The sequence below is a fragment of the Bacillus sp. BP-3 genome (assembly GCF_028401955.1).
Lineage (GTDB): Bacteria > Bacillota > Bacilli > Bacillales > Bacillaceae_G > Bacillus_A.
On the sequence record NZ_JAQOTJ010000006.1, the window covers coordinates 173014 to 286396 of the forward strand.

General features: G+C 36.4%; 99 protein-coding genes, 1 rRNA gene, 3 pseudogenes and 1 other annotated feature. Of the genes and pseudogenes, 68 read left to right on the plus strand and 35 right to left on the minus strand.

What is annotated here, in order from left to right; all coding sequences use genetic code 11:
- Positions 1-96: 96 nt before the first annotated feature.
- Positions 97-218 (plus strand): annotated as a pseudogene (locus PLX19_RS12250) (IS6 family transposase); the annotation flags it as partial.
- Between the two features lie 323 nt (positions 219-541).
- Positions 542-682 (plus strand): annotated as a pseudogene (locus PLX19_RS12255) (IS6 family transposase); the annotation flags it as partial.
- A 226-nt stretch (positions 683-908) separates the two neighbouring features.
- Here PLX19_RS12255 and PLX19_RS12260 read toward each other — a convergent pair.
- The 3 genes from PLX19_RS12260 to sdaAB all read right to left on the minus strand — a co-directional run bounded on the left by PLX19_RS12260 (position 909) and on the right by sdaAB (position 4118).
- Positions 909-2228 carry an amino acid permease gene (locus PLX19_RS12260; RefSeq protein ID WP_272188900.1) on the minus strand — a complete coding sequence of 440 codons (1320 nt, stop codon included), beginning with the start codon at positions 2226-2228 and terminating at the stop codon, positions 909-911.
- A 278-nt stretch (positions 2229-2506) separates the two neighbouring features.
- Complete coding sequence (gene sdaAA, locus PLX19_RS12265; RefSeq protein WP_272188902.1) at positions 2507-3397, minus strand: L-serine ammonia-lyase, iron-sulfur-dependent, subunit alpha; 891 nt, start codon at positions 3395-3397, stop codon at positions 2507-2509.
- Between the two features lie 22 nt (positions 3398-3419).
- Complete coding sequence (sdaAB, locus tag PLX19_RS12270; protein ID WP_272188904.1) at positions 3420-4118, minus strand: L-serine ammonia-lyase, iron-sulfur-dependent subunit beta; 699 nt, start codon at positions 4116-4118, stop codon at positions 3420-3422.
- Between the two features lie 930 nt (positions 4119-5048).
- On the opposite strand from sdaAB, the gene PLX19_RS12275 reads away from it, so the two are divergent.
- Together PLX19_RS12275 and PLX19_RS12280 are read left to right on the plus strand one after the other, a co-directional pair.
- Positions 5049-5633, plus strand: coding sequence for a TetR/AcrR family transcriptional regulator (locus PLX19_RS12275; RefSeq protein ID WP_272188906.1), 585 nt, complete (start codon positions 5049-5051; stop codon positions 5631-5633).
- 65 nt (positions 5634-5698) lie between these two features.
- Positions 5699-6895, plus strand: coding sequence for an MFS transporter (locus PLX19_RS12280; protein WP_272188908.1), 1197 nt, complete (start codon positions 5699-5701; stop codon positions 6893-6895).
- Positions 6896-6937: 42 nt separating this feature from the next.
- Here the strand turns inward: PLX19_RS12280 and PLX19_RS12285 are convergent, their stop codons facing one another.
- Positions 6938-8224: an MFS transporter gene (locus PLX19_RS12285; protein WP_272188910.1), complete on the minus strand. Its 1287-nt coding sequence runs from the start codon at positions 8222-8224 to the stop codon at positions 6938-6940.
- Positions 8225-8320: 96 nt separating this feature from the next.
- Positions 8321-9634 (minus strand): alkaline phosphatase family protein, encoded by a 1314-nt coding sequence (locus PLX19_RS12290; RefSeq protein WP_272188912.1) that lies wholly within the window; start codon positions 9632-9634, stop codon positions 8321-8323.
- A 141-nt stretch (positions 9635-9775) separates the two neighbouring features.
- Between PLX19_RS12290 and PLX19_RS12295 the strand changes: the two genes are divergently transcribed.
- The 10 genes from PLX19_RS12295 (at position 9776) to PLX19_RS12340 (ending at position 20573) form a co-directional block, all read left to right on the plus strand.
- A complete protein-coding gene (locus PLX19_RS12295; RefSeq protein WP_272188914.1) occupies positions 9776-10051 on the plus strand; it encodes a YesK-like family protein in 276 nt (91 codons plus the stop codon).
- Positions 10052-10155: 104 nt separating this feature from the next.
- Positions 10156-10360 (plus strand) — a binding site (T-box leader).
- Positions 10361-10404: 44 nt separating this feature from the next.
- Complete coding sequence (proS, locus tag PLX19_RS12300; protein ID WP_272188916.1) at positions 10405-11835, plus strand: proline--tRNA ligase; 1431 nt, start codon at positions 10405-10407, stop codon at positions 11833-11835.
- A gap of 63 nt (positions 11836-11898) precedes the next feature.
- Positions 11899-12147: a hypothetical protein gene (locus PLX19_RS12305; RefSeq protein WP_272188918.1), complete on the plus strand. Its 249-nt coding sequence runs from the start codon at positions 11899-11901 to the stop codon at positions 12145-12147.
- A gap of 66 nt (positions 12148-12213) precedes the next feature.
- Positions 12214-14892 carry an SH3 domain-containing protein gene (locus PLX19_RS12310; protein WP_272188920.1) on the plus strand — a complete coding sequence of 893 codons (2679 nt, stop codon included), beginning with the start codon at positions 12214-12216 and terminating at the stop codon, positions 14890-14892.
- A 200-nt stretch (positions 14893-15092) separates the two neighbouring features.
- Complete coding sequence (locus PLX19_RS12315; protein WP_272188921.1) at positions 15093-15689, plus strand: TerD family protein; 597 nt, start codon at positions 15093-15095, stop codon at positions 15687-15689.
- Positions 15690-15709: 20 nt separating this feature from the next.
- Entirely contained in the window at positions 15710-16294 is a 585-nt protein-coding gene (locus tag PLX19_RS12320) for a TerD family protein (protein ID WP_272188923.1), read from the plus strand.
- 29 nt (positions 16295-16323) lie between these two features.
- Positions 16324-16902: a TerD family protein gene (locus PLX19_RS12325; protein WP_272188925.1), complete on the plus strand. Its 579-nt coding sequence runs from the start codon at positions 16324-16326 to the stop codon at positions 16900-16902.
- A 73-nt stretch (positions 16903-16975) separates the two neighbouring features.
- Positions 16976-17764 carry a TerC family protein gene (locus tag PLX19_RS12330; protein ID WP_272188927.1) on the plus strand — a complete coding sequence of 263 codons (789 nt, stop codon included), beginning with the start codon at positions 16976-16978 and terminating at the stop codon, positions 17762-17764.
- Positions 17765-17843: 79 nt separating this feature from the next.
- Positions 17844-19475: a YceG family protein gene (locus PLX19_RS12335; RefSeq protein WP_272188928.1), complete on the plus strand. Its 1632-nt coding sequence runs from the start codon at positions 17844-17846 to the stop codon at positions 19473-19475.
- 18 nt (positions 19476-19493) lie between these two features.
- Positions 19494-20573, plus strand: a complete 1080-nt coding sequence (locus PLX19_RS12340; protein WP_272188929.1) for a toxic anion resistance protein — start codon at positions 19494-19496, stop codon at positions 20571-20573.
- Between the two features lie 27 nt (positions 20574-20600).
- Here the strand turns inward: PLX19_RS12340 and PLX19_RS12345 are convergent, their stop codons facing one another.
- On the minus strand, positions 20601-23267 hold the full coding sequence (locus PLX19_RS12345; protein WP_272188930.1) for a cation-translocating P-type ATPase: 2667 nt from the start codon (positions 23265-23267) through the stop codon (positions 20601-20603).
- Positions 23268-23489: 222 nt separating this feature from the next.
- A complete protein-coding gene (locus PLX19_RS12350) occupies positions 23490-23714 on the minus strand; it encodes a DUF1128 domain-containing protein (protein ID WP_272188931.1) in 225 nt (74 codons plus the stop codon).
- 304 nt (positions 23715-24018) lie between these two features.
- On the opposite strand from PLX19_RS12350, the gene PLX19_RS12355 reads away from it, so the two are divergent.
- From PLX19_RS12355 to PLX19_RS12365, 3 genes are all read left to right on the plus strand, one after another.
- Positions 24019-24483 (plus strand): low molecular weight protein-tyrosine-phosphatase, encoded by a 465-nt coding sequence (locus tag PLX19_RS12355; RefSeq protein ID WP_272188932.1) that lies wholly within the window; start codon positions 24019-24021, stop codon positions 24481-24483.
- Between the two features lie 158 nt (positions 24484-24641).
- On the plus strand, positions 24642-25127 hold the full coding sequence (locus PLX19_RS12360; protein ID WP_272188933.1) for a DUF4075 domain-containing protein: 486 nt from the start codon (positions 24642-24644) through the stop codon (positions 25125-25127).
- A gap of 5 nt (positions 25128-25132) precedes the next feature.
- Positions 25133-25996: a YihY/virulence factor BrkB family protein gene (locus PLX19_RS12365; RefSeq protein WP_272188934.1), complete on the plus strand. Its 864-nt coding sequence runs from the start codon at positions 25133-25135 to the stop codon at positions 25994-25996.
- A gap of 192 nt (positions 25997-26188) precedes the next feature.
- Here PLX19_RS12365 and PLX19_RS12370 read toward each other — a convergent pair whose 3' ends face one another.
- Entirely contained in the window at positions 26189-28117 is a 1929-nt protein-coding gene (locus tag PLX19_RS12370; RefSeq protein ID WP_272188935.1) for a heavy metal translocating P-type ATPase, read from the minus strand.
- A gap of 58 nt (positions 28118-28175) precedes the next feature.
- Positions 28176-28379, minus strand: coding sequence for a hypothetical protein (locus PLX19_RS12375; RefSeq protein ID WP_272188936.1), 204 nt, complete (start codon positions 28377-28379; stop codon positions 28176-28178).
- Positions 28380-28673: 294 nt separating this feature from the next.
- On the opposite strand from PLX19_RS12375, the gene PLX19_RS12380 reads away from it, so the two are divergent.
- Positions 28674-29624 (plus strand): DMT family transporter, encoded by a 951-nt coding sequence (locus PLX19_RS12380; RefSeq protein ID WP_272188937.1) that lies wholly within the window; start codon positions 28674-28676, stop codon positions 29622-29624.
- A 160-nt stretch (positions 29625-29784) separates the two neighbouring features.
- The gene (locus PLX19_RS12385) at positions 29785-30465 is read left to right on the plus strand and encodes a lysoplasmalogenase (RefSeq protein WP_272188938.1); all 681 of its coding nucleotides are present in this window, start codon (positions 29785-29787) and stop codon (positions 30463-30465) included.
- A 36-nt stretch (positions 30466-30501) separates the two neighbouring features.
- On the opposite strand, the gene PLX19_RS12390 is transcribed toward PLX19_RS12385, so the two are convergent.
- On the minus strand, positions 30502-30786 hold the full coding sequence (locus PLX19_RS12390) for a hypothetical protein (RefSeq protein WP_272188939.1): 285 nt from the start codon (positions 30784-30786) through the stop codon (positions 30502-30504).
- Between the two features lie 392 nt (positions 30787-31178).
- Here PLX19_RS12390 and lepB point away from each other — a divergent pair, with 392 nt between their 5' ends.
- Both lepB and PLX19_RS12400 read left to right on the plus strand, forming a co-directional pair.
- A complete protein-coding gene (gene lepB / locus PLX19_RS12395) occupies positions 31179-31712 on the plus strand; it encodes a signal peptidase I (protein ID WP_272188940.1) in 534 nt (177 codons plus the stop codon).
- A gap of 13 nt (positions 31713-31725) precedes the next feature.
- Complete coding sequence (locus PLX19_RS12400) at positions 31726-32157, plus strand: hypothetical protein (protein ID WP_272188941.1); 432 nt, start codon at positions 31726-31728, stop codon at positions 32155-32157.
- A 51-nt stretch (positions 32158-32208) separates the two neighbouring features.
- On the opposite strand, the gene PLX19_RS12405 is transcribed toward PLX19_RS12400, so the two are convergent.
- Complete coding sequence (locus PLX19_RS12405; protein ID WP_272188942.1) at positions 32209-35007, minus strand: dynamin family protein; 2799 nt, start codon at positions 35005-35007, stop codon at positions 32209-32211.
- Positions 35008-35370: 363 nt separating this feature from the next.
- Between PLX19_RS12405 and PLX19_RS12410 the strand changes: the two genes are divergently transcribed.
- Positions 35371-35973 (plus strand): DedA family protein, encoded by a 603-nt coding sequence (locus PLX19_RS12410; protein ID WP_272188943.1) that lies wholly within the window; start codon positions 35371-35373, stop codon positions 35971-35973.
- Positions 35974-35995: 22 nt separating this feature from the next.
- Here PLX19_RS12410 and PLX19_RS12415 read toward each other — a convergent pair whose 3' ends face one another.
- Positions 35996-36142 (minus strand): BH0509 family protein, encoded by a 147-nt coding sequence (locus PLX19_RS12415; protein WP_141525097.1) that lies wholly within the window; start codon positions 36140-36142, stop codon positions 35996-35998.
- 477 nt (positions 36143-36619) lie between these two features.
- Entirely contained in the window at positions 36620-37669 is a 1050-nt protein-coding gene (locus tag PLX19_RS12420) for an NAD(P)/FAD-dependent oxidoreductase (protein ID WP_272188944.1), read from the minus strand.
- Between the two features lie 333 nt (positions 37670-38002).
- Between PLX19_RS12420 and PLX19_RS12425 the strand changes: the two genes are divergently transcribed.
- The 3 genes from PLX19_RS12425 to PLX19_RS12435 are packed head-to-tail and all read left to right on the plus strand — an operon-like array spanning position 38003 to position 41013.
- On the plus strand, positions 38003-38926 hold the full coding sequence (locus tag PLX19_RS12425) for an iron-hydroxamate ABC transporter substrate-binding protein (protein ID WP_272188945.1): 924 nt from the start codon (positions 38003-38005) through the stop codon (positions 38924-38926).
- 48 nt (positions 38927-38974) lie between these two features.
- A complete protein-coding gene (locus PLX19_RS12430; protein WP_272188946.1) occupies positions 38975-40009 on the plus strand; it encodes a FecCD family ABC transporter permease in 1035 nt (344 codons plus the stop codon).
- Positions 40009-41013 (plus strand): FecCD family ABC transporter permease, encoded by a 1005-nt coding sequence (locus PLX19_RS12435; RefSeq protein ID WP_272189015.1) that lies wholly within the window; start codon positions 40009-40011, stop codon positions 41011-41013. Before PLX19_RS12430 ends, PLX19_RS12435 begins: the two co-directional genes overlap by 1 nt.
- A 148-nt stretch (positions 41014-41161) precedes the next feature.
- Here PLX19_RS12435 and PLX19_RS12440 read toward each other — a convergent pair whose 3' ends face one another.
- The gene (locus tag PLX19_RS12440) at positions 41162-41578 is read right to left on the minus strand and encodes a pyridoxamine 5'-phosphate oxidase family protein (RefSeq protein ID WP_272188947.1); all 417 of its coding nucleotides are present in this window, start codon (positions 41576-41578) and stop codon (positions 41162-41164) included.
- 173 nt (positions 41579-41751) lie between these two features.
- Between PLX19_RS12440 and cax the strand changes: the two genes are divergently transcribed.
- Positions 41752-42807, plus strand: a complete 1056-nt coding sequence (gene cax / locus PLX19_RS12445; RefSeq protein WP_272188948.1) for a calcium/proton exchanger — start codon at positions 41752-41754, stop codon at positions 42805-42807.
- A gap of 72 nt (positions 42808-42879) precedes the next feature.
- Complete coding sequence (locus PLX19_RS12450) at positions 42880-43677, plus strand: YfkD famly protein (protein WP_272188949.1); 798 nt, start codon at positions 42880-42882, stop codon at positions 43675-43677.
- 46 nt (positions 43678-43723) lie between these two features.
- On the opposite strand, the gene yfkAB is transcribed toward PLX19_RS12450, so the two are convergent.
- Both yfkAB and PLX19_RS12460 read right to left on the minus strand, forming a co-directional pair.
- Positions 43724-44851 (minus strand): radical SAM/CxCxxxxC motif protein YfkAB, encoded by a 1128-nt coding sequence (gene yfkAB / locus PLX19_RS12455; RefSeq protein WP_272188950.1) that lies wholly within the window; start codon positions 44849-44851, stop codon positions 43724-43726.
- Between the two features lie 189 nt (positions 44852-45040).
- Positions 45041-45202, minus strand: a complete 162-nt coding sequence (locus tag PLX19_RS12460) for a hypothetical protein (protein ID WP_272188951.1) — start codon at positions 45200-45202, stop codon at positions 45041-45043.
- Between the two features lie 363 nt (positions 45203-45565).
- Here PLX19_RS12460 and PLX19_RS12465 point away from each other — a divergent pair, with 363 nt between their 5' ends.
- The 5 genes from PLX19_RS12465 to rlmD all read left to right on the plus strand — a co-directional run bounded on the left by PLX19_RS12465 (position 45566) and on the right by rlmD (position 50682).
- Complete coding sequence (locus PLX19_RS12465; protein WP_020061169.1) at positions 45566-45748, plus strand: SE1561 family protein; 183 nt, start codon at positions 45566-45568, stop codon at positions 45746-45748.
- Between the two features lie 118 nt (positions 45749-45866).
- Entirely contained in the window at positions 45867-47393 is a 1527-nt protein-coding gene (locus tag PLX19_RS12470; protein WP_272188952.1) for a fumarate hydratase, read from the plus strand.
- A 188-nt stretch (positions 47394-47581) separates the two neighbouring features.
- Positions 47582-48364 (plus strand): delta-lactam-biosynthetic de-N-acetylase, encoded by a 783-nt coding sequence (pdaA, locus tag PLX19_RS12475; protein ID WP_272188953.1) that lies wholly within the window; start codon positions 47582-47584, stop codon positions 48362-48364.
- 58 nt (positions 48365-48422) lie between these two features.
- Positions 48423-49286 carry a DNA-3-methyladenine glycosylase family protein gene (locus PLX19_RS12480; RefSeq protein ID WP_272188954.1) on the plus strand — a complete coding sequence of 288 codons (864 nt, stop codon included), beginning with the start codon at positions 48423-48425 and terminating at the stop codon, positions 49284-49286.
- A gap of 10 nt (positions 49287-49296) precedes the next feature.
- Positions 49297-50682 (plus strand): 23S rRNA (uracil(1939)-C(5))-methyltransferase RlmD, encoded by a 1386-nt coding sequence (gene rlmD / locus PLX19_RS12485; RefSeq protein WP_272188955.1) that lies wholly within the window; start codon positions 49297-49299, stop codon positions 50680-50682.
- A gap of 115 nt (positions 50683-50797) precedes the next feature.
- Here rlmD and PLX19_RS12490 read toward each other — a convergent pair whose 3' ends face one another.
- Entirely contained in the window at positions 50798-52243 is a 1446-nt protein-coding gene (locus PLX19_RS12490; RefSeq protein ID WP_272188956.1) for a L,D-transpeptidase family protein, read from the minus strand.
- A 377-nt stretch (positions 52244-52620) separates the two neighbouring features.
- On the opposite strand from PLX19_RS12490, the gene PLX19_RS12495 reads away from it, so the two are divergent.
- The 4 genes from PLX19_RS12495 (at position 52621) to truA (ending at position 58412) form a co-directional block, all read left to right on the plus strand.
- The gene (locus PLX19_RS12495; protein WP_272188957.1) at positions 52621-53460 is read left to right on the plus strand and encodes a DnaD domain-containing protein; all 840 of its coding nucleotides are present in this window, start codon (positions 52621-52623) and stop codon (positions 53458-53460) included.
- A gap of 502 nt (positions 53461-53962) precedes the next feature.
- The gene (gene abc-f / locus PLX19_RS12500) at positions 53963-55891 is read left to right on the plus strand and encodes a ribosomal protection-like ABC-F family protein (protein WP_272188958.1); all 1929 of its coding nucleotides are present in this window, start codon (positions 53963-53965) and stop codon (positions 55889-55891) included.
- A 598-nt stretch (positions 55892-56489) separates the two neighbouring features.
- Positions 56490-57545, plus strand: a complete 1056-nt coding sequence (locus PLX19_RS12505; protein ID WP_272188959.1) for an ADP-ribosylglycohydrolase family protein — start codon at positions 56490-56492, stop codon at positions 57543-57545.
- A gap of 129 nt (positions 57546-57674) precedes the next feature.
- Positions 57675-58412, plus strand: coding sequence for a tRNA pseudouridine(38-40) synthase TruA (gene truA, locus PLX19_RS12510; RefSeq protein WP_272188960.1), 738 nt, complete (start codon positions 57675-57677; stop codon positions 58410-58412).
- Positions 58413-58561: 149 nt separating this feature from the next.
- On the opposite strand, the gene PLX19_RS12515 is transcribed toward truA, so the two are convergent.
- Positions 58562-58981, minus strand: coding sequence for a GNAT family N-acetyltransferase (locus tag PLX19_RS12515; protein ID WP_272188961.1), 420 nt, complete (start codon positions 58979-58981; stop codon positions 58562-58564).
- A gap of 444 nt (positions 58982-59425) precedes the next feature.
- Positions 59426-60841, minus strand: a complete 1416-nt coding sequence (locus PLX19_RS12520) for a sigma-54 interaction domain-containing protein (protein ID WP_272188963.1) — start codon at positions 60839-60841, stop codon at positions 59426-59428.
- 281 nt (positions 60842-61122) lie between these two features.
- On the opposite strand from PLX19_RS12520, the gene PLX19_RS12525 reads away from it, so the two are divergent.
- Together PLX19_RS12525 and PLX19_RS12530 are read left to right on the plus strand one after the other, a co-directional pair.
- A complete protein-coding gene (locus PLX19_RS12525; protein ID WP_272188964.1) occupies positions 61123-61377 on the plus strand; it encodes a hypothetical protein in 255 nt (84 codons plus the stop codon).
- A gap of 233 nt (positions 61378-61610) precedes the next feature.
- Entirely contained in the window at positions 61611-63026 is a 1416-nt protein-coding gene (locus tag PLX19_RS12530) for an amino acid permease (protein WP_272188965.1), read from the plus strand.
- A gap of 61 nt (positions 63027-63087) precedes the next feature.
- Here the strand turns inward: PLX19_RS12530 and PLX19_RS12535 are convergent, their stop codons facing one another.
- A complete protein-coding gene (locus PLX19_RS12535; RefSeq protein ID WP_272188966.1) occupies positions 63088-63756 on the minus strand; it encodes a helix-turn-helix domain-containing protein in 669 nt (222 codons plus the stop codon).
- Between the two features lie 127 nt (positions 63757-63883).
- Between PLX19_RS12535 and ytaF the strand changes: the two genes are divergently transcribed.
- Both ytaF and PLX19_RS12545 read left to right on the plus strand, forming a co-directional pair.
- Complete coding sequence (gene ytaF, locus PLX19_RS12540; protein WP_272188968.1) at positions 63884-64492, plus strand: sporulation membrane protein YtaF; 609 nt, start codon at positions 63884-63886, stop codon at positions 64490-64492.
- 278 nt (positions 64493-64770) lie between these two features.
- Positions 64771-64929, plus strand: a complete 159-nt coding sequence (locus PLX19_RS12545; RefSeq protein ID WP_020061179.1) for a hypothetical protein — start codon at positions 64771-64773, stop codon at positions 64927-64929.
- 47 nt (positions 64930-64976) lie between these two features.
- Here the strand turns inward: PLX19_RS12545 and PLX19_RS12550 are convergent, their stop codons facing one another.
- Both PLX19_RS12550 and glsA read right to left on the minus strand, forming a co-directional pair.
- Positions 64977-65318 (minus strand): DUF3969 family protein, encoded by a 342-nt coding sequence (locus PLX19_RS12550; RefSeq protein ID WP_272188970.1) that lies wholly within the window; start codon positions 65316-65318, stop codon positions 64977-64979.
- Positions 65319-65474: 156 nt separating this feature from the next.
- The gene (gene glsA / locus PLX19_RS12555) at positions 65475-66404 is read right to left on the minus strand and encodes a glutaminase A (RefSeq protein WP_272188971.1); all 930 of its coding nucleotides are present in this window, start codon (positions 66402-66404) and stop codon (positions 65475-65477) included.
- 457 nt (positions 66405-66861) lie between these two features.
- Between glsA and nagE the strand changes: the two genes are divergently transcribed.
- From nagE to PLX19_RS12570, 3 genes are all read left to right on the plus strand, one after another.
- Complete coding sequence (nagE, locus tag PLX19_RS12560; RefSeq protein ID WP_272188972.1) at positions 66862-68361, plus strand: N-acetylglucosamine-specific PTS transporter subunit IIBC; 1500 nt, start codon at positions 66862-66864, stop codon at positions 68359-68361.
- Between the two features lie 322 nt (positions 68362-68683).
- The gene (locus PLX19_RS12565) at positions 68684-69871 is read left to right on the plus strand and encodes a serine hydrolase domain-containing protein (RefSeq protein ID WP_272188973.1); all 1188 of its coding nucleotides are present in this window, start codon (positions 68684-68686) and stop codon (positions 69869-69871) included.
- A gap of 220 nt (positions 69872-70091) precedes the next feature.
- Complete coding sequence (locus PLX19_RS12570; RefSeq protein ID WP_272188974.1) at positions 70092-70910, plus strand: sugar ABC transporter ATP-binding protein; 819 nt, start codon at positions 70092-70094, stop codon at positions 70908-70910.
- Between the two features lie 245 nt (positions 70911-71155).
- Here PLX19_RS12570 and pyk read toward each other — a convergent pair.
- Positions 71156-72565, minus strand: a pseudogene (pyk, locus tag PLX19_RS12575) (pyruvate kinase); the annotation flags it as partial.
- A 191-nt stretch (positions 72566-72756) separates the two neighbouring features.
- Between pyk and PLX19_RS12580 the strand changes: the two are divergent.
- The 9 genes from PLX19_RS12580 (at position 72757) to PLX19_RS12620 (ending at position 83638) form a co-directional block, all read left to right on the plus strand.
- Positions 72757-73158: a DUF2642 domain-containing protein gene (locus PLX19_RS12580; protein ID WP_272188975.1), complete on the plus strand. Its 402-nt coding sequence runs from the start codon at positions 72757-72759 to the stop codon at positions 73156-73158.
- Between the two features lie 18 nt (positions 73159-73176).
- On the plus strand, positions 73177-73371 hold the full coding sequence (locus PLX19_RS12585) for a hypothetical protein (RefSeq protein WP_272188976.1): 195 nt from the start codon (positions 73177-73179) through the stop codon (positions 73369-73371).
- A gap of 10 nt (positions 73372-73381) precedes the next feature.
- The gene (locus PLX19_RS12590; protein WP_272188977.1) at positions 73382-74923 is read left to right on the plus strand and encodes a glycosyltransferase family 2 protein; all 1542 of its coding nucleotides are present in this window, start codon (positions 73382-73384) and stop codon (positions 74921-74923) included.
- Positions 74913-76160, plus strand: a complete 1248-nt coding sequence (locus PLX19_RS12595) for a nucleotide sugar dehydrogenase (RefSeq protein WP_442869047.1) — start codon at positions 74913-74915, stop codon at positions 76158-76160. Before PLX19_RS12590 ends, PLX19_RS12595 begins: the two co-directional genes overlap by 11 nt.
- A complete protein-coding gene (locus PLX19_RS12600; RefSeq protein ID WP_272188979.1) occupies positions 76157-77122 on the plus strand; it encodes an NAD-dependent epimerase/dehydratase family protein in 966 nt (321 codons plus the stop codon). The genes PLX19_RS12595 and PLX19_RS12600 overlap by 4 nt, the downstream gene beginning before the upstream one ends.
- The gene (locus PLX19_RS12605) at positions 77115-78671 is read left to right on the plus strand and encodes a glycosyltransferase family 2 protein (protein WP_272188980.1); all 1557 of its coding nucleotides are present in this window, start codon (positions 77115-77117) and stop codon (positions 78669-78671) included. The genes PLX19_RS12600 and PLX19_RS12605 overlap by 8 nt, the downstream gene beginning before the upstream one ends.
- Positions 78672-79015: 344 nt before the next feature.
- Positions 79016-81265: a formate C-acetyltransferase gene (pflB, locus tag PLX19_RS12610; protein ID WP_272188981.1), complete on the plus strand. Its 2250-nt coding sequence runs from the start codon at positions 79016-79018 to the stop codon at positions 81263-81265.
- A 65-nt stretch (positions 81266-81330) separates the two neighbouring features.
- Positions 81331-82062 (plus strand): pyruvate formate-lyase-activating protein, encoded by a 732-nt coding sequence (gene pflA, locus PLX19_RS12615; protein WP_272188982.1) that lies wholly within the window; start codon positions 81331-81333, stop codon positions 82060-82062.
- Between the two features lie 412 nt (positions 82063-82474).
- Entirely contained in the window at positions 82475-83638 is a 1164-nt protein-coding gene (locus PLX19_RS12620) for a diglucosyl diacylglycerol synthase (protein ID WP_272188983.1), read from the plus strand.
- A 384-nt stretch (positions 83639-84022) separates the two neighbouring features.
- Here the strand turns inward: PLX19_RS12620 and PLX19_RS12625 are convergent, their stop codons facing one another.
- From PLX19_RS12625 to PLX19_RS12640, 4 genes are all read right to left on the minus strand, one after another.
- Positions 84023-84145: a YfhE family protein gene (locus PLX19_RS12625; RefSeq protein WP_098918427.1), complete on the minus strand. Its 123-nt coding sequence runs from the start codon at positions 84143-84145 to the stop codon at positions 84023-84025.
- Between the two features lie 67 nt (positions 84146-84212).
- Positions 84213-84770, minus strand: coding sequence for a GNAT family N-acetyltransferase (locus PLX19_RS12630; protein ID WP_272188984.1), 558 nt, complete (start codon positions 84768-84770; stop codon positions 84213-84215).
- 250 nt (positions 84771-85020) lie between these two features.
- Entirely contained in the window at positions 85021-86145 is a 1125-nt protein-coding gene (locus PLX19_RS12635; protein ID WP_272188985.1) for an amidohydrolase, read from the minus strand.
- 41 nt (positions 86146-86186) lie between these two features.
- Positions 86187-87089 (minus strand): TIGR01777 family oxidoreductase, encoded by a 903-nt coding sequence (locus tag PLX19_RS12640; RefSeq protein ID WP_272188986.1) that lies wholly within the window; start codon positions 87087-87089, stop codon positions 86187-86189.
- Between the two features lie 80 nt (positions 87090-87169).
- Here PLX19_RS12640 and recX point away from each other — a divergent pair, with 80 nt between their 5' ends.
- The gene (gene recX / locus PLX19_RS12645; protein ID WP_272188987.1) at positions 87170-87982 is read left to right on the plus strand and encodes a recombination regulator RecX; all 813 of its coding nucleotides are present in this window, start codon (positions 87170-87172) and stop codon (positions 87980-87982) included.
- Between the two features lie 9 nt (positions 87983-87991).
- Positions 87992-88312 (plus strand): YfhH family protein, encoded by a 321-nt coding sequence (locus PLX19_RS12650; protein ID WP_272188988.1) that lies wholly within the window; start codon positions 87992-87994, stop codon positions 88310-88312.
- A gap of 62 nt (positions 88313-88374) precedes the next feature.
- Here PLX19_RS12650 and PLX19_RS12655 read toward each other — a convergent pair whose 3' ends face one another.
- Positions 88375-88527 carry a YpzG family protein gene (locus PLX19_RS12655; protein WP_272188989.1) on the minus strand — a complete coding sequence of 51 codons (153 nt, stop codon included), beginning with the start codon at positions 88525-88527 and terminating at the stop codon, positions 88375-88377.
- 35 nt (positions 88528-88562) lie between these two features.
- On the minus strand, positions 88563-88721 hold the full coding sequence (locus tag PLX19_RS12660) for a small, acid-soluble spore protein K (RefSeq protein WP_272188990.1): 159 nt from the start codon (positions 88719-88721) through the stop codon (positions 88563-88565).
- Between the two features lie 280 nt (positions 88722-89001).
- Here PLX19_RS12660 and PLX19_RS12665 point away from each other — a divergent pair, with 280 nt between their 5' ends.
- Positions 89002-89268 carry a YfhJ family protein gene (locus tag PLX19_RS12665; RefSeq protein WP_272188991.1) on the plus strand — a complete coding sequence of 89 codons (267 nt, stop codon included), beginning with the start codon at positions 89002-89004 and terminating at the stop codon, positions 89266-89268.
- A 26-nt stretch (positions 89269-89294) separates the two neighbouring features.
- On the opposite strand, the gene PLX19_RS12670 is transcribed toward PLX19_RS12665, so the two are convergent.
- Positions 89295-90275, minus strand: coding sequence for a metal-dependent hydrolase (locus PLX19_RS12670; protein ID WP_272188992.1), 981 nt, complete (start codon positions 90273-90275; stop codon positions 89295-89297).
- Positions 90276-90422: 147 nt separating this feature from the next.
- Here PLX19_RS12670 and mutY point away from each other — a divergent pair, with 147 nt between their 5' ends.
- Positions 90423-91517, plus strand: coding sequence for an A/G-specific adenine glycosylase (gene mutY / locus PLX19_RS12675; protein ID WP_272188994.1), 1095 nt, complete (start codon positions 90423-90425; stop codon positions 91515-91517).
- A 114-nt stretch (positions 91518-91631) separates the two neighbouring features.
- The gene (locus PLX19_RS12680) at positions 91632-96878 is read left to right on the plus strand and encodes a lamin tail domain-containing protein (protein ID WP_272188995.1); all 5247 of its coding nucleotides are present in this window, start codon (positions 91632-91634) and stop codon (positions 96876-96878) included.
- 14 nt (positions 96879-96892) lie between these two features.
- Here PLX19_RS12680 and PLX19_RS12685 read toward each other — a convergent pair whose 3' ends face one another.
- Complete coding sequence (locus PLX19_RS12685; protein WP_272188996.1) at positions 96893-97117, minus strand: hypothetical protein; 225 nt, start codon at positions 97115-97117, stop codon at positions 96893-96895.
- Between the two features lie 120 nt (positions 97118-97237).
- On the opposite strand from PLX19_RS12685, the gene PLX19_RS12690 reads away from it, so the two are divergent.
- From PLX19_RS12690 to PLX19_RS12705, 4 genes are all read left to right on the plus strand, one after another.
- Positions 97238-97513 carry a gamma-type small acid-soluble spore protein gene (locus PLX19_RS12690; RefSeq protein ID WP_272189016.1) on the plus strand — a complete coding sequence of 92 codons (276 nt, stop codon included), beginning with the start codon at positions 97238-97240 and terminating at the stop codon, positions 97511-97513.
- A 164-nt stretch (positions 97514-97677) separates the two neighbouring features.
- Complete coding sequence (locus PLX19_RS12695) at positions 97678-97938, plus strand: YgaB family protein (protein WP_272188997.1); 261 nt, start codon at positions 97678-97680, stop codon at positions 97936-97938.
- A gap of 151 nt (positions 97939-98089) precedes the next feature.
- Positions 98090-98620, plus strand: a complete 531-nt coding sequence (ntdP, locus tag PLX19_RS12700; RefSeq protein ID WP_272188998.1) for a nucleoside tri-diphosphate phosphatase — start codon at positions 98090-98092, stop codon at positions 98618-98620.
- A 60-nt stretch (positions 98621-98680) separates the two neighbouring features.
- Positions 98681-100438, plus strand: coding sequence for an ABC transporter ATP-binding protein (locus tag PLX19_RS12705; RefSeq protein WP_272188999.1), 1758 nt, complete (start codon positions 98681-98683; stop codon positions 100436-100438).
- Between the two features lie 17 nt (positions 100439-100455).
- Here the strand turns inward: PLX19_RS12705 and PLX19_RS12710 are convergent, their stop codons facing one another.
- The 3 genes from PLX19_RS12710 to PLX19_RS12720 form a co-directional block, all read right to left on the minus strand.
- Entirely contained in the window at positions 100456-101544 is a 1089-nt protein-coding gene (locus PLX19_RS12710; protein ID WP_272189000.1) for an FUSC family protein, read from the minus strand.
- A 188-nt stretch (positions 101545-101732) separates the two neighbouring features.
- The gene (locus PLX19_RS12715) at positions 101733-106172 is read right to left on the minus strand and encodes a glutamate synthase-related protein (RefSeq protein WP_272189001.1); all 4440 of its coding nucleotides are present in this window, start codon (positions 106170-106172) and stop codon (positions 101733-101735) included.
- Between the two features lie 278 nt (positions 106173-106450).
- Positions 106451-107737 (minus strand): glutamate-1-semialdehyde 2,1-aminomutase, encoded by a 1287-nt coding sequence (locus tag PLX19_RS12720; RefSeq protein WP_272189002.1) that lies wholly within the window; start codon positions 107735-107737, stop codon positions 106451-106453.
- Between the two features lie 345 nt (positions 107738-108082).
- Here PLX19_RS12720 and PLX19_RS12725 point away from each other — a divergent pair, with 345 nt between their 5' ends.
- The 6 genes from PLX19_RS12725 to perR all read left to right on the plus strand — a co-directional run bounded on the left by PLX19_RS12725 (position 108083) and on the right by perR (position 112564).
- Complete coding sequence (locus PLX19_RS12725) at positions 108083-109096, plus strand: ABC transporter ATP-binding protein (protein ID WP_272189003.1); 1014 nt, start codon at positions 108083-108085, stop codon at positions 109094-109096.
- The gene (locus tag PLX19_RS12730) at positions 109089-109880 is read left to right on the plus strand and encodes an ABC transporter permease (protein WP_272189005.1); all 792 of its coding nucleotides are present in this window, start codon (positions 109089-109091) and stop codon (positions 109878-109880) included. Before PLX19_RS12725 ends, PLX19_RS12730 begins: the two co-directional genes overlap by 8 nt.
- A 7-nt stretch (positions 109881-109887) precedes the next feature.
- A complete protein-coding gene (locus PLX19_RS12735; RefSeq protein ID WP_272189006.1) occupies positions 109888-110673 on the plus strand; it encodes an ABC transporter permease in 786 nt (261 codons plus the stop codon).
- A 78-nt stretch (positions 110674-110751) separates the two neighbouring features.
- Positions 110752-111156, plus strand: coding sequence for a potassium channel family protein (locus PLX19_RS12740; RefSeq protein ID WP_272189007.1), 405 nt, complete (start codon positions 110752-110754; stop codon positions 111154-111156).
- A 46-nt stretch (positions 111157-111202) separates the two neighbouring features.
- Positions 111203-111667 carry a thioredoxin-dependent thiol peroxidase gene (gene bcp, locus PLX19_RS12745; RefSeq protein WP_272189008.1) on the plus strand — a complete coding sequence of 155 codons (465 nt, stop codon included), beginning with the start codon at positions 111203-111205 and terminating at the stop codon, positions 111665-111667.
- Positions 111668-112138: 471 nt separating this feature from the next.
- Positions 112139-112564: a peroxide-responsive transcriptional repressor PerR gene (gene perR, locus PLX19_RS12750; RefSeq protein WP_272189010.1), complete on the plus strand. Its 426-nt coding sequence runs from the start codon at positions 112139-112141 to the stop codon at positions 112562-112564.
- Between the two features lie 68 nt (positions 112565-112632).
- On the opposite strand, the gene PLX19_RS12755 is transcribed toward perR, so the two are convergent.
- On the minus strand, positions 112633-112989 hold the full coding sequence (locus tag PLX19_RS12755) for a YgzB family protein (RefSeq protein ID WP_272189011.1): 357 nt from the start codon (positions 112987-112989) through the stop codon (positions 112633-112635).
- 320 nt (positions 112990-113309) lie between these two features.
- On the opposite strand from PLX19_RS12755, the gene PLX19_RS12760 reads away from it, so the two are divergent.
- A 16S ribosomal RNA gene (locus PLX19_RS12760) occupies positions 113310-113383 on the plus strand; the annotation flags it as partial.

Below are 113383 nucleotides of genomic sequence, written 5' to 3' on the forward strand. Positions count from 1 at the left end.
GTACCCCGAATCATGGACTTTTTTTGGTTCTGGTGCAAAAAATTTATAAAACTTGGACATATTGATACTATTACTCTAAAAAGGTGTGTGATTGGTATGAAAAAGAAAAATTTGTTCAAATGGAAGCACTATCAGCCTAATATTATCTTAGTTTTCGTGATTTAGTGGAAATGATGGAGGAACGGAGTTCATCCATTTCTCATACAACGATTATGCGTTGAGTTCATCCATAAATTGTTTGGATTAGCATCATAATTCATGGATGAAAAGGATATTGAGGTTCTATGTTTCTAATAAATCATATTTGCACCAGAACCCGTTAATATAATACTTCGCGACTGCCTTTATCGTAGTTTACCTGGAAAAGCTCTTCTCTACTTGGCGGTGGTGGGGCTTTTTCTTATTCACTTTTACTTTTTTAATTCTTTTAGCGTTACATTCCTAAAGAACTTTGAATAAGGTTTGTCACTATCGTTTACCTATGGGATACTATTTAAGCTTTTAATAAATCTTCGTCTAAAAAGAGTTCGATATCATCTAAAATATGCTTGGATTAAAATCATTGCAAACAGCTAAAAAAGTGATTGCTGGAATAGAAGTTATACATATAATCAAAAAAGGACAAACTCTCCAAGGTGAGAAGTTTGTCCAAAACCATGATCTCTTTGGTTTAACAATATAAAGTGAAACTTTAATCAGTGGGGGGGGCTTCATCCCCCACTGATTATTAGTTGAACCAATCGGGCTTTTATGGGCAGTTTATCTCCCACCTAACTCCTTTGCTTTCGCTGAATTTTGAGGTGGGAGTATTACTGCCCGTTAATGCGGGATAAAATTCAATTCTGCTAGGAATCTTTCGTTCTTTTTTCATTTCCCACTATTTTTGCAACAGAACCAACAATAGTGAATTAAAATAATGATCTAATACTTGCTAGGACAGTAAGTATACCTATAATAATGACAAATACATTGCTTGCTTTTCCTCTGTATTTAGCTAGTACTGGTACTTTGCGGATCGCATACATTGGTAATAGACATAAGATAGCAGCAACTAATGGACCACTAAGGGCATCAATGATTCCAAGAATACTTGGATTTGCATAAGCAACATACCAGCATGTTAATACAACAAAAGTAAGGATCATTGTCTTAACTGTTTTTTCCCCCATATTTTTCCCGCGTTTTTTACCGACTTTGATAATCATGTCACGCATTACCTCATATGCTCCTATATAATGGCCAAGGAAGGATTTTGTTATAGCCATAAAAGCAATGATAGGAGCTGCAATAGTGATTACAGGCGAATTAAGCTCATTAGCAAGATATGATAGGATTGACAAGTTCTCTTTTTTTGCCATTATAAGATCATCTGGAGTCAAACTCAATGTACTGCTCCAAACAAAGAACATAACAACAGCGAATGTCATGATATAACAAGCTTTTTGTATTTGAGCACATTTGGCATCAGTAGCTTCTATTCCATAAGTAGCTCTCTGTTTCATAACAAATGATGAAATCATAGGCGAATGATTGAACGAGAATACTATGATTGGTAGTATCATCAATATCGTTCCAAAATATCCTGTTCCTGTTGAAGCAGTAGAAACACTTGAAAAGCTAAGCATGGACGTATTCCACTGTGGAATCAAAGATATTGCGATAAAAAGTAGAGAAGCTATGAAAGGATATACTAGCATACTCATTATCTTTACAGTGATATCTTGACCGAAATTTAGTATAGCTATAAGACCGAGTACTAATACAAGTGATAAAATGGCCCTTGAAGGCTCCTTCATGTGCAATTGATTCACGATAAAACTACTTGCAGTATTTGTAAGTGCAACTGAATACATCAGCACGATCGTATAAATTGAGACGAAATATACTATGTTAAAAATTACACTTGCCTTATTTCCGAAATACTCTCTTATTGTACCTGTAATCCCCTCATCAGCAGAATTAGAAGCGTATATCATTTTAGCAAGCGCCCTATGTGAATAATACATAACAGGATATGCAAGTATGGTAATTAACAGTAATGATAATAAACCACCTGAACCTGCATTAATAGGTAAAAAGAGTACTCCTGCTCCAATTGCTGTTCCAAAAAGGCTCAATGCCCAGGTAGTATCCTGTTTATGCCACTTTTTAGGGTCTGGATATTTCTCATTTTTTATTGCAGTATTTTCAGCTTGAAATTTTATTTTTTTTGCAGTATTCCCACTCATATAATAATTCCTCCTTGTATCCTATTCTTACGTCTCTTTTTAAGGCTTAAGAATATAGATCATTCTTGTTGAAAAATAAATTGCTTACAAGGTGCGCCACATCGTGTGTCTAACCTAATGTATTTGTTAGCGCTTGCAAAACATTTCAATTATATATTAGTATACTTTAATTGTATAGTAGTATATTTTAATGATAATGGCTCTTACTATACAGACATCCTTAGGAGAACAATAGAGAATAGGATTGTTAACTATTTCACAATATTTCCAATAACTGTTTATGTATTTAATTGTTTCTCTCCAAATATTTTATTTTTAATGGAAATCCCTGTAGGCGTGGTCGCAATTCCGCCTAAACCTGTCTCTCTTAATTCGCGAGGCATCTGTCTTCCAACTCTATACATCGCTTCAATAACTTCGTCAGAATTGATGATATTGTTTACGCCAGCTAATGCGATGTCAGCTGCTGCTAAAGCATTTGCCATTCCAATAGCGTTTCTCTTTACACAAGGAATTTCTACCAAACCAGCGACCGGATCACAAACTAAACCGAGTAAATTTTGTAATGCGGTTGAGAAGGCTTCAGAAGATTGCTGTGGTGTTCCTCCGCCAGCTTCTACCGCTGCAGCCGCCGCCATTGCTGAGGCACTGCCTACTTCAGCTTGACATCCTCCGTACGCTCCGGCAATACAAGCGTTATTTGCGACTATCGTTCCAAATAATGCTGAAGTGAATAGAAAATGGATCATATCTTCATGACTTAACTGCAACGTATCTTTAATACTAAATAGGACTCCCGGGATCGTCCCACTCGCACCTGCTGTTGGAGTCGCACAAATAGCCCCTAATGAAGCATTTACTTCATTAACACCGATAGCACTTTGAATCCCTAACACCATCAAATCTCCAGAAAGAGTTTTTCCTTTTTCTCGATATTTTTTTATTTTAACAGCATCGCCTCCGGTTAAACCGGTCGGAGAAAATACCCCGTCGCCCTCAATACTTTTATTTATGGAATTTTCCATAGTCGTTAAATTTTTTTCCATTTTGCTCCAAACTTCTTTATAAGACGTTTTAGTTTGGTCGATTTCCTGTTCGATTGCTAATTCATAAATTGGCTTTTTCCTTTTATTAGCTGCATCTACAATTTCTTTTATAGACATATACATATTTTTTCACCCCCGAATGTAACTAAAGAATAATGATATTAGCTATACTGCTTAAACTTCTAAGTTCCTTCTGAACATCACAAGGCAATAGCGAATCCAAAGCAAATGCATGTAAATATTTTCCGTTTTCTTCTAAACTATGAAAGTCGTTAATTTCCACATCATATTGTTTAAAGATCCTGCGTAAGACAAATTCAAAGTCAGCTCTTTCGGAAATCGCAATAATAACTGGCAATGGCCCCTGCAGATCTAAGCTAAATCCGTCAATTTCAACATGTTTGACTTCAATTAATCCGCCGCCAACCGAAATACCTACCGTTCTAATACTTCGACTTTCATCCTCTAAATATACATCTGCCGTATTTGGATGACCGGCAGGACTATCACCTGCTTTTTCAATAAAGGTAATGTCAATTCCTTTAGATTCTGCTATTTTAATAGCATCTGGCACTTTGCTGTCATCGGTAGCAAATCCTAATATCCCAGCAATAACTGCAAAATCAGTTCCGTGTCCTTTATGGGTTTCAGCAAATGATTCATAATACCTTACCACGACTTTTTTTGGAAGACCTTGAAATAATTTATTGGCAACTGTTCCAATAGCTAAAGCCCCTGCAGTATGTGAACTTGAAGGACCTATCATTACCGGCCCAATCACATCAAAACAACTTTTGTATTTAACAACCTTTTTTTCTTTAATAGATGCTACATTCATGTTCATATAAGCACCCCCATAATTTATTATTTTTAATTGCAGTTGAATCTAAGTTATTAGAATCACCAATTCAAAATAAAATTTAAATGATAACGCTTCCATTTCCGTGTTGAATAAATTTCCCTTCTGATTACACACCTTTCTTAGAGTAATCGTATCAGTATGTCCAATTTTAGAAGATTACTTGCAAGGTCTTTAGAATTTTTGCACCAGATCCAGGTTTGCTATTTTTTCTGTAGGTAATAGATTATCTCTCGGCACCCTCATTATAACTAGTATATTTATGAGCTTAATATTTTTTTATTTTTAGAAAGATTGAATAAACAAAATCTTGAATAGGTAATGAATTCCACTTGGCGTGTAGCAATTGTGTCCATTGTTTGAAGCTGTATTAGTTTAGTAGAGAAGCAAAAATAACACAGAGTTACTTTTATTAACACATTGATTATATTGAAAAAACGTTATAAAGATACTTATAGTTTCCTTTTTTGAACATTTTATTTTAGACGTGAAAGCCATTGTAATAAATAATGAATGTAGATGGAAAGGAGTAAATTAAGGAAATATAAAATCCTCTTTGGGTATTTATTATTCGTATTGAATTTATATACATTTTTCAGAAAAAATGAACTTCTTTTTCGCAAATCCTGGACATACTGATATTATTCCTTTACAAAATGTGTGTGATTAGTATAGAAAAAGAACAGTTATTTAGCTTCTGGTGCAAAAAGGAGAATAAAATGCATATATCCCTAACAGAATCACACCTTTGCTATAAGGCCCAGTACCAGCATTCTTGCAACCAGAGAAAAAGTAGCAATTAAGTGCAGAAAGTTAGTCTTATATAGTGACCCTAAAATAAGAAAATTGCCTCTTGTAAGAAAGGGACATTTTCGTTAAAATTAGACTGAACGGTCGGTTTAATGAGGTGTAATGATGAGAAAGAGCGCTGAAGAAATTAAAAGAGAAATTGCTTATAAAGCAGAAGAATTATTTTCAAAAACAGGGTATGCAGCAACATCTATGGAAGACATTTGTGAAGTTACTGAGCGGAGTAAGGGCAGTATTTACTATCACTTTAAAAGTAAAGAAGAATTGTTTTTATTTGTAGTGAAGCAACATACGTACGATTGGTTGGAAAAGTGGGCCGAAAAAGAAAAACAGTATCGTACAAGTACGGAAAAGCTATATGGCCTTGCTGAATATTATGTGGAAGATGTCCAAAACCCAATTTCTAGTACAATTGAAGAATTTCTAACGAGTCAAGTTGTAAGGAAAGATATAATGGATGAAATGATAGCCTTAACTCGTGAAACGTATAGCATCTTCAAGAAGCTAGTCGAAGAAGGGATGGCATCAGGTGAATTTCGCCAAGACGATGTAAATGATCTCATGTACGTTGTGAACGGTCTGTTAGCTGGGCTTGGACCATTATATTATGAGATGGATGCAGAAGAAATGAAACGGATTTATAAAAAGGCAATTGATGTTTTATTACAGGGAATGGCAGCTGGATTGTAATGTCAGCAGCTTTTCTTTTAAAATAAATTAGACTGAACGGTCGGTTTAATGAAGGGGAGATATTGATGAGTGCTTTGCTAAAAAATCGAGTGTTTCTGCTTGTAATTGCTTCTGATATTTTACAACAATTTGCGATTTGGATCCGAAATATGGCGCTTTTGTTTTTTGTTATGGAACAGACAAATAATGATCCTATTGCTGTTTCTATATTGTCTGTCATGGAATATGCTCCTATATTTATCTTTTCATTTATTGGAGGTGCCTTGGCTGATCGGTGGAATCCAAAGCGAACAATGATTACAGGGGATATATTAAGTGCACTATCTATCGTTATGATTGTTTTATTGTTAAATATTGGGTATTGGCAAGCGTTATTTGCTGCAACATTTGTGTCTGCGGTCGTCAGCCAATTTTCACAGCCAGCAACTTCACGAGTTTTTAAGCATCATGTTGAAGAGGTACATGTTAGTGCAGCCATTGCTATATCTCAAAGTTTACAAGCATTGTTCCTTATCTTTGGTCCAGTTGTAGGAACATTCGTATATACGCAGCTCGGTTTATTTGCATCACTCTACAGCTTAATCATTATTTTTGCGTTATCAGCTCTTTGTCTTTCATTTCTGCCAGGGTGGATGAAAGATAAAGAGGTGAGGAAATCTTCATTATGGAATGATATAAAAGAAGGTTGGTTGTATGTGTTACGTTCGAACCCTTTGCGAATGTTGACGGCTACTTTTTCGATCATTGGTTTGGCTGCAGGGCTAGTCCAACCGCTTGAAATCTTTCTCGTTGTGGAGCGATTAGGGATGGAGAAAGAGGCTGTACAATATTTAACTGCAGCTGATGGCATCGGGATGTTAATTGGGGGCGGTTTGGCAGCTGGTGTTTCTAAAAAAGTAAAGCAGAAACATTTACTCGTTTTTGGAATGACTATTTTAGCTGTTTCATTTGTTGTAGAAGGATTTTCGACTTCGTTTTGGATTACAGTATGCATGCGGTTTATAACAGGAATTTGTTTAGCTTGTGTAAATATTGTAGTCGGAACGTTTATGATCCACCTTGTAGATGGGAACATGATTGGCCGGGTAAACGGAACGGTATTACCACTATTCATGAGCGCGCTGTTAATCGGTGTTTCGCTAGGAGGAATATTGAAGGAGACAACTTCGCTCGTAATCGTATTTAGCATAGCGGCAGTATTAGGGTTAGCAGCTATTTTACCGGTACTTCGAATGAAAATGACACAAACACAAGAAGGGTAAAAGATAACAACGCTCTCCCATAAAAGTTGGGAGAGCGTTTGATTATAATGTTTCTGGTTTTTGAGAAGGTTCTGTTACAGAAGGCGAAGAACTCTCTGGTACACGTGTTAACAGAAATCCTCCTATTATAAATAGTACGACAATACTTAAAACACCAGCGTTTGTTTTACCAGTTAACTGCGTTGTGACACCGACGAGAACCGGGCCCATAATGGCTGCGAATTTACCAAATATGTTATAAAACCCAAAGAATTCGTTTGCTGATTCTTTCGGAATGAGCTTTGCAAAATAGGAGCGGCTTAACGCTTGAATACCACCTTGTGAACTAGCAACGAGCATTGCCAAAATCCAGAAATCTAACGTTGTTTTTAGGAAGTAAGCGTACGTACAAATAATAATATAAATAATAATACCAACATATAGCATTTTCTTTCCGGTAAATGTTTCAGATAACTTACCATATAATAGTGCAAATGGGCAGGCGACAATTTGCGTAACGAATAAAATAATTATTAAACTTGTTGCGCTAATGCCAAGGTCCGTTCCATATGCTGTTGACATAGTAATGATTGTGTCGACGCCATCAATATAGAAGAAATAGGCAAGGAGGAAGAAAAAAACTGTTCGATATTGACGGATATTTTTAAACGTATAAGCAAGGCGTTTAAAGCTTGTCGCAACAGGATTTGGATCACGTTCGATATAATAATGTTGTTCAACATTTTTTAACATAGGGATTGTAAAGAGTCCCCACCAAAGCGCTGTAATTGCGAATGAAATTTGGCTTGCCACGCCGACTGACAATGGGACGATACTTTTTTGTGAAAGAATAATAAGGGTCATACAGCCGATAAATGGAATCGTGCTTCCAATATAGCCAAGGGCAAAGCCGCGTGTTGAAATACGGTTCATTCGTTCCTCTGTCGTCACATCTATCAAAAACGCATCGTAAAAAATATTGGCTCCTGCAAATCCAATTAAAGCGAGCATATAACAGCCGAGTAAAAGAATCCACTGTGAAGTTGGTACGACTGCCAACATACTTGTAAAAGTAATGCCTAATAGGAAAAAGAATGTGAAGAAACGTTTCTTAAAACCTTTATAATCAGCAATTGTACCAAGAATTGGAGCGAGTATAGACACCATAAGTGTCGCAAAGGAATTTGCATACCCCCAATATGCAGTTGATGTTGTACCTGCAAGTCCAGCTTCTTTAGCGGCTGCTTTAAAGTAGATTGGAAATATAGCAGTTGTAATAACGAGTGAATATACTGAGTTTGCCCAGTCATATAATATCCAGCTTTTTTCTTGCCTGGACATTTTCTTCATATATGTTCCTCCTCTAACTAATGTAATGTTATTGTACAGAAATACGTAAGTAAAAAAGAGAAACTAACTGAATATTTACACAGTATTTACGAAACTTTACAATTCTAATAGATCCTCTATAACCTTTCCGTCTGTTTCGCCAAGATATAATCCAAGTAATCTTGCAATTGTAGGACCTTCATCAATCAGTCGCATGTGCGGAATAATGGTGCCTTGACGAATTCCTTTACCAGCTGCCATAAAAATCGTTTCGTAATTTGGCTTTGATGGAGAATAGCCGTGGGTACCAAACGTATATTTTTTATTAGAGGTCACATCTTTTCTTGTAATCTCTCTTATCAAGTCTCCAGTATGATTCTCTAAAAAGTAATATCCTTCTCGTGCTTCCAGCATAAAGAGGCAATTCCCGTCGGCACCTAAATCTTTTGCTTCCTCATCGGTTAATAGAAATTCTATACCGTTTTGTTTATCTTGTATGAGCTCTTGTAGTAAACGGTGTAAACTTCCAATGGTTTCTGTATCATTTTTGTCTTTTACGTATATATATGCTGAGCCGTCACAGCTTTGACAATAAGCTTTCCAATCTGTTACTTCCCCTTTTTGATTCACAGTAAGAAAGCCTTTTTCACGCAATAAGACATTTAATTGAATAGCCTTCTGCTCATCTAATGCGCTATGATCTCCAAGCGCAATGAGCGTCGCCTTGTCATACATACCGCTTTCGCGGAGTGCATCAACAATTGCACCTAGACGCTTGTCATGGCGATGAATCGCTGCGACTGTTTCCTCAGAAGAAAATCCATGATAATGGCGCTGTGTGTCTAAATCAGTAAAATGAACAAACATAAGATTTGGCTTTTTCGTTTGAATTGTGTGTACCGCAGAAGCAAGTACAAAATCATCTAGCTCCGGTTGTGACAAACCATTCCGAATGTGACCAAAACGCTGATTTAACTCTAGTTGATACAGTGGGTTCCCGCTGAATAAGGAGACGAGCACTTGATTTTGCCATGGACGATTTGGAAAAATTTCTGGCATGTTGTAGTCAATTTTTGCTCTTCCTGTTACAGGCCATAGAAGTGCAGCTGTTTTTAAGTTTGCTTTTCGCGCTTCATCATAGAGGGTTGTTCCTTGAATCGAGCGGCGGTACCAGTGCCAATCCGGTGATTCTTTCCCTGGTTGTAGCAGCGTATTGTTTACAACCCCATGTTTCGCAGGATAATTGCCTGTCACAATTGTTGTATGAGATGGATATGTAACAGATGGATAAATACTTTCAACTTTTTCAGCGTATGCACCACGCTTTAGTAAAGAACGGAAGTGCGGAAGGTTTTGTAATATAGGAAAATCTAAAGCTGATAAACAATCAAAAGATAAGATAATAACATGTTTTGCTGCAGGTCTGTTCATAGAATAATACCTCCAAAAGTCCTATAACCTATTTTTATATATTACTATTAATACTTGATAATAAAAACTACTACCAATAAGAGAGTTTTTTTAGAATTTTTAGACTTATAAACGTATAATATAATTAAAGGAGTGAAAAGAATGGAATTTTTTCTAATGAGTAGCATAATCACAATGGTTCTTGTTTTTTTGATTTCCTTCACATTACGCAAAAGTTTCCCAAATCGTTCGCTTGATATTTCGTTTGGACTTATTATGATTATCATTTGCTTGGTTGGTTTTTTATGTACGTTATTTTTCATTGGTGGATGGGAAGGTATGGGATATGGTTTCTTATGTCTTTTTATATCAATTGGGACACTTATTGGGATGTTACTTCATCAAATCGTGAAATTTTTCCGGAATAAATATATGTAATACGAGTATAAAACAAAATAAACTGAAAAGAATATATAAAAATCAAAAAATTCCCTATTGCGTTATAATGTGGTGTGTATTATGATAATCAACAAATTTATATTGTTATGACGATGAAAAAGGATTAGTACATATTCAATCTTTTCGCAGAGAGAGAATCCAGTGGCTGAGAGATTCTTAAAAGATAATATGGAACCTACCTTTGAGTTCTGCGTATGCAGCGGGATATTCCCGTTATCGAACAAGAGAGCATATACATGTTGTATATGAATCAGGGTGGTAACGCCGGCAAAAAGCTCGGTCCCTATTTTAGGGATGCGGGCTTTTTTTATTTTGTGAAGGAGGAAAAGAAAATGAAAAAAGAACAAGTACAAGCCATTACAAAAATGGAAGAAGATTTCGCACAGTGGTATACGGATATCGTAAAAAAAGCTGAACTTGTTGATTATTCAAGTGTAAAAGGATGTATGATTTTACGTCCGTATGGGTATGCACTTTGGGAAAACATTCAAAAAGTAATGGATGAAAAGTTAAAAGAAACAGGTCATGAAAATGTATATATGCCAATGTTTATTCCAGAAAGTTTACTTCAAAAAGAGAAAGATCATGTAGAAGGTTTTGCGCCAGAAGTAGCGTGGGTAACGCACGGCGGGGATGAGGAATTAGCTGAGCGTCTCTGCGTTCGTCCAACATCAGAAACGTTATTCTGTGAGCATTTTTCGAAAATTGTACAATCTTATAATGATTTACCAAAGCTATATAATCAGTGGTGCTCTGTTGTCCGCTGGGAAAAAACAACACGTCCATTTTTACGCACAACCGAATTTTTATGGCAAGAAGGTCATACAATTCATGAAACAGCAGAAGAGTCACAGCAAGAAACACTTAACATTTTAAATATATATGCATCGTTTTGTGAGGAGTATTTAGCGATTCCAGTTATAAAAGGGCAGAAGACGGAAAAAGAAAAATTTGCAGGGGCAAAAGCGACTTATACAATTGAAAGCTTAATGCATGATGGAAAAGCATTACAAACGGGCACGTCGCATAATTTTGGCACGAACTTCACAGAAGCATTTGATATTAAGTTTCTCGATCGAAATGGAAAGTGGCAATATGCGCATCAAACATCTTGGGGTGTATCAACGAGAATGATTGGTGGTCTTATTATGGTGCATAGCGATGATAATGGACTTGTATTACCACCAAAGATTGCACCAACGCAAGTGATGATTGTACCAATTGCTCAGCATAAAGAAGGTGTATTAGAAAAAGCAGCTGAACTGCAAGCTCGTATTCAAAAAGTTGCGCGCGTAAAAATGGATGCAAGCAACAAAACACCAGGCTGGAAGTTTAATGAATATGAGATGAAAGGTATACCAGTTCGTTTAGAAGTAGGGCCAAAAGATATTGAAAAAAATCAAGTTGTCCTTGTACGCCGTGATACGAAAGAAAAAGAATTTGTAGCTATAAATGAATTAGAAGAACGCATTACAAATTTAATTGAGGATATTCAGCAGTCTCTATTTGAAAAAGCAAAAGCTTTGCGTGAAGAAAAAACGTATATAGCCACTACTTTTGAAGAGATGAAGCAAGTAGCAGCAGAAAAGCAAGGCTTTATTAAAGCGATGTGGTGTGGAAGTCTTGATTGTGAAGAAAAGTTAAAAGAAGAAGCAGGCGTTACATCACGTTGTATGCCATTTGAACAAGAAGAATTAGCTAAGCATTGTGTGTGCTGTGAGAAAGAGGCAAAACATATGGTGTATTGGGGGAAGGCATATTAAAGAATGAGAAGGAGCTGACTCGAAAAAGGACTAATGTCAGCTCCTTTTTGTGTATTTAGGATATTGAACATTATCAAATGGCCTTTATCCCGTTATTTGTGGGCGGTAAAGGTTGGAGAAGAATGGGGAAGAAAACTGCCCGTAAAAACCCAATTAGGCGGGCCTTCCATCAGTGAAAAAAGCATCACTGGTGGAAGTTTCACTTTATATCGTGTCGAATCGCTGATATATCAGTATTCTTATAAAAATATATATAATTTTATAGATTTTAATAACTTTCAAACAGAAGGTGTGATGGTAACTATGCTATAATATGAGATAAGAAATAAGGAAAGGAAGTGACTTCAGAATATAAATATCCTTATATTCTAATTAATCATGAAACAAACAACAAAGCAAATAATAGCAGGTACATTTTTAGTGACGGCAGCATCTCTTGTTTCTACAAATGCTTTTGCGCAAGAAGAAAGCACAGCTGCAGTAAATGCCACAAATTTAAATATACGTCAACAACCAACGACTCAAAGTCCAATTGTCGGACAAGTAAAGCAAGGAACAACTGTAAAGGTATTAGAAGTACAAAAAGATTGGGCAAAAATTTCTTACAATGGGAAAGAGGGCTATGTTTCACTGCAGTTTTTAAAGATGGCAGGAGTAAAGCCTACAATAGAATCGAAGCAACAAATAACTATTAATAATGGACAACGTGAAACAGGTGTTGTCACAGCAACACGTTTAAATGTTCGTAATAGTCCTGCTGTAGGTAGCACTCTTCTTGGAAGTGTTCAAAAAGGAGAGACTGTTACCGTTATAGGAAAAGCGAATGGCTGGGCCAAAATTGAATATAAAGGAAAAGAAGGTTATGTTTCACTAGAATTTATCAAAGTGGGAGAGAAAGCAGGAGTAGCACCGCAACCAGCACCGCCGCAGCAACCAACAATTAATAATGGTCCGCAAGAGGCAGGAACAATCACAGCGACAAGTCTGCGGGTAAGAAGTGCGGCAAACACAAGCGGTACGATTCTTGGAAATTTAAAGCAGGGCGAGAAAGTAACGGTATTAGGAAAAGCAAACGGCTGGGCGAAGATTGCGTATAACGGAAAAGAAGGCTATGTATCGCTAGAGTTTGTGAAATTAGAAGGTAAGGCAGCAGAAAAACCGGCGGAAAAACCACCAGAAAATATTGCGACAGGTACGCAAGAAACAGGAACAATTACAGCAACAAGTCTGCGAGTAAGAAGCGCAGCGAACACAAACAGTAGCATTCTTGGAAACTTAAAACAAGGCGAGAAGATAACGGTATTAGGAAAAGCAAACGGCTGGGCGAAGATTGCGTATAACGGAAAAGAAGGCTATGTATCGCTAGAGTTTGTGAAATTAGAAGGTAAGGCAGCAGAAAAACCGGCGGAAAAACCACCAGAAAATATTGCGACAGGTACGCAAGAAACAGGAACAATTACAGCAACAAGTCTGCGAGTAAGAAGCGCAGCGAACACAAACAGTAGCATTCTTGGAAACTTAAAACAAGGCGAGAAGATAACGGTATTAGGAAAAGTAAACGGCTGGGCGAAGATTGCATATAACGGAAAAGAAGGCTATGTATCGCTAGAGTTTGTACAAATTAGTACGAATTCGAATGGGAACAATGGAAATAGTGGAAACAATGGACAAGTGACAGAAGAACGAGGAGTTGTAAATGCATCTTTATTAAATGTGCGCCAAGGTCCTTCAACAAGTGCTTCAATTGTAGCCCACTTGAAAAATGGTGAGTCCGTTTCAGTATTAGGAAAGGAAAATGGTTGGGCGAAAGTTCGAGTAAATGGTGTAGAAGGTTATGCTTCTCTACAGTTCTTAAAATTAAAACAATCATCTTCTTATGAAGTGGTCACAGAGGCAGGGAAAGTTCAAAAATCGAACGGGGCGGAAGCAGAAAAAGAACTGCAGACAAGGCAAGAAGATGGTTATATTGTTAGCGGTGGAAAAGTTATGAATATGAAACAAGGCTTTGTGCGAGCGAATAAGTTGATTAATATTTATGACATTGCGACTGGTAAAAAGTTAACATATGTACGAGAAGGAGCTGACTTAAAGTTCATAAAAGCCGATGGAGACCGTGTGCATGTGAAAATTGATGGTACAACAGGATATGTCAATATAGATGATGTTACTTTATATCCAAATATGGTTCATGAATCAACGTCATATTATACAGTGAAAAATGGAAAGCTTTATCACTATGTATATAATAACTCTACGAGTAAGTATACGCCGTACCAAATTGGTAATGCACCGAAGCACCTACAAGAAGGGCAGCGTTATGAGGCATTTGATAAAACACAAATTGGTGGACAAGATAGTTATCAATATTTTGAATATGTGCCGATTCGCGCTACCTCTACTTATACAGCAAAAGACATTGATGATTTCTTAAGAAAGAATAGTGCAGACAGTCCGTTGATTGGAACTGGACAGTATTTTGTTAATGCAGCACAAAAATATAATTTAAATGCGGGTTATTTACTATCTCATGCTATTTTAGAATCCGGTTGGGGAAAAAGTCGTATTGCACGAGATAAGAAAAATTTATTTGGTTTTAAAGCGGTAGATTCTGATCCGTATAATGGTGCAACGTCATTTAAAACATGGGAAGAAGGTATTAACTTCTGTGCTTCGTATATCGACAAAAACTATTTAAATCCAAATGGCTGGACATATAATGGCGGGAATTTGGGAGATAAATCACAAGGTATGAACGTCATGTATGCAAGTGATGAAAATTGGGGCCAACAAATTGCTTCTCTTATGAATAGACTTGACACCATGAATGGTGGAAAAGATTTGAATAGATATCAGTTAGGTACGGTGCAAGTTGGATCTGTGTTATTCAAAAATATAGGTGGAGCACAAGCGAGTGTAGCACCTCTTAATATGACAGTTGCAATTAAGAACACGATTCAAACTTCAAGTGGAACTTATTATGAGCTAGTTTCTGACAACACAGCGTATAATAGTGTGTATGTGAAAGCAAGTTCTGTAAAACTTGTATCCTCATATTAAAAAATAGCTAGATTGATAATGTTACAGGGAAATAATTTTTGGGTTGTTCACTTCTGACATCGGTGCAGAGAAATAAACTAGATGTTTTCATATAATCGAAAAATTATTCTTTTTCTCAATCTATGAAAAATGCTACAATATAAAGAAAGAATACAATATTTTCCTAGCTGGAAAGTGATTCGTAGAAAGGAAGAGACTTCATGCCTATCATTTTAGAAAAAGGACAGAAGATCGACTTAACGAAAGGGAAACCAGGGTTAACGAAGCTACAAGTTGGCCTAGGTTGGGATCCGATTGAAAAAGCGGGTGGATTTTTATCTTCATTGTTTGGAAGTAAGCCAAATATTGATTGTGATGCATCTGTGATCATGCTTGAGAATGATCGATTTTTACATAAACATGATCTCATTTATTTTGGCAATAAGTTATCTTCTTGCGGAAGTGTTGCTCATTCAGGTGATAATTTAACAGGAGAAGGTGCAGGGGATGATGAAACCATTTTTGTTGAATTACACAAAGTTCCATCTAGAATAAACCGCCTTATCTTTGTTGTAAATATTTATGATTGCGTGAACCGTCGTCAAGATTTTGGGATGATTCGCAACGCGTATATTCGTATTCAAAATCCGCAAACAGGTGAAGAGTTAGCACGTTATAGCTTAACGGATAACTACGGCGGAAAGACAACTTTAATTGCTGGCGAAATGTACCGTCATGATAATGAATGGAAGTTCTCAGCAATTGGAGAAGGAACACAAGCTAAAAATTTAAGTGAAATCGTTACGCGTTATCAATAACTTTTAAGGAGGCGCTACATATGGCAGTTATTTCATTACAAAAAGGACAAAAAGTAGATTTAACGAAAACAAATCCAGGTCTTTCAAAAGTAATTGTTGGTCTTGGCTGGGATACAAATAAATATGATGGACAGGCTGACTTTGATCTAGATGTAAGTATTTTCTTAGTTGGAGCAAATGGTAAAGTTGGCGGAGGAGAAGACTTCGTTTTCTATAATAATCCAACTGGAGCAAACGGATCTGTACAGCATTTAGGTGATAATCGTACAGGAGAAGGTGAAGGGGACGATGAAACAATCAAAGTTGATTTGAAAAATGTTCCTGCGCATATCGAGCGTATTTGCTTTACGATTACAATTTATGATGGAGAAGGTCGTCATCAAAACTTTGGACAAGTATCTAACTCCTTTGTGCGCATTTTAGATGAAGAGAAGAAAACAGAGCTAATTCGCTATGACTTAGGTGAAGACTTCTCGATTGAAACAGCAGTTGTAGTCGGTGAATTATACCGTCATAACAGTGATTGGAAGTTCAATGCGATTGGAAGCGGCTTCCAAGGTGGATTAGCAGCTTTATGTAAAAACTTTGGTTTAGATGTAGAGTAAAGAATCTATGTAAATAGAGGTGAATCGCGATGGTCATTCAGTTACAAAAAGGACAAAAAATTGATTTAGGTAAGACAAGCCCAGGCCTTACGAAAGCGATTATTGGTCTTGGTTGGGATATTAAACAATATGATGGTGGATCTGACTATGATTTAGATGCATCTGCTTTCTTATTAAATCAAGAAGGTAAATGTACGAAAGAAACAGACTTTATCTTTTATAACAATTTACAGTCTCCTTGTGGTTCTGTTACACATACAGGTGATAACCGAACTGGAGAAGGTGAAGGTGACGATGAACAATTAGTTGTTGATCTAAACAAAATCCCAGCTGATGTACACCGTATTGCGATTACAGTTACCATTTATGATGCAGAGGGTCGTCGTCAAAACTTTGGACAAGTTGCCAATGCGTTTGTTCGTTTAGCAAATGAAGAAACAAATGAAGAAGTGCTTCGCTATGATTTAGGGGAAGATTTCTCCATTGAAACAGCGGTTGTCTTTTGTGAATTATACCGTCATAATGGACAGTGGAAGTTTAATGCTGTCGGAAGTGGCTTCCAAGGTGGACTAGGTGCGCTTGTAAGAGCGTACGGCTTGGATGCATAAGAAGGAAGCGACTTTCGTTTCCTTCTTTTCCACTTTCTAGAAATTTAAAAATAGAATAGGAGTCAAAAGCTGTATGGAGATTTTACACGGAATTCTTGATACGTATGCCCAATTCTTTGATTTAGATATGTGGGTAAAAGTATTAACAGATCCAGTATCTTGGGGATTAATTGGTACGCTTGTCATTTTGGAAGGATTGCTATCTGCTGATAATGCGCTTGTATTAGCTGTTATGGTAAAACATCTTCCCGAAGAAAAGCGTAAAAAAGCTTTATTTTATGGACTTATTGGTGCGTATGCATTTCGTTTTATTGCCATCGGAATTGGTATGTACTTAATTAAATTAGCATGGGTAAAAGTACTAGGTGCTCTTTATCTTGCATGGCTTTCTGTGAAACACTTCATTGATAAATCTAAAGGAAATGAAGAAGATGAAGAAGGTCACGGTATGAAGCAAGATAGCATTCTATTTAGAATGTTTGGCATGTTCTGGGGAACAGTTGTAATGGTTGAGTTAATGGACATTGCGTTCTCTGTGGATAGCGTTCTTGCAGCATTTGGTGTTTCAAATGAAGTATGGATTTTACTTCTTGGCGGAATGCTTGGTATTTTAATGATGCGTGGTATTGCCGGCGTATTTTTACGATTACTAGAGCGTATTCCAGAACTAGAAACGACAGCATATATATTAATTGGAATTATTGCTGCGAAAATGTTGCTTTCTGTATTTGGTATTGAAATGCAGCACTGGTTATTCTTCATCATTTTAGTTATTGCATTTGGTGCGACATTTATTTTACATTATATGAAAACATCTCGCCAAACTCGTGAAGAGGTGGCAGCTTCTAAGAAAGAAGATTAATAGGTTAATAGACTAAATGGGTTTGCTCGTCATATGAGCGCCCATTTTTTATAAACGTTTCGTTTGGAGGTGAACGAGTGTGTTTTCACGTTTTACATTTCATCCACAGCTACTCGGTGGGGAAGAAGTATTAAAACAGTTTGAAGTCAGTTTAGCAAAGCGGCCGCATTATGAATTGACAGAGAATAATCTGCATTTTAGTTATATAGGATGTCGCATTCTTGGTGTGCCAAATGATGCGGATGAGTATTATAACCAGTTATTTGAGTATAGTCAAAATGAGAAAATCACTGTGCTTCATGAGCAAAATTTAAATAAGGTCATTTCTTCAGAGAAGCTTCGCGATATTCAGGAAGTTTTTTCACTGCACCAACAAGCCGCAAACGGTTTAACTGTTAATCGTCTCGTTGCTCATTTAACGGGGAAACGTTTGTTGCCCGAAGTAGATCATCCTGATATACAACACTACATACATACAACATTTATTTCAATTTTAAAGCTGTACGAAAAACAGCATAATCAATCGTTAAAAACAGAAGGTTTTCGCCGTTTTTTAATTGATATGATTAAGTTAAGTGAAAATTACATTTCGAAATGGTTTTCACAAAAAGATTATAAAGTACAAATGCCGCAAATTATATGGTACGGTGATGCGTCGGAAAGTCGAATTTACTTTTTATACTTTCTTATTATGCTCGGATGTGACGTATTGTATTATCACCCAGAAGGAAAAGATGGTTTTGAAACAATCGATGAAGAAAGTCGAACATTTGTGATTTCGCATCCAAGTCGAATTTCATTAGAGCCATTTCCAGATAAAAAGAGGGAGCGCGTTGCAACTGTTGCGTATCAAGCTTCAAAAGAGATTGAACAGGTGCTTCATCATGATAATTCACTCTTGTATAAACCATGGCAATTCAGGGCGTACACACCAGTTGCCCGGACGTTAAAAACGACGTATGATGAACTGTTTATCATTACGAAAGAAAAAGCATTTATAAGACCAACATTCTTTGTAGAAAACCAACATATTTATATTCCATCGTTATTTGCAAAAGTGTCTGGTGTCTCTAAAAATGAGAAAGAGTATTTTCAAAGATTAAAAACGTTAACATCATATGAAAATAGTTTGCTAATTAATCAATTTCCTTTTATGAAGGAACAGAAAGCGAATTTTCAATTCCATTATCGTGATGCGTTAAACCGTTCAGGAAAACTTGATGCACAGAACATCATTCAAAGTCATTGGTGGCCGCATAAGCGTTTACCAGAAGGATTGCAATATGGGATTGCAGAGGCAATCATTCATACATGTGAAAGTGGGCTTTGCAAAAGAATGGGATCTGAAAAAGAGCAAGATGTTGCTTTATATGTGTTTGCCCAGCTTTCGCAAATCCCGCCGAACATACTTGAGCAGCTTGAGAAATTTGATTATTCACAAGAAGTGCCGAAAATAGTCATATTTAACAATGAGAAAAGTGGAGAACTGACGCGTTCTGACGCGGTAGTCATGCTCTTTTTAAATCAAATTGGTGTCGATGTGTTACATTTTAATCCGACAGGACGTAATGATATCGAGCAGTATATTGAAGCGGGCGCATTTGATTCCCATTGGTTAGAAGAAGTGAGCTTTGATGTAGAGTTTCACGGTGCGTCGTCCTATAAAAATTTATCAAATACTTTAAAAGGGTTGTTTAAGCCGTTTTTATAAAGAAAGGAAGATACATATATGAATCCAATCGTACTAGATCCAACAACAGAATTGACTGAACAAACATCACAAAATATTCGTCTGCAGTTAAGAGAAGATCCTGAAGTACAGCGCATTTATAATGGTGTAGATATAAAAGATCAATTGGAATTAATTGAGCTAGGAAAAGAGCCATCTGTAGAGATTTCAAGGTTTGCTGATCAAATTTTACATACGATGACATTATCTAAAGTAGAAGATTCTGGTGAGCTATTAAAGCAGCTTGGAAAAATTATGGACAAGTTTGACAGTAAAGATTTCGTTGAAGAAAAGAGCGGTTTTTTCTCTCGTTTATTTAAAAAAGGAAATCAAATGATTGAACAAATCTTTAATAAGTATCAAACGATGGGACGCGAAATGGATAAAGTATACGTGGAAATCACGAAATATCAAGATGAAATGAAACGTTCAATTGGTACGTTAGATGGTTTGTATGAGCAAAACTTAAAATACTATTTAGATTTAGAGAAATACGTTGTTGCGGGTGAAATGTTACTTGAGCGTCTGCAAACAGAATTAGTTCCAATGTATGAAGAGCGTGTTCAGAGCAATGATCAACTTGCAGGAATCGAGCTGGAATCACTAAAGAACTCTGTAGAGATTTTAGAGCAACGCATTGACGATTTAGAAAAAGCGCGTATGGTTGCGCTATTAACAGCACCGCAAATTCGTATGATTCAACGTGGTAACAACAAGTTGATCGGAAAAATTAATACAGCGTTTATTACGACAATTCCTATTTTTAAAAATGGTATTATTCAAGCTGTAAATGCAAAACGACAAAAGCTTGTTGCGGATTCAATGGCAGAACTTGACCGCCGTACAAACGAACTATTAAAGAAAAATGCACAAAATATCGCGACGCAAAGTGTCGAAGTAGCGAAATTAGCAGGTTCCTCAAGTATTAAGATGGAAACGCTTGAAGAGACTTGGAACATTATTTCGAAAGGTGTTCAGGAAACAAAACAAATTGAAGAACAAAACAAACGTGAGCGTGAAGAAAGCCGTAAGCGTATGGCAGACTTAACGGACCGAATTAAGAAAGAAATGCAAGGATAAGAACAGAAAAGGCAGTGAGGAGATTCCTCACTGCCTTTTAAATATTTTTATTACTTCATTTATTAGTAGTGGAATCATACTAAGTAATAAAACAAAGCCCCAATCGTTTACTGTTAAAGCATGGACACCAAATATGCTTGCAAGAGATGGGATCGAAATAATACATACTTGTATACATACTCCGATAAGAAGAGAGAAAACTAAGTATTTATTTGTAAATATTCCGATAGAGAAGATTGATTTTGTTTGTGATCGTAAATTAAAAGAGTGAACGAGCTGTGAAAAACTCAGTGTGACAAAAGCCATTGTTTGCGCATGTAATAAGGCATCTGCTTCAATTTGCGATGGAAAGAGAGGGAAAAGATTCGTATCCCCTGTATATAATTTTGCGCCAACAATAAAGGCAATTAACGTGATGAGTCCAATGACAATTCCGTTTAGAATGAGAAATGGTACACTGCCGCTAAATAAGCTTTCTGCTGCGCGACGCGGTTTCTCCTTCATAACGTCCGGATCTTCTGGATCAACTCCAAGTGATAATGCTGGAAGTGTATCTGTAATTAAATTCACCCACAAAATATGAATGGGACGAAGGGGGGTAGCCCAACCGAGTAAAATAGCTAAAAAGAGTGCAATGATTTCTCCGAAATTACAAGAAAGCAAAAATAGAATAGACTTTTTAATGTTATGGTAAATGTTTCTTCCTTCATCGACTGCTTTGACAATTGAAGAGAAATTATCGTCAGTTAATACCATATCAGCTGCGCCTTTCGCTACATCTGTTCCGGTAACCCCCATTGCGACACCAACATCTGCTTGTTTTAAAGACGGGGCATCATTAACACCATCTCCAGTCATGGAAACGATATTTCCTTTTGCACGTAATGCTTTTACAATTTTTACTTTATGTTCAGGAGAAACGCGAGCAAAGACGTTTAAATGATTAATTTCGTTTGCGAGCTGTTCATCTGAAAGATTATCTAATTGTGTTCCAATTATTACTTCGGATTCTTTTTTAGCAATTCCAAGCTCTTTTGCAATGGCGAAGGCTGTATCTTTATGATCTCCTGTAATCATAACGGTGCGAATGCCAGCTTTCTTGCATTCTTTGATAGCTGCCTTCACTTCTAGGCGAGGCGGGTCAATCATCCCTACAAGACCAATGAAGATAAGATTTTCTTCTGCCTCATACATGTTAATAGGCTCGGCACTGTATTGTTTGAAAGCGAACGAAAGTACTCGTAACGCTTTTTTTGACATCGCTTGTGCCGCTGCTACTATTTCAGTTTGATCACTTTCAGTTAATGGCTGCACAGTGCCATTTTTAAAAATATGTGTGCACTTCGGTAAGAGTTTATCGATTGCCCCTTTTGTCATACTAAAGTAGTTGTCTTCGTATTCATGCAGCGTTGACATCATTTTACGATTGGAATCAAAAGGGAATTCACTTAGGCGTTTATGTTTCTTTTCCATTGCATCTTTTTGAACGTCAAAGGCCAATCCCGCAACAAGAAGGGCAATTTCTGTGGGATCCCCAGTTTGCGACTCAGAGTTGTAAGAGGCATCGTTACATAAAACCATATTTTCTAATAATAGGCGCTGAACATCATTATTTATGTTTAAATTTTCTAATGCATCGTATGTACAGTCACTATAAAAGTGGGTAACTGTCATTTTATTTTGCGTTAATGTACCCGTCTTATCTGAACAAATAATTGTAACAGAGCCAAGTGCTTCGACAGCTGGTAGTTTCCGTATAATCACATTTTGTTTAATCATACGTTGTACACCGATAGCGAGAACAATAGAAACGATAGCTGGTAAGCCTTCTGGAATCGCAGCAACTGCTAAACTAATCGCGGTCATAAACATTTCTAACGTATCACGGCCTTGGAAAAAACCGATTAAGAACATGATGATACATATTCCTACAGAGACAAAGCCTAGATATTTTCCAACTTGCGCTAAGCTTTTTTGAAGAGGTGTTGTATCATCATCAGCTTGATGCAAGAGAGTGGCGATTTTTCCTATTTGTGAATGCATACCCGTTTGGGTAGCTACGCCAACACCGCGACCATATGTAACAAGTGTAGACATAAAGGCCATATTCTTTTGATCACCTAGTGGTACTTTTTTGTTATGGTGCTTGGAAGGATTATACGCTGCATCTTTATCTACAGGAACGGATTCGCCCGTTAAAGCAGACTCTTCAATTTTTAAATTGGCTGTTTCAATGAGCCGTAAGTCACACGGAATATAGCGACCTGCATCCAGCAGAACAATGTCTCCGGGAACGACATTTTCGGATGGGATTTCTTTTAATTCACTACCTCGTTTTACAATTGCTTTTGGAGTCGCCATCTTTTTTAGAGCTTCTAAAGCTTGCTCTGCTTTTGATTCTTGAATGATCCCAATTACAGCATTTAAAATGACAACAACAGCAATAATGCTAGCATCAGCCCATTCGCCGACAACGGCAGAAATAAGAGCGGCAATTAAAAGGACATAAACGAGAATATCATTGATTTGGGCAAAAATACGTTGACCCAAAGTTCTTTTTTTCTTCATTTCGAGTTCGTTTTTTCCGTATTTTTTTAATCGCTCTTTCGCTCTTTCTTCACTTAAACCTTGTTGTTCATTTGTTTCTAGTTCACGCAATATCTGAGTTTTTGTCTTACTGTACCAATTGCTCATATGAAAGCACCTCCAGTAGAAAAACAGTTAGCAATTGTAGTGTGGAAATTTTCGATTTGATGTGAAGTCTCTGATGAGGGGTTGATATTATTTTACAATATTTTGAAGGCTTACGAATAAATGTGGGAATTTGTCATAAATTTGTTGAAAATAAAAAGAAACGGATTTCAAAAGATTGACATGTATCAAACTTTTGGAATCCGCCACCATGGACACTTGTTACTATTTCTTGATTAGTGTGCCTAATTCTTCTGTAATAGCTTGCATTTCGCTAATGCTAAATGTGTCGCGTTTCATAACGTGTTCATAAATGTCGCGTAAGTCTTCGTACATGTCTTCATTGAAGCTTGCAGCTCTCATTGCACCAGCGTTTACCATACGTAATTTTTCTTTTATTGCTTCTACCATATATTCAACGTTCTCTTGTGTTTTTACGGATAAATCCACGGAAGTTTCCCCCTTTAAAATAACATAGACTTATCTTAACATTTTTTTCTCATTTTCGTTAACGGAAGTTTGCAATCACATTAAATTAGTATCTATTTCCTTTATAAGTAATTGTTGATTGTTTATACTAAATATACAAGTTAAAAAACCGACGTAAAAATCTCTTTCTTTTTGGGGGAGATCAGAGCATCTGGCCGCGCATAGAAGCGGTCATGCTGTATTCTACATAGCAGCGACTTATATATCGGAAAATTAAAATGGATATATAAAGATAACAAATGCAGTATGAAGGGAAGAAACAAATATGGTTCGAGTTTTATTTGTTTGTCTAGGAAACATTTGTCGTTCTCCGATGGCAGAAGCAATTTTTCGTGAGCTTGTCAAAAAGGAAAAATTAGAAACAGTAATTGCTGTTGATTCGGCTGGAACAGGGGATTGGCATATCGGCCATCCACCTCATCACGGCACACAGAAAATTTTAATGGAAAATGCAGTATCCTTTGAAGGAATTAAAGCTCGTCAAGTAGAAAAAGAAGACTTAACAAAGTTTGATTATATTATTGCAATGGACAATAAAAACTTAGACGATTTAAAGGCTTTAGGCAAGGCAGGTCGCTATATCGGCAGACTATCTGATTTTGTTCCAAACGGTGGTTGGACAGATGTTCCGGATCCATACTTTACAGGGAACTTTCAAGAAGTATATGACCTTGTAACAGAAGGATGTGCAAAATTGTTAGCGTTCATTCGAAATGAGCAAGGAATATAAGAATGTTAGTTCAGAAAGTAAAATACTTGGCTCCGAGTGATGAGTTGAGTGAATCGAGCTCTTATGGTAAGTTTAATCTTAAAATTTTTTCTTTGAGATTTTCTTGTTCGTTCGAGTAAGATAACTTTCTAACAAAATAGATGAAAGGGTGAAGGAATATGGCAAAGAAGGGAAATCTTGTGCGAAATATTGCAATTGGTGTAGCAGCAGGTGTGGCGGTTTCTATGTTAAAGAAGGAGAATCGTGAAAAGGTAAAACTGACAGCAGGAAAAGCAAAAACAAAAATGATTGAAATTGGTGAAAATGCAAAGCTGAAAGAAAAGGTACAAACAGTTACCGATAAAGGACGCGAACTTGCTGATTTTAATGTTGTAAAAGCAAAAGTAGCGGAAATTAAAAAATTAACGCCAGCTGTTGTGGAAACGTTAAAAGAGACGAAAGATATTTTTAGGAAGAAGAACGCTGTAAAGGAACAACCAGAAACAATTGAAATTCAGGCAATTGTACCAAAAGAAGAGGTAAAGGTAGAAGAAGAGCTAATTACAGGGGAAGATCGCAGAGCGAAGGAACCGATTGCAGAAGAGAAGCAATCAGAAGCGTATATTGAATTAAAACAAAATAAAGAAGAAAAGCAAAGCGTTTAAAAGAGATGAAAACATTTGTACAAAAGGCAAGAACTCATCATGTTTTCACATTTGGAAAAGACTTGTATGATCGAACAATGCGAGATGATCTGGCGGGCTTAGCAGCACAGCTCGCTTATTTCTTCTTGCTTTCCCTTTTTCCAGCGCTCGTTTTTTTAATAACGCTTCTTGGATATATTCCAATTGAGACGGAAGATATATTAACCTTTTTAAGGAATTATGCCCCTGAAGATGCAATGAGTTTAATTGAAGCAAATGTACATACAATAATGAATAAACAAAATAGTGGGTTATTATCGTTTGGTTTACTTGCCATGTTATGGTTTGCATCCAACGGTGTTAATGCAGTGATGAAGGCATTTAACCGCGCCTATGATATCAATGAAACCCGTTCGTTTATTTTAACAAGAGCATTGTCAATTGTATTAACATTAGCGATGATTTTTATGATTGTTTTCGCTTTAATTTTACCTGTATTCGGCCAATTAATTGGATCAGCAATTTTTAAAATTTTAGGTTTATCTGATGAATTTTCGTTTGTGTGGAGTATTGTTCGATTACTACTAAGTTTTCTTGTATTGTTCGGTTTATTTTGCTTTTTGTATAAATTTGCTCCAAATCGTCATGTAAAGAGAAAAGAAGTGATGACAGGCGCATTATTCGCTGCAATTGGATGGATTGTGGTATCGTACTCATTTGCGTTCTATGTCGATAACTTTGGAAATTATTCTACTACATACGGTAGTCTCGGTGGTATTATTATTTTAATATTATGGTTTTATTTAACTGGCTGGGTAATTTTACTTGGCGGAGAAATTAACGCACTCCTAAATTATTATCGAACGAGTGACAATAATTCCCGTAATTAAAAAGAATCCTCTGTCCCATACTAAAAAGGAATAGGGGGGATTATTCATGGGTCAAAATAAGACTGGTAACAGCAAAAATGACAAAAATCAGCGTAAACAACACAGCAGCTCGCAGCCAAAACATAAAACGAGCAGCAGTGCAAACGGACATAATAGTTATCATTAAAAAAAGGGTTCCATATTGGAACCCTTTTAATTATTTGCCTTTAATAACCGTAATCCATTTAAAATAACAAGGATCGTACTTCCTTCATGACCGATGACACCTAATGGAAGTGCTAAAAATTGCAGGAAGTTTGAGCAAATGAGCAGCATGATGACAGTCAACGAAAAGATAACATTTTGCTTTACGATGCGATTCATTCGTTTTGATAAGCGAATGGCTTGCGCTAAGCGGGAAAGTTCACTTTTCATTAAGACAACGTCAGCTGTTTCTAAAGCAACATCAGTTCCTTCTCCCATTGCAACGCCAATACTTGCTGTTGCTAAGGCAGGAGCATCATTAATACCGTCACCAACCATTGCCACTGTACCGTATTTCTCTTTCAATTGTTTTATTGTTTCTACTTTTGTTTCTGGTAAGCAAGATGCGTAATACTCTTTAATATTACTTTCAGCAGCGATTGCTTTTGCTGTTTGTTCATTATCACCTGTAATCATAATTGCTTCGATGCCAAGGCTTTGCAGTTCACGAATGGCTGCAATTGTTTCTTGGCGCAATGTATCTTTTAGAGCAATCAGACCAAGAACACCGTTTTCATCGCTTACATATACGACTGTTTTTCCTCCTTGTTCTAAATGCATGGAAATGCCGCTATGAAATGTTTTTGTTTCTTCTCCAATAAAAGCAGCTTTTCCAATTTTGTACGCTTTATTTTGCAGTGTTCCTTTTAGACCAAACCCTGTAACATCTTCTACGTTTTCTGGTTTTGTTAACGTAATCTCATATGCCTGCTTTGCATAGTTCACAATTGCTTCCGCTAGAGGATGTGTAGAATGACTTTCAATGGATGCTGTAATGTGTAGTAATTCTTTTGCTGATATTCCATCACGCGTATATACATCTGTTACTGTTGGCTTTCCTTGTGTTAATGTCCCTGTTTTATCAAAGGCAATGGCTTTTAACGAAGCTAATCTTTCTAAATGAACACCGCCTTTAAATAAAATGCCATGGCGTGCACCGTTTGAAATCGCTGATAAAGTAGCGGGCGTAATCGCTGCAACAAGTGCACACGGTGAAGCAACAACGAGTAGAATCATCGCACGGTAAAATGTTTCATTCCAGCTCCAGCCAAGCGCATAATGAGGAACGAACATCATAAGTGATACAACGAGAAGTACACCTTTGACATACGTTCCTTCAAACTTCTCAATGAAAAGCTGTGACGGAGACTTTTCACTTTGGGCATTTTGCACGAGGCGAATAATTTTTTGGAACAATGTTTGATCGCTATGTTTTGTAATTTCTACTTCAATCGCACCGCGTAAGTTAACAGTTCCAGCAAATACGTCATCGCCAGGTTTCTTTTCATTTGGAATGGGCTCACCTGAAATCGCCGCTTCATCGATAGTCGTTTCACCCGTGCGAATCATACCATCTGCTGGAACACGTTCACCTGGTTTAATTAAAATGATGTCACCGATTTGCAGCTGTTCAACTGGAATACGTTCTTCCACTCCGCGCGAGATGCGCAGTGCTTCTTCAGGTTGTAAGTCGAGCAGTGCTGAAATTTCTTTTTGACTTTTGCTCATTGTATAAGCTTCCATCGCTCCGCTTAAGGCGAAGATAAAAATTAAGACGGCACCTTCTGTCCAATAGCCGATAATGGCTGAGCCAATTGCTGCAAAAAGCATGAGCATTTCGACGTTCAGCTCTTTTTCTGCGAGTGTGTCTTCAATACCTTCTTTTGCTTTTGCATAACCTCCAATGATATAAGCGAATACGTAAAATATAGTTGCAGGTGTTGTCATGTCATTCTTTGTTAATAACCAACCGATTAAAATTAACACGCCGGATGTAAGCGCAAAAATGAGTTCATAATGCTTTTGAAATGTTGCAAGCCAAGATGAAGAAGCCTGAGTTTCTTGTTGCTTTGATAATGTTTTTACTTCAGAATTCATAGCTTTTTTGCTCCTTTCTATTTGAGAAAAAATTGATTATGGAAACTCTTGTTTTCTTTTAAGGCGGTGTTCCTGTTTGTTTTAATAATGCTTTTATTCCAGCATTCATCGTTTTTGCTCCTTTCGATTGAGAAAAAGAATCATGATCGACAGCCTTATAAAACGGCGAAAGCTGCCATCCATTTAGATAGCAGCATTCTTCTAAGTTGAAATGTTCTTTTGTATTGCGAACATTTTTACTGGTGAATTCATCTCGTTTCACTCCTCTCTATTTGAGAAAAAGAATCATGATCGACACCCTTATAAAACGACGAAAGCTGCCATCCATACGGATAGCAGCATTTCTTAGAAAACACACTCTGTGTAGTTATTTACTTTATTATTATTACTATTCTAGATTGTAACATATGTTACCTTATCCGAAAAGATTTTTACTTATTTCGCTATACGTAGGGAAATGGCAGAAGCAAGGTATAAGTGAAAATACTTGTCTTTTTGACTCCGCTTTGTTATATATGAATATTGTTCATAAAAAGTACGGAAGGGAAGACATCTAGTGAAGACAGAAAGATTTTTTACACATCCGCTCGGTGTATTTATTGCAGCATTAAGTGCAACTTTTCTATGGGGCAGTGCGTTTCCATTTATTAAATTAAGTTATATACAGTTAGACATTCAACCTCATGAAGTAGGCGAGCAAATTTTATTTGCGGGTTACCGCTTTTTCTTAGCAGGAGTGATGCTTTTATTCTTCTTTAAATTGTTAGGGAGAAACTTATCTTTTCAAAAAGGAACAATGAAGCAACTTGTTCAAATTGGTCTGTTTCAAACGTTTTTACAATATGTTTGTTTTTATATCGGTTTGAGCTATAGTACTGGGATTGAAGGAGCAGTTATTTCGGGAACATCGTCATTTTTTCAAATTGTACTAGCGCATTTTCTATATAAAGACGATTCTTTAAATATGAGAAAAATCATTGGCGTATCTATCGGTTTTTGCGGTGTTATTCTTGTTAACATACCAAAAGGAGATATGAATTTTCACTTTGGCATTGGTGAATTGTTATTACTAAGTGCGGCAATGTTGTACTCATACGGTAACATTTTGGCGAAAGAAGGAAGCAAAACGATGGATGTAGGTTATATGACCGCATATCAGATGATTATTGGTTCTCTAGGCTTATTGTTCATCGGGGTTTTACAAGTTGGATTTATGCCGTTTACATTTGATATGCAAACGTTGCTTATGCTCCTATACTTATCATTTTTATCAGCAGCGGGATTTTGTATTTGGAATACTGTGATGAAATACAATAAAGTTGGAAAAGTATCGATGTATATGTTTTTCATTCCAGTATTTGGTGTGATTTTATCGAGCTTGATTTTAGGCGAAGCAATTCATTCTTTTGTATTGTTTGGATTGGCGTGTGTAGCAACTGGAATTATTATCGTGAATCGTACACGTAGTGAAAGAAACAAACCAAATGCAAAAAGTAGCGTAGTGTGAAGAGGTTCATGGAGAGCCTCTTTTTCATATGGAAAGTGAAACTTTCATGAATATCTCAGTGAAATTTGGAACGATTTTTCGAGGGTAATTATAGAAAAAGAAAGGAAAATGATGATTTTATATCGAATAACATAGATACTAATTCATCAAGGAGAAAAATATGAATGAAATGTACGTACTGTTAATTGGACAAGTAGTTTTATTTTTGTTCGGGACCATTTATGCAATAAGACAATCAGAACAAACAAAGAAAAATGAACCATTACCTTTATTTATTCGTTTACTCCTCACTTTCTCATTAACTGGAGCGGCGATATGGATGTGGGTACAGGACCCGGTAATACCTTATCGTCAGTGGGTTGCAATTGGGATGATTTTATCAACAATTGGTGATTTATTTATGGCAGGTTTAATTCCATTTGGGCATCGTCTCATTGGTGGGATGGTGACATTTGCGATTGCACATTGCTTGTATGTTACTGCCTTTTTAGAAACGGGTATTTCGTGGAATGGCTTATATATTGGTTTAGCGGGATACGGCTTGTTTTTAATTATTGGTTGGTTCTTTTTTATTCGAAATCATAAGCAAGATCGATTATTTACAATCGGAGCGCTTGTATATGGACTTTGGGTTGGCGGAATGGCGTGTTTTTCGTTTGCGCTCGCTTATTTCAATCAAGGAATGTGGTGGATTCCGGCGTTAGGTGGTTTTCTATTTGTCATTTCTGACTTTATTATTGGAATTACTGATATCGGTGGACGGAATATAAAATATGATCCTCTTTTAGTTTGGGCAACATATGTGGGAGCGCAAATGTGTATCATTTATGTTGGTATATAAAAAACAAGCTGGTATTTAACCAGCTTGTTTTTTGCGTTAGGCTACAATATTTTTTCGTTGTAAAGCAGCTAAGCTATACTCATCAGCAGATTTATACCCTTGAGCTAAAAGATCATTAATATATAGCTTATTATAAATAAAACAGAAAACTAAATTAGAAAAACCAAATGTAAACATACTTGCAACCAAGATAACCAAACACCATTTCCAGTCTCCACGAAACAATGCTGGGAAGAAGCCGAAGAAAAATACAGTCCAACTAAATCCTAGTTTCGTTTGTTTGATCTGCCCAGTTTTTTCATTTTTAAGCATAACTTTCATAATGAAAACGATTCCTCCTCATACTCTATGTACCAAATAAAAAGACCAGAAGTATTATATAAAATATTTATATATAAGGATACAGCGTATAATATAATTGTAATATTCGGTGAAAGTTACGGTTGTGTATGCTATAACATTTATCCCGCGTTAATGGGCAGTGATCCCCTTACATTAAGGTCGAGAGTGGATGAAACGTAAAAAGTTAATATATAAAATGTGAAAGAAGAACTGCCCTTAAGCGGTTCTTCTTTTGTTGTTAAACAATATGAATTTGTATAGAAAATGTTAGATTTTATTGGGGGAATTGTCCAGGTAATTTACTGATAATATAGAATTTATTGGTAGATGTATTTTATAATATAGATAATAGAGGGGTAAGGGAGAGGCGTATGAAGAAGAAAAGTCGTTTGCGGGAATTCATTGAAGTAGTTGCGATTGCATGTGTGCTTGCTTTTTTCATGAAAGTATTTGTCTTTTTTCCAACAACCGTGCAAGGAGCTTCTATGCAGCCTACCCTTTACGAAGGGGATAAGGTCATTGTAAATAAGATAACAAAGCAAATGGATAGTTATGATCATGGTGATGTCATTGTAGTTAACACGGATAATTATTATGTGAAGCGTATTATCGGTTTACCTGGAGATACGATTGAAATGAAAAACGATCAGCTGTACATCAACAGTCAATTGCAAAAAGAACCTTATTTAGAAAAAAATAAGAAACATGCAAAGCAACTTATGGTGAATTTAACAGAGGATTTTGGTCCGATGAAAATTCCAAAAAATAAAATTTTTGTCATGGGAGATAATCGATTAGTTAGTCGTGATAGTCGTAATGGATTAGGGTTCATTGATAAAGATGATGTATTAGGAAGTTTAGTTGCAATTTACTATCCTTTTAAGCGGGTGCAAACGATAGATTAGAAGGAGGAAGGCTATGGAAGAGATTGTCGGCCATATTTTAGCTGGAATCGCACGGGGAGCAGTTGCACTTTGGGAAGTAGCGGCAGATGCTGCTAAAGCAATCGTTCGAGGAACAATCGGGGTTGGAAGAGTTGTATTTGAAGCTCTGGCAGAAGAACTTGTAGAGTTAGTGCTAGAAAGTTTCGAAGGACGAGAACAGCGAAAACAAAAAAGATTTGCGCGTCATGTGGAAAAGTTAAAGGGACATGATTGGTTCAAGATTATATATGAAAATGGAAAATGCCGCAGTGTGATTCATACAGATAAACGTTATCTACGCTTATTGAGTAAGCGGCGGTACGTACAGAAGCTGGTTCGTAATGAAAACGAACGTACGCGATTTATCCAGCAAATCCGTATTGAAGCAAAGGTCAATGATGTGATATGGGATATACAGAAGGATTAATCGCATAATAACAAAGCAGCCGATAATGGCTGCTTTGTTGGTTTATTACAATTAAAAAGTTTGTGTTTCCTCTATGTTTGTTTCTAACATTGAATCTGTATCAATGTTCCGTTCATCTATACTTAAGACTACTTCATACTGACGCAATCTAAGTTCAAATAGTGTGATAGGATCACGATAAACTTCAGGATTTGATTTCATTTTATGCAATGTATTTTGATATTCTTGTATTTCTAAATGAGTCTGTTCGACAGCTTGTTTCAATGAACTAAACGGATCTCTAAAGAACATAGTAATATCCCTTTCTAGTGCATTTTCAAATAGCTCAAACTGTAAGAAAAACTTGTTTATAATAGAAGTAGTTACATCGGTAAAATCTTCATTTTCTAAATACTGCTTGTATTTGGTATAGAGCATTGTTTTATTTTTAGGAAGAGCTCCGAATAATTTCCCTGCACTTTTTAGTAAAAATTGCGTGGGCGTAAAGCGGCGGAAAATATTTACTTCTTCCATCTGTATTCGATTCGTCATTCGATCCGTATCGCGTCGCCAATCATCAAGTATTTTAAAGTCGCATTCTAACTGGATTCGATTTTCACCGCATAAAGAGTTAAGCCCTTCACTTATTTCTTCTAAATATGATTGACTTTGAAGGAACTCACTATTAGAAGTTTCAATCCAATTCTGCATGGATGAAGCGAAGTTAGGTAATACGGTTTGCTCTAAATAGTTTCGAATTCTCTCATTCATTGCTGCATTTAATTCAGTATCCATGTGTCTAAAATCGCTGTCCTCACTAATTAGATCAGAGCAGCTGTGCAGCAGTTTCGGAATATGCTCTGTAAGGTCATTCGTAATTGTATGTTTCATTGTACGGTATGAATCTGTAATAAAATGGATTTTTTCCTTTTCAAAGGCAGTAACATTATTAATAAAGCCATTTAATCTCATTAAAATGTCTTCGTTCCAATTAATAGAATCTACTAAGTTATTTTCCATCTCAACTCGTTTATCTAACAGATATTGAATTGCTTTTCGAATGAAAAATAGTATTTTTTTCGTACGTTCTTGCTCAAGATTTTTATACTCAAAGTTAAAATGAATAAAATCAGCGAACTCTTTTAGCTGTTGACTGTTTGTATATAACGATGAATAAGGTAAAACTCTCGCATGTGGAAAATATGCGTTTATTCTTGTTTGTGTATCGTGCATCACTCGTTTTATTTCTGCTTCGCTGTAAATGTTATCAATTTTATTTAACAAGAAATGAATTTGTAAATCTGGTGCATGTTCTTGAATGTTTAATAAAATGTCGCGTTCTTTGTCAGTGAAAGGTGAATCTGCATTCAACACGAATAACAAACTGTCTACTGAGTCTAAATAGCCGAATGTTTCATTTTTTAACTCGCTGTTTCTATTAAAGCTAGGTGTAACAACGAATGCTAGTTTGTTTTTACTTAAAAAATTGCAAGGTAATTTAAATTCAATACATGTTTTTTCTTTATATGTTTGTCGGTGCATAGACATCATGTTATGGAAATCAGAGAAATTATTAGTCGTTGAAATTGTCGCATCTGTTATGGCATTAATTTCCGTATGAGCGTCATCTTTAAAGATAACTGCATTTGAGCTTGCGTTTTCTAATATATTTTCTCCTAGTACAGAGTTAATAAATGAAGACTTTCCGCTTCCAGAAGTTCCTGTTACTAAAAGACGATTTGTTCTTAAATCTGCAAGCTCATAGACCAACCATCTAAAGCGATGTCCCATTTCTAAATCATTGTTTTGTGCCCACTGTGTAATAGAATCAAAAAGATGTAAACTATAGTCTAAGCCATCCATATAATTGGTAGAATGTAATAACAATTTTTCTGCATGGTTCACGTCTGCCGCATCTATTTTAGCGGGGAAAACCTCATCCCATGCCAACACTGCTGCAGATGGAAACACAGCATGAGAAGGAATGACCATTTTTAACCAATTCGTTAAAATATTCGGAATAATATCATGTAATTGTCTCAGCATATACTGGCCTTGAATTAATTCAAAATACGTTTCTTCGTAAAGAGAAGAAATGTCGTCCCATCCATCGGCTGAATGTACTTCGATATGTGAGAAAAAGTCATTTATTGTTTTAAGCCAAAGCAAATAAGTTTGTTCGTTCTTATAGCTGTGCCAAAGTGATGAAACAATTTGTGTAAATTGGACTAAGTCTACATGATGTAATGTAATGAGTACTTTATAAAAATAATCTGGTGAAATGGTTTTCGTAAATCCTTGATCAATATATTCTTTTAGAATCTCAAACCATTGGAAGGACTCTGTTCGAATTATTTCATTTACAGCAAGTTCCACCGCACTGTCCCAATCTTGCTGTTCTTCATAAAAGGAACGAGCAATGGTTGTAACGTTTGGATAATCGGGATTTGCAGAAACAGCTTCTTTAATAACGGCGAAAGCTAAGTCAAGTTTGTTTTGTTCTATGTAAAGAGAGAGTAATTGCAATGAAATTTCGGTCATAAGTATTTTATTATCAGTAGTAATGGACGTATACACAGTTTCGGCAGCTGATAATTGGTTAAGTTCGAAGTAAGCATCTGCAATATTCTTTTGTGCCCATGGTTCTAATTCATTATTGACTTTCTCCCATTTAAAAATAGCTGATTCAAAATCTTGATGGTGATAATAAAACTCACCTTGTGCAAAACGAATATAAGATCCATCCGAAAATTCATTTTTTTGCTCAGCTAAATATGCTTCTCCAAGTACTTGAAGAGGCGGATGTGTTTCATTTTCCATTAGAAATGTTTCATAATATATTTTTTTTATTAACTGTTTTTCTAGTGTCATGTTTTTCCTCCACTATATATTAAAAAATGAATATTCCTTCATATGTCAACACTTTCTTGCATTGATGTTTTTTATTCTAGCAAAGATTTTCTTTTAAAAAATTTCAATTTCCTTTCATTTTTAGAGTAGGATTGAATTTTCATGCATAAAGTTTCAGTTTTTTTTCAATTTCCTTTCAGTTCTGAAACAACATTAGCTCTTCCTAATAACATAATACGACTATAATATTCTACATGAAGTTGTAACATTGAATGTAGAGTTCGTCATAAAAACAATGTATAGTGAATATGTATACCATGTTTGCTTTATTGATAGAGAGGGTACAATGTGGAATAACGATAACGTATAGGATGTGTCGTGCGAATGGAAGAACATATTGGTGAATTAATCGCACACTACGGTTATTATGGAATTATTATTGCGCTTGCTGGAGGAATCGTCGGATTACCAATACCAGATGAATTTCTACTTACATTTGTCGGATATAATATTTCAAGGGGATATATGTCAGGAACAGAAGCTTTTACGAGCGGCATGGCTGGGGCTATAATTGGGATTACATTAAGTTATATGCTCGGCTTGAAATTAGGACTCCCTGTATTGAAAAAGTATGGTTCTAAAGTGGGGATTAAAGAAGCACAAATTGAGAAGACACATATTTTATTTGAGAAGTATGGTCCTTTTTTATTGGTGTTTGGCTATTTTATACCTGGTGTTAGACATTTAACTGCTTATTTTGCAGGAATGTCTGACTTAAAATGGGGGAAGTTTTTTTTATATGCGTATGGCGGTGCGCTCATTTGGGTGAGCGTTTTTATTGGGCTTGGGTGGAAATTAGGAGAAAAGTGGCGAGATGTAGAGTACAATTTACATCGATATGGATTTTGGATTTGTGTTGTTTCAATCATCATTGTTTTGATTGTTTATACATATGTAAAAATGCAAAAAGCTAAAAAAAACCGCTAATGTATATAGCGGTCTTTTTATGTTATTCTGCAATTTCCTCATATAAGAAGTATGTCACATTGTAAATATGTTCTACTTCGTCATCGGTCATATACATCAGTTCTTCACGTTCAATGCCTTTTTTCTTTTCAATAAATTCAATCATATTTTTCCGTTCTTCTCTTCTTATCATGTTTATTTCTCCTCCCAATCTGTTTTAATACAGTTTATTTAAGTTAATACTATTATATAACAGAATCTTTAGAAAGTTCCAGCTTTTTCAATTTTTTTTGGAAAAGAACTTTTCGACAAAACGAGACGTCGCAAAATATTAAATATATATGTATTAGAGAAGTAGGGTAAGAATGTGTCGCTTCTTACGATACGGTGTAATACGAGAAATACCAATTTTTTTATAGTTTGCTTACTTAATAAAAACTCATCATTTACTTCGGTATGCTTGTTAAGCTGAGTTTTTCTTTCTTCAGGAACGCATTTTACAATATAACATAACTCCACTTGTAGAAACATTGATAACATTTCTTCTTTCCTAAACATCGTTATTTGCAGTCAAGTACACTTAACAAACTCATACCATAATCTCAGTTCCAACTATTTTTGTGCGTAAAGAAAAGATAAAAAGCATCCGTTATTTCACGAATGCTTTTTATCTCATCATTTGATTAATAAGTTCCCGGTTACGTTGTTTAAAAACATCATTATGGGAAGAAACCATGCCATATTCACTTGCATCCGGCTGAATAAATTGTTTTGCTTTATTCACGGCGTTTCCAGCATCTTGAAAAGCACCAGCGATTAAATGCAATTTACCCTCGTGTTTTAAAATATCTCCCGCAGCGTATAATCCTTCTATGGAAGATTCACTATTTGCATTACCTGCAATAAAGTGATCATCTATTATTTCAATATTTAGTTCACTATTTTCTAATAATGTCATATCACGTTCATATCCATGATTAATAATGACTTCATCAATTGATAAATATGAAACTTCTCCTGTTTCATGATTTGTTAATTCCACACGCTCAATGGCTTCATGATTATCACCTGCAATTAACTTGGTAATCGTTGTATGCAAGAAGCATATTGCAGAGCTATTCATAAGTTGTGTTATTTGTGCTTCATGACCAGACAAAGTATCTTTTCGATATGTTAAATACACTTTTTTTGCAATCGGCTCCAATTCATTAGCCCAATCGATTGCAGAATTGCCTCCGCCTGACACAATGACCGTTTTATCCTGAAAATGTTTTAAGGATTTTACAGTATAATTTAAATTCGATACTTCAAATCTTTCAGCACCTGAAATTGCTAATTTTTGTGGCTTTAATATTCCACTTCCTGTTGCTACAATAACAGTCTTTGAAAAATGCCTTTCTCCAGAGGATGTCTTTAACACAAAGATTCCCTCTTCATTACGAGTTATCGATTCTACTTTTTCATTTAATACGACTTCTGGATGGAATGTTAATCCTTGCTCTACAAGTTGATCAATTAACTTAGCCCCTATAACTGGTGGCAATCCTCCAATATCCCAAATCATTTTTTCTGGATAAACATGTATCTTTCCACCTAATTGTGGTTGAAATTCAATAATCTTCGTTTTCATTTCTCTTAATCCACTATAAAACGCTGAATAAAGCCCTGCAGGTCCACCGCCGATCACAGTTACATCAAATAATTCCTCTTGATTCATTCGCGTTCACTCCTCAGTTTTTAATTCATATTGATTATCATTCTCAATAAAATATAACCTGTTTCAATTAGATTTACAATCTAAATTACTATTGACAATCTAAAAAGATAAAATTATATTATTAAGTGGTTGACATTGATAATCATTTTCAATTTATGCTTATTAACAAAGTTGGAGGGAATATAACGTTTCATTGACTTATAAATCATTCAAGTACTTTTATTGCAATAAATCTCGATATCAAGATTTGTAAGCACAATGTAGAACGAATTATGAGATATCATCCTGTTAGAAAGCTATATATTACATTCATTTTATAAAAGGAGAAGACGAATGAAAAAATTATTCATTTTACTTACAGTTCTATTTGTACTTGTTATGAGTGCTTGTAGCAACGGATCAACAGATAAGAAAGACGATTCAAGTGCAAAGGGAAGTAAATCAGAAACAATTACATACCAATCCGAAAATGGTAAAGTTGCAGTCCCTGCAAATCCAAAGCGCGTCGTTGTATTATCATCATTTGCAGGTAACGTAATGTCTTTAGGAGTAAATCTTGTTGGGGTAGATTCATGGTCCAAACAAAATCCACGTTTTCAAGAGAAATTAAAAGATGTTGCTGAAGTATCAGATGAAAATATCGAAAAAATTATTGAATTAAACCCAGACTTAATTATTGGTTTATCTAATATCAAAAACGTTGATAAGTTAAAGAAAATTGCTCCAACTGTTACATTCACATACGGAAAAGTAGATTACTTAACTCAACATTTAGAAATAGGTAAATTACTAAATAAAGAAAAAGAAGCAAAAGCTTGGGTGGACGATTTCAAGAAACGTGCACAAGCAGCAGGGAAAGATATTAAAGCAAAAATCGGAGAAGACGCAACCGTTTCTGTTATTGAAAACTTCAACAAGCAAATTTATGTATACGGCGAGAACTGGGGCCGTGGAACAGAAATTCTTTATCAAGAAATGAAATTAAAAATGCCTGAAAAAGTAAAAGAAAAAGCATTAAAACCAGGTTATTATGCATTATCTACTGAGGTTCTACCTGAGTATGCTGGGGATTACTTAATTGTAAGTAAAAATAAAGATACCGATAACTCATTCCAAGAAACAGAATCATACAAAAACATTCCAGCTGTGAAAAATAATAGAGCATTCGAAGTAAACATGATGGAATTCTACTTTAATGATCCACTTACATTAGATTTCCAACTAGACTTCTTCAAGAAAAGCTTTCTTGGTCAATAATACAACAATGAGGAATTCTTAAAATAAGAATTCCTCTTCCTTTATTCTATGAAAAGAAAAGATGTGAAACGAATGACAAAAAACAATCTACGTTCTGCCGCCTTTACGTACAAATTTATTTTAGGAATCATTGCGTTTTTCCTTATTTTTATAATCGCGATGTTGTTTGGTGCGGCAGATACAACTGTAAAGGATGTATGGTTAGCACTTACTTCTTCAGCCAAAGGAGAAAAGCTTTCCGTGATCAGGGAACTACGCTTACCACGTGAAGTTGCAGCTATTTTTGTTGGGGCCGGTCTCGCAGTTTCTGGTGCAATTATGCAAGGATTAACTCGCAATCCACTTGCTGATCCGGGTCTACTTGGTCTAACTGGTGGCGCTAACGCTGCACTTGCTATTACCATTGTCTTTATACCCTCTGTAAATTACGTTTATATGATGATTGCCTGCTTTATTGGAGCAGCAATCGGTGCAATGATGGTTTTTGGCATTGGGTTGATTCGAAAGGGAGGGCTTTCTCCCTTTCGAATCGTCCTTGCTGGATCGGCGGTTTCAGCCTTCTTAATTGCGGTGTCAGAAGGTATTGGGATTTATTTCAAGATCTCGCAAGACGTATCTATGTGGACAGCAGGAGGCGTAATTGGAACAACATGGAGCCAGCTACAAATCATTATTCCCGTTATTTCAGTAAGTATATTCATTGCCATTTTATTTTCAAAGAAATTGACGATTCTAAGTCTAAGCGAAGAAGTTGCAATTGGACTTGGTCAAAAAATCATCGTCATTAAAACTGTTCTTTTTATTGTTATCATTTTGCTTGCAGGTGCCTCTGTTGCACTTGTTGGAAACATGGCATTCGTCGGTTTAATGGTGCCCCATATGGTACGATCAATCGTCGGGCCAGACTATCGCTTTGTTATCCCGATGTCTGCAATAGTTGGAGCTTCTTTTATGCTACTTGCTGACACAATCGGACGTACAATGAATGCTCCATATGAAACGCCACTTGTTGCCATTGTTTCCATTGTAGGTCTACCATTCTTCCTATTCATTGTACGGAAAGGAGGAAGAACATTCTCATGATTCAACAATCAATTTTAAAAAAACAACGACTCATTATAATGGTTTTACTTATACTTATTATCACAACAATCATAGTCGGTATGGGATTAGGAGCTGCTTCACTCTCCTACGATAGGCTGCTTCCGACATTATTTGGACAAGGAACATTTAAAGAAGAATTTGTTTTATTCTCTCTTAGGTTGCCTAGAATTACAATTACACTATTAGCCGGCATGGCACTTGCCTTATCAGGGGCTATATTACAAGGAATTACTCGAAACGATTTAGCTGAACCTGGAATTATCGGTATTAATTCAGGAGCGGGTGTAGCGATTGCAATTTTCTTTTTGTATTTTCCAATCGATGCAGGTTCATTTGTATACTTACTACCAGTTGTTGGATTTATGGGGGCTTTTATTACAGCTTGTCTGATTTATGTCTTTTCATATAAAAAAGCTACGGGACTTCAGCCGATAAATTTAACATTAACGGGGATTGGATTCTCATTCGCACTCTCAGGGACAATGATTGTAATTATCTCCTCTGCTGAACGTGCCAAAGTAGATTTTATCGCAAAATGGATTGCCGGAAATATTTGGGGAGATGATTGGGTCTTTGTATTGGCTATCCTTCCATGGTTAGCTATGCTGATCCCGTTCACGTTATATAAGGCAAACCGTCTAAACATTCTTGCCTTAAACGAATCCGTAGCGATTGGCGTCGGGATCGAAATTGAAAAAGAACGTCGCTCTCTACTACTAGCAGCCGTTGCATTGGCTGCCACTGCAGTTTCAGTTACAGGGGGAATCGCCTTTATCGGGCTCATGGCTCCGCATATTGCAAAATCTTTAGTTGGGCCAAGACATCAAATATTTGTCCCTGTAGCCATTCTAATCGGTGGATGGCTCTTATTACTTGCAGATACAATTGGTCGGCATATTGTAGAACCAAGTGGAATTCCTGCAGGTATTATGGTTGCTTTTATTGGTGCTCCTTATTTTATGTATTTGTTACTGAAAAAGTAGAAAAAGCCTGTGAGAATTTCCTTTCTCAAGGCTTTTTCCATTTCTTGTTATTGGCCATAGCCTTCAAACTATATTTAAAATTTAACGAAGTCTTGTTTTGTTCGTTATCCCGCTATTTGTGGGCAGTAAAGGCTGTGGAAGTTTCACTTTATAGACGTATAAATTCTGGTTGTGTTGTACCAGCACTATCAATGTAATAAATTGTTTCAGGATTGATTTTGATTAACACGTAATTTGGATCTTCAGGACCAAGTAACCACCGTTTTAAACTATTTGTCCAAAATTTATTTTTTAACGTACTGTCTTCTTCAATAGAAGCAATGCCTTCTATTTCAAGATATTCTTCGTCCCATTTTTTTCCCTCGCGACCAAGTAAAATATGAACAGTTGCATTTTGTTCGATATCCGTTATTTTTTTTGATTGCCGATCTGTTGCAGCATACAATACAAAATCTTCGTGAAAAAACATCATAAAGCAGCTATACGGTTTGTTGTCACGAATGGTTGCGAGGACACCAATTTGTTGGTTTTGGATAATATTTGCTATTTTTTCTTTTAGATGCATTTGTTTATGCTCCTTTCGAGTATCTCATACTTAACATTCATATTTTTTGTTCGCTCTTACTTTTTTCTTCAATGCTCTTTTTTAAACGTAATTATGATAAAAATTGGGTAAATTAAAAGAATAATAATGGTAATATAAAGAGTGATTGATAAAGGAATGGAAGGATGAAAAGGATGTTTAATAAGATTTTTTTGCTTCTTGCAGTCATTGGTGTACCGCTTTCTGTCCTTGGTAACGTAATGCATTGGCCCCAAACAATCATGTTTTCCGTATATTGCGTTACAATTATTGCACTGGCCGGTTTTATGGGGAGAGCAACGGAAAGTTTGGCAGTTGTGTCAGGACCTCGTATAGGAGGCTTGTTAAACGCAACATTTGGTAATGCAGTTGAGCTTATTATTTCTATTTTTGCATTGCGAGCTGGGTTAACAGAAGTAGTACTTGCTTCGTTAACAGGTTCTGTTCTTGGGAACTTATTATTAGTGGGTGGACTCTCTTTTTTTGTAGGTGGTCTAAAGTATAAACGTCAAAGCTTTAATGTATATGACGCGAGGCATAATTCATCTTTATTAATTTTTGCGGTTGTCGTTGCTTTTGTCATTCCAGAGATATTTTCAATGAACATGAACGTAGAAAAAACGTTCCAACTTAGCGTCGGCATTTCTATCATTATGATTGTTTTATATTTAGCGGCATTGTTTTTTAAACTTGTCACGCATCGCGGTGTATACCAGCATAAAGAAGAAGTAGTAGAGCATGATGAAGAGCCAGAATGGTCAAAAGGAAAAGCGTTGCTTATTTTGGCAATTGCAACGGTAGCAGTTGCTTATGTATCAGAGGCACTTGTACATACAATTGAAACTGTTGCGAAAACGTTTGGCTGGAGTGAATTATTTATCGGGATTATCATTGTGGCGATTGTCGGAAATGCAGCAGAGCATGCATCGGCTATAGTTATGGCTTATAAAAATAAAGTTAATGTTGCTGTTGAAATTGCAGTTGGTTCCACATTACAAATTGCCATGTTTGTTGCGCCTGTACTTGTTATTATTTCTATGTTCTTTGCGGTAAATATGCCTCTTGTATTCACGATTCCAGAATTGGTAGCAATGATCACGGCTGTATTTTTGACAATTGCTATATCAAATGATGGCGATACGAACTGGTTTGAAGGTCTAACATTACTTGCAGCGTATTTCATTATGGGAATCGGTTTTTATTTATTATAAAAAGTTTGGATAACAATAGAGAGCAGGGAAAAGAATATAACCGTATAGTCCCATTAGGAAGGAGCTTTACGGATGAAACGAGTGTGCAATATTTATATCACCATTATGTTCTCGTTTATCTTTTTATTTCCTTGTAGTAGTTTTGCGAAGATAGAATTGAATGTGAAAGTTCCACCATCTGTTTTAAACATTTCAAAAGAAAATACGTATCCAAATCCAACACAGGATTTGCCGCGCTTGCAACCGAGTGAACTAGCCAAAACGTTGCTTGAGACATCGCCAATAAAGATTGAAAATCCGGATTTAATTCGAATGTTTAATGAAACATCTATTTCTAATGCACCACTTGCAGTTGGGTACCGCGCGAAAATTTATTTAGGACAATGGCCTTTAAATTATGAATCGATTGAAACAACAATGAACTGGGAATACAGGCAAGTCAATCGGAATATTCATGATAATCGCGGTGGACAGGGATTTTATCCGCTTCGCTATAGACAAGAAGCACAAAAACTAGTAGAAGGTGGGCTTACTTCTTACATTAAGGATCCAGAAGATGTGAAGAAGATGATGCTGCTAAAAGCGATGGAAAAAGTACGTTTACCTCTTTCGTTTAAAACGATTATTGGTTATGGAACCCAGCATGAACGAGTATATAATATTAGTCCGAAACAACTTGGATACTTATATGCGTATACGCCAGCCGTTAACGAAAAAGGAAAAGTAACATTTGGTGAAGTATATCTTGTCTTAAAAGGAAATCAGCGAAAATTGATGATTAAAAATATTACATCACAAGGAATTGGAGCGTCCATACCAATTCAAGATCATATTTCTTTTAAGTTTATTTCGTCTCCTGATCCAAAGTAAAGGTTAAGAAAAAACGTCAGCATGATAGTACGCTGACGTTTTTTTCTTATAATGTGATGTTTGATTGTTTTGTTAAGAAATTTTCTGTTGGATAGTAACTATTTTTGACAAGAATATTTGGTCCAAGGCATTTTACAGCTGGACAATGGCAGCTTAATTCTTTTGCTGTTTTTGAGGCGCTCCACTTGTCATAAGCTTCTTGCAGTGTATTCGTTTGGACATTTCCAAGCATTGGCACGTCACCGAAATCTGTAACGATAATACTGCCGTCAAAAATATTTACATTTAAGCGTGAACGACCGTCAGGGTCATTACGTACTGTTACATTTTTACTTGTATGCAGCTTTTTGAATACTTCTAAATCACGTTCGTCATCGCTACATGCATAGAATGGCAATGTTCCAAATAGCATCCAGACATTTTCATCACGAATATCGAGAAGGTTTGAAATGGCACTGCGAATTTCATCTTTCGTTAAAATTTCAAGATTGCTAGCAAAATCACTTGGGTACATTGGATGCACCTCATGACGTTTACAGCCCATCTCTTCAACAATTTGACGGTGAATGTGTTCAATATGCGGAAGTGTACGTTTATTTAGCATTGTTTCAGCAGAAACAAGAACACCTGCTTCTGATAATGCTTTACTATTTGAAATCATCCGTTCAAATAATTTGGCACGTTGTTCATATGACGGTTTGCGCTCCATCATCGCAAATCCGCCCTGAGCGAAATCATCAATCGTTCCCCAGTTATGAGAAATATGTAAAACATCGAGATAAGGAATAATTTGTTCATAACGGGCTAAATCTATAGTTAGGTTAGAGTTAATCTGGGTGCGAACGCCTCGTTCGTGAGCATACTTTAAGAGCGGTGTTACATAATTATCAACAGACTTTTTGGAAAGCATCGGCTCGCCGCCTGTAATACTTAAAGAACGTAGATGCGGAACTTCATCTAATCGTTGTAATAATAAATCAAGCGGAAGTGGATTTGGATCTTTTGGCTGTAACGTATAACCAACAGCACAATGTTCGCAGCGCATATTGCATAATGTTGTCGTTGTAAACTCAACGTTTGTTAATAATAATTTGCCATACTCTTCAAGGTCCATATAAGCTTCCCATGGATCATAAGAAGGAGTAATCGGCTTCATTTTTTGTGATGTATTCATTTATGAAATACTCCTTTGACTATTGAAATAACAATTTGTCCATCCTCTATGATAGAAGAAGATTGCTTTTTAATAAAGTGAAACTTCCAGCAGTGGGAAGTTTTTTTCCTTCCCACTGCTGGTTAGTTGAACCAATCGGGCTTTTACGGACAGTTATCCCCGCCTATCTTCTTTGCTTCTCTCTTCATCCTAGGAAGGGGATTTACTGACCGTTAATGCGGGATAAAGTGAAACTTCCAGCAGTGGGGCGTTTTTTTCATCCCCACTGATGATTTTATAAATCAAAAACCATTCTTTTTGATGGGCGAGAGCAGGCCACACATAGAAGCGGTCAGGGCCCTTTTCTGCCACATGCGAAGTTCAAACAAAGGGAGAAAGCGAGAGAAGGATCTTTTTTCTGCATAGCAGCAATTTATATATTGAAAAATTAAAATGGATTCATCTAGTTGAACTTTCTGCAATTTCCCTTGAATTTTGAGGTGGAGGAATAGCGGGACATATTATTTTACTCAAATTAATGCAAAAATTCATGTCCGTGGTAATCATTTTTACTGTATAATAAAATAAAGATTCAACAAGCAAACGAATGAGTATGCTTAGTATGAGTCGAAGCAATAGGGTTATATAAATATATTATTTTTTGTAAATATATAAGAATACTTATGTTTTTTAAGAAATAATCAAGATAACTCGCACAAAAAGGAGAGAGCACCTATGGGAAATGCTACTTATGATAAAGATTCACAATTAGTATATTTGAAAGAACGTTTAAATATGTTTATAGAAGTTATTGATACAATTGAACCAGAAGACGTGGAACTAGAAGATGTGGATCGTCTTCTTGAAATGTTAGATGATATTGAGTTTAAGTGTGAGCAATTTAAAAAGAGTGAGTAAAGGATCAGCGAACTGCTGATTCTTTTTTGTTAGAAGCAATGTAAAAAAAGAGGTATAATCAAATTGTGAAATTTTGAAATGCGTTTTGGTAGCGTTCACAATTGAGGGGGAAGTAATCATGAAAAAGCTTCAAGAAAGCATGTATAAACTAATTGTTGAAACGTCAACAAATTTACCGAAAGATGTTCGACGTGTGATTCAACAAGCGAAAGAACGAGAAAGTGCAGGAACTCGTTCCGCGATGGCGCTTGGCACAATTACCAATAATATTAAAATGGCAGATGATAATATTTCGCCAATTTGCCAAGATACAGGGATGCCAACTTTTAAAGTGTACACACCAGTTGGGGTAAACCAATTACACATTAAAGAAGCAATTTACAAAGCGATTGAACAAGCAACGAAAGACGGGAAGCTTCGTCCGAACTCTGTAGATTCTCTGTTTGGTGATAATAGCGGAAATAACTTAGGGCCAGGAACACCTGTCATTAAGTTTGAGCAATGGGAAAAAGATTATATTGATGCACGCCTTATTTTAAAAGGCGGTGGCTGTGAAAATAAAAATATTCAATACAGCTTACCTTGTGAACTTGAAGGACTAGGACGAGCTGGTCGTGATTTAGAAGGAATTCGTAAATGCCTTCTTCATGCGGTATATCAAGCACAAGGTCAAGGATGTAGTGCTGGCGTAATTGGCGTTGGTATCGGAGGAGATCGTACGTCAGGTTATGAGCTTGCGAAAAACCAATTGTTCCGTACATTAGATGATGAAAATCCAATTCCAGAATTAAAGCAGCTTGAAGATTATATTATGGAAAATGCGAATAAGCTTGGGATTGGAACGATGGGATTTGGCGGCGAAACATCATTACTTGGCTGCAAAATTGGTGTATACAACCGTCTTCCAGCTAGCTTCTATGTTTCTGTTGCATATAACTGCTGGGCATATCGCCGCCTAGGTGTAACGATTCACCCAGAATCAGGTGAAATTATTGACTGGTTATACCAAGAAGGTGAAGATACGCTAAAACACGAGGAAACAAACGAAGAAGCAAATACGCAACGTGAAATCGTCTTACAGGCGCCAATTACGGAGGAACAAATTCGCGAACTTCGCGTTGGTGACGTTGTAACGATTAACGGTATGATGTATACAGGCCGCGATGCAATTCATAAACATTTAATGGATAACGACTGCCCAGTTGATTTGAATGGACAAGTTATTTATCACTGCGGACCAGTTGTTGTAAAAGATGAAAATGACAATTGGAAAATTAAAGCAGCAGGACCAACAACAAGTATTCGTGAAGAGCCATACCAAGGCGATATTATGAAGAAATTTGGTATTCGCGCTGTTATTGGTAAAGGCGGTATGGGTGCGAAAACATTGGCGGCATTAAATGAACATGGCGGCGTATATTTAAATGCAATTGGCGGTGCAGCACAGTACTACGCAGAGTGCATTAAAGACGTAAAAGATGTTGATTTCTTACAATTTGGTATTCCAGAAGCAATGTGGCATTTACGTGTAGAAGGATTTAAAGCAGTTGTAACAATGGATTCTCATGGTAATAGCTTACATGCTGATGTGGATAAATCATCTTTAGAGAAGTTAGCAACGTTTAAAGAACCAGTATTTAAATAAGAATGAGGAGCTGACATTTGTCAGCTCTTTTTTGTGCGTTCGGAGGGGCTTTATCTTATGTCGAAGCGCCGATATATTGAATCAGTGTCTTGCTTTGTATTGGTATAAATGGAAAAACGTGTTCAGCATGAAAAAATTATAGACACAGAAACTACAAGTACGATTATATAAGAAAAGGAGCTTATACAATGAAGCGTAATTGGTTATACATTGGTATTATCTTTTCAATTATGATGGTACTTGTTCCGGCTTCTGTGCTTGCTTATGTGAATACGCCAAATCATTGGGGAATTCCGCGTGCGAAAAATGAAATTCCTCCGGATGCTGGTCAAAAATTTACAGAGCTATTGCAGAAAAATGGAGGATTTTATTTAGGCGATACAAAGAAAAAAGATATTTATTTAACGTTTGATAATGGATACGAAAATGGCTTTACCGGAAAAATTCTCGATGTGTTAAAAGAAAAGAAGGTACCGGCAACCTTTTTTGTGACAGGGCATTATATTAAAACTCAGGAAGATTTATTAAAACGAATGGTAAATGAAGGGCATATTGTTGGAAACCATTCACAGACTCATCCAGATTTTACAACGGTAAACGACGCAAAGCTTCGTGAAGAATTGCAAGTTGTAACAGATGAAATTAAAAAGATAACAGGGCAAAAAGAAGTAAGATATGTAAGACCTCCGCGAGGGATTTTTAGTGAACGTACATTAGCACTTGCAAAAGATATGGGCTACTATAATGTCTTTTGGTCGCTTGCTTTTCTCGATTGGAAAGTAGATCAACAAAGAGGATGGCAATATGCTCATAATAATGTAATGAATATGGTTCACCCCGGGGCCATTATTTTGCTGCACTCTGTTTCGAAGGATAACACAGAAGCACTTGCGAAAATCATTGATGATTTACGCGAGAAGGGGTATCATTTTAAAAGCTTAGATGATTTAGTAAAAGGCAATCAACCGTAAGCATGTATGCTTGCGGTTTTCTCATGCTATAATGATGTGTAAAAAGGATGAGGAATGCATGTGGAGCGAACAAATTACGTTAGATTATCCATATCGTTTTGAAGAAGTATTAAAACGTTTATCTTTTGACCCGTTAAATATCATTCATTTAGAAGATAAAACCATTCATGTCCCACTTATCCTAGATGGGGAACAAATTATTGTTCGTGTACAAGGGAGGGGGACAACTGAAGCGCCGCAATTTTGGATTTCTAGCCAAAGCGATAAACAAGATGAAATTATGAAGCGTATTTCTTCTATTTTTCAATGGAATCAACCTTTTCATGTGATTCAGCATCATTTTTTAAACACATCGTTACGGCCGCTTTTTGAAACATTTGCATATACTCCAATTATTTTAGAGTTCGATTATTTTGCTTGTCTTCTTCGCTGTATTATTCATCAACAAGTTCACCTGAAATTTGCGACAGCACTTACAGAACAATTTGTAAAAACATATGGAACAGAAAGAAAAGGAGTTTTCTTTTTTCCGACGCCTGAACAAGTAGCGAATATTACAGTAGAAGAATTGAGAAATCAAAAGTTTAGTCAGCGCAAAGCAGAATATATCATTGGACTTGCACAGCATATTGTGGGTGGAAAGTTAAACTTAGAAGAATTAGAGAGAAAAACGGACGAAGAGGTTACAGCAATGCTATTACCAATACGAGGTATTGGAGCGTGGACTGTACAAAACTTCTTACTGTTTGCTCTTGGACGCCAAAATATGTTTCCAAAAGCAGATATCGGGATTCAACGTGCGCTTCAACAGTTATTTCAATTAGAACAAAAGCCAGATGAAGTATTTTTAGAACGAATGAAACAAGAGTGTGAACCATATTGCAGCTATGCATCATTATATTTATGGAAAAGTATAGAGTAGAGGTGTAACAATGATACAAAAACAACATGAGAGTAAGTTAGAAGTTGGTCAAACGTTTCCTGTGACAATAAAGCGTCTTGGGATTAACGGAGAGGGCGTAGGTTACTTTAAGCGCCAAGTTGTCTTCATCCCAGGGGCATTACCAGGAGAAGAAGTTGTTGCAGAAACAACGAAAATTCAGCGCGGTTTTGCGGAAGCAAAAGTGAAAAAAGTTCGTAAAGCTTCCCCACATCGCGTGAAGCCGCCGTGTGCTGTGTACGATAAATGCGGCGGTTGTCAGCTTCAGCATTTAGATTACAAAGAACAATTAAATCAAAAACGTGACATCGTTGTACAAGCATTTGAGAAGTATATGAACGGCAGTATGGAAGATAAGATTCGTCAGACGCTTGGTATGGAAGACCCATGGCATTATCGTAACAAAAGCCAACTGCAAGTCGGACGTAAAGATGAAAAGGTCATCACTGGATTATACGAACAAAACTCACATCGCTTAATTGATATCTCGCATTGTATGATTCAACATAAAGCAACGAACGAAGCAACAAAAGTTGTCAGACGTATATTAGAAAAACTGAACATTTCTATTTACAATGAAAGAAAACAAAAAGGTCTTGTACGGACAATTGTAACGCGTGCTGCCGTTCAAACAGGCGAAGTGCAAGTTACATTAATTACAACAAAAGAAGAATTGCCAAATAAAGAACAGTTTATTGCAGAAGTACAAAAGCAAATGCCATCTGTAAAATCGATTATGCAAAATGTGAACTGGCGTAAAACATCTGTTATCTTCGGTGATAAAACATTCCGCTTAGCTGGAAAAGAAGTGATCCAAGAAACACTTGGTGATTTATCATTTGAATTATCTGCACGTGCATTCTTCCAGTTAAATCCTGAACAAACAGTTGTGTTATATAACGAAGCGAAAAAGGCAGCTGCTTTAACAGGGACAGAAAAAATCGTAGATGCGTATTGCGGCGTTGGTACAATTGGACTGTGGCTTGCAAAAGATGCAGCCGAAGTACGCGGTATGGATGTCATTCCAGAAGCGATTGAAGATGCGAAGAAAAATGCAAAGCGTCACGGCTTCACAAATACAAAATACGAGGCTGGAAAAGCAGAACAATGGCTACCAAAATGGGTAAAAGAAGGCTGGCGTCCAGATGTCATCGTTGTTGATCCGCCGCGCACAGGTTGTGATGATAAACTACTCGAAACAATTTTAAAAGTTAAACCGGAAACGGTTGTATATGTATCGTGTAACCCATCATCACTTGCGCGTGATGTGAAAACGTTAATGAAGAGTTATGACGTGGAGTATGTACAGCCAGTGGATATGTTCCCACATACGGCACATGTGGAGAATGTTGTTAGGCTTGTTAAAAAAGAAAAATAAGTGAATTACGCTGAACCGCACCATAAGTAAATGGTATAAATAATAAAAACAAAGAAGCAGACAATCATTTAAGATTTCCTGCTTCTTTGTTTTTATAAAGAAAATTCTTGATATGTTAGTACACGACAACCGGTTCATGAGTGCTGAGGTTATCATACACAGTTTTCGCAATACTAGGAGGAAGGTTGACACATCCGCCTGAACCCCCAGTTAAATAGGCATTATTTGCCCAGTTTGTCCGCCAGCTGGCATCGTGGAACCCTTGCCCACCGTTTGTGAACGGAGCCCAGTAATCTACCTTAACGGAATAATCTGGTTTACCTACTGCACTACCTTTGAGTGTGTACGGTGATCGTTTATAGAGGATATACCATACACCCGGTGATGTATCTTCACTCGTGCTATGCTTACCTGTAACTACATTTGTTGTGACTGCTAATTGTCCATCTTTGTAAATCCAAATTTGTTGTTCTGCAATAGACACTTCCGCATACGTGTCTCCAATTCCATTATTCGCTGTTGTTTCATAACCGATGCCTTCATTTTCCCAGCCATTTCCGTAAATGTTAGAAGCGGAAAGTGATTTTTCCCCTTTTTCGAAAGCTTCTTGGATTCGTTTTGCTTCTTTTTCAGCATGTATTGCCCAGCCATAGCCTTGCCCTTTTACTGATATGACCGAACCAGAATGGGTTTTAAATGTGAAGTCTTTATTTAATGTTGATTTAGCATTATTAATTTCAGTAATCTTTTTCTTAATGTCGCTCGCGTCGATTGTAACTTTCATATCTTTTGACATAGATGCGTTTTGAATTAGATCTTTAGCTTTTAAAGAGTAAACTTCATTTTGTACCTTATAATCAATGGTTTGTTGAAGAAGGTCCTGAAGTGCCTTCTCTTCTTTTTTGACAATCGGATCGTTTTCTTTAATAGGCTGTATGTATACAGGCTTCAAATGGATTTCACTTTTATACTTCTGCTTGTCGTAATCTTTCAATAGACTAGCAACATCATACTGTTTTCCGTCAACGCCTTTTGAGATAACAACTTTGCCCTGTTCGAGCTTCGCCATAGCATCTTGAGGTGCTTTTAATTTTTTATTCATAGAGATGAGCTTTTCTTCTACAAGTTTTTTCATCGTTCCACTTCGATACTGATCCGCCTTTTCAGGTAGCAGTGAATAATTTTTTTCTTTTGAGGAAGGGAAAAATGTCCACTGGCTTTTTAATAGTTTCTTAACTTTAGGCAAATCCTCATTCGTAAGTTCCGTCTGCGTATCTTTTTCATCTAAAATTTGTTGTTGGCCGACATAGACTTTATTTTCTAATCCAGATGTTTTTAATTTCTGTATTGTCTGATCAGCAGTTAGACCGCCGACTTTTGTGTCATTAATCGTAACCTGTGAATTGAAACGAGTTGCCTGATAATAACTCATTCCCCCAAGGAGTGCAATTATAACGACGCCACCTGCTGTGATAAACTTCCAATTTTTAAAACGATTGCTTGAGTTGACTCGTTTTTTATCAACTTCTTCAACTGATTCCTTTATTGTGTTGTTGTTCATAAACTATTCCTCCGTATATATCAACGTCAACTGATTTTAAACTAAAACCATTGATTAGTGTACCTCATTATTCTTAAATTTTCATTATTTTTGACTAGATTTTATTGTGTTAAATTGGTCGAATTTGGATTTTTGTTATAGGCAGGAAATGAATAGCCCCCTTACAAACCCCTTGCAAGCACATCAAAAGCCCCTTACAAGTAATAAATCATTACAAAAACAAAATAAAAAACTACTACTACAAGAATCATCTCGAAAGAAATAAAACCGTAGTAGTCATTTTAAAAAAATCAAAGTGCCAAATTTTCTCATTCGTCCTTATATCTATTAAGGATGCGGCAATTTTATATGTGTCGTGAAAGATGGGAGGAATAGAAATGGCAGTATACCGAAATGTACAGGTGAATTTTTGGCAGGACGATTTTGTATTAGAGTTAACGCCGGAGGAGCGATATTTTTACATATACTTGCTGACATGTTCTAAAACGACGCAATGCGGTATTTATTCCTTACCGAAGCGTTTAGCGGAGATGGAAACAGGCTATAACCGAGAAACTGTTGAGAAGCTGCTGCAGCGGTTCATTGATTATGGGAAAATATTATATGATGCAGAAACGAAGGAGTTATACATCCAAAATTGGTTACGCTATAACCCAGTTACGAACACGAATATTGAGAAATGCGTGTTGCGTGAGCTCAAGACTGTGAAAAGCAAAAAGTTTATACATATGTTTCTTCAAAAATGTTTGGAGGAAGAGATGAATATCCCTCTATTATTAGAGTATTTTGGCATACCTGCCCAAGAGTCTCAAGCTGCCGTTGAAAGCTGTGAAGCGGATGGAGAAGCGGATTCGGATAGCGATGTATTCACGTTTTATGAACGAAACTTTGGCGGCTTGTCACCGTATACAAAGGAGGAGCTGAATGCGTGGATGAATGACCTGTCAGATGAACTTGTATGGAAAGCACTCCAGATTGCCCATGAAAACAACAAGCATACGCTGGCTTATGTGAAGGGCATTTTACGGGACTGGCATGAGAGAGGATATACGAAGCTTAGTGAAGTAGAGAAAGCAGCAGTACGGTTTCGGAAGAAGGAGCAGTCTGTTGCCTATGAGACTGAGGAGTTTCTAAAGGAGTGCGAAGAGTGGGAGAAAAATGTACCGTCTGAAGAAGAGCTTCAGAAGTTTTTACAGGAACGTGGCTGGCATCCGTGAACGAGAAGAGAGAGTGTGTACACTGTTGATTCCATTAATTGTATTTACAAAGATATTGAAAAGTGAGATAATAAAGAAAATTTCGGAGGGGGAAAGTAAGTTATGACGCCAACTAATTGCTAATATTGATTTTAATTTAAAATTAATATGGATTTTATAACGAGTATTAATTTTCCTAATTTTGTTAGGTCTATTTGGTTATGCTCTTTATGGGATCAAGGCAATTTAGAAGGTAACTTACTTTACTAAAATCGAGATTATAATTTATAACATATTTCACCTCTGTTTAGGAGGCGAGATATACAGGCATAACAATGTGTTTTTGATATACTTATTTTCTGCTTGTATAGTTACATAAATTATATTCACAGATTATTTAGGCTGTAAGAAGACATCATCTTCTTACGGCCTTTTTATTTAAAAAATAAAATAGTATTGAAGGTCTTCTTTGTCCTGTCCATAAAATGCGTAACTTGTATTATGGATGAAAGAAGGGAATTGTATGTTTGAATTAACATTAAACGGTATTAAGAAATATATGGATGCTACACTTGTTCTTAAAAATATAAGTTTTGAGGTTTATGCAGGAGAGAAGGTTGGGATTGTTGGCGCAAATGGTAGCGGAAAGAGTACGATCCTGAAGTTAATTGCAGGGATAGAGCCTATGCATTACTATCCAGGTTATCCACAAACCTCAAGCTATGGATATGATGAGGGTCTTATTCATTTTCCGAGAGGGGCAACTTGTGCATATCTTGAGCAAACGCCTTCGTATCCACAAGGCTTAAAGGTTATTGATGTTTTAAACATGGCTTTTGAGGAAGTTCATTGTATAGAGAAAGAAATGCGTGTATTAGAAGAACAAATGAAGACGTTAGAAGATGTCGCTTTAGAAAAATCCCTGCAAAAGTACAGTGACTTAGTTCAGTTATATGAAGTGAAGGGCGGATATGATATAGAAGAAAAATTAGGCAAGGTTTGCACGGGGCTGAAATTTGATGAAAGCTTTTTAAACAAGGATTTTGATTTATTGAGCGGTGGTGAAAAAACTACCGTTGTACTTGGGAAACTGCTGATTCATGATCCAGACATATTGTTGCTTGATGAGCCGACCAATCATTTAGATATGGATTCCATTGAATGGCTCGAAGGCTATTTGAAAAGCTACAAGGGAGTTGTCATTATCGTATCCCATGATCGATATTTTTTGGACAATGTAGTCACAAAAATTGTAGAAATAGAGGATATGGAGTCTATCACCTACAAGGGAAACTATTCATCTTATGTGAGTCAAAAGGAAGAGAATTTACGCATTCAATATGAGCATTTTAGAGAGCAGCAAAAAAAGATTAATTCCATGGAAAAGACCGTAACAGATTTGAGAGATTGGGCTATGAGAGCTGATAATAATAAGTTCTTTAGAAGAGCTGCTAGTATACAAAAAAAGCTCGATAAAATGGAGCGGATTGAAAAGCCGGTTTTTGAGAGACAAAATATGAAGTTACATGTAAAAGCTGCGCAAAGATCCGGAAATGAAACCATTAAAGCAGTAGGGCTTTCTAAAAGCTATGGAGATAAAGTAATTTTTAAGGATGCTGATGTAATGGTTCATTACGGGGAAAGAGTGGGGCTAATCGGCTCTAATGGCAGCGGGAAAACCTCGTTTTTAAAGATGCTTTTAGGGGAAGAGCAGCCGGATCAAGGTGTGGTGGAATTAGGTGCTAATGTGATAGCGGCATATTTACCACAGAAAATTATTTTCAAAGATGAAGAGCTTACGGTGCTGGAGTGCTTTAGGGAGGATATCTCGATACTGGAAGGAAAAGCGCGGGAATATTTATCAAAATTCATGTTTTATAAAAATAGCGTCTTTAAAAAAGTAAAACATTTATCAGGGGGAGAGAAAATTAGACTCAAACTTGGTATGTTGTTATATCAAGATGTAAATTTATTAATACTGGATGAGCCGACAAACCATCTTGATATTGATTCGATCGAAACTCTTGAGGAAGCGCTGGAAGACTTTAAAGGAACAATATTTTTTATATCTCACGACAGATATTTTATTAATAAATTCGGTGAAAGAGTGATTGTTATTGAGGAGCATTCCTGTAAAAGCTATCTTGGAAATTACGATTATTATAAAAGTGTAAAAGAGGAGTTAAGCTTACAGAATGTGAAGGAGCCGGTTAAAAAGAGCGTGAAGGTGAAGAAACAAAGAAATGGTTCTGACGGTATAAAGGAGGAGGCAGGAAAGGCTAAGGCACTAGCAAAGATTGAAAGGCTTGAAGAGGAGATAAGACAGCTAGATATAGCTATGGCTGCTGATCATATCGAGTATGAGGAACTTAATCAGCTATATGATAGGAAACTTGAATTAAATCATGAACTAGATTCGGTGATGGAGTTGTGGTTAAGTTTTGGGGATTAACTCTAAAGTCTCGTGAAATTAAATGGAACAGGGTAAAGCTATGCTATGATCACAGCTAAATCTATGTGGAGTGTATGGTTAGGGTTGTTAGAGTAACTAAAATAAATTTTTTCTTTTTTGTAAAGAGAAGTTTCGGTGTTTTCATTCTTTTTATTTGAAGTGAAAAGGGGAGAAGATTCTAAAGGAAAGGAACTAATCCTACAGGCGCATAGGGCCTTTGGGGATTAGTTCTTTTTTATTGCGTACGAATTTTAGGGATATTTAGAAAAGTAGCCTGTGTTTTATTACTACTGTATGTGAATGAAATGATATTATCTAACTCCTTGACGCGTAATTCTCGTTTTCATACTCTGTCAATTTTTTATCAAGTTGAGTTTGCTTGATCTTAATGGCTATGTTTTTAGTACATACTAATATGTAAAAGGCATCGTCTTTATGTGCTAGAATATAATACATCGGTAGAGGTAGACACTAGAGAGGTTTCCTTGTGTTACTATGGAAAGAAGGTAAGGAAAAACATTATAGAATGTTTATAAACTTTGTTTTATTAACGGAAAAAATTAGGATGCGGAAAGACAAAAGGGGAAAAGGGGTTACTATGAGAAATATAAAGGATTTCTTTATAGCTTCCTTGCTCGGTGGTGCTATCGGGGATGCTCTTGGCTATACTGTGGAGTTTATGACACTAGATAAAATTAAATCCAAATTTGGAGAGCAAGGAATAACAGAATTAAAGTTAGATAAAGTAACTGGTAAAGCTCTTATATCCGATGATACACAGATGACCATATTTACAGCAGATGGAATGGTATGGGCATACCAGCGTTGTAGCGAGAGAGGCGTTGGATCTTATGCAGGGAGCGGCATTCATCAATCCTATCTTCGTTGGTACTATACACAGACTGGAAGGATTCCGATTGATAATGATAAGTTGTGGCTGGAACGACAGCCACATGAAGAAAGAAATAGTATTTTAGATTATAAGGAATTGTTCTCCAAAAGGGCACCAGGACATAGTTGCTTAATGGCTCTTGGAAGTGGGGAAATGGGAACAGTGGAACAGCCAATCAATAATAGTAAAGGCTGTGGAGGAGTAATGCGTATTGCACCAGTAGGTTTGTTTCTTCATAGAGAACCAAAATATGCATTTCGAATTGGAGCTGAAGTTGCGGCAATCACTCATGGGCATCCTACAGGATATCTTGCAGCAGGAGCACTTGCCGCTATTATTGCGGAACTTATAAATGGAAAAAGTATTATGGAAAGTACAATGACTGCAATTGATGTACTTAAAAAACATAAAGGCTGTGAGGAAACTTTAAGTGCAATAGAAAAGGCCATAGAGCTTGTAAAAGGTAATGAAAACCCCCAACGAGCTATTCAAAAGTTAGGTGAAGGTTGGATTGCAGAAGAAGCATTAGCTATTGCTTTGTATTGCACGTTAAAGACATCTGCTGTTAAAGAGGCTCTCATTATGTCAGTCAATCATGATGGTGATAGTGATTCTACAGGAGCAATTTGTGGCAACATACTCGGTGCAGCTTATGGTATAGCTGCTCTACCAAAGGAATGGATAAGCAATCTTGAGTTAAAGGATTTGATAACAGAAATGGGAAGCAAGCTGTTTGATATGTCAGATCAGATGGCTTTTTGATTAATAGAGGTCACGTTTTATAGCTGACAAATACAGGGGAAGTTTTAAATATCCACGATAATAGCTTTAAATCATTAATATTAAGATGTGTCTTTAAAAAATATTAGGAGTTAAACCAAGGAGAAAACAATGAACAACTACAAACTAACAATCCAATATGACGGCAGCCGCTATAAAGGTTGGCAGCGTCTCGGTAATAGCGAAAATACCATTCAAGGAAAAATAGAAAGTGTACTATCTGAAATGCTAGGAAAAGAAATTGAAATCATCGGTTGCAGTAGAACAGACGCGGGTGTGCATGCTCTTAATCAAGTAGCTAACTTTAAGATTGATGAGAATTTGACGGAACATAAAGTGAAAAAGAATTTAAATCAATACTTACCAAATGATATTAGTATTACTGATGTGGAATTAGTTGCGGAGCGCTTCCATGCTCGCTACAATTCGAAAGCGAAAACGTATTTATATAAAATTTGGAATGAAGAACATATGAATCCATTCATGCGTAAGTACAGCATGCACGTTGGAAAAAAATTAAATATTGAAAGTATGAAAAAAGCAGCTCAATATTTGATTGGTTCGCATGATTTTACAGCTTTCTCTAATGCGAAGTCGAAGAAAAAATCTATGGTTCGTGAAATCTATTCATTAGATGTAACGGAAAAGGATGGATTCGTCGAAATTAGAGTAAGTGGAAACGGCTTTCTTCACAATATGGTGAGAAAGATTGTTGGAGCGTTAATAGAAGTTGGATTAGGTCAATTAGACGCTGAAGCAATGCCACAAATTTTAGAGGGAAAACAACGAAATCAAATCAACTGTCTTGCTGATGCAAGTGGATTGTATTTGGAGAAGGTTGATTTTTAAGTGGAAATAAAGGCCGTTCCTTAAATAAGTAATTCAGTTATTATGGAGAAATCCTAAATAACACACCAAAAAGCTCAGCGCAAAAAAGCTCTGAGCTCTTTAATTTTAATGTCGAATTACCCCATTACAGATTTTTCCTGGAATAACGATTATTTGGATTTAAAATAAATAATTTCGGGGTCTCCTTCATCTAGGTTTTCAACTATTCCACTCTGTACAAATCCATTTGATTCAAAAACTTGCTGCATATCATAGTTAGAACGATTCGTAGAAGAAAATATTTTCATAGTCGGTGATATATTCACCATATAATCCATTAGGTAACTTGCATATCCTTTCCGTCTCTTAGATGGTGATACTATGATTAGTGAAATAAACGCACAATCAAAGAAGTTAGTATCGTATATTAAAAATCCAACAATAGAATTTTCTTCTATTGCAACTATACAACATCCTAATTCGATGGCGTTTTGTATATAAGTTTGTCTGCTTTTATTTCCAATAACCTCGCTGTCTATTTCAACAATTTTTTCTAAATCTATTATTTGAGCTTTAACGATATCCTTCAAATTATTTCCCCCCGTTTGCTATGGTAAAATTAAAGTTCGTTCAATAATCTTGTCCGTTAATAAAATATAATTTGATCATTTCAATGAGCCATATTCCGCAAACGCCTCTGTTAGTTCAATAAAAGTAATAATGTAATTTTATCCCCATTATTCCCTCCTGAAATGTGAAAGACTAATTTTGCAACTGTGAATATAATACCATAATTTACCTGTTAATTTGTTATTTACCCTCTTGGATGATAACTAAAATAGTACCCTAAATACGGTTTGGCAATAACTATTGTCATGTTAGTAATCGAAGTGTGATTTGTGCATTTAATCCTTATATAACAACAAAAAATCGAGTATAAAACCAATACGGTTTCTGACCCGATTTTTTGTTGTTTCTTCACGTTATCTGAACTACTTATCTATAAGAATAAAAGCTTACATAAACTCCTAATATTACGTGTTGATCCCATACTTTTTTAAACGATATTGCAAATTTTGCCTACTTAATCCTAAGTATTTTGCTGCTTGTGAGATATTCCCTTTATGTTCGTTAAGGATTTGAATGATATATTCTTTTTCCATTTCTTTTATTGTGTTTTTTAAAGTTTTCGATGTGTGATTTGATTGATCTGTTTCCCACTTAGATAGGGGAGGGTGAATAGGAAATTCATTTTTTGTTAGCTCATAAAAACGGGTTGGAAGATGAGAGGTTGTAATTACATCTTCGTCTTCAATTAAGTTCATAGAGCCTTCAATGATGTGCTCTAACTCGCGTATATTCCCAGGCCAATCATGTTTATAGAAAAAGTCGATTACGCTGTTATCCACACCTTGCACTTGTAGAGCAAATTGCATGTTATATTTTTCAATAAAACGATGAAGAAGCGGTAAGATGTCTTCTTTACGCTGTCTTAAAGGCGGGAGAAATAAAGTAACGACGCTTAATCTGTAGTATAGATCTTTTCGTAAGCGATTGTGCGTGATCGCTTCAATAGGATCTTCGTTAATTGTAGCTATGATTCGAACGTCTACTTCTTTTTCTTGTGTTCCGCCGATTCTTCGGATTGTTTTATCTTGGATGGCACGCAACAATTTAGCTTGCAGTGCTGGGCTTAACGAGTTAATTTCATCTAATAATAAAGTGCCTCCTTGTGCTTCCTCAAATAAACCTGGTTTATCGATTGCTCCTGTAAACGCTCCTTTATTTGTACCGAATAATAAGCTTTCCATTAAAGTTTCAGGAATGGCAGCGCAATTTTGCGAGATAAAAGGCCTTCCAGCACGCTGGCTTTCATGATGAATACTTTGTGCAAATAGTTCTTTTCCAGTTCCTGTTTCTCCCACGATTAGTACAGAGGAAGAGGTACGTGTTACTCTTTTTGCTTCCGCAATAACCGATTGAATGGCGCTAGAATTCCCAATTATATGATTGAAGGTAAATTTCGTATGATGCCCTCGTATGGCGTTTCCTCTACTAGTTTGTTTTAATGGAGGAATCTCCTTTACTATTTCAATAGCGCCCTTGATTTTCCCGTTTTTCACGATAGGAAAGGTATCATGAATCGTTGTAATCTCTTGTCCTTTATTATTAAAATAAGTTTGTTTTATATTTTTTCTCGCTTTTCCAACTGTTAACGCCTCGATAAGAGTACTATTTTGATTTTCTTCAAATGCAAATACGTCTAAAAGATTTTTATATAGTACCTCTTTGCGATCCATCGATTCAATTTCCATCATTTTGCGATTATAGATAATCGTTTTACATTCTTCATTAATCATGTGAATCCCAATATCAATTTCATTCAGTAAAGTTTCATATAACGTATTCATTTCAACTAATTTTTTGAAATTGATTTCTTCTGTATACATGTTTCACCTTCTCCTTGTTATACCCTATGAAGACTGATTTTTCTTAATTTTAATAAAATTTTTGCGAGTATGCAAAAAAAATTTGCGTTTTTAAGGTTAAAAATATTTAAGAGAGAAGAAAGATTTTGCGTAGAATGAAGATTTTTTCAGTACAAACTCTTAATTCCAAGTCAGAAATTAGGTTGGTACATATCTTGCATAAATAATAATTGAGTTCTAGCAATTTGGAGGTGGGGTAAAAGCTTTACAAGCGTACTTAATAAGGAAGAGAGGTTTAAAAGATGAAAACAGTAGTAGAAAACGTGTACAGTCCTTGTTATGGCAGAGTTGCAAAGTTATTTATTCATGAAAGTTCCTATGTTTATGAGTGGGAGAAATTAGCTTTAATTGAAACCATGGATGAGCAGAAAGTAGAAGTTAAAGTGGGAATTAGCGGCTATGTGGAATTGCTAGAAGTAGAAGAAGGACAAGCTATCACGAGTGAAACATTATTAATAGTAGTTAGGGATGATTTATTGATCACAGGAAGTGATTAATACAGTCTTTCTAGATAATGTACCGTTTTCTAAGAGTCTTTTAAACAATTGTAGTAAATGATAAAAAATTTTCGTAGCAACTATCTATCGAGTTATCGGTGTTTCCTTGGATTGGGAGATTTTCTTTTGAAACATCTCCCTCCTATTACAAATCTATAGTAATAATGAGAATGCACTTTATTCTTTTTATATTATTTTTAAAGCGTTTACATCTTTGACTAGGGGGAATTCATATGGAAAAGCAAAACCAGGAGTTAAAGCGAGAGCTAAAAAGTCGACACATATTTATGATTGCACTTGGAGGGGTTATTGGTACAGGGCTTTTCTTAGGATCTGGCTACACAATTCATGAAGCCGGACCAGGTGGTGCACTTGTCGCGTATCTTGTTGGAGGCTTTGTTATGTATTTAACGATGCTTTGCCTTGGCGAATTAGCAGTTGCCATGCCGAATGCAGGATCTTATCAAGTGTATGCTACAAAGAATATTTCGCCTGCGGTAGGTTATGTAGTTGGGTGGATGTCATGGCTAAACTGGGCTGTTACGATAGGAATCGAGTTAATCGCAGTGAGCATTTTAATGAAGCGCTGGTTTCCGGATGTTCCATCTTGGATTTGGTGCGTCGCTTTTGCAGTCCTTCTTTTTGCCATTAATGCATTATCATCACGGAGTTTTGCAGAGGTTGAGTTTTGGTTTGCGAGTATTAAAGTCATTACGATTATTGCGTTTATTATTTTAGGCGGTGCAGCGATGTTTGGTTTTTTACATATGAAAGGAAATGAAGCAGCACCGATGCTTTCAAACTTTACGGATCACGGGGGACTGTTTCCGAATGGACTGAAAGCGATTCTAGTTACAATGATTGCCGTCAACTTCTCCTTTCAGGGAACTGAAATTGTTGGTATTGCGGCTGGAGAGAGTGAAAATCCAGAGAAAACAGTTCCGAAAGCAATTAATAACACAGTTTGGCGCATATTCGTGTTTTTTATCCTTTCGATGTTTATACTCGCTGGCTTATTCCCATGGCAACAAGCAGGATTAGTAGAAAGTCCGTTTGTAGTTGTATTTGATAAAATTGGGATTCCATATGCCGCAGACATTATGAACTTTGTTATTATTACAGCGGTGTTATCAGTAGCAAATTCTGGCTTATATGCAACTTCTCGTATGCTTTGGTCTATGTCCAGCCAAAGAATGATTAGTCCGATTTTTGGGAAGTTATCTAAAAAGGGTGTTCCAATCTATGCATTAATCGCAAGTACGATTGTTGGTTGTCTGTCATTATTATGTGGTATATATGCAGAGGATACTGTTTATTTATGGCTTCTTTCCATTGCAGGATTCGGTGCAATATTAGTTTGGGCATCGATTGCGTTATCAAACCTTCTAGGTAGAAGAATGTTTATAAAGCAAGGCGGGGATATTAAGGATTTGAAATTTAAAACGCCGTTGTATCCGTTTGTGCCGCTTCTTTCTTTCATATTAAATATGATTGTAATTGTGAGCATGGCTTTTATTCCAGATCAACGTATGGCATTGTATTGCGGCATTCCGTTTATGTTAGTTTGCTTACTGTTTTATCATTTTTCTAAGAATAAAAAAATGAAACAGGTTGAAGAAACGAATGCAAAAGAAGTTCACAGCTTATAATAAAAACAAAGGAAATCGGGGCATGTTGCTCCGATTTCCTTTGTTTTTTATGTGGAATGAGCTATTCTTCTTTCTCTGATTTGTTCTTCATCTCAAGTAATTTTTCCTTTGCTAACTCTACTGCAATTGCATCATCTAAATACCCAATGGGAAAGACGTAATCTGGAATAATATCGGTTGATAAAACGAAATAGAGCAAGGCACTTCCGAGAATTGCTCGTTCTTGAGATGTAATTGTTTCGTTGCAAAATTGATGATACATATCTGTGAGTTGATCAATGAAAGGACCTGTACTATCAAGTTGTTGCAATTTTGTTAAGAATCCTTCATGAATAAGGCGTGTGCCTTCTGTTGTTTTTGCATAGCGTTCGTAATTTTCAAGCTCTTGTTTTACACGAGTTGTTGTGTACTTGTAATCAAATAAGTTAGAGGATTGTAATGTGTTTTGAATGGCATCAATTGATGTATACATTTCAGCCTGGGGTTCAGTAGTTTGGTGAGGCTGTTTGGCATACGTTGCATCATATAAGAACTGGATAGGAATTTGGAGACATTCTGCAAATTTTTGAAGATGCTTTTTCTTCGCTTGTTGCTTTCCATTAATAATTCGTGAAATGGTGGAAGGGTCAATATTAGTGAGCGTTCCAAATTGTCGCATTGATAATGAACGCTCTTGTAACAATTCTTTTAATACGGTACCAAGTTGATGATTTATATTTTGAGTAGACATAGGTTTAAGCGCCCCTTTTTGTTTCTGAAATGTTGATATTTTATTAAAAGTATATGAAACAGACAGGCACAATTGCTCAATATTTGCATACGATGCAATAAAAATAGCAATAAAGGAGTGCGTATTGATGTATATAACAAGTTTGCTTTCCATTCTTTTTATTGGGATCGCTTCAAATTTAGATAATGCGGGTGTAGGCATTGCTTATGGAATTCGGAAGATTCATATCTCATGGTTCAACAACTTTATCATCGCTTTCTTCGGTTTTCTCTTTACACTTTTGGCAGGTTTTTTTGGGAATTGGATTTCTTTGTTTATTTCAGATGTTACAGCTAATGTGATTGGTGCTATCGTATTGGGGAGTATTGGCGTATTGGTATTATGCCAGCCGCTGCTTAGTAAAGAAGTAGATGAGAGAAAGAAAAGCAATGTGTTGATGCATATTTTACGTAATCCAGAAGCAGCCGATTTTGATGAGTCTAAAACAATTGGCTTTTCAGAAGCAATTGTACTTGGCGTTGCATTATCCATTAATAACATTGCAGGTGGCTTTGATGCAGGTGTGACAAATTTGAATTTGTGGATGACCGCTATTATTTCAGGATTTTTTAGCTTCTTATGTGTGAGGTTTTGTTCTTACATCGGTAAAAAATACTTAGCGCTGCACTTAGGGAAATGGGCAACTGTCATTGCTGGAGCTCTGCTTATTATCATTGCAGTTAAGCAGCTTTTATGAAAGATATATAAGTTAAAGAACGACATGATTCCTCTTTTTCTTTTTGGTTGGACGAGAGCGTCTGGGCGTGCATAGAAGCGGTCAGGGCCTATTTCCGCCACGTGCAATGTTTAAAATAAAAGGAAAAAGTGAGTAGCGGTTCTGTTGTATGCTGCATAGCAGCAAGTATAGAGGAAAACATTTTTCTACCATTTCCTCGGAAATACAACAAACCATTGCATATGTCGACGAACTTTTATTTATACTAACATAGACTTTAGGTAAAGGAAGGTGTTAGTATGGGACGCGGTAAATCCTTTGATCATAAGAAAAAAGGACACGATCATCAACCTCCAAAAGGTGCGTATATTCATAAAGATGTAAATGAACATACGTTAGAAGAGGAAGAATTACCAGTAAATATTGAAACGTATAAAAATAGTTTGAAAAAACATTAAAAAGCACCTAAAAAGGTGCTTTTTCTACATGTAATGGAAGCTTCATTTTACCGAATATCTTCAAATAATTGTTCCGTTTCTTCATACATTTCATAGTCACTTAGTACTTGAATACAGCGCCATTTTAACTCTTCGATATTTTGTTCTAAATCTTCCGGGATTAAATTTTGAATGTCTTCTAATTCGATGCCAAGATGGACAATTTCCAATACTTTATCATCAATACTTCGGTCCATTAACAATTCTAGTACGTCTAGATTAAATATGTATCGATAGGCTTCATCAAGGGAAACAACTTTCAATTTTAAACTTTCAACGATGCTTAATACAAAAAGAAGGATGGTCTTTTCGAGAACTGCCTGATCTTCTGTTTGAAGGATGAGTTTCATGAGCACCTCCATTTTATTCAGAATGCTTTCCGTAAGAGTAAGTTAGTTAACCATTTAGACTCCTAAATGGAAATATACTAGGCTGTACTATACTATTCGGAGGTGTATGGTGAATATGCACAATTATATTGAAAAAAGCGTCATTTCAGACGCTTTTTAGAAAATGCTCCAACCTTCTTGTTCAGAAAGTAATTCTAATATTTTCAATCCAGCAAGGCTATTTCCGTTTTCATCTAGTGCAGGACCGAAAATACCAATACCCATTTCACCTTTTACACATCCTAAAATACCGCCAGCTACACCACTTTTCGCTGGGATCCCAACGCGAATTGCAAATTCTCCAGATTCGTTGTACATACCGCATGTCACCATAAAAGTTTTACAAATTTTCGTAATGTGTTTTGGGATAATTTGCTTCTTATAGTATGGATCATAACCATCCATTGCAAAGATGAGTCCAATACGAGCTAAGTCGATACAACTTACTTCAATTGCGCATTGGCGTGTGTATAGGTCCATTAGCTCTTCGATATCCCCATCAATGATGTTGTTTTGCTTCATATAGTAACAAAGAGAACGATTTAAATAAGCCGTTTCTAATTCAGAGATGGCCACTTTAGAAGAGTAGTTAATGGAAGGATTATCTGTAATATCACGCACAAATTGAAGGATACGTTCCATTTTCTCTTCATTAGAATTTCCTGCAATCATACTTGTAATCGCTAATGCCCCAGCATTAATCATTGGATTTAATGGTTTAGATGGGCTTGTTGTCTCTAGCTTAATAATAGAATTAAAAGGATCGCCAGTTGGTTCCATGCCAACTTTAGAAAATACATATTCTTCACCACAATCTAAAAGTGCGAGTGCCAGTGTAATTACTTTTGAAATACTTTGAAGGGTAAAAAGGGTCTGGGATTTTCCAGCATGACTGTAATGGTTGTCTTTATGATAAATTGCAATCCCTAAATCATCAGGATTTGCATTTCCTAACTCAGGAATATACGTTGCAAGCTTACCTTGTTTCGTATAGGGCTGAACTTGATCTAATAATTGTTGTAAGTTGTTAGTCTCGATACACTGCATAATAAACACCCCTAGTTGTATTAGTGATTAAATTTAACTTGCCCCTACAAGTGTGGAAATAAATAATAACACGAAATTAAGGAATGATAAAATGAAACTTCTATGCATTTCCTTTTATATAAAGAAAATGCATAGAAATCCCTCTTTTTTAGGTGGTCGAGAGCATTTGGTCATGTATAGAAGTGGTCAGTTCCTTTTTTTACATGTGCGAGGTTTAAAACAAAGGGAGACAACAAAAGCAGGTCATGTTGTTTTCTGCATAGCTACGATTTAGATGCCGTAAAGTCAAAATGGATTTATATAGATTACAAAAGGAAAATAAATTTATAAAAAAAATGAGTATAATAACTACACATCTATACAACTATATGTTATTATGTTTTTGTAATAGAAAGCGTTTTCTAAAACATATTTATAATTGGTAACGATTTCATAATTTTGGATAGGGGGAATTCAGATGTTGCAGTTTTTACAACGTATTGGTAAAGCACTAATGCTTCCAATTGCGGTACTACCAGCAGCCGGTCTATTACTCCGTTTAGGGCAACCTGACGTATTTAATATTCCTGTTATGGCACAAGCCGGTGCAGCAATTTTTGATAACTTAGCACTTATTTTTGCAATTGGTGTTGCAGTTGGTTTGTCTGTTGATGGCAGCGGTGCCGCGGGTCTGGCAGGTGCGATTGGTTATCTTGTTTTGAAAAATACGACCGATACTTTAAGTAAAGGGTATTCAGCGGTAGAGTTAAACGATAAATTGAAAAGTGTTCAAGATTTAATGGGTTCTGTAGATCCATCTAAAGTAGCAGATACGTTAGGTAAGATTTCTAAGGCGGCAACGTTAGCACCAAAAATTAATATGGCCATTTTAGGTGGTATTATTGCTGGTATCGTTGCGGGATTACTATACAACAAATTCTATAAAATTAAATTACCAGAATGGTTAGGATTCTTTGCTGGTAAACGTTTCGTTCCAATTATTACATCTGTAGTGATGCTTCTGTTAGGTTTAGTGTTTGGAGAAATTTGGCCAACGATTCAAAGCGGTATCGATGCGGTAGCACATGGCATCGTTAATTTAGGAGCAATTGGTGCAGGGATTTTCGGTTTATTAAACCGCTTATTAATTCCAATAGGCTTACACCATGTAATGAACACGTACTTCTGGTTTGTATTTGGTGAATTTACAAACTCAGCAGGAGCTGTTGTAAATGGCGACATTGCTCGTTTCTTTGCAGGAGATCCAAGTGCAGGTATGTTTATGACAGGTTTCTTCCCAATCATGATGTTTGGTTTACCAGCAGCATGCTTTGCGATGATTGCAGCAGCAAAACCAGAAAAGCGTAAAGCAGTTACGGGTATGTTAATTGGTCTTGCCTTAACTTCATTTTTAACTGGTATTACAGAACCAATTGAATTCTCATTTATGTTCTTATCACCAGTATTATATGGGATTCATGCTGTATTAACAGGTCTTTCTTTATTTATAACAACAAAGCTTGGCATTCACGATGGTTTCTCATTTAGTGCGGGTGCAATTGACTACGGTATTAACTTTGGTATTGCAACAAAGCCAGTATTATTAGCAGGTGTAGGCTTAGTTTACGCAGCAATTTACTTCTTTGTATTCTATTTCTTAATTAAGAAATTAAACTTAAAAACGCCTGGTCGTGAAGATGATGATGAGTTATTAGAAGAAGGAACAATTGCAGCAGGTGAAGCCGGTTCCATCGGTGAAACTTATGTTGCAGCGTTAGGAGGAAAAGAAAATTTAGCTGTTATTGACAACTGTGCCACTCGTCTTCGCCTGCAAGTAAAAGATGCAAGCTTAATAAATGAACAAGCATTAAAACGTGCCGGTGCAAAAGGTGTTATGAAGTTAAGTGATACAAGTGTACAAGTCATCGTTGGGACAAACGTTGAGTCTGTCGCTGATGATATGAAGAAGCACGTATAAGAAATAGGAACCCCTCATTGATAAAGTGAAACTTTAATCAGTGGGGGGTTTCTTCATTCCCCACTGATTATCAGCCCTCACCAATCGGGCTTTTACGGGCAGTTTATCTTCTTTGCATCCGCTGAATTTTGAGGCGGGAGTATTACTGCCCGCAAATAGCGGGATAAAAATGAGGGGGTTTTTTCATTACAAATGTAACGACTATCTTGCATTTTTGGTGCTCTTTTTTATTTTTTAGTGCATAGCATTGGTAAAATACTGGCTGCGTGATAAAGTAAGATGTGAAATGAGCAACTATGTGAAAAGGCAGGTTTTTATTGCTATGAAATCTCACAGACCGATTGTATATATAAAACGAACGATTATTCTCAGTCTGTTGTTTGCCCTTATTTATTGGGGGTATGCGAAAATTACTTCCCATGATAAAAAAAAGGCAACTTTGCAAGCGATGAAAGAAGTAAAAAAAGAAGTAAAGAAAGAAGAAGTAAAGAAAGAAGACGTAAAGAAAGAAGTTGTAGAGAAACCAAAAGAAGAAGTGGTAGTGGAGCAACCTCCGCAAGAAATTAATAATAATGCCCAATTAGATGAGTATATGAAGAGTAAAAACTTTAGCGGCACAGCGGTTGTTGTAAAAAATGGGAAGGTTCTTTTGAACAAAGGATATGGACTTGCCAATCAAGAAAAAAATGTTGCTAATAATTCAGAGACAGCCTACTATATTGGTTCCATTACAAAAGCTTTTGTCGCAACTTCACTTATGCAATTGAAAGAACAAAATAAATTAAACATACAAGATACTGTCGCCAAATATATTCCTGATTTTCCAAGAGGCGGAGAAATTAAATTAGTGAATCTTCTTACGCATACATCAGGGATCCCAGAGTACAGTGAGGGGTCAGAGAATATTACCCATGAGGAATTAATTAGAAGAATAGGAAAGCAAAAATTGGCATTTCCGCCCGGATCACAATGGAAATACTCCGATTCTAATTATTCCGTGCTTGCGTATATTGCCGAGAAGGTAAGCGGACAATCCCTTCAAGATTATATTCAAAAGAATATCTTTGAAGTAGTTGGTATGAAACATTCTGGATTTGGTAGTAATTTTCAACAAGAAAAATATCCATCTACTGGTTATAAAATTGTCGATAATAAAATGACAACACCAGCTTTAACAAGTATGTCGCAATTATTTGGCTGTGGTGATATATATATGACTGCATATGATTTATATTTATTTGATCAAGCTTTGTTTACAGGAAAGCTGATTTCAAGTGAAAGTTATCATCAAATGTTTACGGCAGTTAAAAAGGATTATGGTTTTGGTTGGTATGTGGACCCTGGTAGTTACTCAAATCATGGTGTTATGCCAGGATGGAATTGTTTAAATAGTTTTAGTAAAGATGGAAATACGTATGTTGTGTTATTATCTAATATTCAAAATAACATTAAGTCGTTTGGCGTTGTAAGTAATGATATTTATACGATGGTACGGCATGTAGAAGGTTAGAAAGCTATCTTATGAGATAGCTTTTTTGTAGTTTTATATGGGGAATTTTGTGGGAAAATAAAGACCTAAAAACCTCTTCTTTTTAGGTAGGCGAGAGCAGGGCATGTTTTATTCTACATATCCACAATTTATAGTTTGAAAATTTTGAAATTTATACCTTTGGAAAAAACATGTGGAAATGAGATAATAAAGAAAATGTGTAAAAAACAAGGAGGTAAAAATGGGGATCCATGAGCATCATGCCCGGAATGGAAAAAGGTTATTTCTTTTTTCTATTTTTATATTTTTAATTGCTATTATAGCGTTTATCCTTGATTATGTTCGAACGCCGCATTTTCAGTGGAATAAAGATACGATGACCTTTATTAGTATGATTATAACAGCCTTTCTTTTTATGATTTATAGCTTTGTAGAAAGAGAGAGGGCAAAGAAAATTGGCACAACAATTTGTATCGAAGGGACATCGTCGCTCTTGCACCACCATCGATTCGTTGTACGAAGAGAGGCATCTTTCGTAATCACTGTTACATACTTTTCGATGGATGGAAATACAATGGCTACTTTAAAAGAAGAATATGAAACAAGCCTACAAAGACTATGGAAGATTTTTATATCGTTTTTTTTGAACGCATTGATTGAAAAACGCTTTGTTTTATATAACGAACTGGGTGAAGCGATGCTGATTGTAAAACAAAAAGCAGGCATGTCCTTTTCTTATACGTTTCATGACTTGGTAGGGAATAAGATTGGTGGATTGAAACAAATCTTAAGCGTAAAAAAGTTGAAGTGGCTCTTACTGTCTGAGCATGATGAAGAAATTGGTGAAATTAATGGAGATTTGTATGCGAATATCCAAAAAGGCCAATGGAATGATGGTAGTTCTATTGAAGTAAAAGAAGATGCAATTCCAGTAGAAGCGATTGAATATTTTTCGGCTAGCGGTGGCTCGCTTGTTAATTTATCAGTGGTAGAACATGCGAAGTATGAGAAAGCTTTATATTATGCTGTGGCTGCATTATTAACTTTGAAAAATAATTAGATATGGTGGAGGCAGATGACATCGTGCATCTGCCTCTTTTACTTTACTAGCGGGCAGAGAAATATCTATTTATATATAAATTCATTTTAATTTTTCGTCATAGAAATTGCGCTAATGCAGAATACAACATGATCTGCTCTTGCAAAACATTGCATGTGGCAGGGAACAGGCCCTGACCGCTTCTATGCGCGGCCAGATGCTCTCGCCCCTCTAAAAAGAAGAGGATCTATCGTTTTTTATTATTTTACAACTTCAATTTTCAGCAGATTTGTTGTTCCGCGTTCGTTAACAGGGACGCCTGCTGTTACAATGATGAGATCTTGCGTAACGACAAGCTGTTGTTCTTTTGCGTTGCTTATTGCTTGTTCAATTACTTCATCTGTCGTTTGTTTCGGAGCGGTGAAAAATGGGTGTACGCCCCATACGAGTGCGAGTTGCTGCATAACAGATTGTTCAGATGTTGTTGCAAAAATTGGCGTGTGCGGACGGTATTTTGAAATCATTTGTGCTGTATGACCGCTTTTCGTTGGTGTTAAAATTGCCTTTGCTTGTAAAGAATAAGCCGCTTGGACGGCAGCAGCACCAATTGTTTCTGTTATTTGTTTGTAGTTATTATGAAGGGATTGCTTTTGGTTTTGGAATAAAGAAGATTCCTCTACTTGTAGAGCAATCTTATCCATCATTTGTACAGCTTCTACTGGATATTCACCGGCAGCTGTTTCTCCTGAAAGCATAATCGCATCTGTGCCATCAAAGATGGCGTTTGCTACATCTGATGCTTCCGCTCTTGTTGGTCTTGGATTTCTTTGCATGGAATCAAGCATTTGTGTTGCTGTAATGACTGGTTTTCCTAGCGTATTGCAAGTGTGAATCAATTGTTTTTGAATGATTGGTACATATTCTGCTGGGACTTCAATTCCCATATCACCGCGCGCAACCATAATCCCATCTGCAACTTCTACAATTTCTGCTATATTATCAATTCCTTCTTGGTTTTCGATTTTTGCGATGATACGAATATGCGAGGCGTTATGCTCTGTTAATATATTGCGTACTTCTAAAATATCCGCAGCTTTACGTACAAAAGAGACTGCGATGTAATCAACCTGTTGCTGTATGCCAAACAGAATGTCTTGTTTATCTTTTTCAGTAATACCTGGTAGGCGGATTTTTACATTTGGTACGTTTACACCTTTATGATCTTTAATGATTCCACCATGTATAACTTTCGTTTGTAATTCACCATTATCTTTGTTTGTTACTTCTAGCTCTAATAAGCCATCATCGAGTAATAGGTGTGACCCTACTTCTACATCATCATATAGTCCTTCATAAGTGACAGAAAAACGTTTAGATGTTCCGAGGACTTCTTTCATTGAAACACTAACTGTTTCCCCATCAACTAATTCAGCTTGTCCACCTTCAAATTCTCCAGTGCGAATTTTGGGTCCTTTAATATCTTGTAAGAGCGCAATGTTCTTTTTGGAGGCTGTTGCGGCTTTTCGGATTGTATCGATCCGTACTTGATGTTCTTCATGCGTTCCATGAGAGAAATTTAGCCGAGCTACATTCATTCCGGACGCTAGTAAAGAAAGCAACGTTTCGTATTGTTCACTTGCAGGTCCAATTGTACAAACAATTTTTGTTTTTCGCATATCAAATTCCTCCTACTTATAGAAGTTTCACTATATTATGTTGGCACTTGGATGTGTACTTCATGTATAGGTATGTGATTTGTTTTACAAAAAATGTGCGCTGGTTTAACACCAAAGTTGGCATTTCTGTATACATTGATAAGTGTGGATAGGTTGTCCATACAGAGAATTGTATATAGGAGGAAAGGATCATGTCTGCATTCAAAGGTTATTGGTACAAGCTTGCACGGGTTGTGCGATGTCAATTAGATAGCTTTTTTTACGAAAAATTCATGCCCGGTCTAGAAGAAATATTATTTTCACCACGGTTTGCAAGGTATATAGAAATTTATACAAAAAAAGGTGTCAAAGAATATGTTGAATCTGAGGATTTTCAAAATATCATTTGCTTTATTTTAAAAGAATGTAATGTTTCTCCATTTAAAGAAATTGCAGAACAATTGCTAGGGAAAGAAGTTGAAATTACTGTAACAGTTGGCATGTTAACAGGTGTAATTTCAGAAGTAGGAGATGATTTTTTAACATTACAAGAATCAGCTGGAAGCGTCATTTTATTACCATTTACAAGTATTCTTTCAATTCGTGAGTTATAGGGAAAGGGGAGAAAGAGAATGAAATTTATTGATGCATTACGATCTCATGTGGGACAACTTGCTCAAGTTGTACTTGTTGGTGAAATTGTGACGGGCATTATTTTATCTGTAACGGATGGAGTAGTTGTGATACGAACATCTCCATCTTATGGTCCGCCAGAAGATGTTATTGTAAGAATTCCAGTTGTTTCATATGTTCGATTGTATAGTTAGGAGGAAGAGAATGCGTATATCTGTTGTGATTCCAGCCCATAATGAGGCACAGACGATAGGCGGTGTGCTAGAAGAAGTAAAAAAGGTACAGCCTTATGAAATCATTGTGGTCGATAATGGATCTACTGATCGAACGAAAGAAATCGCAGAGGGCTTCGGATGTACAATTATTTATAGTGAGCACCCATTAGGTAATGATGTTGGCCGAGCAATTGGGGCAAGAGAAGCGAAGGGAGAAATAGTTTTATTTTTAGATGGAGATATTATCATCCCACATCAGGAGCTATTACCATTTATTCAATGTATGAAACAAGGAAAGGATATTGCAGTTAATAATTTAACTTGGTCTGTGTATTTGAAGATTCGTCCGCATTATACAACAGTGAGTAAATTTATGTTTAATCGTTTTTTGAATCAAAAAGAGCTTGTTGTAGGTTCACTCATTGCCATTCCACATGCGATAAAAAGAACTGTGATAGAGAAAATAGGCTGGTGGAATTTAGCGGATCCAGCATTATTTCAAGCAATGGCCGTTATAAAAGGGATGACCATTGGGGACTTAGGGTCTGTAGATGTCATTCATTCTAATAAAGTTCGCCCTGTTCATACAGGCACATCTGCTGGATCACCTTATCCAAAAGCGACAAGTCGTATCATGGGAGACCATTTGCGTGCATTACATCATATGATTGAAGTATATGGTATGCGAGGAGGATTTACAGATGGTGGACGAAATCGAGATGTTGTAAGTGATTATACTCTTTTCATTCCAGAAGAAAAAAAGGCAAAATATAGTGCAGTTATTCCTGCAGGTGCAGAACGAGAAACAATTACGGCTGTTATTAAAGAAGTAAAACGAGCAGGAATTGATGAAATTATTGTGGTGGCTAATGGATCAGATCAGGAGACGATTCGAAAGGCTAAAGCAGAACAGGTTATTGTAGTAGAATTTCGTGAAGCACTTGGACATAATGTTGCAAGGGCAATCGGAGCGATGTATGCAACAGCAGACGTTCTCTTATTTGTTGATAGCGACTTTGTTATTCAAGCTGAAGAGCTGCGGCCGTTTGTACAAGCAATCGAGAATGGTGTTGATATAGCATTAAATGATATGCAGTGTTTGTTAGATGAGTTTCATCCAGTAGATCCAATTAGCGCTGGAAAATACTTTGTGAACTTAGCTGCAAAGCGTCCGGATTTATGGAATAACTCTTTAACAGCTGTTCCGCATGCTATTCATAGAAAAGTAATAGGTACAGTTGGTTATAAAGCGTTAATGATTCCACCGTTAGCTCAAATAAAAGCGATATTAGCAGGTTTTTCTATTCAAGCTGTTCATCATGTTGATGTTGTAAAACCGAATCGAATTCGTCCAGAACAACATCATGTTGTAAACGGGCGAATCCCCGCTTTTGATCGTATTTTTGGGGATCAACTAGAAGCGATAGCGTATTTATTAAAACATACAGATAAACGAGGAAGTTTTACAGATGGTGAACGTGATCGGGAGATTATAGAACAACTTAGAAAGGAAGATGAGCATGGAAACTAATCATTGCAAAGTGGCAGTTATCGGTTTAGGGTACGTTGGCTTACCGTTGGCGATCCATTTTGCGCAAAATGGATACAGGGTGATAGGAATAGACAAAGATCAAGAGAAGGTAAAAAGTATTCAAAATGGTGTTAGCTACATCCCTGATGTTGCATCTAAAGTGTTGCAGCAATTCGTTGAGCAGGGGATCTTTGGAGCGACAACTCTAGAACAAGGAGTGAAAGCATTTGAAGAAAGTACTCATGTGATTGTAACGGTGCCAACACCGATAAATCAAAATGGTGAACCAGATTTAAGTGCGATCATTTCTGCCTCACATTATATTCAAAAGCATCTTCAAAGAGGCCAAACCTTCATTTTTGAAAGTTCAACATATCCAGGTACGTTAGAAGAAGTAATAATTCCGATTTTATCAAAAGGCGGTAAAAATGTTGGGATAGATTATTATATCGGATATTCCCCTGAACGTATTGATCCTGCAAGTACGACACATACAATACAATCAATTCCAAAAGTTGTAAGTGGGCAAACGGAGCTGTGTAAGAAAAAAGTTATGGAATTATATGAAGATATATTTGATGATTTAGTACCAGTTAGCTCACCGAAAGTTGCTGAAATGTGTAAGCTCTTTGAAAATATACAACGGCTCGTTAATATTTCATTGGTAAATGAAATGGATTTATTGTGTAAAGAGTTAAAAATAGACTTTCACGAAGCTTTAGAAGCAGCGGCGACGAAACCATTTGGATTCACACCGTATTGGCCGGGGCCAGGAGTTGGGGGACATTGTATTCCTGTTGATCCATTATATTTTCAATGGAAAGTGAAGCAATACGGTATGGTTAGTCAGTTTATTGAGATTGCACATCGTATTAATAAGGAAATGCCGAAACATATTGTAAAACAAGTAAAAGAACAGGCACCAGAAAAAGCAAATGTTTTGTTAATAGGTCTCGCTTATAAGAGAAATGTAAATGACCTACGTGAATCAGCTGCTCTTATAGTTGCCGACCTACTACAAAGGGAAGGGTATAACCTATCGTATCATGATCCGCATATTCCCGTGGCACACGTTGCTGGTAAAAGATATGAATCTATTTTATTAACGAAAGAAGCGATTGATCAAGTAGATTTTGTAATTGTTTTAACAGATCATTCTATTATTGATTGGAAGATAATTAAACAGGCGAAGAAAGTATTAGATACACGTGGTGTATTAAAGCAGGTGAATATATGAAAAAACGATGTTTAATTACAGGAGGAGCTGGCTTTATTGGTTCCCATTTAGCTGAAGAGCTTTTGCATCGTGGATATGATGTAACGATTGTAGATAACTTCTATAAAGGACAGCGTAAATATCATTTCGATTTAACAAAGAAAATTTCAACTGTAAAAGCAAGTGTATTAGATAAAGGAAAAATAGAGCAATTGGTTCAAAGTCATGATGTAATATTTCATTTAGCAGCTATTTTAGGTGTAAAAAGCACGATGGAAAAAAGTGTTGAGCTCATTGAAACAAATTTTGACGGGACGAGAAATATTTTACAAGCTGCTTTAAAGGGACAGAAAAAAGTTGTATTTGCGTCTACATCTGAAGTATATGGAAAAGCAAAACCACCATTTGTAGAGGATGGGGATCGTTTATATGGTGGGACTGCAAAAATTAGGTGGAGCTATGCGATTTGTAAAACGTTAGAAGAGACACTTTGTTTAAGTTACGCTCGCCAAGGATTAGCAGTAACAATAGTCCGCTATTTCAATATATACGGACCACGCGCTAAAGATGGTCCGTACGCAGGAGTTATTCCGAGGTTTATTAGCGCAGCTTTGCAAAATAGAGAAGTTCCTGTATATGGGGACGGTACACAAACGCGCTGTTTTACGTATGTAACAGATGCAGTAGAAGCAACAATTAAAGCAATGGACGAGAAAGTAAATGGTGAAATTATTAATATTGGTTCTGAACATGAAATTTCTATTCAAGATGTTGCTGTAATGATTCAGAAGATGGTTCAAAGTTCTTCGGATATTATTTATGTTCCATTTGAGGAAGTATATCCTGATGGATTTGAAGAAATTCCACATCGACGCCCGAATGTAACGAAATTAACTACTTTATTACAATTTCAACCAAAAGTGGCATTTGAAGAAGGGTTACAGAAAACCATTGCGTGGTTTCGTGAAGAATTCTATGGTTAAATCTTTATCAATTATCGTTCCCATATATAATGAAGCTGATTCTATTCGAGAGGTAATTCTTTCTGCGAAGGAACTGAATCCGCTTGAAGTTATTATTGTTGCAAATGGATGTACAGATGATTCGGAACGAATTGCAAAAGAGCTTGATTGTATAGTCATAAGTAGTAGTGAAGCGCTCGGGAACGACGTTGGGCGTGCGGTAGGTGCCAAGTTTGCTAAGGGGGAAGTTTTGTTATTTTTAGATGGTGATTTTCCTATTTCTTCGTCTAGCCTCCGTTTTTTTCTTAATCCCATTTTACATGGACAAGCAGACGTGATTTTAAATAATTTTGATGATTTATTTAAGAAAAAGCAACGTCCGCATTCCATTACTGTTTGGCGCCAAATTATAAATGATATAGTGAACCGAGCAGATTTACAAATTGACTCTATTTTATCAGTACCGCATGCGATTACGAAAGAAGCGATTGAAAGTATTGGTTATGATGCGTTATGTAATCCAATTGTTGCACATGTTCGATTAATAACGAAAAAATGGCGAATACAGAGGCATTGTGCAATTGATGTTATTACTCCAAATAAGTTTCGTCCAGCTGAGCATGAAGCATATGGGAATCAACTTGCACATGCAGAGCAAAGAATGATAGGGGATCATATAGAAGCATTAGGCGAATGGTTGGCTAATTATGATAGCCGAGGGGCATATACAGATGGAAATAGGAGAAGAGATATTGTATTTGCCTTACGAGAGTTTGGTAATCAAGCATTGCCGTCATATTATAAAGGGTGGGGAGTTCAATCTAACTTATATAATGAGAAACAACTTTCTATTATCATTCCTGTTCAAAATGAAGAAAAGACAATCGCAATGGTTATTCAAGAAGCACGTAAAATTGAACCGCTTGAAATTATCATTATTGTTAATGGATCAAATGATCAAACAGCAGCGATTGCAAAGCGGTGCGGTGCTACAACTATTGTGTATGAAGAAAGACTTGGAAATGATGTGGGACGTTCTATAGGTGCTCAAATGGCTAAAGGGGACATTTTACTATTTATTGATGGCGACTTCGTGATACCTGCAAAAGATTTGTACCCTTTTGCAAAAGCGATTGCGGACGGACAAGATGTGGTATTGAACGACTTAAATTATTATTTAGATTTACGAGCGCCATTACACCTTGTTACGGCGCTAAAATATGCTTTAAACTTAGCTTGCAATCGAAAAGATCTAGGGATAGGTTCACTAGTAGCTGTACCGCATGCGTTTAGTAAGGTTTGCTTAGAGTATATTGGATTTGATACTTTATTGTCGCCATGTGTGGCACAAGTAAAGGCGGCATTAGCGGGTTTCTTAATTTCCTGCGTGCATCGTGTGGATGTAGATCGATTAAATCGTATCCGTCCGGACGAACATTTTGCAGTACGGGGCCATGCCCCTGCTGTACTTCGAATTATTGGGGATCATATAGAAGGTATGTCATATGTGATAGAAGAACTTGATGTTCGAGGTGGTTTTCATGATGGAGAACGTAAGAGAGAAATATAATGGAGAAGGTGTACCGAAACAGGTACACTTTTTTCTATTCTGTTTCGAAAAAACTATAACAGAATAGAAAGAGGCAGTGTTACAGTTTGCGATAAGTACGACTCTTATATTATAGAAAAGGTTTCCTTTATTAGAATGCAAAAAAAATGAAATTATTAAAATATGGGTTGATTTAACAAAGTTTGTAGGTAGGGTTTCCACTACGCCGATAGTAGTTTGTGCAATTATTCACAAACATGTCACAACTTAAACGTCCCTTTTTTTAAAAAAGTAGTATCCTAAATACGTGAGCTGTTATATAAAAAATCTAAGTCCTGTACTAATCAAAAATGGAGGAGATTAGGATGACTGAAGTATTAGAAAATGTAAAAAATGCATGGGAAAATTTTAAAGGTGAAAAGTGGAGAGCGGAGGTTGATGTTCGCGACTTCATTTTAAATAACATAAACGTTTACGAAGGTGATGATTCCTTCTTAGCTGCTGCAACAGAAGCGACAAAACAACTTTGGGATCAAGTAATGGAATTAACAACACAAGAACGTGACAATGGCGGCGTCCTTGACATGGATACAGAAATTGTTTCTACTATTACATCACATGGTCCAGGATATTTAAATAAAGATATTGAAAAAGTAGTTGGTTTCCAAACTGACAAACCATTTAAGCGTTCATTACAACCATTCGGTGGTGTTCGTATGGCAGAGCTATCTTGTGAAGCTTACGGATACGAAATGGACAAAGAACTAAGCCGTATTTTCAGAGACTGGCGCAAAACACATAACCAAGGTGTATTCGATGCTTATACGCCAGAAATGAGAGCAGCTCGTAAATCAGGCGTTATTACAGGTCTTCCAGATGCGTATGGCCGTGGTCGTATTATCGGTGACTATCGCCGCGTTGCATTATACGGTATCGATCGTTTAATCGAAGCGAAAAAAGCAGATTTAAATACAACGAGCAGTGTAATGAGCGAAGAGACAATTCGTTTACGCGAAGAGATATCTGAGCAAATGCGTGCCCTTCAAGAATTAAAACAAATGGCAGCTTCTCATGGTTTTGATATTTCTAAACCAGCAACAAATGCACAAGAAGCATTCCAATGGTTATATTTTGGTTATCTTGCAGCAATTAAAGAGCAAAATGGTGCAGCAATGAGTCTTGGCCGTACATCTACTTTCTTAGATATCTATGTTGAAAGAGATTTAGCAAACGGTACATTAACAGAAGAAACAGCACAAGAAATTGTTGACCACTTCATTATGAAATTACGTCTTGTGAAATTCGCAAGAACACCTGATTATAATGAATTATTCTCTGGTGATCCAACTTGGGTAACAGAATCTATCGGTGGTATTTCACTTGATGGTCGTCCATTAGTAACGAAAAACTCATTCCGTTTCTTGCATACATTAGATAACTTAGGACCAGCTCCAGAACCAAACTTAACAGTTCTTTGGTCTAAACAATTACCAGAGAACTTTAAAAACTACTGTGCGAAAATGTCTATCAAAACATCTGCAATTCAATATGAAAATGATGACATTATGCGTCCAGAATATGGTGATGACTACGGTATTGCTTGCTGTGTATCTGCAATGAGAATTGGTAAACAAATGCAATTCTTCGGAGCGCGTGCAAACTTAGCGAAAGCATTATTATATGCGATCAACGGTGGTAAAGACGAAAAGTCAAAAGCACAAGTTGCACCTGAATATGCACCAATTACTTCTGAAGTATTAGATTTTGAAGAAGTTATGCGTAAATTTGATGTGACAATGGAATGGTTAGCAGGTCTTTACTTAAATACATTAAATGTAATTCATTACATGCATGATAAATACAGCTATGAGCGTATCGAAATGGCACTTCATGATACAGAGATTATTCGTACAATGGCAACAGGTATCGCAGGATTATCTGTAGTAGCTGACTCTTTAAGTGCAATTAAATACGCGAAAGTAAAACCAATTCGTGATGAAAATGGTATTGCGGTTGATTTTGAAATCGAAGGAGATTTCCCTAAATACGGTAACAATGATGACCGTGTAGATGAAATGGCAGTAAACCTTGTAAAAACATTTATGAACAAGCTTCGTAAACATAAAACATATCGTAACTCTGTTCATACAATGTCAATCTTAACAATTACATCTAACGTTGTATACGGTAAGAAAACTGGTAACACACCAGATGGCCGTCGTGCTGGCGAACCATTTGCACCAGGTGCAAACCCAATGCACGGACGTGATACAAAAGGTGCACTAGCATCATTATTATCTGTTGCGAAATTACCATATGAAGAAGCAAGAGATGGTATTTCTAATACATTCTCTATTATTCCAAAAGCGCTTGGAAAAGAAGAAGATGTACAAATTCGCAACTTAGTATCTATGCTAGATGGATATGCTATAAAAGAAGGTCATCACTTAAATATTAACGTATTTAACCGTGAAACATTAATGGATGCAATGGAACATCCTGAAAAATATCCACAATTAACAATTCGTGTATCTGGTTACGCTGTTAACTTCATTAAGTTAACTCGTGAACAACAAATTGACGTTATTAACCGTACAATGCACGAAAGCATGTAAGTAAAAAGTTTCCCTCTGTTTTTCATAAGACAGAGGGGAGCTGTTTTAATAGAGGAGGAAGTAACATGGTAAAAGGAAGAATTCATTCTGTTGAGTCTTGTGGTACTGTTGATGGCCCAGGGATTCGTTATATCATCTTTACACAAGGGTGTTTACTACGTTGTCAATATTGTCATAATGCGGATACGTGGGAGATCGGTAAAGGGAAAGAAATAACAGTTGAAGAAGTGATGCAGGATGTTACATGTTACCTTCCTTTTATGGAAGCTTCTGGCGGTGGGATTACAGTAAGTGGCGGTGAGCCACTATTGCAGTTAGACTTTTTGATTGAGTTGTTTAAGAAATGTAAAGAGATCGGCATTCATACGACAATTGATTCTTCAGGTGGGTGCTATTCTGAAGATGAAGAATTCCAAAGAAAATTAGACATTTTGATGGAATATACAGATTTGGTATTACTTGACTTAAAACATATTGATTCAAAAAGACATCGCAAATTAACAGGCAAACCGAACGAACATATTTTACAATTTGCTCGTTATTTATCAGATAAAAAGAAATCAATTTGGGTGCGTCATGTACTTGTACCTGGAGTTACTGATGGTACAGAGGACTTAGAAAAGCTCGGAGCCTTTATTCAAAGTCTTGATAATGTACAAAAGGTAGAAGTTTTGCCGTATCATAAGTTAGGTGTTTATAAATGGGAGGCACTAGGTCACAAATATCCTCTTGAAGGAGTAGAGCCTCCAACGGAAGAAAGTGTTCAAAAAGCAAAGAATATTTTAGGAGCAGTCTAATCCAATTGTGGATTAGGCTTTTTGCTTTCTTTCGATAAATAGTAGAGCAAAGATAAGGAAAAGAGTATACTTATATTATATATTGACTATTTTTGTAAAGAAATGATATGGATAAATTTACAAAAATGTAAAGGGAAAACGAAACAATAGAAAGAATTAAGAAATAGTGTAGTGCGTATCATGAAGTATAGACAAACGTCAAGTTATTGCGAAAGCAGTTATAGGAAAGTATAATGTTAAGATATGAGCAGATGGGATTAAGGGGTCAATAACATATGCTTTGTATATCCACGACAGGTACATATCCAGCGGGAATTCGTTGGAGTTCAAACTTGCAAAATTATAAGGAAATTGTTTTTTATATTGTGACAGGTGCAATATAAAGGACCGAAAAAGCTAGGAGTGGATTTGTTTGATTAAAAACCCCAAGGTTTTAATATTAACAGCACATTACGGTAACGGTCATGTACAAGTGGCAAAAACATTAGAACAAACATTTCGTCAAAGAGGACTTCAGGATGTAATTGTATGCGATCTTTTTAGTGAATCACATCCTTTCATAACAGATATTACAAAATATTTATATTTAAAAAGTTATACAATTGGGAAAGAGCTATACCGCTTATTTTATTATGGCGTTGAAAAAATTTACGATAAAAAAATTGCATCATGGTATGCCAATTTTGGACGAAAACGTTTAAAAGCGATATTACAGGCTGAAAAACCCGATATTGTTATTAATACATTTCCAATCATTGCGGTGCCAGAGTTAAAAAAACAAACAGGTATTTCTATTCCTGTTTATAATGTACTGACTGACTTTTGCTTGCATAAAATATGGATCCACCGAGAAGTGGATCGTTATTTTGTCGCAACAGATTATGTGAAGAACATTATGATAGAAGTAGGAGTACCTGCTGAGCAAATTGTAGAGACAGGAATTCCGATTCGGAAAAGCTTTGAAGCATCTGTTAATGTAGAAGCCTTGTATGATAAGTATAATTTGTCACGAGACAAAAAGACTTTACTTATTGTGGCAGGGGCACATGGAGTGCTAGGAAGTGTAAAAGAGTTATGTCAGTCCTTTCTATCAGTTCCTAATTTGCAGATAGCCGTAGTTTGCGGGAAAAATAAAGCATTGCAGGAGGATTTGCTACAACTACAAGAAAGCAATCCAGATGCATTAAAAGTATTCGGTTATGTAGAGAATATTGATGAGCTGTTCCGTATTACCTCTTGCATGATTACGAAGCCAGGAGGAATTACATTAAGTGAGGCAGCAGCTTTGCAAGTACCTGTCGTTTTATATAAACCAGTACCAGGACAAGAAAATGAAAATGCGAAGTATTTTGAAAAACAAGGTGCAGCAGTTGTTATTCGTGAAGATCATGAAATCTTTCCGAAAACGAAAGAATTATTGCAAGATGATATGAAGCTATTGCAAATGAAAGAAGCAATGAAACACATTTATCGTCCGGAACCAGCGTTTCATATTGTAGATTCTATTTTAGAGGAAAATCACGTGCGGGTACATTCACCAGTACGTTCACCAGCCCTTGTACAGTCTTTTACTTAATATAAGAGCCTCTTTTCTATCTGTAGAAGGAGGTTTTTTTCGTTTCTGTATAAATCCATTTTTATTTTTCGACATTTTTGTCTAGCTCTGCTTCCTAAGCCCTCATGTCTAAGAACCTTCCACACGAGAAGGGAAATTGTTTGTAGAATTTTAAATTATCCACAAAAGAATTCGCTTTCAATATACAGTAAACTTAAAATATTAACAAAAGTATCCACAATATCCACAAGTTTTAGTGAAAGTATCCACAAATTAAACAAATGAACTGTGATGAAATTCCTCTGTTATAGGAAAGATACTCAGATTTATACACATTCCCAACGATTCTGTGGATAAAGTTTTCCACAAAAAAACTACCTCTTTTAAACAAGAGGTAGTTGTATGTTAATAAATTCCTTTTGGTTTATATCCAGCTGCACGATCTGCTCTTTTAAATTCACGTTGATAGAGAACTTCTTGTGTGCTAGATAATTTACTTTTCGTTTTTTCGCGTCTTTTCTTATCCATTCCAGTTCACCTCATGTCATAAAGTCATTACCTATCGTTACCAATGACAGAGGGAGATATACATAGATTACGCTTCTTTTAAATGGTGAGCGTCTTGGAATGTTGCTTCGCGCATTGTGTGTAGTGTGTACTGATCTTTTGGAATTTCATATAAGTTATATACATCACCGTTTGCGTTAATTTGATCGTATACACATTTACGTGTTTCATTTGCTAGATTCACGTATGGTAGTTTTTCGGCAGCTTTAATAGAACGAGTATTTAATTTACGAATTCGCATGAAAATAGTCTCAATATCTAATTCATAGAAAAGCTCGCTAAAGAAAGCGTCTTTTGCAGGTTTATTATAACCCTTTCCATGATAGGGTTTACCGAGCCAAGTACCAAGAAATCCTGCTTTTTCTTGGATGTCGAATAAAGTTATTGTTCCGATTGGATTTCCCCATTCATCAACAATTGTGCGCGAAATTAATTCTCCACGTTCTTCCGCTTCAATTGTTTGCTTTGTTAAAAACAAAAATTCATCATAAGAAGACGCCTTCTGACGCACAAAGGGGAAGACATCAGGGTGCATCATCAAATCATATAGAACGTGGCTGTCATGTAGGTCACGTTTTTTTAACATACTATCTCCTCCTAAAAGAGGGCAGCATGACGACAAAAAAACATCCCACCCTCGAAATTTTTATATAAAACTTAAAAAAATTTCGGGGTGGGAATCGAACCCACTAGAACCAGTCTATAATGCTGGTGGCGCACCATTTGCCTTCCCCATTCATCAATTTGAAATTACTCAACACGACACAAATTGATCATGGTTTCATTCAGTTTATAATCGTATAATACTTCATCTAGTCAAAAAAATAAACTAGTTTTTATGAATTTTTTGTGTAGATAATTTTTCCATCTATCATCGTTAATACAGGCTTGGCTAAATAGTGAAAAGGATGATGAGTCCACAGGACAAGGTCAGCGTCTTTTTCAGGTTCTATGCTACCGATTTTCTTTTCTAGTCGTAAATTGCGAGCTGGTATAATGGTAATTCCTTCTAGAGCCTTATGTTCATCTAATCCTTCTCGAACGGCGATAGCCGCGCAAATATTTAAATATTGAATGGGTGTATAGGGGTGGTCTGTCGTAATAGAAACTTCAATCCCATGAGTAGATAAAGTATGATATGTTTGCCAAGATTTATTTTTAATTTCAATTTTTGAACGGCGTGTTAATGTTGGTCCGACAGATACTTTTAAATCGTGGCCTGTTAATTTATCAGCAATAAGATGGCCTTCTGTACAGTGTTCAATACGTAAGTCGAGATTAAATTCTTTAGCAAAGCGAAGAGCAGATAAAATATCATCTGCACGGTGAGCGTGGGCACGTATAGGAATTTCACGGTGGAGCGCTTGCAAAATAGGAATCATTCGAAAATCGGTATCATTTCCATAGTACTTTGCTTCATAAAATGCTTCTCGAAGCATTCCCATAATTCCCATACGGGTAATAGATTCTTTGTTTCCGTTGCTATGCATTCGTTTTGGGTTTTCTCCAAATGCAATTTTCAAGCCAGCGGGTTCTTGAATGACCATATGATCAATACTATTTCCGGCTGTTTTGATGACGCATGTTGTTCCGCCGATTACATTTTGACTACCAGGCATAACATGCACGGTTGTAATGCCGTTTTGCAGGGCATCTTGAAAAGCCACATCAAAAGGATGAATGCCGTCTAGAGAACGAATATGAGGTGTTAATACTTCCGCGGTTTCATTTGCGTCATTTCCAGCCCAACCAGTTCCTTCATCATATAAACCAAGATGTGTATGCACATCGATAAAACCTGGAAGAAGGTGAAGGCCGCGTGCATCAATAACGATCATATCTTTGCTAGCTTCAATAAATCGTTCTAACGCAATGATTTTGTTATTTTCCACCAATACATCACCTTTCAATTTAGGAGATGTAATAGGGTAAACAGTCGCTTGCTTAAATAAAGTTTTCATAAGAACCTCTTTAGTTTTTTCTAGCGGAAATTTAGAAATCGTTAGTGCAATACAATATTTTGAAGCGCATGTTCTAAAGTAGCATAGGAATGTGTATACCCGTGTTGTATTGCCTTTTGAGGTAATACTTTTTGTCCTTCTAAAACAAGGATGCTCATTTCACCGAGAAGGGTTTTAAGTGCAAATACAGGTACTGGTAACCAATGTGGCCGATGAAGCACTTTTGCAGTTGTTCTTCCGAATTCTGTCATTGTTACAGGGTGAGGAGCTGTAATATTGAAAGCACCGCTTATTTCTTTTGTATGAATCGCAAAATCGATCATTCGAACAACATCTTCGAGGTGAACCCAAGAAAGCAATTGGTTTCCTGAACCGATTGTTCCCCCAATAAAGAATTGATAGGGAAGTAACATTTTCGGTAGTGCTCCTCCCTCTTTGCCAAGAACAACACCGAAGCGCGTATAAATCGTACGAATACCAAGATCAGCTGCTTTACTCGCTTCTTTTTCCCATAGTTGAACGGTAGTAGCTAAAAAATCATTCCCTTGCTTAGGGTGATCTTCTGTAAATGTGTCTGTCTCTGATGTACCATAATAGCCAATTGCGCTTGCATTTATAAACGTGCTTGGGTATTTGTGTAACGTTTGTAGTTGTTTAATTAAGCCTTTTGTTGTGTGTAAACGACTATTTATAATTTTTTCTTTCTGTTTTTTCGTCCAACGACCATTATTGATAGATTCACCGGCAAGGTTAATAACGATATCAACGGAAGAAAGCGGAAATTCCGAAGCATCAGCATCCCAATGTATATACCGTATATTTGCGGGGGAATGATTTTCTCTTAATTGACGTGTGAGGATGTATACGGTATGACCTTTGCTAGCTAAATATAAAGTGAGTGCTTTTCCGATAAAACCTGTGCCTCCAGAAATCGCAATTTCCAAGAGAAATCCCTCCTCATTATGTATATTCAAGAAATTCAAATTTGTTTCATATATGTTAAAATGATGTTGAGGTGAAATGTATGGCTGTCATTACAAAAATAGAAGTACAAAAACGAACGAAAGAAAGATTTAATATTTATATTGATAAAGGTCATGGAGAAGAATATGGTTTTAGTGTTGATCAAGTTACCTTAATAAAACATGGGCTTCAAAAAGGTTTGGAATTTGATGATGTTGAATTAACCAACATTTTATATGATGAAGAAATACAAAAAGCATATTTATATGCAATTACTTATTTATCGCATCAAATGAGAACGAAGAAGGAAGTAGAAGAGCAATTACGGAAAAAAGAAATTGGACAAGCCATCATTTCTGAAGTTGTTTCAAAACTATTACGTGACCGTTATATTAATGATAAAGAGTATGCAATTGCCTATGTGCGTACGCATAGCAATGTGAATCAAAAAGGACCAGTTGTTTTGAAACGTGAACTGTTAAGTAAAGGGATTTCGGATGTAATGATTACCCATAGTTTACAAGAGTATCCTGAGGAGAAGCAAATTGAAAATGCTCTTGTACTTATAGAAAAGAAAAAAAAGTCTTATCAAAAACATTCTTTTTTTCAAATGAAACAAAAATTAGAAGAGATGTTAGTGCGGAAAGGATATGTGCGTGATATCATTCAAATTTGTTTAGAAGAATTAAAAGATGAAAAGGATGATAAAAAGCAAGAAGAAGCTCTTATCTATCATGGTAATAAATATCATGAAAAATATAAGAAATATGATGGTTGGACGTATGAAAATAAGATGAAGCAAGCGTTATATCGAAAGGGTTTTTCGATTGATGAAATAGAAGTGTTTATTCAAATGAAACGTGAAGAGGGATGAGGGGAAAATATGAGAAACATGCCAAAGCGCTATAGCGAGATGACACCACATGAGCTAAGGGAAGAAATAGGCGTTTTAAAAGAACAGGCAGTAAAAGCAGAACAACTTGGCATTGTAAATGAATTTGATGTTTTAATGAGGAAAATGGCGATGGCACGTGCTTATATGACAGATATCAATGAATTTCAGATTGGCGAAACGTATGAACTTGTAGAAGAGCCGGGTGCATCGTTTACAATTACGTATTTTAATGGGGTATTTGCTTGGGGTCACAAACAAAATGAAACAGAGGAAATTGGTATTCCTATTTCATTATTGCAAAAGAAGTGAAAACTAGAGAGCCTTGGCTGCTCTAGTTTTCACTTTTTGTAATTGTTAAAGGAGATAGGCGTTTAAAATTGGCGTTTTTTCATTTCATTTGCCAAAATAATAAGAGACTGCGTTTGCTGCGTTTGTCCATTTACTTGTGCTTTTGCGTGTTTTGGACGAGCCCACGTTGGAGCGAATAATTCAGAATGACGGTCTAAACGGTTACGATAGCTCATTTTATCACCTCGTATAAAAAGTTATCGATAAACAATTATGCTTCTTCTTGATTAGCAGCACGCATTCGCTCTTGTGGATGCGTGTTAATAGTGCCGTTAGGTCGTTTGGAAGCAAAGCGAGCTTTTGCTCGCGGTTGACCGTTGATTTTGCTGTTGTTTTTGGATTCAGACCAAATTTCAGATTGTTTGCCCAAGAGGAACTCCCCCTCGCTACAGTTTGATACAAAAAGTATCACTTATAGGTTGTGCAATGTGAGAGGAAATATTCTAGAGAAATACAAATAAAAAGCTATACACCCCCCTTTTTTTTAGATGGGAGAGAGGATCTGACTGTGTGTAGAAGCGGTCAGTGCCTATTTCTGCCCCGTGAGATATTTAAAACAAAGAGAGGAAGTAAGTGGCGGTTATGTTGTGTTTTGCATAGCAGCAGCTTATATGTTAAAAAATAAATGAATCGATTAAAGGAGATATAATATGAACGATATTTTTGAAAAATTAACGAAAGAACTTCTTGAAAAAAACCCCTCTCTTTCTTATTCTCAAGCGCGTACTTGGGTTGAGTTGTTATGGGAGGACTTTGGTGCGACATATGCAAAAACAGGAACGTATCAAGGGATTGAAATGACAGAGAAAGTGGTACGAGCGTGGATTAACAACCAAGGGGCGCGTTTGCATGAAATTCAAACGAATAATCCAAAGTATAGTCATTTAATTAACAAAGACGATCACGTTAAACATTAAAAAAACGACCAATTTTGGTCGTTTTTTTAATGTGGGAGTAATTCTAATTTTTTGCGCAGTTTTTCTTCACTGAAAATCCATCCTGTGTAGGAACTCATAATTTCAAGATCTTTATTCAGCTGCACAATTGCAACAAATGGATAATAATCTTTGCTGCGATAGCGCAAATCTATAAATCGAACTTCATAATAATCGTTGTATTCAAAAATATCCCAGCGATAGACAGGAGAAAATGATAAGAATGCTGAAATGTTTTCATCTTTTTGAGCAGCACGAATGATATCGTTATCAGGTAATGGAATGCGCTCGAATTTATCATGAACCATAATACTACCGCGATGCCAACGAGCAACATAATAATGGTCTTTTGTCACAATGGCTAAGTGATAATGATAAAAGCGATATGACGGTGAAATGATGACTTGTTCAACGTCACGAAACCGTTTCTTTACGACATTCTTTACATTTTGGCGCATCATAATTCGGCCAATATAATAAATGATCATTAATATATAAGCAGCTGCTCCGGCATAACCTTTATTTGCACCGACAAGTATACACGCAATTGCTAATGTATGAATGAAGAAAATGACTGCATCAAATGTATTAATAACACCTAGTGCCACCCACTTCTTAGTGAAAGGTCGCAATGCTTGTGTACCGTATGCATTGAAAATATCAACGAAGACATGAAGAAACACAGCAATAAATGACCATAGAAGAAGATGAAGATAGGGAGGACTTTGGAATATGGCTAAAGAAATCCCGCTAACAAGAAATGACCAAAGAATAACAGCTGGGATGGAATGAGTAATCCCGCGATGATTTCGAATATATTTTGCATTGTTTCTTAATTTTAAAACAGTATCAATATCAGGGATGTTTGAACCGACAATTGTTGCAAACATCACAGCTTGTGGTCCAAAGTCACTTTGACTGAGCGCTGGATCTAACGTTGCTAAGCTTCCTAATGTAACGCCCATGACAAGATGAGTGGCTGTGTCCATGAAAACCACCTCCGTTTTTTATTAATGTAACTCTTTTTATTCTATATCACAAGGCATTTGCCTTTTATTTCTTCAATCATCTTACTTAAATTTTCTCCTAAATTCTTTATAATAGTACGTATATGCAAAAAATGAGGAGGATCAAGTTTGAAGCTCGAAATATTAGATGACTTTAACATAGAAAAATTTCAACATGATTTAATCAGTTGGTTTGAAACAGAGCAGCGTGATTTGCCTTGGCGTATCAATAAAGATCCATATCGCGTTTGGATTTCGGAAATTATGCTTCAGCAAACGCGAGTTGAAGCTGTAAAACCATATTACGCAAATTTTATGGGGAAGTTTCCAACATTAGAAGCATTAGCTGATGCGGAAGACGAAGAAGTGTTAAAAGCGTGGGAAGGCCTTGGTTATTATTCGAGAGCACGTAACTTACACGCTGCCGTAAAAGAAGTAAAGGAACAATACGGGGGGAAAGTTCCTAACGATGTAAAACAAATTGAAAAGTTAAAAGGTGTAGGACCCTATACAAAAGGGGCAATTTTGAGTATCGCTTACGGGATTCCAGAGCCGGCTGTTGATGGAAATGTGATGCGTGTATTATCGCGTATTTTGTCAATTTGGGATGATATCGCGAAACCAAAAACACGTAAAGTATTTGAAGATATTGTCCGCCAAATCATTTCAAAAGAAAATCCATCTTATTTTAACCAAGGGCTGATGGAACTAGGGGCACTTATATGTGTTCCGAAAAATCCATCTTGTCTTCTCTGTCCTGTTAGGGAGCATTGCCGCGCGTTTGCAGAAGGTGTACAAAAGGAGTTGCCAGTGAAAAGTAAAGCGAAGGCACCGAAAATGGTTCCAATCGTAGCCGGAGTATTGCGTACTGAAGATGGGAAATACGTAGTTAATAAAAGACCCAGTACGGGATTACTTGCTAACATGTGGGAGTTTCCGAATGTAGAAATTGGAGAAGGCATCCGTAACCATAAACAACAATTTACAGATTACATGAAAGAGAAATTTTCTCTTTCTGTTGTCATTGATGACTATGCAATGAATGTTCACCACACATTTACTCATAGAACGTGGGATATATTTGTATTTTACGGCACTGTATTGCAACCAATTGTTGAAACGGATCATTTAAAAATAATTACTACTGAAGAATTTGAACAATTACCTATTTCAAAATCACATCGAACAATTTTTGAAGAATGTGTCAAAAAACTCCAACCATAATGGTTGGAGTTTTTTCGACATAAATATAATAATCTCTTACAAATATTTCATATTCCCTTAACAAATGACAAATACACTGGAAGTTGTAATGAAAAATTTTAAGGGGGATAGAAAATGTTTAAAAAAGCAATCCGTTCAGCAGTTGTAGCGACCTTCTTGCTTCAAACATTAGCTGGGTCAGGCTATGTCACTTTTGCTGAGGAGAAGGAACAAAATCAGCAGGCTCTCATTTCAGAAGTTCATTATACAGACGATCTACGCTATATCGAGTTGTATAACTCATCGGCGAAAGTTATGGATATGAAGAATGTTCAACTGAAGGTTAATGGAAAAGTGCTAAAATTTCAAGATGAAGATGAAAAGCAATCTGTACAACCAAAAGAAACGAAGTTAATCTTATTTGGAAATAAAACAGTTAATGAGATTAATGAGCGCTATAAGACAGAAGTAAAAGAAGACCAAGTTTTATTTGCTACTGATGATTTAAGTGACGAACAAATTAGGATTGAAGTAACGAATGAGAAAAATAAAACGGTAGATGTCATTGAAACAAGAAAAGAGAATAAAGATATATCAATTCATTCTTTTTGGAATGAAACAAAGAAAGAAATAAAAAATGAAATACCATCCCCTGGGACTTACACTACATTCCAATCGCACGAAAAAGAAAAAGCATCTACGAAATCCACACGAAAAGAGGCAGTCCAACCAAACCCCAAACAACTAGAGCCTGCACAAAAAGAAAAAACCTTACAAGAGACAGCGCATGTACCTAAAGTGAAAATTAATGCACATGAGGATTTACCGATTGAAATTCAGTTAGCAAGTACGTACGATGAGGCAAAAGTAAACCTTGTATATCGTAGTGCCTCCGGTTTATTAGTGAAAAAAATGAAAATGAATAAAGGTGAGAATAATCTGTATTCCACTGTTGTTCAAAAGTCAGATATTTGGTCCGATACGTTTACATATTGGTTTGAAATTGAACAGGGGGGAAAAGTTATTACCTTCCCAGAAAAAGAACAATATGTAAGTACTGTTCAGCATCAGGTAGAAGATTATACAAAAAATAAGACAGTTATGATTACTGAGCTAATGCCAGATACGATAAACGTAAACGGAAAAGATGGATATGAATTTATAGAGATATATAATAATTTAAGTGAAGCAATACAATTGAAAGATTATAAACTTATATATAAGTATTCAGAAACTGGAAGTGAAGATTGGAATTTCACAGAAAATGCGACAATCCCATCAAAAGGAACGAGAGTGTTGTGGATTAAAAATGAAGGAAATGCAGGGTTATTAAAACAAGATTTTATTCAAGCATACGGTGGGAATATAACTGAAGAACAAGTGCTTCAAATTGAATCAGATGGAATGTCTAATAGTGCTGGAAGAACCATTCAATTGGCCGATCAGTACGGAACAGTTTTATCATCTGCAACATATGAGAAATCGAATGTAAAGGTTGGTCAAAGTGTTGCTTATGCATACAAGCCTGAAAGTGTTGAAATGCAAAAAGTAGGTTTGTTTGAAAAAGGAACACCTGGTGTACAAATACCATTTCAAGTGCCGTTAGAGCCGGTAAAACAGTCCGATCAAGCTGGCGTTACGATTGAGCATACAGCATCACTTACTCATACAGAGGCAGAGGATCTAACTATTACTGCAACGATTAAAGGTGGGGAAAATGTAGCTGTTTTGTATACGCAAGATGGCAAATTAACACACAAAAAATTGCAGATGAATAAAGAAGGAAATAGCGATATTTATAAGGTGACAATTCCTAAAAAAGAGTTGTGGGGGAACACACTATTCTATAAAATTGTCGTGCAAGGTAATCAAGAAACAATTGAAAAATCCTACGAAACAAAAGTAGAACATAGAAAAATAGATCCGCAAAGCGTACCGCCATTTTTGATTACCGAAGTAACGCCAGACACGACGAATGTTGGGAAAGCAGATGGATATGAATTCATTGAAGTGTATAACAATAGCGAGCAGGATCTTAATTTTAAGGATTATACAATTCGATATCGTTATCCATCTGAAGGACCAGAGGGAGATCTCATTTGGGGATCCACCCCAGATGACGTTGTAATTCCATCGGGGCAGTCTCTCGTATTTTGGATTATAAATGGTGAAAATAATGAGAAGAATGTAGCTGATTTTAATAAACAATTTGAAGTGAACTTAGTAGAAAATAAAAATATTGTTAGAGTATACTCAAATGGAATGGCGAATGGAAGTGCCCGTGGCATTGTCGTTGCAACAAAGACGGGGAAAGAAATTGCAGCTTCCTACTACAATGATCAAGCAAACCAAGCTGATGTGAAAGCGAATAAGGGAATTTTATATCGTTATCCTCAAGATGGCTCGCAAATCATGCAAAAGATTAGTAGTGCAGAGCATAATGCATCTCCTGGAACTGTATTCGAAGGACAAGTACCGGCTGAACGAGTTGCTTTGAAGGCAGATACAATTCCGCCGACAATTTCACATGAACCGGCAGAAGGGCTAATTTCTGAATTTCAAGATCATAAATTGAATTTTTCTGTTCTTGATAACGAACAAGTTAAAAGTGTGAAATTATACTACAAAACGAATCCTAACGCAGAATATAAAGTCGAAAATTTAGTAGAGAATCATATAGATAAAAAATATCATTATACCATTTACTCACCTGAATTAATTGGAAAAGAGAAAATAACATATTACTTGGAAGCTTCTGATGGCTTACATGTAGTAAAAAGTGATATGTACTCAGTACAAATAGCTGGTGAGAAAGATAAGGGCCCTCTTCGTCTTAATGTAAAAGATGATGAAGTGGTCGCAAATCAAGTTTTATTAAAAGGAACTTCTTCGTCGGCCCAGTCTGAACAGCTTTCTCTTTTAGTGGACGGAAAGAAAGTAGAGACGAACACATATCGAGCTTTAGAGAAGCCTGCCTATTTTGCTTTCGATGTGAAGCAAACTGACTTGTATTTTAAAAACGCAGTCACAATTGGAAATGAAGTATTGCGTGTATTTGATGATACGTATAGTGATTATGTCACATTAACTGTAAAAATTGATCAATCAAAAATTAAATATAAGGAACCGTTCAAAATTGATATCAGGTCCGGAACAAAAACGTCTCCATTTGATGATCGAGTTGAAGAGAACAAAGATGATTTTTATTTGAAAAATGTTCGTCTTATATTAGCAGATGGAACGACTTTATATGATCCGAACTTTGTAAATCCAAATCAGGAGTTATCAGTTGGTGATGGAGATACATCAACGCCAGTATTTACGTTCGGATTCCAGGTTCCGGAAGACAAATTTATTTCGAATGCGTATTTATGGGATACAAAACAAACGAAGGATGGAAGTCATCGAATTGCAGTGCAAGATGGTGTAAATAAAGAAGTCGCCTCGAATGTAAAAGTTGATAACACACCACCACAGATTTCTACTACGGTGCAGAATGAAAAAAAATATAAAGGGAAAATTCCAATCGATGTAACAGTTAGGGATGATATAGCAGGAGTGAAAAATAAAAAAGTTATATTGGACGGTAAAGAGATTATAACTCCATACGAAACATCATCTGCACAATTAGTAGCAGGAAAGCATGAGCTACATGTGGAGGCGGAGGACCAAGTCGGAAATCGTCAAGAAAAGACAGTTATGTTTGAAACCTGGGCAGAAAATCCAACAGATCCTACTCCGATTGCACCTAAAGACGGAGAGGGAAATGTGAGTACGAGTCCGACACTTGAAGCAAAAGTAACTGATCCAACAAATGATGCAATGAAGGCAACGTTTTATAAAGGGTATGCGTATAAGCCGAGTCAAACGGATCATATGAAAATTACCGAAAATGCAATAGAGCAAGAACCACCACAAGCTTTTGTTGTAAATGGTGAGAAACGCTTTGACCAAGATCAGCTAAGTAAAGTTAGTAAAAAAGATGGGAAATATTATACAACGGAATCAACAGAGAAATTCCCATACCATCGCTTTGATGTAACAGTTGCTGCTGATGTGAGAAACGATGATACGGTAGAAGTAAAGTGGTTTGGTCATTCTCTAGAAGGAAGAAAAGTTACAATGTATGCTTGGAACTATACGACAAATAAGTGGACAGAACTTACATCGAAAATTGCTGGAGACAAGGATTTTGAATTAAAAGGTGCTGTATTAGCAAAAGAATATGTACAAAATCAAAAAGTAAGTGTAATCGTGCAAGACCAAATTCCAAGTTCACCAAATAAGTTTGATTATACATTTGTATGGATGTCTGATACACAGTATTATTCCGAAAGTTATCCACATATTTATAAAAGTCAGGTTGATTGGATTGCTGCGCAAAAAGATCCATTAAATATTAATTATGTGTTCCATACAGGAGATCTTGTTGATAAGGCATATCAAGAATTTCAATGGCAGCGTGCAGATGAATATATGAAAGTACTTGAGAATGCGAAAGTACCGTATGGTGTGTTGGCTGGGAATCATGATGTAAATCATAAAGATGAGGACTATACAGCATACTCAAAATATTTTGGGGATTGGCGTTTTAAAGATAAGCCATTTTATGGTGAAAGTTATAAGAATAACCGTGGACACTATGATCTAATTTCAGCAAAAGGTAACGATTTTATTATGATGTATATGGGATGGGGCGTTACAGATGAAGATATTCAATGGATGAAGGAAGTATTGAAGAAATATCCAAATCGAAAAGTAATTTTATCATTCCATGAATATTTACTTGTATCGGGCAATCGTAGTCCGATTGGCGATAAAATTTTTAATGAAGTAGTGAAACCGAATAAAAATGTGTTAGCTGTGTTGAGCGGACATTATCATGATAGTGAAACATTGGTTGATGAAATTGATGATGATGGGGATGGAGTCACAGATCGTAAAGTATATCAAATGCTAGCGGACTATCAAGGTGGTCCAGAGGGCGGACAAGGTTATATGCGTCTTTTACAATTTGATACGGTTGCAAATAAAATGTATGTCAAAACGTATTCTCCATATTTAAATGAATATAATTTTTATAAACCAGAAGAGTATCCAGGAAAAGATGAATTTGTAGTAGACGTTGATTTAAAACCTGCAATAAAACAAGTTGCAACGGACTATGTAGAAGTAAACGTGTACACGAATGAAGTAATTGGTAAAGATGATTTTGTGGCAAATTGGCGTAATGCAAAAATGAAATTGGAGAATTTAAAGGAAAATACGACGTATTACTGGTATATAAAAGTCGAAGACCGGTATGGTGGACAAGTGACTTCACCAGTTTGGTCCTTTACAACAGGTAAAAAAGATAGGAGATGGAACGTGTTCCCAAGTTAGGGAACACGTTTTTCTTAATCGTAAAAAATTTTTGTGCCATGAGTCCAACTAGCTTCGTTTTTTTGTAAACCACCACGTGCCTCAATTTCTTTTACAACTTCTTTATAAATGGTTTGTCCTTCTACGTTTAAGTAGGGCATCATTTGTTGTAAGGAATGATGAAAATAAGCGAGTTCTTCTTGATTCCATTGATCTTTTGGAGTCATTGATAACTCTGTCATATCACGTCCAACATACATCGTGTAGCACCTCCATCATCATTAGTTTGAATGAACGTTTTTGTCTGTATACGTAAAAAATATTTTTCTTTTTGTCTTTTTAACGGATATGTTCAGGTAAGGATGGTTACATTATTTGTTGTGGAGGTGAGAAAGATGAACAAAAAACAACACAATTTAGGTAAAACAACTTCTGGTGCTAGCATTCAAAGCGCAGGTTTTGGAACAGAATTTGCTTCTGAAACAAATGCACAAGAAGTAAGACAACAAAATGCACAAGCAGAAGCTAAAAAATCACAAGCTTCTAGCGCTAGCGCTCAAAGTGCAAGTGCTGGCTATGGTACAGAGTTTGCAACAGAAACAAATGTACAAGCAGTAAAACAACAAAACGCAAAATCAGCTGCAAAAAAATCTTAGTACGAACGAATAACAAAGAAAAAACACTCCTCTAATATAGGGGGAGTGTTTTTTCTTTTTATTTTTGTGAGCCGACATAACTTCTAATAAGTCAACAAATAAAGTCAAAGGAGACGGAACGGCTTTATTCGAAAATATGTAATAGGATTTTTAGGAGGGATAGAATGAAACTGTTTGATGAATTGGTTGAAGAGCAATTGCGGACGATGGATGAATTATTAAAGTTGCAAGTTCATTTAGAAAAATATCAACACCTTGAAATGAATCAGCAAGATGCGAAAGAACTCCATTTTATTCGTCAAGAAATTCAAAGAACAGAAAAGGCATTAAAAGGTTTACAGTTGAAATTTGAGCAACAAACAGCGGCGGTGATTCATTCTTTTGAAAATGAGAAGATGCTTTCGAACGAAGAGCCGATTTTATGAATCGGCTCTTTTGTTTTAAAATTTCGACAGAACCGTTATAATAAGAAGAAAAGTGAATTCGGCTCAATATGTTTGAAACAGAAGGAAAAAACAAACGGTATCACAGATAACAACTTTAGAAGAGCATTCACGGCGAAAGAAGGGAGAAAGTATGGGGTTTCCCAAAGAAGGAGAAAAAATACAAATACATAGTTATAAACATAATGGCTCCATTCATAGAATGTGGGAAGAGACAACTGTTTTAAAAGGAACGCAAAGTTGTGTTATTGGGGCAAATGATCGCACGGTCGTAACAGAAGCTGATGGACGAACGTGGATTACTCGTGAACCTGCTGTTTGTTATTTCCATTCAAATTATTGGTTTAATATTATCGGTATGTTAAGGCAGGAAGGTGTGTATTACTATTGTAATTTAAGTTCGCCATTTGCCTATGACCATGAAGCATTAAAATATATTGACTATGATTTAGATATTAAAGTGTATCCTGATATGACGTATACATTGTTGGATGAAGATGAGTACGAAAAACATCGTGAGATTATGAATTATCCAGCTGTCATTGACACGATTCTAAAACGAAATGTTGAATATTTAACGCAATGGATTCATCAACGAAAGGGTCCGTTTGCACCTGATTTTATTGATATGTGGTATGAACGATATTTAATGTATAGAGATTAAAGAAAAACCTGCTAGGGCATCCAGCAGGTTTTGTCCTTTTAACATGATGGGGGGAGTGGCATGAAAGGAATAAAACGGTATCTACAATTTGTAAAACCGTATCGGTGGCTCATTACAATCACTATTGTTATAGGTCTTATTAAATTTGGGATTCCGCTTATTATGCCGTGGCTATTAAAGTATATTATTGATGATATTATTCAAGGCGGAAGTTCACTAGAACAGAAAACATCTCAATTATTTGTGGCCATTGGGATTGCATTGTTTATTTTTGCAGTATTACGTCCTCCAATTGAATATTATCGTCAATACTTTGCGCAGCGTATTGGAAATGCAGTGTTGTATGATTTGAGAAAACATATTTTTGCGCACTTACAAAAATTAAGCTTACGGTATTACTCTAATACAAAGACAGGTGAAATTATTTCTCGTGTTATCAATGATGTTGAGCAGACGAAGGACTTCGTTATTACTGGCTTAATGAATGTGTGGCTTGATACAGCAACGGTTTTTATTGCAATTGCGGTTATGTTTTCGATGAATCTGAAATTAACGCTTGTTTCTTTACTCGTACTTCCTGTTTATATAGTTGCAGTCAAATATTTTTTCAGTCGTCTTCGAACATTAACGCGCGAGCGTTCGCAAGCACTAGCAACGATGCAAGGATATTTACATGAGCGTATTCAAGGTATGCAAGTGACGCGGAGTTTTGCATTAGAGGAATATGAAAAAGAGCAATTTCAAGGGAAGAACAGCGAATTTTTAACGAAGGCATTATCACATACAAGCTGGACAGCAAGGACATTTTCTACTGTAAACACATTAACGGATCTTGGACCTTTACTCGTAATTGCTTTTTCTGCTTATGAAGTTATTCATGGATCGTTAACACTTGGCACAATGGTCGCTTTTGTTGGATATATGGATAGTTTATATAGTCCGCTTCGCCGCCTTGTGAACTCTTCGACAACACTTACACAAGCTTTCGCTTCCATGGACCGTGTTTTTGAATTACTAGATGAAGAGTACGATATTGTAGATCGTCCAAATGCGATTACAAAGAAGTCGCTTCGAGGTGAAGTTATATTTGAAAATGTTTCATTTCGCTATAATGACCATGAACAAGATGTGCTCCGAAATATTTCTTTATCTATTTCACCGGGTGAAAAAGTGGCACTTGTCGGTTTAAGCGGGGGTGGGAAGTCTTCGCTTGCCAGTTTAATTCCTCGCTTTTATGACGTTTCTAGCGGAGCGATTTGTTTAGATGAAATTGATGTTAGAAATTATAATGTGCGGAATTTACGCAGTCATATTGGTCTTGTTTTGCAAGACAACATTTTATTTAGCGATACAGTTGGAGCTAATATTTTATATGGAAGACCCGAGGCAACAGAAGAAGAGATGGTAGAAGCAGCTAAAGCTGCACATATTCATGATTTTATTATGAGGTTGCCTGATAGATATGAAACGGTGGTCGGGGAAAGAGGTGTGAAATTGTCTGGTGGGCAGAGACAACGCATCGCAATTGCGCGTGTATTTTTAAAAAACCCGTCGTTGCTCATTTTAGATGAAGCTACATCTGCACTGGATTTAGAAAATGAACGCTATATTCAAGAAGCGCTGCAAACGTTAGCTGCTGATCGAACTACAATTATTATTGCGCATCGATTATCGACAATTACACACGTAGATACAATCATTTACTTAGAAGATGGTGAAATAAAAGAAAAGGGTTCGCATCAGCAATTAATGCAAAAGCGCGGTTATTATTATAATTTATATCAAATTCAACATATAAAAGAAACGACCCCTTCGTAATAGGAAAGGGTCGTTTTTTATTCATCTTCTCGTTTTTCATGAATTTGTAGTTCGTTCTCTGGGTTATGATACGTATAGAAACTGTCTACAAGTAAATCTAAATGTTCTACTTCCTCGCTATAATTAATAATAGCTGAAACGAGAGGAAACAGGTGAAGCCATATTCGATAGCTCTCTTCATCATCTTTATTTTGATAGTTCATAAATATATCAATTAGTTGTTGTTTCCCAATAGAAACTTCGTCAAGAATTTCAACAGATTGTTGTTTCTTTGCTTTCCCGATAAATTTGAGTAATACTTGCTCATGATAATGAGTTAATGAATCAAGCTCATTTTGAATCGATTCTTGAAATGATTCTGGCATATATCGTAACTCGTTCTCTGTTCGATGGAGCGCCTTTAATGTACTTAAAGCGCGGCTTGTTGTTGCTAACATTTGTCTAAATAGGACTAGTTTACGAATTTTAGCAACTTGTACTTTTTTTGTATAACTTCTTTCTTCTTTATACAACAAATAGTAATGATTGAGACGAATCATTTTTTCTTTCATACGATCAATATCTGTTTTCAATGTTGTGAAATCAGATGCTTGCCTACTGCTCATTCGAATCCATTTTACAATTTCTTCTGTGTTATCTACGATTTTATGGTAGAGTTTTGTTTCGTATTTTGGCGGCATAAATACTAAGTTTACGAGAGATGCCGCAATAATTCCAACCATAATTGTTGCAAATCGTAATAGGGCAAAATCAAAGAAATTTGCTCCTTGATATTCCATAATCGCAATAACCGTTACGAGCGCAATAGAAATGGTATTTTCTAGATGTAGTTTTAAAGCAAGTGCAATAACTAATATGCACGTTAATCCAATAGTAAGAGGATTACTTCCAAAAGCAAACACAAAGACAATGGCAAAAATTGCTCCCATTACATTTGCTTGAATTTGTTCTAAAGCTGTTAAATATGAGCGGTACACAGAAGGTTGTACAGCAAAAATTGCTGAGATTCCCGCAAATACAGGGCTTGGTAATTCAAGCAGAACACATGTAAATAAAGCTAATGTAATGGCAATACCCGTTTTTAAAACGCGAGCACCAAGTTTCATACTCTTTTTTATATCCTTTCTTCCTCGTCAGAATAAATGTACAATATGATACTATACATTCATTAACTTATGTTAGCAAGTAGTATTTTAATGAAAAAACCTGCTGAATTTCAGCAGGTTTTTTCGATTTGTTATAGAGTACTATGAGAATGAAAAGTCGTCAATAAGAAAGCTGTTAACCTTTCGCTTTACTCTGTTGAAACAGATGGATCGGCTTGCTCTTTTGTTGGAATTACTTCGTAGAAATGAGAATTTAGATTGGATAACAAAAGTGAGAGAAGAGCAACCTCTTTGTATTGTTCATGCTCATTTAATATACGAAGGTAATCTAATAATAACTCCTTCACATCAGATTCTCCTGTTTTGCTGAGTGGGCGAAGAGTAACATTCGCTCCTTTTGCAATTCGTCGTTTTAATGATTGTTCTGTTAATCCAAAATCAGGATGATGACGTAAGTAGACAACTCCGCCCGTCATTCCAGCACAAATCCATGGGCCAGGGTCACCGAGGACGAGCGCGCGACCGTTTGTCATATATTCAAAAGCAAATCCTTTTATATTAGCATGAACACCAATATTTCCATGTTCTTCTTTCGGGATTGGTTTTGTCATTCTTCCGCCAATAATCATATCAGCTCCTGAGAGACGAATGCCTGCTCTAGCGTCAGCATTTCCTTGTACATATAATGCTCCTTTTTGTGCACCGTATCCGAATCCTTTTCCAACAGAACCGTTATAGTATTTGCCATCTTTTCCTTTTGTTTTCGTAATATAAATACCACCGCCAAAAGCTGTTTTTCCAATACCGTCTTGTGCACCGCCGTTGACATGAATAAAGAGGTTCTCACTATTATAGGCGCCTAGTCCATTTCCAGGAACAGAACCGTTTGTATATTTTAATGTGATTGGATCTAATACACCATTTTCATACAGTTTACTGCGAATACGATAGCAAGATTCCATACCGCCCATCACACGTTGATCGACACCAACACGAATAAGTTCTTTAGATGTAATAGAATAATGAGCATTGCTGTATTCTTGAGGTGTTGCTGTTTGCAGGGCAGTGTATGTTACATCTTCTAATGTTTGTAATAAGTAATGTAAATTTAGTAAATGCTGGCCATGTGTTTGTTCTAATAGATCAGAACGACCGACGATTTCTTGTAAGTTGCTATAACCAAGCTGCGCTGTTAATCGTTTTAGTTCTGTGCCAAAAGCTGTGAATAAATGTAACAATCCTTCTACAGCACTTTCAAAATCTCGCGGCACGAAGCGGCGCAGGCCATGTTCTTTCGCTTGTGCTTCAGATTCAATTTGCGTTGCAATCCCGACATGACAAGTATCTAAATGACAGCCGCGGCATGTTGTACAACCAATCGCAATCATAGACAGTGTTCCGAAGCCGATGCGGTTTGCGCCAAGTAGCATAATTTTTAATGCATCTGCAGCACTGCGGATGCCGCCGTCAGCCCAAATTTCTACACGATGCCTCATTCCTGCTTCTAACAAGGCGTTATGAGCAGCTTTTACACCAATTTCAACAGGAAGACCAACGTGTTGCAGGGCATGAATACGTGCAGCACCTGTCCCACCATCGAAACCACTAATATTAATAAAATCAGCACCAGCTTTGGCGATGCCTACTGCAATGGTTCCGATATTAGGGACAACGGGAACTTTAACAGCTACTTTTGCGTGTTGGTTGGCAGTTTTAATTTCAGTAATAATTTGTGCTAAATCTTCAATTGAATAAATGTCATGATTATTGGAAGGTGAGATTAAATCCGAACCAATTGTTGCATTTCGCGCTTCTGCAATTTTTGCCGTTACTTTTGAACCTGGTAAATGTCCGCCTTCTCCTGGCTTTGCTCCTTGCCCAATTTTAATTTCAATTAAATTAGATGAATTCAGAAGCTCAGCGTTGACACCAAAACGCCCTGATGCGATCTGTTGCCCGCGTGTATGTGGATATTTACCAATCATATCTTTAATTTCGCCGCCTTCGCCGTTTAAACTAATCATATTTAATCGGTTAGCAGCCTCGGCGTAAGCACGGAAGGCAATTTCATTTTGTGAGCCAAATGACATCGAACTAATAATAAATGGGAGACTATGATTTTTTACTGCAATTGAAACTTTTTCAATGGGCGTTTTATCATCTGTTTCTTTTATTTTTATTAGGTGACGAATTGCCGTTGGATTTTTTGCTTCTAATTCATCCAGTTTTTCACGGTAGTCATCGTATGCATTTCCTTTTGCAATATCTCCAATCGCTTTCCAAATGCGCGGGAATAGATGAAACGTTTTTCGTATGTTTGTTTTTTCATTTGTATAATCGATTGCCCGGACTTTTGCATCTTCTGCTAGTGCTTGTAGCGAAAAATCCAACGCACCGGATCCAAGGAAATTTGTAATATCCAATAGTTGTGCAATTTCTTCGTGTAGACCTATGGAAGAGAAGAGGCGACCATAGCCGCGTAATTCATGAATTCCAAGTGTTGAAATCACTTTTTCAATGCCTTTATTCAATGCGTTATATAAATTGAGAAGAGACGTTTTTGTTCCATCGTTTACTGTTGCAAATGTAAGGTATGGATTGATAACATCTGCTCCTAAACCATATAAAGTTACAATGTCGTGCAGGGAACGAAGCGCCGCGGAACGTACGACAATTGCACAATCACGGCGGAGTTTATGCTTCACGAGCTCTTGATGGATTTTTGCTGTAAGTAAGTGCGGATCAATCCATAATTGGCCGTTTTGATGAGCTTTTGCATCATCAATGATAAGAAGCGATGTCCCTTTTTTTATTGCAAGTGCAGCTTCTGCTCCAAGGCGATTCAGTGCCGCACCTAAAGTTTCATCCTCTGTAAACGTTCCAGATAATTTATAAACAGTGCTGTGCAGAGCAAACATACGGATGAGTTGTTCATAAGATACTGTGTCTAGCTGCCCGGCAGCTTGTTGTCCAGATGCTCCTTCTAAGACAACTGGGCTTGGGAGTTCTACAATAAATGGTTGTTCGTTTGATGCGTGCAGATTTGGCCTTTTCCCTACAATTGTACGTGTAGAAAAGTGCTCTACTTCTCGGTCGCGATCAATTGCAGGGTTTGTTACAACAGCAACGCTTTCCTTTATAAAATCAGCAATGTTTCGTCTTCCTATATCGAGTGCTGCAAGAGGGGCGTCGTGCCCAAGGGAACGAATTGGTTCAGCTCCTTTCTCAGCCATTTGTTCGAGAAGCTGAATATGTTCGCGGTCCCAACCGAAAGCTGCGTATTGCTCTGTTTTTACTTCTGTAATTGAAACTAGGTCATCTAATGCATCTGTTGGCGGAGCTTGTAGATGATAACGATAGTTGATACATTCAATTCGTTGTTTCATACGTGCATATACTTCTTTTTGGTATGCGTCGTATTCGTATAAAATAAGATCGCCTTCTGCGTTTCGCTTTAGTCCTATTTTTTCCCCTGGAGCAAGTGATTTTGGTTCTGCGACATATTCAGCCGGAGAAATAACACCTGGTTCAGAGGAAAAAATATAAGAGCTTTCTGTTTCTACTTTCCAAACGGGGCGTAACCCAAGGGAGTCTACGCTAAAAACAGCCTCATCTTTATGGCGTGAAATAATTCCTGCCGGCCCTTGAGCGAAATGTCCCCATGCTTCACGTATATACGTATATAAATCTTGCATATGCGGTTTGTATAATTTAATTTCATTAACAATTGGTGGAAATAATATGTCCATTGCTTCGAATAAGCTGTAGTTATAATGGGTAAGAAGTGTTTCTAGCGTCCTGTTTAAGTCTTGTGAGTCACTGCCACCATTTGTAAGCGGCACATCAATCATTTCTGCTTGATCTCGCAGTTTAGAGATTGTATTAATTTCACCATTATGTCCAAGGATACTAAATGGTTGAACGCGAAAAAAATTAGATAATGTATTAGTGGAATAACGGTTATGGCCAAGTGTCATTGTAGATGCGATGAGTGGATGACGCAGGTCATCATAATAGGATACAAGTGTATCACCAGCTCCGAGCACCTTATAAACAACATAATCTGGACTGAATGACGCAATATGAATTGCTTCATTCTTTTCGATTTCAATCGTTAGCGAGAATAATAATTGATCAATCTTTTCATGTTGTTTTTCTGGAATAACGGCAATTTGCCAAAATAGCGGTTCTTCTTGTTTGCCAAGAGGTCCAAGGGCATCAGAGTTGGTTACGGCGCTAGTTTCAAATATAATCGCTAAACTTTCTCTTTGTAGTAAAGAACGGATATCATTTTGTAAGGCGTTTGTATCTTGTTTTTGATGTAGAAAAAAATGGCCAACGATAAAGTGAGGGTGGTTCACTAATGTTGGATTATAACCGTTTTTCCGTAATTTTTCTTTCCAAAGTGTTTTCGGAAGATCAATATGAATTCCGATTCCATCGCCTTCGTTATTAATAAATCCAGCGCGGTGATTCATTTTTACAAGAGATTGTATGCAAAGATCAATGTTTTTTTTCGTCGGAATGTTTTGTTTCTCCATTACGGAAACGATTCCACAAGCATCATGTTCGGCATTTGCATAATTTTGAAATAGAGATGGTGTCCATTTATTTGTTGTACCTGGCATTCGTCAATCCTCCTTTTTTAATTCAGAATAATCGAAATATTGAAGGTGTACGACACCTAATATTTATAATAATAACAATGAAACTTTTGGCTGTTATCCCTTGCGTGTGTTTTCACGTTTCTTGAATATTGAGGTAGGAGCTTACTGCCAAAAAGAAGCGGGATAAATCTTTATTTCTGATTAAAGGTAGATAATTATGAATAATTATACTATTGATGTGCAATTTATGAAATAGTAAAAATAAAAAAACAGAGGGTGAGCTCTGTTTTTTTGTTTTATTATAAGGCAGCAAATGCTCTGCCAACGGCTTCAATTGTGTACGCAATGTCTTCTTTTGTATGTTCTGTAGTTAAGAACCAAGCCTCATATTTAGATGGTGCTAAGTTAATTCCTTCATGAAGCATTAGTTTGAAGAACTTACCGAACATTTCACCATCTGTATTTTGTGCAGCATCGTAGTCTTCGATCTTATCTTTTGTAAAGTATACTGTTAAAGCACCTTTTAGACGATTAACTGTAATATCGATATTATGTGTAGTAGCTTGTTCTAGAATGCCTTTTTCAAGCATTGCTCCAAGTTCATCTAGTTTTTCATATACACCTTCTTGCTTAAGTACCTCTAAGCACGCGATACCAGCAGTCATAGAAGCTGGGTTTCCGGCCATTGTACCAGCTTGATAAGCAGGACCAAGTGGTGCAACTTGCTCCATAATTTCTTTTTTCCCGCCGTAAGCACCGATTGGAAGACCACCGCCGATTATTTTGCCAAGTGCCGTTAAGTCTGGTGTTACTCCAAGTAAATCTTGAGCGCCGCCATACATAAAGCGGAAAGCTGTAATAACCTCATCATAAATAACTAATGCACCTGCTGCATGAACAAGTTCATTTACTTTTTCAAGGAATCCTGGTTTTGGTTCAACAATACCGAAGTTTCCAACAATTGGTTCTACAAGAATCGCGGCAATTTCATGTCCCCATTTATCTAAAGCTTCTTTTAATGTATCTACATTATTAAAAGGAACTGTAATTACTTCTTGTGCAATACTTTGCGGTACACCGGCAGAATCAGGAGTACCAAGTGTAGAAGGACCAGAGCCTGCTGCTACAAGAACTAAGTCCGAATGTCCATGGTAGCAACCAGCAAATTTCATGATTTTTGTGCGTCCTGTATAAGCGCGAGCGACACGGATTGTTGTCATAACAGCTTCTGTTCCTGAGTTTACAAAACGTACTTTATCCATCGCTGGCATAGCTTCTTTTAGCATTTTTGCAAATTTTACTTCCAAAGCTGTTGGTGTTCCGTATAACACACCATTTTCGGCAGCGACTTTAATCGCTTCTGTTACATGTGGATGAGCATGACCCGTAATAATCGGTCCGTATGCTGCTAAATAATCAATATATTTGTTGCCGTCCACGTCCCAAAAGTAAGCACCTTTACCGCGCTCCATTGCAACTGGTGAACCGCCGCCAACTGCTTTAAAAGAGCGAGAAGGACTGTTTACACCACCAACGATATGTTCTAAAGCTTCTTTATGTAGTTCTTCTGACTTTGTGAACTTCATGAAAATTCATCTCCTTACAAAAATCTATGTATTATTTTAACACGTTTTTGAGAAAGGCGTATTGTTTGTACAAGTTGCTACGGTTGGGTAAACTATTCGTTGTGCGAAATAGAAACTTTCACTATTGCATTGATAATTATATAAAAACCCTTTTTTAGAGGGACGAGAGCATCTGGCCATGGATAGAAGTGGTCGGTTTCTTTTCCTTTCATATGCCAAGTTTAAAACAAAGGGAGAAAGCGAGTGGGTCAGGTTGCGCGATTTATATATCAAAAAATATATAGTTGGGCATATCGCCAGGAAAGATACTGTTTACTAGAGTGGAAGGTAGAAAGGAGAATCGGAATGGAGACGGTTATTGAGGTAAAAGATTTACGAAAAGAATTTACATCGTATTCAAGCCGCTCAGGATTAAAAGGAGCGTTTCGCGATTTATTAAATCGTAATTATAAAATTGTCCCAGCAGTAAATGATATTTCGTTTACTGTAAAGCAAGGCGAGATGGTTGGATATATTGGAGAAAATGGTGCTGGTAAATCCACTACTATTAAAATGCTAACAGGTATTTTGACACCTACTGCTGGACACATTACTGTGAATGGCATGAATCCTCACAAACAAAGGGAAGAATTTGTGAAAACAATTGGTGTTGTGTTTGGTCAACGTTCGCAGCTTTGGTGGGATATTGCTGTGCAAGAATCATTTCGGTTGTTAAAAAAAGTATATGGTGTATCTGATGCACAATATAAAGAACATATGGAACATGTAATTGAAACGTTAGATATTGGTCCGTTATTGGATAAGCCCGTTCGGAAGTTATCGCTCGGACAACGAATGCGCTGTGAATTAGCGGCAGCTTTAATTCATAATCCACCGCTATTATTTTTAGATGAACCAACAATTGGTCTTGATGTTCTTGTGAAATTAAAAATTCGTGACTTTCTAAAAGAAATGAATGAACGTTATAAAACAACAATTTTACTAACGACACATGACATTACAGACATTGAAGCGCTTTGTGATCGTGTTGTCATGCTAGATGAAGGGAAAATAATGTATGACGGTTCTTTAGACAAGCTACGCGCGCAATGGGGAGCAGAAAAAGAAATTCATTTTCAATTTGTAACCTCAGTTTCTTATCAGCAACTTGCGATGTTAATGCCTGATAATGATGTAGTTTGGGCACAAGGAAAAGAACAACATACATGGATTGCCAAGATCCCAAATGAAGAAGTCATAATTTCGACTCTTATCTCAAAAGTTGTCCAATCTTTTGCAATTAAAGACTTAAAAATTAATGAAGTATCTACAGAAGAAATTATTCGTAATATTTATGAAGAGGGCATGATTCATGGGTAAGTATATTGAAATGATTCGCGTTCGTTTTCTAATGATGCTTGCGTATCGAACAAATTATTATAGCGGTATTATCATTTATACAATTAATATCGGAGCATATTACTTTTTATGGCAAGCCATCTATAGCGGAAAAGAAAATATCGAAAGTTTATCTGTTACACAAATGACAACATACATTGCAATTGCCTGGATGGCCCGTGCATTTTATTTTAATAATATTGATCGGGAGATTGCGATGGAAATTAAAGAAGGACGGGTTGCGGTTGAGTTAATTCGTCCCTATAACTATTTAGGTATGAAAGTAATGCAAGGATTAGGAGAAGGGATTTTCCGATTTGCTTTCTTCTCTATCCCAGGTATGGTCATTGTTACATTATTATTTTCACTGCAAATGTCAACAAATGTTCAAACGTGGTTGTACTTTTTCCTATCATTATTATTTAGTTTTATCATTAATACACAAATTAACTTAATGACAGGGATGTTAACGTTCTTTTTATTTAATAATAATGGAATTATGTATGCAAAACGCGTTGTGATTGATTTGTTTTCAGGATTATTACTTCCGATTAGCTTCTATCCGTTATGGGCGCAAAAAGTAATGACATTTCTGCCGTTTCAAGCAATTAGTTATATTCCGAGTATGATTTTCTCGGAAGGAATAAAAGGTGAGGCGATTTATAAAGCTTTATTATTTCAAATAACATGGGCAGTGCTGCTCATTATTCCAATTGTTATGATGTGGAAAACAGCAAGAAAACGGCTGATTGTACAAGGGGGATGATGAGAGAATGTTATATTTTAAGTTGTTTTTACAATATGCAAGTCAATATATAAAAACGAAGCTAGAATATCGTGGGGATTTTATTGTTGGTTTACTATCCGATTTATTGCTGCAGGCAGTAAACTTAATTTTTATTCTTGTTGTATTTGGACATACACAAGCGTTAAAAGGGTGGAACAGGGAAGAAGTGATCTTTATTTATGGTTTTTTCCTAGTTCCGTTTGCGATTTTCTCTTCATTCTTTAATATATGGGATTTTAATGATCGTTATATCGTAAAAGGGGAAATGGACCGCATTTTAACACGCCCTATTCATAGTTTATTCCAAGTAATTTTAGAACGAATGGAATTGGAGTCTCTCATTGGTGCAATAACCGGTTTTGGCGTAATGGGATATGCTGCACTTCAGCTTCAATTAACATTTCATTGGTATGATGTTTTTCTATTTCTATTGATGGTACTAGGCGGTGCATTCGTGTATGGTGGGATTTTCGTAACGCTTGCAAGTATTGGCTTTTGGTCAGATGCAAGAAGTTCGATTATGCCGCTCATGTATAACATCGGAAACTACGGACGTTATCCTGTTAATATTTATAATCGCGTCATTCGTTTTGTTTTAACGTTTATATTACCGTTTGCTTTTGTTGGTGTATATCCGGCATCTTACTTTTTAGGAAAAACAGAATGGAACTCCTATGCATTTGTAACACCGATTGTTGGGGTTATTTGTATTTCAATTGGGTTTTTTATTTGGAATTTAGGAGTAAAGCGATATCGCGGTGCGGGAAATTAGTCTATATCTTTAGACTAAGAGGGTTCATATGGGATAAATCACCTTTTGTCCTCATAGAAATAAAATGAGGTGGAGGACATGTTGTGGGTGATGATTTTATTAATTGCTGCGATTGCTGTATTACGAAGTATACAATTGCTATGGAGTTCGGCAGGAGAATCAAACCGTTTTTTCTCTTTGTATAATCTGATTTCGTTATTTCTTATTTATACAACGGTACTCATTGCATTTGCGCTTAGTTATGTTGTATTAGAAGAAAGTGGATTTTCGGTATTGAAAGAAGACGGCAAATTAGTGGTGAATCACTCATTTGCTCTTGTAGAAATATGTTTATATTTTAGTGCAATTACATTGTTATCAGTCGGATATGGCGATGTAACGCCGATTGGAATTGGCCGTTGGATTGCGATTGTAGAAGCGCTAATTGGATATACGATGCCATTTGCATTTGTTGTGCGGACAGTTATGGAAAATGAAAAGTAATAGGATATTTGATATAGTGGAAGCAAAAGAGAAGGAGTGATTTTGCATGGTTGCAGTAGGAGAAATGGCACCGGATTTCACGTTAGAAGCAAGTAATGGAGAACAAGTAAAATTATCTGATTTTCGAGGGAAACACATTGTCATTTATTTTTATCCGAAAGATATGACACCAGGTTGTACAACTGAGGCGTGTGATTTTCGTGATCACCATGTAACTTTTGGGGAGTTAGAGTGTGTAATTTTAGGGATAAGCACAGACTCTTTGCAGCGACATGAGAAATTTACCGAAAAATATAGTTTGCCGTTTTTGTTGTTAGCTGATGAAGATCACGCAGTTGCAGAAATGTATGATGTGTGGAAGCTTAAGAAAAACTTCGGAAAAGAGTACATGGGAATTGAAAGATCCACATTTATAGTCGATAAAGAAGGACAGTTAGTGAAAGAATGGAGAAAGGTTAAAGTTAAGGGGCATGTAGAAGAAGCGTTGGAATTTGTTAAAGAAAATTTATAATGGGCCTCTAAAGTAAACGAGACAGTATGTACAAATAGAAATTTACACAGAATAAAATAATTAGTGAAATATTGTAAGGCATATGACCATACACTTTTGGGAATTTTTCATATGTTAACAGTGTAGGGCATACCTCCTCAGATGATAGTTTTTCATGTGCGAGTTTTTCTCGCACTTTTTTCGTGTAAGTGTATAAAAAGAAGCCAGATCACCTAAAAATAAAATAAAGTGACACTTTATGAAGGGGAAGTATATATTCTCCAACTAACCTTTTTGTTTTTTTGATATCTTTGAAGTGGGATTGTTGTTGACACCCACGTTAACTATGTTTGTACAGTTTATTAAATTTGGAACAAGTTTAAGAATAAAATACATAGTTATAGTAGAAATGTTGACGAGTGGAAAGAAAAGGAGTACACTCTTTATAAGAATTATAAAATGATAATCCGTATAGAATCGGGGTGCATGACGGTGGTCAAAGAAGAATTAAAAGAAGCGCTGGAAATGTTGAAAAATACGGGTGTACGCATTACTCCACAGCGTCATGCTATTTTAGAGTACCTTGTGGAATCTATGATGCATCCAACAGCGGATGAGATTTATAAAGCGTTAGAAGGTAAGTTTCCAAATATGAGTGTTGCAACAGTTTATAATAACTTGCGCGTGTTTAAGGAAGTGGGGCTTGTAAAAGAGCTTACCTATGGTGATGCTTCTAGTAGATTTGATTACGTTACCAGTCAGCATTATCACGTTATTTGTGAAAACTGTGGTAAAATTGTTGATTTTCCGTATACAGGTCTAGAGGAGATTGAGAACGAAGCTGCGAAAGCAACGGGTTTTGTAATCAATAGTCACCGTTTAGAAATTTACGGTGTTTGTCAGGACTGTAATAAGTAATACAATTAATTAAGGAGCTGACGCTTTAAGTCAGCTCTTTTTTATTGAAAGTAAATATAGGTTTCTTGTTAAACTTTGTAACCCTTTCGGTTGTATTTTTCATCAAACTCTTTTCCTTCTAACTGTCGATCAAGTGTGAGTGGCTGATTACAATGCATGCAAGCATCAACTCGCCCGAGTATTTTTGTTGGTTTGTTACAAGATGGACAAATAACTTGAACGGTTTTTGTTGATAGCATACCAATCCAAAAATAAACAACAGTACTAGCGATGACAGCAAAAAAACCGACCATCATAAAAATTGTCATAATAAGAATGTTTTCTCGGAAGAAGACCCCTAAGTATGCAATGAAAAGTCCAATAAATACTAAACTTAATGCAAAAGTTCTAATCTTATTGATTTTATTTGAGTATTTTATGCTCATCCCTTTCACCTTCCTATAGTTTATAATATAACATAAATTTCTGAATTTTTGGATTATCAAAGACATCTAGGTGTTTTATTGGGATGTGAATTTTTTTATAAAAAGTGTTGACCATCTATAATGAGCATGCTATATTAATGAACGTCGCTGCTGCACAAGAGCAGAAAGTAGACAAAAAAGAAATGAAAAATGAAGTTGACATCAAAAAACAAAGATGTTAACATGAGGAAGTCGCAATTGAGCGGCGGATAAGTTCTTTGAAAACTGAACGAAACAAACAACGTGAAACGTCAATTTTTATTTATGATGCTAGACAAACTTTATTGGAGAGTTTGATCCTGGCTCAGGATGAACGCTGGCGGCGTGCCTAATACATGCAAGTCGAGCGAACCGA

What these genes read in the sequence shown, in the direction of transcription:
- PLX19_RS12310 (WP_272188920.1), top strand. Translation starts at nt 12,214, where the DNA reads ATGAAACAAACAACAAAGCAAATAATAGCAGGTACATTTTTAGTGACG.
- PLX19_RS12410 (WP_272188943.1), top strand. Translation starts at nt 35,371, where the DNA reads ATGGAAGAACATATTGGTGAATTAATCGCACACTACGGTTATTATGGA.
- PLX19_RS12325 (WP_272188925.1), top strand. Translation starts at nt 16,324, where the DNA reads ATGGTCATTCAGTTACAAAAAGGACAAAAAATTGATTTAGGTAAGACA.
- PLX19_RS12295 (WP_272188914.1), top strand. Translation starts at nt 9,776, where the DNA reads ATGGAATTTTTTCTAATGAGTAGCATAATCACAATGGTTCTTGTTTTT.
- PLX19_RS12730 (WP_272189005.1), top strand. Translation starts at nt 109,089, where the DNA reads ATGGGTAAGTATATTGAAATGATTCGCGTTCGTTTTCTAATGATGCTT.
- PLX19_RS12405 (WP_272188942.1), bottom strand. Translation starts at nt 35,007, where the DNA reads ATGACACTAGAAAAACAGTTAATAAAAAAAATATATTATGAAACATTT.
- bcp (WP_272189008.1), top strand. Translation starts at nt 111,203, where the DNA reads ATGGTTGCAGTAGGAGAAATGGCACCGGATTTCACGTTAGAAGCAAGT.
- PLX19_RS12365 (WP_272188934.1), top strand. Translation starts at nt 25,133, where the DNA reads ATGAAAACATTTGTACAAAAGGCAAGAACTCATCATGTTTTCACATTT.
- glsA (WP_272188971.1), bottom strand. Translation starts at nt 66,404, where the DNA reads ATGCAGTGTATCGAGACTAACAACTTACAACAATTATTAGATCAAGTT.
- ytaF (WP_272188968.1), top strand. Translation starts at nt 63,884, where the DNA reads ATGTATATAACAAGTTTGCTTTCCATTCTTTTTATTGGGATCGCTTCA.
- PLX19_RS12740 (WP_272189007.1), top strand. Translation starts at nt 110,752, where the DNA reads ATGTTGTGGGTGATGATTTTATTAATTGCTGCGATTGCTGTATTACGA.
- proS (WP_272188916.1), top strand. Translation starts at nt 10,405, where the DNA reads ATGAAAAAAGAACAAGTACAAGCCATTACAAAAATGGAAGAAGATTTC.
- PLX19_RS12280 (WP_272188908.1), top strand. Translation starts at nt 5,699, where the DNA reads ATGAGTGCTTTGCTAAAAAATCGAGTGTTTCTGCTTGTAATTGCTTCT.
- PLX19_RS12360 (WP_272188933.1), top strand. Translation starts at nt 24,642, where the DNA reads ATGGCAAAGAAGGGAAATCTTGTGCGAAATATTGCAATTGGTGTAGCA.
- PLX19_RS12330 (WP_272188927.1), top strand. Translation starts at nt 16,976, where the DNA reads ATGGAGATTTTACACGGAATTCTTGATACGTATGCCCAATTCTTTGAT.
- PLX19_RS12480 (WP_272188954.1), top strand. Translation starts at nt 48,423, where the DNA reads ATGTGGAGCGAACAAATTACGTTAGATTATCCATATCGTTTTGAAGAA.
- PLX19_RS12430 (WP_272188946.1), top strand. Translation starts at nt 38,975, where the DNA reads ATGAAAAGAAAAGATGTGAAACGAATGACAAAAAACAATCTACGTTCT.
- abc-f (WP_272188958.1), top strand. Translation starts at nt 53,963, where the DNA reads ATGTTTGAATTAACATTAAACGGTATTAAGAAATATATGGATGCTACA.
- PLX19_RS12465 (WP_020061169.1), top strand. Translation starts at nt 45,566, where the DNA reads ATGGGAAATGCTACTTATGATAAAGATTCACAATTAGTATATTTGAAA.
- PLX19_RS12625 (WP_098918427.1), bottom strand. Translation starts at nt 84,145, where the DNA reads ATGGATAAGAAAAGACGCGAAAAAACGAAAAGTAAATTATCTAGCACA.
- PLX19_RS12370 (WP_272188935.1), bottom strand. Translation starts at nt 28,117, where the DNA reads ATGAATTCTGAAGTAAAAACATTATCAAAGCAACAAGAAACTCAGGCT.
- PLX19_RS12390 (WP_272188939.1), bottom strand. Translation starts at nt 30,786, where the DNA reads ATGAAAGTTATGCTTAAAAATGAAAAAACTGGGCAGATCAAACAAACG.
- PLX19_RS12605 (WP_272188980.1), top strand. Translation starts at nt 77,115, where the DNA reads ATGGTTAAATCTTTATCAATTATCGTTCCCATATATAATGAAGCTGAT.
- PLX19_RS12420 (WP_272188944.1), bottom strand. Translation starts at nt 37,669, where the DNA reads ATGAATCAAGAGGAATTATTTGATGTAACTGTGATCGGCGGTGGACCT.
- PLX19_RS12275 (WP_272188906.1), top strand. Translation starts at nt 5,049, where the DNA reads ATGAGAAAGAGCGCTGAAGAAATTAAAAGAGAAATTGCTTATAAAGCA.
- pdaA (WP_272188953.1), top strand. Translation starts at nt 47,582, where the DNA reads ATGAAGCGTAATTGGTTATACATTGGTATTATCTTTTCAATTATGATG.
- pflB (WP_272188981.1), top strand. Translation starts at nt 79,016, where the DNA reads ATGACTGAAGTATTAGAAAATGTAAAAAATGCATGGGAAAATTTTAAA.
- PLX19_RS12425 (WP_272188945.1), top strand. Translation starts at nt 38,003, where the DNA reads ATGAAAAAATTATTCATTTTACTTACAGTTCTATTTGTACTTGTTATG.
- PLX19_RS12505 (WP_272188959.1), top strand. Translation starts at nt 56,490, where the DNA reads ATGAGAAATATAAAGGATTTCTTTATAGCTTCCTTGCTCGGTGGTGCT.
- PLX19_RS12290 (WP_272188912.1), bottom strand. Translation starts at nt 9,634, where the DNA reads ATGAACAGACCTGCAGCAAAACATGTTATTATCTTATCTTTTGATTGT.
- cax (WP_272188948.1), top strand. Translation starts at nt 41,752, where the DNA reads ATGTTTAATAAGATTTTTTTGCTTCTTGCAGTCATTGGTGTACCGCTT.
- PLX19_RS12495 (WP_272188957.1), top strand. Translation starts at nt 52,621, where the DNA reads ATGGCAGTATACCGAAATGTACAGGTGAATTTTTGGCAGGACGATTTT.
- PLX19_RS12450 (WP_272188949.1), top strand. Translation starts at nt 42,880, where the DNA reads ATGAAACGAGTGTGCAATATTTATATCACCATTATGTTCTCGTTTATC.
- PLX19_RS12400 (WP_272188941.1), top strand. Translation starts at nt 31,726, where the DNA reads ATGGAAGAGATTGTCGGCCATATTTTAGCTGGAATCGCACGGGGAGCA.
- PLX19_RS12720 (WP_272189002.1), bottom strand. Translation starts at nt 107,737, where the DNA reads ATGAAGTTCACAAAGTCAGAAGAACTACATAAAGAAGCTTTAGAACAT.
- lepB (WP_272188940.1), top strand. Translation starts at nt 31,179, where the DNA reads ATGAAGAAGAAAAGTCGTTTGCGGGAATTCATTGAAGTAGTTGCGATT.
- nagE (WP_272188972.1), top strand. Translation starts at nt 66,862, where the DNA reads ATGTTGCAGTTTTTACAACGTATTGGTAAAGCACTAATGCTTCCAATT.
- PLX19_RS12665 (WP_272188991.1), top strand. Translation starts at nt 89,002, where the DNA reads ATGAACGATATTTTTGAAAAATTAACGAAAGAACTTCTTGAAAAAAAC.
- PLX19_RS12285 (WP_272188910.1), bottom strand. Translation starts at nt 8,224, where the DNA reads ATGAAGAAAATGTCCAGGCAAGAAAAAAGCTGGATATTATATGACTGG.
- recX (WP_272188987.1), top strand. Translation starts at nt 87,170, where the DNA reads ATGGCTGTCATTACAAAAATAGAAGTACAAAAACGAACGAAAGAAAGA.
- PLX19_RS12565 (WP_272188973.1), top strand. Translation starts at nt 68,684, where the DNA reads ATGAAATCTCACAGACCGATTGTATATATAAAACGAACGATTATTCTC.
- PLX19_RS12630 (WP_272188984.1), bottom strand. Translation starts at nt 84,770, where the DNA reads ATGTTAAAAAAACGTGACCTACATGACAGCCACGTTCTATATGATTTG.
- PLX19_RS12735 (WP_272189006.1), top strand. Translation starts at nt 109,888, where the DNA reads ATGTTATATTTTAAGTTGTTTTTACAATATGCAAGTCAATATATAAAA.
- PLX19_RS12590 (WP_272188977.1), top strand. Translation starts at nt 73,382, where the DNA reads ATGCGTATATCTGTTGTGATTCCAGCCCATAATGAGGCACAGACGATA.
- rlmD (WP_272188955.1), top strand. Translation starts at nt 49,297, where the DNA reads ATGATACAAAAACAACATGAGAGTAAGTTAGAAGTTGGTCAAACGTTT.
- PLX19_RS12545 (WP_020061179.1), top strand. Translation starts at nt 64,771, where the DNA reads ATGGGACGCGGTAAATCCTTTGATCATAAGAAAAAAGGACACGATCAT.
- pflA (WP_272188982.1), top strand. Translation starts at nt 81,331, where the DNA reads ATGGTAAAAGGAAGAATTCATTCTGTTGAGTCTTGTGGTACTGTTGAT.
- PLX19_RS12345 (WP_272188930.1), bottom strand. Translation starts at nt 23,267, where the DNA reads ATGAGCAATTGGTACAGTAAGACAAAAACTCAGATATTGCGTGAACTA.
- PLX19_RS12680 (WP_272188995.1), top strand. Translation starts at nt 91,632, where the DNA reads ATGTTTAAAAAAGCAATCCGTTCAGCAGTTGTAGCGACCTTCTTGCTT.
- yfkAB (WP_272188950.1), bottom strand. Translation starts at nt 44,851, where the DNA reads ATGAATACATCACAAAAAATGAAGCCGATTACTCCTTCTTATGATCCA.
- PLX19_RS12470 (WP_272188952.1), top strand. Translation starts at nt 45,867, where the DNA reads ATGAAAAAGCTTCAAGAAAGCATGTATAAACTAATTGTTGAAACGTCA.
- ntdP (WP_272188998.1), top strand. Translation starts at nt 98,090, where the DNA reads ATGGGGTTTCCCAAAGAAGGAGAAAAAATACAAATACATAGTTATAAA.
- sdaAB (WP_272188904.1), bottom strand. Translation starts at nt 4,118, where the DNA reads ATGAACATGAATGTAGCATCTATTAAAGAAAAAAAGGTTGTTAAATAC.
- PLX19_RS12260 (WP_272188900.1), bottom strand. Translation starts at nt 2,228, where the DNA reads ATGAGTGGGAATACTGCAAAAAAAATAAAATTTCAAGCTGAAAATACT.
- PLX19_RS12695 (WP_272188997.1), top strand. Translation starts at nt 97,678, where the DNA reads ATGAAACTGTTTGATGAATTGGTTGAAGAGCAATTGCGGACGATGGAT.
- PLX19_RS12595 (WP_442869047.1), top strand. Translation starts at nt 74,913, where the DNA reads ATGGAAACTAATCATTGCAAAGTGGCAGTTATCGGTTTAGGGTACGTT.
- PLX19_RS12715 (WP_272189001.1), bottom strand. Translation starts at nt 106,172, where the DNA reads ATGCCAGGTACAACAAATAAATGGACACCATCTCTATTTCAAAATTAT.
- PLX19_RS12650 (WP_272188988.1), top strand. Translation starts at nt 87,992, where the DNA reads ATGAGAAACATGCCAAAGCGCTATAGCGAGATGACACCACATGAGCTA.
- PLX19_RS12355 (WP_272188932.1), top strand. Translation starts at nt 24,019, where the DNA reads ATGGTTCGAGTTTTATTTGTTTGTCTAGGAAACATTTGTCGTTCTCCG.
- PLX19_RS12530 (WP_272188965.1), top strand. Translation starts at nt 61,611, where the DNA reads ATGGAAAAGCAAAACCAGGAGTTAAAGCGAGAGCTAAAAAGTCGACAC.
- PLX19_RS12320 (WP_272188923.1), top strand. Translation starts at nt 15,710, where the DNA reads ATGGCAGTTATTTCATTACAAAAAGGACAAAAAGTAGATTTAACGAAA.
- PLX19_RS12315 (WP_272188921.1), top strand. Translation starts at nt 15,093, where the DNA reads ATGCCTATCATTTTAGAAAAAGGACAGAAGATCGACTTAACGAAAGGG.
- sdaAA (WP_272188902.1), bottom strand. Translation starts at nt 3,397, where the DNA reads ATGTATATGTCTATAAAAGAAATTGTAGATGCAGCTAATAAAAGGAAA.
- PLX19_RS12755 (WP_272189011.1), bottom strand. Translation starts at nt 112,989, where the DNA reads ATGAGCATAAAATACTCAAATAAAATCAATAAGATTAGAACTTTTGCA.
- PLX19_RS12550 (WP_272188970.1), bottom strand. Translation starts at nt 65,318, where the DNA reads ATGAAACTCATCCTTCAAACAGAAGATCAGGCAGTTCTCGAAAAGACC.
- truA (WP_272188960.1), top strand. Translation starts at nt 57,675, where the DNA reads ATGAACAACTACAAACTAACAATCCAATATGACGGCAGCCGCTATAAA.
- PLX19_RS12570 (WP_272188974.1), top strand. Translation starts at nt 70,092, where the DNA reads ATGGGGATCCATGAGCATCATGCCCGGAATGGAAAAAGGTTATTTCTT.
- PLX19_RS12385 (WP_272188938.1), top strand. Translation starts at nt 29,785, where the DNA reads ATGAATGAAATGTACGTACTGTTAATTGGACAAGTAGTTTTATTTTTG.
- PLX19_RS12600 (WP_272188979.1), top strand. Translation starts at nt 76,157, where the DNA reads ATGAAAAAACGATGTTTAATTACAGGAGGAGCTGGCTTTATTGGTTCC.
- PLX19_RS12685 (WP_272188996.1), bottom strand. Translation starts at nt 97,117, where the DNA reads ATGTATGTTGGACGTGATATGACAGAGTTATCAATGACTCCAAAAGAT.
- PLX19_RS12525 (WP_272188964.1), top strand. Translation starts at nt 61,123, where the DNA reads ATGAAAACAGTAGTAGAAAACGTGTACAGTCCTTGTTATGGCAGAGTT.
- PLX19_RS12710 (WP_272189000.1), bottom strand. Translation starts at nt 101,544, where the DNA reads ATGAAACTTGGTGCTCGCGTTTTAAAAACGGGTATTGCCATTACATTA.
- PLX19_RS12340 (WP_272188929.1), top strand. Translation starts at nt 19,494, where the DNA reads ATGAATCCAATCGTACTAGATCCAACAACAGAATTGACTGAACAAACA.
- PLX19_RS12585 (WP_272188976.1), top strand. Translation starts at nt 73,177, where the DNA reads ATGAAATTTATTGATGCATTACGATCTCATGTGGGACAACTTGCTCAA.
- PLX19_RS12705 (WP_272188999.1), top strand. Translation starts at nt 98,681, where the DNA reads ATGAAAGGAATAAAACGGTATCTACAATTTGTAAAACCGTATCGGTGG.
- PLX19_RS12520 (WP_272188963.1), bottom strand. Translation starts at nt 60,841, where the DNA reads ATGTATACAGAAGAAATCAATTTCAAAAAATTAGTTGAAATGAATACG.
- PLX19_RS12725 (WP_272189003.1), top strand. Translation starts at nt 108,083, where the DNA reads ATGGAGACGGTTATTGAGGTAAAAGATTTACGAAAAGAATTTACATCG.
- PLX19_RS12655 (WP_272188989.1), bottom strand. Translation starts at nt 88,527, where the DNA reads ATGAGCTATCGTAACCGTTTAGACCGTCATTCTGAATTATTCGCTCCA.
- PLX19_RS12635 (WP_272188985.1), bottom strand. Translation starts at nt 86,145, where the DNA reads ATGAAAACTTTATTTAAGCAAGCGACTGTTTACCCTATTACATCTCCT.
- PLX19_RS12490 (WP_272188956.1), bottom strand. Translation starts at nt 52,243, where the DNA reads ATGAACAACAACACAATAAAGGAATCAGTTGAAGAAGTTGATAAAAAA.
- PLX19_RS12535 (WP_272188966.1), bottom strand. Translation starts at nt 63,756, where the DNA reads ATGTCTACTCAAAATATAAATCATCAACTTGGTACCGTATTAAAAGAA.
- PLX19_RS12670 (WP_272188992.1), bottom strand. Translation starts at nt 90,275, where the DNA reads ATGGACACAGCCACTCATCTTGTCATGGGCGTTACATTAGGAAGCTTA.
- PLX19_RS12580 (WP_272188975.1), top strand. Translation starts at nt 72,757, where the DNA reads ATGTCTGCATTCAAAGGTTATTGGTACAAGCTTGCACGGGTTGTGCGA.
- PLX19_RS12440 (WP_272188947.1), bottom strand. Translation starts at nt 41,578, where the DNA reads ATGCATCTAAAAGAAAAAATAGCAAATATTATCCAAAACCAACAAATT.